The following is a 113,222-nucleotide window of genomic DNA, read 5'->3' on the forward strand; positions in this document are numbered from 1 at the left end:
CGGGCGGGGAATAGCGCAGGGTGCGCGGTGGTTGTACACTTATAGATCCGCGGAGACGCGGTGCTGTTTTACAGCTGAATAGGGGATGATCGGTTTCGACGGCGGTGTTCGATCGGAGGGAAGCGGGTCGAGGATGTGGAGTCATCTCGATAACGACCTCTGCAAACCAATAGGTGCCAAGAACAATCGCACCGATTTCGCCCTCGCTGCCTAAGCGACTTGCGAAATCTGCTGAACTAGGAGTGCCTTCGGCCTAGAGCTCAGCATCGTTTAGAGGGCCACTGGTGGGCGTGCTCGTTGTGGGCGCGTTCGCGACACTTTCGCAACTAGGTTCGTCAGCGGCTTGTTCGCGAGAACGCTGGAGCCAAAAACAACGCCTAGCGAACTGCACCCGGAGAAGACTTCGGCCTGCACCGTCGGACGGGGGTTCGATTCCCCCCATCTCCACTATTTGCCGCCTTTTGGCGGAATCTCGGGGCAATCTTTTCCACCTGTTGTGATTTGGTCTATGGGTGGGAGGGGTTGCCCCTTTTTGCGTGGGCGGGCAAGTGCGCGACGCCGGTATGGAACGTCCTCTAGTAGTGGTACCTGCAGGCGAGAATAAAGATGGTGTCGTTGCTGATTTTATAAACGAGCCGATGCTCATCGGTGATCCGCCGTGACCAGTATCCAGCGAACTCATACTTGAGTGCTTCAGGTTTTCCGATTCCTGCGTTCCCGCTGCGCGCTATGTCCTTGATCAGCGTGTTGATGCGCTTGAGTGTTCGTCGGTCTTGATGCTGCCACCAGAGGTAGTCGTCCCAGGCGTTCTCATCCCATACGAGATGCACGGACTAGTCCTCTTCGTCAATAAGTTTGTGCGCGGTACCGTGGCCAGATTCAATTCGCTCAAGCGCATCAAAGAGACGCTTGGCATTCCGTGGAGATCTCATAAGGTAGGCGGTCTCGCGAAGTGAATTGTAATCGTCGAGGGAGAGGATGATGGCAGAAGCCTTGCCTGATCGGGTAATGATGACCTCGTCACGATCGTCGACGACAGACTGGAGGACGTCGGCGTAGTTGGCTCGAGATTCTGAGTACGACATGGTGCGCATAGTTGCCTCCAATGATCTTTATGTACATGAAATTGTACGTTTAAGGGTAGTTTCTGTCGAGACTGACTTGACCGTCGTTGATAGGGGATACTTTTCGGAGCGGCTTCAATGAGAACGGAGGATGCATGAAAGATTCGTTTTCGAGGGGTCCGGTGCTGCTCGTGATTGACGTTCAGCGGGCGTTCGACGACGCCGACTACTGGGGCCCGCGGAATAACCCGGCGTGCGAGGCGAATATTGCAGCGCTCCTGAAGCATTGGCACGAGCAGAACTGGCCCGTCGTCCTGGTGAAGCATGATTCGACGACGTCGGGGTCGCCGCTTGCGCCCGGCGCCGAGGGCAACAGGTTTAAGGAGATTCCGGGCTTAGAGGGCGACCTGCTCATTTCGAAGCGCGTCAATTCCGTGTTCTACGGTGACCCGGACCTTGACGCGTGGATGCACGAGCATGGTCTCACTCAGTTAGTAATCTGCGGGATCACCACGAATCACTGCTGTGAAACTACGGCGCGCATGGCCGGGAATCTGGGCTATGACACCTATTTCGTGCTGGATGCGACCCACACGTTTGACCGGCGCTCGCCGGATGGCGAACTGGTCAAGGCTGATGAGCTCGCTCGAGTCACCGCGACGAATCTGCATGGCGAGTTCGCGGCCGTCACGTCTACGCGTGCCGTTCTCGAAGCCTGGCCGCCGAACTGGTAAAGAATCTGTGGTACGTCAGCCCTTGTAAATCTCTGATCGGTGTCCCGCATCAAGCACGAGGATGACAAGCTCGCGTCTACGTGTAGTGGTTGTATTCGCTGTAGTCATGGCGCACATTCGTTTAGGTCGACGCCGAGTACCCGCGGTCGCCCTGGCTTGAACGTTTCGCGGTGTGAGGAGAGCATTTTCCAGCGGGCGAGCGCGTGGATTAGTGTGCGGTAGGCTTTCGTGGAATTCCTGAGACTAGGAGGCGTGATGGCAGGTGAGATAGGCCAGAAAACTGAGTTTGCGGATTCCACCTACGCCATCCGCGCCCGCGGCGTCACCAAGCGCTTCGGCTCGGTCCAGGCGCTCGCCGGCCTCGACCTGGCCGTCGCCGAAGGCCAGGTGTTCGGCCTCATCGGCCCGAACGGCGCCGGCAAGTCCACCTTCATGCGGATCCTCTGCGACCTCATCCGCCCCACCGCGGGCAGCGTCAGCGTGATGGGGGAGTCCCCACAGGCCGGCGGCGCCGCGCTTCGCGCCCGTATCGGCTACCTGCCCGGGGAGCTGCGCCTCACCCCGCGTGCCCGCGGCACCGAGCTCATCCGCATGTGGGCCGGCCTCGGCCCGAACCGCAAGCGCTCCCTCGTCCGAGCCCGCGAACTGCTCGCATTCCTCGACCTGGACCCCACCCGCCGCGTGGGCCAGCTTTCCAAGGGAAACCGCCAAAAGCTCGGCATCACCCAGGCCTTCATGAACGATCCCGCCCTCCTCATCCTGGACGAGCCCACCTCCGGCCTGGACCCGATTCTCCAGGAGCAATTCCAGCAGCTGGTGCTGGAGGCCAAGGGCCGGGGCGCCACCGTTCTGCTTTCCTCCCACGTGCTCAGCGAGATTGAACGCATGGCTGACCGCGCCGCCGTGCTGAGCGCCGGCCGCGTAATCCGGGAGGGCCGCCTCACCGATCTGATCGCCCACGCGGACCGGCACCTCCGCGCCGTCGTCGCCGCGAACGCAGACACCGTACACACCGAAGCAACCCGGCAGGGACTGGACCTCGCGCTCACTCCGATGGACCGCCGGGTGATCGTCACCGGCACCGTGCGAGGAAACGTGGGCGCCGTACTCGCGTTCCTCGCCGCGCTCCCGGTGGAGGACTTCACGTTCACTGAACCGGACCTGGGCGAATCGGTCATGGAAATCTACGAGGCAAACTCATGAGCACAATCTTCCGGCGCGCCTGCGCGGTATCGCTGCGCCCGCTCCTCATTTTCTCGGTGGCGAGCGTGGCCGTCATGGCCATCTACTTTGCCGTCTACCAGACTTTCGAGGACTCCAGCGCGCTCAATGCGATGGTCGCCCAATTCCCCGAGGGCTTCCGGGACGCGCTCGGCTTCGGCGGCATCACCTCGGGCGCGGGCTGGGCACACACCACGTTCTTCGGGCTGCTCGGCCTATTCCTCATCATGGCCTTCGGTATTTCCCGGGGCACGGCGCTCCTCGCCGCCGACGAAGAGTCCGGCATGCTCGAGCTCACCCTCGCCCACGCCGTCTCCCGCGGCCAAATATTCGTGATGCGGGTGCTCGCGTTGCTCGCAATGCTGGCCGCCCTCACCGCCGTGTGCGGGCTCTCGCTCGCACTGTGGAACACCGGTGCCGGATATGACATGCGCGCCGGCAATATGTGGGCGGAACTGTGCGCGTTTTTCGGAATCGGCGCGGCGTGCGGGGCGTTGGCGTTCAGCGTAGGCGCGATGACCGGGCGGCGCACGGTGGCAGCCGGTGCGGGCACAGGCCTCGCGGTGGGCGCCTTCCTCCTTAACGCGGTGAGCGGCATGAACGACTCATGGACGTGGGCCGCACGCCTTTCGCCCGTCGCCTGGGGCTACCAGCACAAGCCGATTGAGCACGGCTGGGACGTCGGTGGCCTCCTTGCCCTTGCGGTGCTTATCGTTATTTTCTTCGCCGCCGGGTTCTTCGCGTTCCGCCGGCGCAATATTTCCTAGCCCGACGACGTCGCCCGCCGCATACTGCGTAGGTCGCGGAGTGAGTGGTTGCTCAGGAACTCGCGTGCTCGACGACGTCGCCCGCCGCATACTGCGTAGGTCCAGTAGCGCGTGAGTACGCAGGAAGCCTGGCCTCCGGCGTCGTACGAACATGCGGCGACCGCGCGACCGGACCTATGCTGGTGCGCATCCCCGGCCTGTAAACCCATGCAGGTGCACATACGTCCGTACAAACCAAGAATCCCGCGCCCGGAATACCCGCGCGGTCGCGGCGCGTTAAGGTCCAAGCCAGCCGAACGGTCGAATGCTTGCCCGCGGCCACGCGGCGGAAGCGGCAGAGCTGGGCCGAACGGACCGACGGACCATCGCGGCACCCGCGCCACCGACGGCACGGGGCAGCAAACGGCAGAACGCCGTAGCAGAAGGGGAACCATGGAACAGATCGACGAGGCACAGCCAGGAACACTGCGGCGGACACTGTCCGGATGGGACCTGGTGGTGTACGGGATGCTGTTTATCGGCATCACGGCGCCAATGGGCACCTTCGGTATCCTTGACGCGCGGTCCGGCGGTGCCACACCGCTCGTGTTCCTCATTGCCGCGTTGGCGATGGGCGCCACCGCCTACTCCTACGCGCGCATGAGCCACGCGGTGCCCAAGGCGGGCTCGGTGTACGCGTACGCGGAGGCGGGCCTGGGCCAGAAGCCCGCGTTCCTCGCCGGCTGGATGCTCACGCTCGACTACCTCTTCATTCCATCCATGGCGCTCCTATTCATGGGTGTGGCGCTCAATGCCCTGGTGCCGGCAATTCCCGTGTGGGTAATCACGGTGGCGGGCGTCGCCGTCATCACTCTCCTCAACCTGCTGGGGGTGCGGCTCGCGGCACGGGTGGGCGTGGTCATGCTGGCCATCGAAATTGTGCTGCTCTCCGTATTCATCGTGGCCGCGATTGTGTTCCTCAGGGTGCACGGCCCCACGCGCCCATGGCTGAGCCCGATCGTTGGCGTGGACGGATTTAACCTATCCGGTGTGCTCGGTGCCTCCACGGTGGCTGCGCTCGCCTTCCTTGGTTTCGACGCCATCGCCTCCTTCGCCGAGGAAACCACCGGCTCCACCCGCCAGGTGGGCCGCGCGCTGGCCGTGTGCCTGGCCGTGGCCGCGGTGCTCTTCATCGTGCAGACCTACCTCGCTTCGCTGCTTGAGTCATACAGCCCCGCCGAGCTCGCCGCCAACCCGGCCCTCCAGGGGAGCGCGTTCTATGACATGCTCGGCGCGTCCGTGGGCGGTTGGCTCAAATTCCCGATCACACTCATGCGCTCAATCGGGCCAATCTTCTCCGCGCTCGTGGCGCAGGCGGCCGCCTCCCGCCTTATCTTCGCCATGGGGCGCGGGCGTGATCTGCCCTCCGCGCTTGGCACCGTCGACGCCACCGAAGGCGTCCCGCGCAATGCCACCCTGCTCTCCGCGGTCATCACGCTGGTCGTATCCACCGTCGCGGCACTGGCCCCCGCCGGCCTGGAAACGCTCTCCTCCATGGTCACCGTGGGTGCACTCGTTGCGTTCATCTTTCTGCATCTGGCCACGATCGGCTTCTACGGCGTGAGACGCGGGGAGGGGTGGCGCGCGGCCGTGATCCCGGTGATCGGCATTCTCATCACGTTCGCGTTGCTGGTGGACGCCTCGCGCCTCGCTCTGGGGATCGCGGCCGTGTGGGCGATGCTTGCCATCGCGGTCCTGGTGGCCCGGGGCATCCGCAGGTAGTTGCCCGGGAGCCGGCCGGTTGGTACGGCGGCGGTGCGGCCAGTAATTCGGTACGGTGCGTGGCAAGTTGATTGGGTACGACGCCGGAGCGTCCAGTTGCTTGGGCGCTGCGGGAGTGCGTGGGGTTGCGGAGGTGCGCCTGCATACCTAGCCGGCTACCGAGCCCCGCTGAACGGTAAGGAAACTCTTCAGTTGACGGAAAATGCCCGGTTGCGGCCCTGATATTGGCCCCAAACCGGGCATTATCCATCCACTCAAGAGATAATCATCCACTCAAGAAAAATCCATCAACTCAGCGCCAGCCACGCCGGTGGGGTAGTGGCGCCGGGGATGTGGCCCGCCCGTGCGGGTCGATGGGCATATGGCGGCAGGAAGCCGAACCTCGGCTACCTGCCGCCCACTTCGGCGTCGGACTAGTGACGGTCTTAGAACCTAGTGGCGATCCAGGTATGCGGACACCAGGTGGCGGTTAATGTTCGAGCGGTTGATGATACCCACGATGTGGCCGTCATTCGTCACGGGCGCCTTCTTCAGGTGCTTGGAGGCGAGCAGGTTGCACACCTCGCCGAGGTCGGCGTGGGCGTCAACGGTGATGACATCGCGCGTGGCGATGGACAGGGCGGGTCGGCCGATCACGTCCGCGACGGTCTGGTCGAACTCCTCGTCATCCCGGCGCACCAGGAAGGAATACGGCGTGGCGAAGGCATCCACGTGGGTGCCGAGGGCCCGGAAAATATCGCCGTCGGAAATAAAACCGCGCACCACCGACTGATCATCAACTATCGACACGCCCGAAATCCCGCGGGACACAAGAAGTCGCATGGCATCGCCGACCGTTGCGGTGGCCGGGAGCGTCCACACGTCATGTTTCATGAGGGCCGTGAGCGACGTGGCAGGAACGGCGGTCTCGGCGGCGTCAGTAGCGGCCTGCTCATCCTCGGTCGGCGCACCGGCCATAAGGCGCGTGGACGCCTCACGCTGGTTAGTGATTCCGATTCCGGCCACGAGACCAAGGCAGGCAAGGACCCCGAGCGTGATACCAACGGTGAGAAAGGCGGCGTCGGCCTGGCCGGTGGCCGCAGTACGTGCCCCATAAATCCCCGTGAACACGGCGGAACCAATGCAGCCAGCAATCTGGAACGCCGTGGACATAACGGTGACGCCATGGGCGTTCATAGCACGGGAAAGGTGGGAGAGTGCGAAGGACTGCACCGGACCGATCACCATGGAGGAACCCACAATGACGGGGATGTAAACAATCGCTAGCTGCATCAGCGAGCCGGTGTCGATCACCAGCGCTACCACTACGGAAAATACGGTGATCAGGCCAAGACCCAGCGGAATCAGGAGGCGCGGGCCGTGGCGGTCAAAGATTCGGCCGGACAGCGGCGCGGTCACGCAGGAAAGAAGAATAGCCGGGAACAGTGCGAGCGCGGCGGTGAGGCCGGAGCGCCCTGCCTCGGCGTTCGAGTAGTGTGCGCTCCAAAGCGTGCCCGTCCGCCATCCGGTCCCGTGCCGCGCCCCGGTCCGCGCCGTTCTAGGCTCGCCTCATGCACACCACCGACACCCGCGCCGAATTGCGTGCGGCCGCCCGTGACGCCTTGCCGGTGATGCTCGGATACGTTCCGCTGGGCATGGGGCTGGGTATGACCGTCGTGGGTGCGGGTCTGGACTGGTGGTGGGCGCCGGTGTTCGGACTTGTGGTTTATGCCGGGTCAATGGAGTTTCTGCTCGTGCCGATGGTGGTGGCTCACGTTCCGCTGGCATCCATCGCGCTCGCGGCGCTTCTCATCCAGTTCCGCCACGTGTTTTATGGCATTAGTTTCCCGCTGGAGCGGGTGAAACGTGGGCCCGGGCGCCTTTACGCTATTCATTCGCTCACCGACGAGGTTTACGCCCTCGTCTCGGCCCGGCCGCGCGAATCCATTACCGGCCCGTGGCTCCTGTGGGTGCAGGGGCTGTGCCATGCGGCCTGGGTGAGTGGGTGCGCGCTCGGTGCCGCGGTGGGGCTGGCCATCCCCATTGACCAGCGCATCCTCAGTTTTCTGCTGACGGCGCTGTTCGTCGTCCTCATGATGGATGCCTACCGGGCGAATCCGTCCCGCATCGAAACCATTGTGGGTGCATGTGTGGCGGCCGCGGCGCTCATTGTGCCCCGGCAGTTCTTCCTTCCCGTAGCGCTCTCCGCTCTCACGCTGGTACTGGTGATTATGGGTACGACGACGAAGCGTGGCCACCCGTCCCCGCCGCGCCCGGACCTGGACGGGATGCCATGAGGTACATTCTGTTGGCTGTGCTGGTCACGTGGCTCATCACTTTTGCGCTGCGTGCCGCCCCGTTTGTTTTTCTGCGTCGTGTGCGTGATTCGGCGCTGCTTGCCTATCTGGGGCGCACCATGCCCGCGGCCGTCATGCTGATCCTCGTGGTGTACACGCTCCATGGTGTTTCTTTTTCCGGCTGGGAATGGGTGCCGCCGGCCGCGGGCATTGCGGTGACGGTGGGTCTGCACCTGGCCTTCCGCAACACACTGGTCTCGCTAATAGGTGGGACGGCTGCCTTCGCGCTGGCGCTTACGCTCATCTAGGCATATGTACCGCCCGTGGAATACAGTCCGGCCGATATGATGACACAAGCCTGGCCACACCGGCGTCGCCGAAACGTGATTGTGAACAAAAGGCGAGGCTTAAGAATGTGCCTCCATTAAACAAATGCGTGCCCTAGAATAACCGTCGGAAATTATGTCAAAAGATGACGGTTATCCTACATTTCATTGTTCTAGAGCCGCATAGTTTGCCTACGGTACTTCAATTTGGTGATTAACTGTTAAGAAATCTTGGCCACGTATCTCTGTCCCTTTAGCATGAAAGAGTCTGCAGAGAGCAGGCGCGCGAGAGAGAGGTAAATCCGTGCATATTAAAAGACTTACAGCCACGATGACGGCAACCCTGGCACTTGCAATCACGGGCATGATGGGCACCCTGACAGCTCCTCAAGCTTCCGCCGCGCCCCAGGTTGTTCCCGGGCAGGTTGGTGAAAGCTGCGCAATCGAGGGACAGCGAGGGCAGTCCCTGAAGATTACGGGCAGCCAGTTTGAAATTGAAGGAACGGCAAGCGTCGCCAATTACAACGACGAGCCGCTCCCGCTCACGCAAACCCTCACCGAGGGTAAAACCAAGTCCTGGAACGTGGGTGGATCCGTGGACTTCGATCTGCTCCAGCTATTCCACATCGCCATTTCCAGTGGCTACCAGTCCACCCAAACCTGGGAGGTAGGCCAGACACTTGGTCCGTACATGGTCAAGCCCGGCTATACGGGTGTGCTGGAATACGGTTTCCTCAACCAGAGCTTTGAGGGTACGCACCTACGCTGCACAAATGGCACCTGGGTCGATGCAGGCCGGCCCTACCACGGCACCGTGCCGAAAGAGCGCCACGTCCGTGTGTACATGCGTCCGAACTCCGCACTGTAGGGAGCTCGCATGAAGAAAGTGATTGTTGGGGCGCTTGCGGCGATGTTTCTTGCCGTTACCGCACCGGCGAGCGCCTTCGCGGTGGTGGAGCAGTCGGTCACCCCAAATCAGGATGAACACCGCTCCACATTCGTCAACGATGAGCACTGTGACCCCGCGGTGGATGGGCATCGGCACCCCTTCGAGCAGTGGGTGACGGATGAGTGGGACCGCTACAACGGCACCAGTTCATTCACCAACCGTACGGATCGGCCAATCCGGTACACCCTTGAGGTAACAGAAGGTGTCAACGAATCCGTCAAGGCATCGACCACCTCCAATGCGTGGGACGTATTTTTCAAGGGACTAACCGGCCGATACGGCATCGTTGAGGAATCTGAATGGCGCGTGGGGGATACGCTCGGGCCTGTCACGGTGAAGCCCGGGCAAACGATGCGTGCAGATTACGGCGTCCACATGAAGAGCTTCATTGGTCGTGTCCGTACCTGTGATACGCGCACACACCTGTGGCGGACCGAGGCGGCATTCGGTGAGTATTCAGGCTCCGGCCCATCCACCCGCTTCGTCGTATGGCACATGACAGATCCAGCCACGGGCAAGGACACCCCGTCCCTGCAGTACGTCAATTAGGAGTCCCTATGCATAAGAAAATTGCGGCGATACTGGCTCCGATCGCGCTCGCGGCGAGTGGGTTGGCATCTGCTCCTGCTTTCGCGGCCTCGGACACGTGGACGCCCGTCCCCATGCTTCAGGCCGTGGAAACGGGTCCGCAGCCCGGCACGGCGTGTACGCGCAATAGGGAGAGGCGTCAATTCGTGACACTCACCGGTTCGCATTTTGACGTGGAGGGTCAGGTGTCCACGTCTAATGACACGGACGGCGTAGTGCCGATCCAGCAAATCATCAAGGAATCCAAGTCCCGCAAGTGGACATGGTCCGCGACGGTTAACGCGAAGCTCATCGACGAGATTTACCGGAAGTATCACTGGGAGTACAACCGGGAAATATTCTGGTCGATGGGCCAGACGGTGGGTCCCTATGATCTCAATCCAGGGGAGACGGGCACGCTGGCGTGGGGTTTCATCATGGATGACTACACCTCTCAGCCCGTCATCTGCTCTACCGGCACGTGGAAAGCTCGTGGCGCCCTCCGGTTCGGTTCGGCACCGCGCGAGCGTCACGTCGAGATTGCGATCAACTAACCGGCGTCGGGGCGGGGCCTGTTGAACCGCGTACCACCAGGGAGGGTTCCAGGCGTACCGTCCCGACGTCGGTGGCGTCCGGTGCCAGGATGCGTTCGACGGCCAGCTGCCCCATGGCATCAATCGGCTGACGCACCGATGTGAGATGAAGTTCAGTGCCGGCTCTCATCGTGACGTCGTCGTACCCCATGACGGACACATCTCCGGGCACCCGCACCCCGGCTTCACGGAGTGCAAGCAGCACGCCGGCCGCGGCACGATCATTGGCGGCCCAGATGGCGGTGGGAAGCCTGCCGGCGGCGAGAAGTGCGCGTGCGGCGCGGTATCCGCCTGAAATGTCGAAGGAACCGGGGAAAATCTGTGGTTGCACCCCCGCCGCACGGGTGCGGGCGAGGAAGGCGGTGCGGCGCTCATCTGCTGATACGCCGCTACCGCCATCAATATGCGTGATGGAGCGGTGACCGAGGCCCGCCAAATGCTCCACAACCAGCCGTACGCCGGCCTCCTCGTCGAGGGCGATGGCGCCCCGACTCACGCCGCCCAGTACACGGGAAATCGACACCGTGGGGGTGGCGCCCAACAGGGGGAGTAGGCCCTCCTCCGCCATGGTGGGGCCAAGCAGTACCACGCCCTGCGGACGCTGCGCCGTGAGCTGTTCGACGGCGTGACGCTCGCCTGCTTCCGTGTGCTGTCCGGTCGCGATGAGCGTGGTGAGGCCAGCCTGATCCGCGTGGCGGGATACCGCATCGGCCACGGCGGCGAAAAATGTGTTAAGCACGTCTGCGAGCAGCACACCAAGCACCGACGAGCGCCCCGATGCCAGTGAGCGTGCGGTGAGATTGGGCCGGTATCCCACAGCTTTGCAGGCGGCAAGGATACGGAGGCGGGTGGAGGCGGCCACGCGTCCTTTTCCGCGTAGCGCGGTGGACACGAGCGTGCGTGAAACGCCGGCGTAGCGCGCCACATCGTCCAGCGTGGGTGCCTTGGTCATATCTCTCCTTTTACCCGTATCAGTGTAGAACCGCATCGTTTCCGTGCTACTGTACCTGCTGAAGCGCTTCAGCGCTCGGGGTGTATGTCTCCCGCTGTGCGTGTAAAGATCGGAGAAACATGCGAGTCCAGAAACTACTTGCGCTCGGGGCCGTTACGATGCTCGGTTTGGTCGGCTGTTCTAGCACCGGGGGTGCTGCCCGCGAAAAGGCTTCTGCCCAGGCGGCATCCGGCTGCACGGCCACCACGTCCACCGTGGCGGTGGTTAGCCACGGTGTGCAGGGTGATCCGTTCTGGGATGTGGTGAAACGTGGGGCAGAAGATGCTGGCAAGCGATACTGCGTCAACGTGACCTACCAGGGACAGGGCGATCCGCAGGCGCAGAGCCAGGCCATTGACAACGCCGTGGCGCAGAAGGTGGACGGACTGGTGGTATCCATGGCAAACCCGCAGGGACTCAAGGATTCCGTGGAGGCTGCGGTGGCCGCCGGGGTGCCCGTGGTAACCATCAACTCGGGTGAGGCCGAATCGGCGTCGTACGGGGCGCTTGTCCATATCGGACAGAATGAGAAGGACGCGGGCGGCGCTGCCGGCGAACAATTCAAGAAGGCGGGCGACAAGCACGTGCTCTGCGTGATACACGAGGCCGGCAATATCGCCCAGGAATCGCGTTGCCAGGGTGCCGAAAAGGCACTCGGCATCCCTATGACGCGCCTCCAGGTGGAAATTGCGAACCTATCCGAGGCACAAACCACCATCCAGACGGCCCTCAACGCGGACCCGTCCATCGATGGTGTATTCACGCTCAATTCTGCGGTGGCCACGGCTGCCGCGCCGGCCATCGAATCCACCGGACGTAAAATCACGCTCGGCACGATGGATCTGGACTCGGATACGGCCGGGCTTATTTCAAAGAAGCAGCTGGACTTTGCGGTGGACCAGCAGCCCTACCTCCAGGGATATCTAGGCGTGGAGGAAATCGTGCTTCACAACCAGGCGGGGCTCAGCATCGGCGGCGGTAAAACGGTGGCCACCGGACCAAACATTGTGAATGCGAGCAATATTGACGTCGCGCTGGCGGGCATTAAGGCGGGGATGCGGTAGTGGAGAAGCAAAAAACGAGAAGAACGGGCGGGATTATTAGCGAGACGACGCCGGAGCTCACCGCGCCGGCCCCGGTTCCAGCCCCCGGTGACGATGCCGAGACCGACGTGACCGTCACCGCCCTCCGGCAGCCGGCCTGGGCGCGGCTTATGCTTTCCCGCCCGGGGCTGCCCGCCGCCGTGGGTACTGTTATCGTCTATACGTTTTTCCTGCTGGTGGCACCCTCCCTTCGCACCGCCGGCGGCCTGGCCAACGTTGCGGATGTGGCCTCCCTGCTGGGCATCATGGCGGTGGGGGTCTCTCTCCTCATGATCGGCGGGGAATTTGATCTCTCCTCGGGCGTGGCCACCGGGTTTTCCGCGCTTGTGGCCGTGCACGCGGCCTATCAGCTGGGTCTCAACGTGTGGGCCGGCGGAGTGATTTCGCTGCTCGTGACGCTGGCGGTGGGCCTCCTCAACGGCGTGCTGCTGGTGCGCACCAAACTACCCAGTTTTATTGTCACGCTGGGTACCATGTTCGCCCTCCAGGGGCTGGACCTGGCGGTTACCAAACTTCTTACCGGTCAGGTGATCGCGGAGGGGGTGGCGCGCATGGATGGCTGGCGCTCCATTCGCGCCGTGTTCGGCTCCACCATCCAAATCGGTAGTTTCGGCCTCAAGGTGTCCGTCATCTGGTGGATAGTGCTGCTGGTGGCGGGCTCCCTCATGCTCACGCGAACGCGGCTGGGTAACTGGATCTTTGCCGTGGGTGGTGATCCAGATGCAGCCCGCGCCTCCGGTGTACCCGTTGCACGCGTCAAGATTTTCCTGTTCCTCACGGTGAGCTTCTGTGCGTGGGTAACCGGCATGATTGTCATGGCCCGGACCGGATCCGTGCAGGCGAACCTGGGTGTGGGACTGGAATTTGAATACATTATCGCCGCCGTCATCGGTGGCTGCCTCATGACCGGTGGCGCTGGATCCGTGGTGGGTGGCGCACTCGGTGCCCTCATCTTTGGCCTGGTCAAACAGGGTATTCCGGCGGCCCAATGGGATTATGACTGGTACAAGCTGTTCCTGGGCGTCATGCTGCTGGCCGCCACCATCGTGAACGAGAAGGTGCGCCGCAGCGCGCAGGGAGGACGTAAGTGATGAAAGATGAGACTTCACTGCCGGCTCCCGTGGTGGAACTGGCTGGCATTCGCAAGTCATATGGGCGTCAGGAAGTACTTCACGGGGTCGATCTCGCCGTGCGCCCCGGTCACGTCACGTGCGTGCTCGGTGATAACGGCGCTGGAAAGTCCACGCTCATCAAGATCCTGGCAGGCGCACATCGCCCCACCGAGGGTGAGATCTTGCTGCACGGCGAGACCACCGTGTTCCATTCACCGCGTGAGGCGCAAGAGCGTGGTATTTCCACCGTGTTCCAGACGCTGGGGCTGGTGGATCTCATGAGCGTGTGGCGCAACTTTTTCCTCGGTGCGGAGCTGCGCCGTCACGGGTTACTTGATGTGGCGGATATGCGCAGGATCACGCGGGAAGAAATGAACGCGATGGGTGTGCCCATTGACGACGTGGACCGGCTGGTGGGCACGCTTTCCGGTGGGCAGCGGCAGTGCGTAGCCATCGCCCGCGCCGCGTACCGTGGTGCTGAGGTACTCGTGCTTGATGAGCCGACGGCAGCGCTCGGTGTCCGCCAGGCGCGCCTGGTGCTCACGCTCATCCGCGCTGCCGCCTCTCGTGGTGCCGGCGTGGTGCTGGTGACGCATAATCCGTCGCACGCCTACCGGGTGGGGGACGAGTTCCTCATCCTCAATGGCGGCCGGGCCGTGCTGCAGGCCCGCCGCGGTGAGGTGTCCGAATCCCAGCTCATGACGCTCATGGCCGGCAGCGAAGAGTAGGGGTTACGCGGCTGGACGACGTCGTTGCTCCGGGCGCCGTGGTGTGCGGCGCGCCGCGACCGGGGCGGCGCGCCCAGCGGGGTAGTCCGCCTCAAATCTCGAAGATCGCCAGGAAATCCCGGATACGCGGATCGGTGGACCCGAAGAACCCGGATGGTTCGCCGTCGTACCCAATCACGCCCTCGTCGAGGAAAATGAGCCGGTCCGCCACGCGCCGCGCGAAGGCCAGATCATGCGTGACAATCACGAGTGACTGACCAGAGCGCGCCACGTCGATGAGAACACGGGACACCTCGACGGCGAGTTCGGGATCCAGGGCAGAGGTGGGCTCATCGCACAGCAGGTAGGTGGGGGACACGGCGAGCGCGCGGGCGATGGCCACCCGCTGCTGCTGGCCGCCCGAGAGCTGGGACGGGTACGCGTCGCCCTTATCCGCCAGGCCAACCTGCTCCAGCCGATCCTGCGCGATCTGCTGCGCCAGCTCCGTGGCGCTGCCTGTCACATCGCCCACCAGCGCATCCCTGTTCCTGCGAATGTACTGCCGCAGGGCGAGGGCTACGTTATCGCGGACCGTCAGGTGCGGAAACAGGTTGAAGGACTGGAACACCATGGTGGAGGCGTCGGCCGCCTGCGCCCTATCCGCCCGCGAGAGACGCGCGGGAAAGGTGAGGGCGGCGTCGTCGATGGTGAGGGTGCCCGAATCCGGAACCTCCAGTAGGTTGAGGCAGCGCAGAAGCGTGGACTTTCCCGAACCCGAGGGGCCCACGATCACGGTGGTGTTCCGCTCGGGGAACTCGGTACTCACCCCGCGTAATGCCTGCACGGTGCCGAATGCTTTGGTGATGTTGGAAACGGAAATCATTGGGCTGCTCCCAGCGTATTAGTCCGGTGCGCCGTCATTTTGCGACCGCCACGTACCGGGAGAGGCGGTGCTCCAGGCGCCCCTGGATCCAGGTGAGGAGGGTGGAGATGAGCAGGTAAATGAGCGCCACCTCGGTGTAAACGGCGAGCGGCTCATAAATGCGAGCGGTGATCTGCTGGCCCACCTGGAACACGTCGGCCAGCGTAATGGTGGACACCAGCGACGTGGACTTAAAAATATTGATGAATTCATTGGAGAGCGGCGGCAGGGCAATGCGCCACATCTGCGGCGCAATCACGTAGCGGAGTGTCTCCCAGCGCGTGAGATGCAGAACGCGCGCAGCCTCCCACTGTCCGGCGGGAATGGAGGACTCGGCGGCGCGGATGCCTTCCGAGGCGTAGGCGCCCGTGTTGAGAGCCAGCGTGATGATGCCGGCGGTCCACGCGTTAAAGGTGATGCCGACGCGGGGCAGGCCGAAGAACACGATGCACAGCTGCACCAGCAGCGGCGTGCCGCGGAATACCCACACGTAGAACCAGGCGACGGCGCGCGCCAGGCGGAAACGACTCACGCGCGCCCGAGCCGTGATGACCGCGAGCACCAGTGCAATGGCGAAGGCAATGAGCGAGAGCGGAATGGTCACGCCGATGGTGGCGAGAGCCAGGGACGGGAAGGAATCCGCCCAAATCTGCAGGAAATCACTCATTGGCGGACGTTGACTTCGAGGCGGAATCGGCATTCTTCGCGGCCGGGTCCACCACCTGCGCGGCGGCTTCCTCGCCCACATACTTGGCTACGGCAGCCTTAATCGAGCCGTCCTTAAGCCCCGTGCGGATACCCTCATTGAGGGCGTTGAGGAGCTCGGTATTGCCCTTCTTCACCATGATGGCCGAGGCAGCCGCCGTATCCTGCTCAAACGGGATCATGCGGAGCTTCGCTTCTGGGTGCTGCGTCATGTAGTAGCCGAGCGTGATCGCATCGTTGGCCAGGCAGTCCGCCCGGCCCTGCTGCACCAGTTCTACCGTGTCATTGAATCCGGAGGCCGGCAGAATCTTTCCGCCGTTCTCCTGGATTGCCTTCCCAAAGTTTGAGGTGGGCGTTGACGCGCACGTGTGTCCCGGTAGGTCCGAAATCGCCTTGATGTCCGAATCCTCCGGTACCACCAGCTGCGGCGTTGAGTACATGTACGGGATCGTGAGGTCGTAGCGCTCCTGCCGCTCCTTCGTGACCCCGATATTGTTAATGACCATGTCATAGCGGTCCACGTCGAGGCCGGCGATGAGCGAATCCCACTCGGTCTCCACGTACTGCGGTTCCTCACCCATGTCCTCTACCAGTTGTCGGGCGATGTCCGTCTCAAAACCGGCGAGCGTATTGGAATCATCATGGAAGGAGTAGGGCGGGTAGACGCCCTCCAGACCCACGCGAACCGTCCCCACCGACGCCGTTTCCGACGGCGACTGGGCGCTTTGGCCCGCACACGCGCTGAGAAGCAGGGCAGGAGTAGCGAGTAGTGCGAAGAACTTCTTCATTGATGCCTCCGAGTGCGTGATCCGGTTCCCTTTTGAGAACGCTTTTGTACCCTAATGCGCTGACCGGGCCGAGGCCAAGGCCCGCCACATAGTGAGCAGCAGGAGATACCCGGTGACCGATGGTCGCCTGGGCGCGCCGCCAACTCGCGTGCCCTGTCCTTTTGGACCGGCGAGGCCTACAGATCCGGGTGAGAGAAACGCGGTGATTTAGGTGTCGCTGAGCGAGGTTTCGTTCGATGCCCGCGTGGTTTTGTTCGACGTCGACGTGCGTGGTTGCGTCCGCGCGGGTGCCATCGTTTCGCTTGATGTCGTTTCGCCCGACGCCGTTTCTCCTGCGGTCGCACCGGCCACCGTACCCTTTACTCCCGCGAGCATGACAGCTCCGGGGAGGGGCGGCTCGACAGGAGGCTCGTGCTCGGGAATTCGTGGCGCCTGAATCGGTAGTGGTAGCGCGCCCTCGGACCGGTCGGGGTGCTGGACGGCGTCGAGCAGCGCCACAAGGGTGGACGCGAGGGACGACGCGCCCGGATACACGAGATAGCGGGAGCGCCAGGCCGGGTGGAACTTCTCCTTGTAGGAGCGTAGGCCGGAGAAGTTATAGACGCGATTGCCGTAGTCATATACCAACCGCACAATTTTTTCGCGTCGATACGCGTGCGGGCGCACCCCGGTATTGGACATGGGCGCCATCCCCAGATCGAAGGAGCGGTAGCCGAGCTCCTTCGCCTGCTCCAGGAGGGACACAAACAGACCATCCATCGTGGGGGCCGGCGCATCCGGCCGGATACGCATGAGGTCCACGGAGGCTACACCCGGGCCCATCGGCATGAGGGTGGCGAAGCCCTCCAGGCGGGTAGCGCTCCGCATGACGGCGACGGGTGCACGGCCCACGTAGGCGGGGTCAAAGAAGCCCAGTGAGAATCCCATCTCCGTACGGTCTCCAAGCCAGGCATCGGATACCTCACGCAGTTCAGCCAGGAACTCGGGCGTGAACGGTGGGCGTACCAATTCGAAGCTCAACTCCTTCATGCGGTTACGCATGCGCCGGAACGGTTTCCCCTGGTTGCCGACCAGCGAGAAGCAGGAGAGGTCCACGGAGGCGTCCTCACCCAACTTGATGAAGCTGAACCCCTCATTCGCAAGAATGCCCAGATGGCGCTCCTCAAGTTCGTAGACGCACACGCGCGCTCCCTCGTTATCGGCGAAGTCCACAAATTCTGCGACTACGCGTTCAAAGGCGGCCGGATCCCCAAACGGATCACCGAGGACGATGAGTAGGTTCCCCTGCGGGCGGTACAGCAGGGCTGCGGCACCATCGGAGGAGTAGAACACCTGCTTATCGCCAAGATAGAAGAGGTGCGTATATGCGTTGCCGCCGTACTGCTCAATAAACGCGCGGAAACGCGCTACATCCTTGTGCCCCGGGCGGATGAACTCGGGCCCGGAGGGGCGGGAATACATGACCGCGAGTGCGATGGCCGCCGCGAACAGGACGTTGAACACGATGATGGCGATCGGCTTGCCATGCACGAAGCCGTGTGGTGCCCCGTGCATGAGGTGCCACGCCACGATTGCACCCGTCACGCCGAATACGAATAGAAGAGACGGTAGCAGCGAGCGCCATGAAGGCCGCAGTGGCTGACGATCAAACGCTGTCCGGCCCGCCACGAGCAACAGTCCGAAGATCAGCAGGTAGGTTGCTTCCTCCCAATCGAGCCCGCGGGCCACGCAGGCGACGGCCGCAATAATGATCAGCACCATCGTGAGCCGGTAGGCGCGTTCCACCCGGGCGTGAATGCCGCGGGAAAGCACCACCATAATGACGCCGGTGAGCAGCACGGTGAGGTGCGAGGCCCGCATAATGGGTGGAGGCAGGAGGCCGCGCATGAAATGGACGCGCTGGCCAATCTCGGGCGTGAGCGCAGACACCACCAGAATGATGCCGGCCACCAGGGTGAGTACGGAGAGCGTATTCACCACCAGGCGAGTACGGCGCTGAGAATCCTCGAAACCGAGCCGCGGGGCAATCTCCTGCCAGGACCAGTAGAGGGCGGCCAGCGCCCACGGAACCGCGTAGTAGGCAACCCGATAGATGATGAGAGCCAGTAGGAGACGCGAGGAATCGTGGCCCATGGCGCTGAAGAGGGCCACGGCAGCTACATCGAAGGAGCCTAGTCCGGCGGGAATAAAGGACATGAGGCCCACAAGCGTGGCGGTGGCGTAAACAAACAGTGCGCTGAGGAGGGAAACGTGGGGTTGGAAGGCGGATACGCACAGCCAGAAGAACACGGCCGCCGCAAGCCAATCCACCACCGATGCCCCGGTCATCTCCAACTTTTGCCGGGCACTTTGGTCCGCCAGGGCCGATGTTTGCAGGTTCACCTTCCCCAGGTGAATCCGCCCGGCCAGGAAGTAAATGGGGATATAGAGGCATGCCACCACCGGCACGGCCAGGAACTTGCCATCCCACCGGGCACCAAAGGGAAGTGTGGCTAAAAGAATAACGAAGAGCCCCATGAGGTTCGCCGCCCACACGGCAACGCTCACGCGTACGGCCGTATCACCCTGTGCTCCGTATCGCTTGTAGTAGCGCGCCCGGATGGCGCCACCCGTGAGTCCGCCCAGCCCGGCAAAGTTATTGAAGGCCTGAGCCACCCATCCGATCTCCAAGGCACGTTTCCACGGCAGGTGGATGCGGTAGTGGCGTGCGGCGGCGACGTCGTACAACCCCGTGGCCGTAAATGCCAGTAATCCCGCGGCTGCGAGCGCGATGAGAACGCCCGTGGGGACGGCGTGAAGGGCCTGGCGCATGTGCTCGCCGGAAATCTCCGAGAGCTGCGAACGGGCCACCAGCGCCACCGCAATGATCATGGCAGTTGTGAACAGAATCTTGAACAGGCGAGAGTGGGCTCTCAGGAAGCTCATTGGTTATCTCCTTGTTGGTCGCGCCCGAGTGTAGCGAGGCGGGAGCAACCATGGTGGGATGTGCGGCGGTACGGCCCAGTGGCGTCTGGATGACGGTGCACATTTCCTCATAGCGGAATCCGCGAAAATGCACATCTTCATGACGAATTCGGCTACATTTTGGGATAGTGGTTCCAACGAGCCATTCCAAGTACATCGATCTGAGAGGTAAACATGTCCCTCAACCGCACTGAGCTTATTGCCAAGATCGCCGAGAAGGCGGAGTTGTCCAAGGCTGACGCCGATAAGGCGATCGCCGGTCTTCAGGACGTTCTCATTGAGTCCCTGCAGGCGGGCGAGCCCGTCAAGATCACGGGCCTCATGTCCATCGAGCGCACCGAGCGCGCAGCCCGCAAGGGCCGCAACCCCCGCACGGGCGAGGAAATCCAGATTCCGGCGGGCTACGGCGTGAAGATCTCCGCCGGCTCCACCCTGAAGAAGGCCGTGGCCAGCAAGTAGCGCCATGGGAGGCCCGGCTTAGTCCGGGCCTTTTTTGTACCCTGACGACGAGGTTGCGCGGCCGGGCATCGCGTCTCACTCACCGCGGCGCCGCCGGACCTAATAGTGGGCGAAAACGCGTTCGGCGTCGCAGTCAATGGTGACGTGCCCGCTGTAGGGAATGACGTACTGCGGGCGGGTATGGCCAAATGGCACGCCAATGCACGTTGGTAGATCGCTCCGGTAGGGCGCCACATTGGCCACGAGGTAGTCAATATAGGCCTCGATGCGCCTTCGTAACACGGTGGCCGGGGCGGGCTGATCGCGGTCATCCACCACCGGGCGAGCAAAAAGGAGGCCGGCAGCCGCTTCAAAGTAGCCGCGCTCGCCCATGGCGCGCAGCCAACGGCCCACATACTCGGGTGGGGGCAGTATTTCTGAGGTCTCAAAGATAAGGATGGCACCTTCAAGTAACTCGGCGTCAGGGAGCCGGCCGGCTAGCGCCATCTGATCCAACACCTCGAGGCATCCGCCCCAGGTGGGGCCGCTCACGCGTCCAGAACCGAAGAACTGCAGGGGCATGCTTGCTCCGCGCGGCGGCTCCTCGGTGAGTGCCGCCGGATCCGACCAGTCCAGTCCGAAGTCCTGGCTGGATGCCGGCGCGGTGAGCTCGCGGGTTCCGCCACCGAATAGCGCTCCGCGCAGCGTCTCCACCTGCTCCGAATCCACGCTGGGGCCGGTGAAATGTACCATCGACGCCCCGCCGTAGTATCCCGCTATCCCCAGGCTCCACAGCCACCCGAGGATGTTTGTATTGTCCGAGTACCCGATGAACGGTTTCGGATCCTGGAGCGGCAGCGCCGGATTGAGATGCGGAATAAGGCGGATTTCATCGTCGCCGCCCACGGTGGTGAGGATCGCGCGAATACTCCGGTCCGCGAAGGCGGCGTTGACATCCGCGGCGCGCTCGGCGGGGCTTGCGCCCATCTTCCGGGTGGTTGGGAATTCGACCACCGTGACGCCCAGCAGGCGTTCGATACGCTCCACCGCCTGTTCGTGAAGGGCAGGGAAATAGGCGGGCGCCGCCCAGGCGGGGGAGAGCAGGGCAACGCGGTCCCCGGGATGAAGTGGTGAATCAACCATGTAGGCATGCTACCGGGCGGCACGGTGATGCTGGGGCGCCGCGGAAAACCGGTCCGTGACGGCGTCGTCCGGCGGGTGGTGATGTGATCAACGGAGGGCTGGGAAGGGAATGATGAGCTTCCTACAATGGGGGCATGAGTAGTGAGCCGCTTGATCGTCCCGGCGCGCCCGAGCCCCCGGCGGGCCCGGCCACGCAGTCCCAGGGGTCCACGTCCGTTCTGGAGCGGACGCAGGAGGAGCATGCGCCCGGTGACGAGGAGCGCTACGCCCACTACGTGCGCAAGGAACGCATCACGGAATCCGCCGTTTTCGGTAAGCCCGTGGTGGCGTTGTGCGGGAAAATTTGGACGCCCACGCGCAACCCCGATCGTTTCCCCATCTGTCCCACCTGCAAGGCCATCTACGAGCAGATGGGCAAGCAGGGGTCCGGTTGGCCCTTCGGCCCGGACGTACCCGGATCCGGTTCGGACAAGTGAGGGCGGGGGCGTCGTCGCCCCGGGATACGCCACGAAACGCGTCACGCTACGCCGCGGAAAACCTCTCCCCGGCTTTCCCGCAGCGTGCCGCGTGGGGAACGGCGCGCTCCCTGAGGGCCTGGCAGGCGGAGGCGCTGGATCTCTACCTGCGTGAGAATCCACAGGACTTCCTGACCGTTGCTACCCCGGGCGCCGGGAAAACCACGTTCGCACTGCGCATTGCCACCGAACTGCTGGCACGTCAGGTGGTGGAGCGCGTCACCGTGGTGTGCCCCACGGAGCATCTGAAAACGCAGTGGGCCATGTCCGCTTCGCGGGTGGGGCTGCAGCTGGACCCCGATTTCACCAATGCGCAGCGGGTGGAGGCGGAGTTTTTCAAGGGTGTGTGCGTCACCTACGCCCAGGTGGCCGCGAATCCGGAGCTGCACCGTGCGCGCACGAAGCATGCGCCCACGCTGGTGATCCTCGACGAGGTGCACCATGGCGGCGACGCGCTCTCCTGGGGCGACGCGATTCGGCGAGCCTTCACGCCCGCTACGCGCCGGCTCTCGCTCACCGGCACCCCGTTCCGTTCGGATACATCCCAGATTCCCTTTGTCACCTATGAACCGGACGGATACGGCACCCTGCGCTCGAAGGCCGATTATGCCTACGGTTACGGGGATGCGCTCAAGGACGGTGTGGTGCGCCCCGTTCTCTTCATGTCCTACTCCGGCCACATGCAGTGGCAGACAAAACAGGGGGACGTGGTCGAGGCAACGCTCGGCGAGCCGCTCACCAAGGACATGACCAAGCAGGCCTGGCGCACCGCGCTGGATCCGCACGGGCAGTGGATCCCGTCCGTGCTCGGCGCCGCCAACGATCGGCTCTCGGTGGTGCGGCAGACGGTTCACGATGCCGCCGGCCTTGTCATCGCCTCCAATCAGACCAACGCGCGCGCCTATGCGGATACGCTCGCCGCGATCACGGGCGAGTATCCGGCTGTGGTGCTCTCTGATGATGCGGGCGCGAACGATCGTATTGAACGGTTCACGGAGGGGACCTCCCGCTGGATGGTGGCCGTGCGCATGGTGTCCGAGGGTGTGGATATTCCGCGTCTCGCCGTGGGCGTGTACGCCACGTCGGCCTCCACGCCGCTGTTTTTCGCGCAGGCGATCGGACGTTTTGTTCGTGTACGACGCCGTGGTGAGACCGCCACGGTATTCCTTCCCTCGGTGCCGAACCTGTTGCAGCTGGCCTCCGAAATGGAGAAGGAGCGCGACCACGCCATCGCGAAAAAGTCCGCACCGGACGGACTCGATGACGCACTCATAGAGGCGGCGAATCGCGAGGAATCCGCGGAGGATCAGCTAGCGCTTCCCGGTTTCCAAGCGTTGGAGAGTGGGGCGTCCTTTGATCGCGCTCTGTTCGACGGCGGTGAGTTCGGCTTTGGTGGAGAGGTCGGGAGCGAGGAGGAGATGGACTTCCTGGGCATACCCGGCCTCCTGGAGCCAGACCAGGTGAAAACCCTCCTGGCCCACCATCAAACTGAACAGACCCGGCGGCAGGCCGCGAAATCACGCGGCGCCGAGAAAGCCGGGGCACCCAGCGAAATTCAACGCCGCCGGAAAGTACGCAAGGAACTCTCCTCCCTGGTGTCCGCCTACGCCGCCAAATCGGGTGAGGCGCATGCCAAAATCCACGTAGATCTGCGGCGTGCCTGCGGTGGGCCCGAGGTTGCGCGGGCCTCCGCGGATCAGATCCAGGAACGGATTGACAAACTGCGCGGTTGGTTCGTGGGACGCAAATGACGGGCACGCGGCCCCGTGGCCGGGGCCACGCTGCGCCTAATCCACGCGTTCCATAAGCGTGGGAATACCGGGTTCGCCGGCGGAGAGGCGCCAGGCGTCGTCGGGCAGCTCACGGCGGGAGGCGGTGTGACGTGCGCGTGCCTGTTCCAATCCGGCGCGCCCACCAAACTGCTCATTGATTACGCCACGGTCAATGAGCTTCACCTGAAGTGGCCGGGCTCCGCGTTCGGCGAGGGCTTGCTGGCCCTTCTCCCAGGAATCGCAGGAAAGCACCAGTTCCTCGGAAACGCGCTCGCCGCGGGAGAGGCGGCCTGCCACCTTAAAGCCGCCGACACCCGCCTTACCGGCGCTCCGCTTGGCTACCGGAACCACGGTGCCCGCCGCGTTTTCGCGCGCCACCATCTTGTACACCATCTCCGCGGTGGGTACCCCGCTGCCGGTCACCAGTCGGGTACCAACGCCGTATCCGTCCACCGGGGCGGACCCGAGTGCCGCCAGCGCGTACTCGTCCAGATCATTGGTCACCGTGATCTTCGTGGAGGTTGCCCCCAGTGCGTCAAGCTGTCCGCGCACCTTGAAGGCACCGGCCACCAGATCACCGGAATCCACACGGATGGCACCCAGCTTCCCGCCGGCCGCCTCCGCTGCCCGCACCGCGTGCTCCACACCCTGCTCCGTGTCATAGGTATCCACCAGCAGTGTGGTGCCCGTGCCCATCGCCTTGATTTGAGCGCTAAAGGCGTCCATTTCCGTATCGTGAAGCAGCGTGAAGGCGTGGGCGGAGGTGCCGGAAACGGGGATGCCGTAGAGGCGCCCGGCCTCCAAATCTGAGGTGCCCACGAATCCCGCCACGTAGGCGGCGCGGGCCGCGGCCACAGCCGCGCCCTCGTGGGCGCGGCGCGCGCCGAAATCAACGCACGGGCGGCCGTGAGCGGCCGCCGTCATGCGAGAGGCCGCGGTGGCTACCGCCGAATCGTGGTTGAGTACGGACAGAAGAAGCGTTTCCAGCAGGCAGCATTCGGCGAACGTGCCGGTGGCCGTGAGGATCGGGGAGCCGGGGAAGTAGAGTTCTCCCTCCGCATATCCGTACAGATTCCCGGAGAAGTGATAGCTGGACAGGTAGTCCAGCATGTGCTCGCTCACCACGTGTGCGCTGCGCAGGTAGGCGATCTCTTCGTCAGTGAAGTGAAAATCCTGCAGCTGGTCGATGATGCGCCCGATGCCCGCTACCACGCCGTAGCGGCGCCCGCCGGGTAGCCGCCGCGCGAACACCTCGAACACGCACCGGCGGGAGGCCGTGCCGTCCTGGAGTGCGGCATCAACCATGGTCAGCTCATACATGTCGGTGAGCAGTGCCGTTGAATGTGTCATACGAAGCATCGTAGTCCGGCTACGTGATACGGCGCGGTTTTCGTCGGAGGCGGGCCCTACACTGGACGCTATGAGCGAACCGAATGACACCGGCCCCACACGCGCGCGGCTCTCCGAACCTCGGCTCGCCGCGGCGCGCGGGATCCTCGCCGCCTCGAACTATGCCGCGCCGTCAAACACGCCGGTGCGGGCGTCGTCGTCGGAACCGCCCCGGCAATCCGAAGAACAACCTTCGCCGCAGGCAATGCGCTCCGCTCCTGGCGAATTCGCGGCCGCCCGCCCCGTGTCGGTGGAGAGTACACCGTGGGTCACCGTGGTGCACAACGATCCCGTGACGCTCATGAACTATGTGGTGTGGGTTTTTGAGGATTATTTCCACCTGCCCACAGCCCGTGCTCAGGACCTCATGATGGAGATTCATACCCGGGGCCGGGCGGTGGTGTCCCGTGGAGCTCGTGAGGCGATGGAAACGGATGCGCATGCGCTCCACGTGTACGGGCTATGGGCCACCATTGAGGAGGAGCAATGAGGCCATTTCAGGTGGCGCGCGGCGGATACGTGGCGCAGGCGGACGCGATGGAACGGCGGCTGATCCGCGGACTGGCGCTAGACGTGATGCAGATGCTGGGCTACACCCAGGAAGATTTCGCGTCCCATGCAGATGAGGACGAAGCGGAGGTGCTAGCCGCCTATGAGTCCGAATTTGAGCCGGGCGTGCCCGCCTCGCCGTTTACCGATGAGGCGGTCCACCGTCTACTCCCCGATATGTCCGATGATCCACTCCTGGCGGGGGACCTGCGGGATCTCACGCAGCACTCCATTGCCCAGCAGAAGGCGGAAAACCTGGACACGTTCGTAAGCGCGCTGGAAGCGGCCACCGTCTGGACGGACGGGGAGAAGCGTCTCGAGGCCACCGTGTGGGTGCCCAATGAGGAGGCGCGCGCCGCAGCCACGGCACTCAACGATATTCGGCTGGTGCTCGCCACACGGCTGGGTATCACAGATGAGGCCGATGAGCTGGCGGCGCAGGAGCGTGCCTCCGTCTACCTTGGACCCGATGGGCTCACCATCACCTCGACGGATGAACTCATGGTGGTGGCCTACACAATGGTGACCTGGTGGCAGGATTCACTGTTGCGCGCCATTCGGAACAAGGAATTGCGCGGCTAGCCTGGAAGCATGGATTCACGGCCAATTGGCATCTTTGACTCGGGCGTAGGCGGCCTCACGGTGGCGCATGCGATTATGGAAAAGATGCCGGGTGAGGCCATCACGTTTATTGGCGATACCGCCCACAGTCCCTATGGCACTAAGCCCATCGCGGAGGTGCGGCGCCTGGCCCTGGACATCATGGACCGCCTGGTGGCCTCCAATGTGAAAATGCTGGTGATCGCCTGTAATACGGCCACGGCGGCGGCGTTGGCGGATGCTCGGGAACGCTACCGGGATCGGCTCGGCATTCCCGTTGTGGAGGTGATTCGGCCGGCCGTACGCCGCGCTATCCGCACCACCCAGACCGGCCGGGTGGGCGTTATTGCCACGCCTGCCACCATCAAGTCGGGTTCCTATCAGGATGCGTTCGCGGCCGCTGATATCCAACTGTGTACCCAGGCCTGCCCGGCCTTTGTGGAACTGGCAGAATCCGGCGTCACCGCCGGGCCGGACGTGGAGCGTGTGGCTGAGGAATACCTTAGGCCCGTCCGCGATTTCGGGGTGGATACGCTGGTGCTGGGGTGCACCCACTATCCGCTGCTGTCCGGCGTCATCTCCTACACGATGGGGGAGGACGTCACTCTGGTGACATCCTCCGAAGAGACAGCCAAGGACGTGTACCGCACTCTCGCCTCCCACAAGCTGTTCTCCGACGCGTCCGTGGGCGGTACCACGGTGGACGCCTCTCAGCTGCGTTTCTATACCACCGGCGATCCGGCTCAATTTGGCCGGCTCGCACGCAGATTCGTCGGCCCGGAAGTAGGCCGTGCCCGTTCAGCAAAGGAGCTGGAGTGAAATTAACGATTATTGGATGCTCGGGGTCCATGTCAGGGCCCGAATCACCCGCCTCCGGATACCTGGTGGAGGCCACCGGCAACGACGCCGGTACGGGGCGCGATGTTGCGCTCACCCTGGATTTCGGTCCGGGGGTGATGGGGAAGCTGCTGGCCTACCGCGATCCGGCGCTTCTGGATGCGATGCTCTTTTCTCACCTGCATGCGGATCACTGCGCGGATCTGGTGGGTATGCAGGTGTACCGGCGCTGGTACCCGGGCGGTGAGGTGCCGCGCGTACCGCTGTATTCGCCACAGGACGGCCGGCGGCGCCTCATCCAGTTGGCCGACGACGATCCCACGGATACCTACGAGGACGAATTCGATTTCCATCACGTCAATCCGGGCGACAGTTTCGAGGTGGGGCCACTGCACGTGGAGGCCTTCGCCGCCAACCACACGGTTGAGGCGCTCTGCTACCGAATCACTGGCCCGTCGGACGCGCGGCCGGGAGAGCAGGCCACACTCACGTTCACGGGTGACACGGACTACGCGCCTTCCGTGGTGGAGGCCGCGCGGGGTGCGGACACACTGCTGTCCGAGGCGGCCTTCGAGGAGGGCCGAGACACCGTGCGGGGCGTCCACATGACGGGGAAGCGGGCGGGCGAGTTGGCACGCTCGGCCGGCGTGCGCGACCTCCTGCTTACCCACCTGCAGCCCTGGACGGATCCCGACGAAGTGGTGACCGAGGCGCGCGGCGCGTTCAGTGGACGCGTAACGGCCGTGCGCGCGGGACAGACGTACCGGATCTAGCGTCGGGCATGTGTACGACGCCGTCAGCGACCGACGTCGTACAAAGCCTCGGCGTGCCCGCCGGGGCGTGTAGCGTTCGAGGCTAGCGGACAGTGGCGCGCGCTAGGCTCGGGGCATGACTTGGAATCGAAAAGATGGGCGCGCCGTCGACGAGATGCGCCCCGTATCCATCACCCGCCACTACTTCGACGCCGGCGAGGGCAGTGTGCTGGTCACCTTCGGGAACACCACGGTGCTGTGCGTCGCCTCCTTCGAAGAGGGTGTGCCGCGGTGGCGCAAGGGAACGGGCAAGGGTTGGGTGACGGCGGAATACGCGATGCTACCGCGCGCCACCAATTCACGCTCCGCCCGCGAATCCGTCAAGGGCAAGGTAGGCGGGCGCACCCATGAAATCTCGCGGCTTGTGGGACGTGCGCTGCGCGGCGTCGTGCGCTTGGACAAGCTGGGAGAAAACACCATCACCCTGGACTGCGATGTGCTTCAGGCGGACGGCGGGACTCGTACGGCGTCGATCACCGGCGCCTTCGTGGCGCTCGCGGATGCGATCAACTGGGCGGTGGGGCAGCGAATTCTCGCTCCGGCGGAGGTTCTCACGGACACGGTCTCCGCGATCTCCGTGGGGGTGGTGGATGGACATCCGGTGCTGGATCTTCCCTACGAGGAGGATTCTCGCGCGGATACGGACATGAACGTGGTGGCCACGGGCGGGACAGGTAAATACATCGAGGTGCAGGGCACCGCGGAGCGGGATCCGTACTCCCGGCAAACGCTCGGTACGCTGCTGGACCTGGCGGATAAGGGTAATGCGCAGCTGGCGGCTATTCAGCGTGACGCGCTGTTCGGCGAGAACGCGATTCGGGCCGGATTGATTGGAGGAATCAAGTGAGCACGCAGCAAGCGGGGGCGGCCGGGGCCGTCAAGATTCTCCTGGCCACGCACAGTGCCGGGAAAGTAGCGGAACTGAAGGAGCTCCTTGAGCCGCTACTGCCCGGTATCACCGTGCTCAGCGCGGCCGATGTGAACTTTGCGGAACCGGTCGAGGACGCGGTGACCTTCGAGGGCAATGCCCTTATCAAGGCGCGTGCGGCCGCCGCGGCCACCGGACTCATAAGCGTGGCCGATGATTCGGGACTGGTGGTGGATGTGCTTGGGCATGCGCCAGGCGTGTTCTCCGCGCGCTGGTCCGGACACCACGGGGACGACGTGGCCAACTATCAGTTGCTGCTGGCCCAGCTCTCCGATGTGCCGGACGCGTACCGCACGGCCCGCTTTTTCTGCAGTGCCGTGGTGGTGACGCCCGATGGCCGCGAGGCCACCGCGGGCGGAGAAATGCGAGGGAAACTATTGCGTCAGCCCCGCGGTACCAATGGATTCGGCTACGATCCGATTTTCCAGCCGGAGGGCGAAACCCGTTCCTCGGCAGAGCTAACGGCCGAGGAGAAGGACGCCATCTCGCATCGAGGTAAAGCCTTCCGGGCCCTCGCGCCGGAGATTGTGCGGCTGGTGGCAGAAGGATAGGCGGCTAAATCTCCCCGAGCTCCGCCAGCGCCCGGCGGAGCAGGGAGGCGTGCCCGGGCGACATCTCCGCCTGCAATTCGGGCGTTTTCACCTCACCCAGCGTGAACCAGGTGAATTCGAGGGCGTCGTTGCCCGGATTAACGGTGCCATCAATCGGGACAATGTAGGACAGATCCACCCGGTGCTGGCGCGCATCTTGCAAATCTTCGGCGCGCGTACCGGGGGTGGGGAAGTACTCCTGCACGGAGAAGGGCGTGATCGAGTGGGGGAGACGCGCCAGCGACAAATTGCCGAGGTCCTTTTCAATGTGGCGGGCGAGGGCATCCCGGATCGGTTCATGAAACAGCACGCGCCCGGAGGGGAACTCTCGGCTGATCCCCGTCTCATCCACCCGCAGCAGCATCCCAATGCCCGCGCAGGTGCCGTCGTCGTCCAGACGAATCGGTACCACGTCCACATACACGATCGGTACCTTGCGGCGCACAAATTCGAGGTCCTCGAGCGAGAGCCACGGGCCCATGTCGGCGGAATCGATCTCACTCATGGGTCCAGTGTGCCAGGATTGGGCGCTAACTCGAGAATTTGTTCGTATACCGGGACGGTGGGATTGCGGCGGCGATATATCGACCGCCGGACGTCCTTGCCTGTGCCGCAGTACCGCATAGGGGCGCGGGTGGGCGGAATAGCACGGTATGCGTGACCGAGCGCGTTCCCCAGCCGTTTACCCTGAGCATTCCGTCCGTTTACCGTGAATTAACGGTTCGCTCCTAGCTTTTCTGCTGTCTACGAATGGCACCGGGCATCGGTGCTGTCGTTGGGCAACTAAGGAGCACTATGCATTCGGCTAAGAAAGGCCGGCTCGCTGCTGTCAGCGCGGCCGCCATGCTCGCGCTCACGGGTGCAAGCATGGCCACCCCGGCCATGGCAGCGGTAACCACGCCCGCTGCATCTTCAGCTACCGGCTCCACGCCGGCGCAGGGTCAGCAACCCACCTCCACCACCATTTCCTCTACCGGACTCAAGCCCGGTCAGATCAAGCACGTGTGGCTGATCATCCTGGAAAACAAGTCCTACGACGCCACGTTCAGCGGCCTTAACCAGAACTCATACCTGTGGAAGGAACTACCGAAGCAAGGTGCCCTGGTGCAGAACTACTTCGGCACCGGTCACTACTCGCAGGACAACTACACCTCCATGGTGTCTGGCCAGTCCGCCTCCTATGATTTGCAGTCTGATTGCGATGTGGCGAACACACCATTCTCCGACAACGATCACATCAACACCACGCACAACGGCTCCGCGTTTGGGCAGACGGACAACTACGGCCAGGCCACCTCCCTCGCCGGCGCGAATGCCTCCGATGGCAAGAACGGGTGCACCTACCCCCGCGAGGTCCCCACGCTGTTCAACCAGTTCGATGCGGCTGGCGTGAGCTGGAAGGGTTACGCGCAGGATCTGCGGAACATCCCGGGCCGTGAGGATGGTCCCGCCGGAGCTCCTGGCACCCTTGAGAACTCCCCGTACACCAACCCGAAGAACATGCAACCGAGCGCCGCTGAGAAGGCCGCCGGCATCACGTCCTTCACGGGCGCCACCGCGGACGGCACCGACCAGTACGTGGCCAAGCACTATCCCTTCCCCTGGTTCGCTTCTATTACGGGTCAGGATGGCGGCGCGCTCACCACGCCGGTTGATGGCGGCACGGATGCCGATACCGCCCACCATGCCAACCTGGCCGATCAGGACAACGGCCTGATCGCTGACCTCAACAAGCCGGCGGATGAGGTACCAGCATTCAACTGGATCACCCCGAACAACTGCTCTGATGCGCATGACGCCACCTGCAAGGGCAACAACATGTCCGGCCTGTTCGACGAGAACGGCAACCCGGACTACTCCCTCCCGCTGGACACGCCGGCCAAGAACAACACCGGCGGGCTCTACGCCTCGGATCTATTCCTGCGCTACTACATTCCGCTCATTGAAAACTCCGCCGCCTTCAAGGATGGCGGACTCATTGACATCACCTTCGACGAGGCCAATCCGCCGTTTGTGAACATGTCCTTCAATAATGCGACGGATCAGACGGACGTGGCCAAGGCCGCTGCCTCCAACGAGCTCTACCAGTACAAGCAGCAGAACGTGACGGATCTGGCCGATGGCTACAAGGACTATGCGGCGCACACCTTCCCGCAATCCTCTGATATGGCCAAGAACTACATCGTTGCTGACCAGGCCGGCCAGAACATTAACGGCAAGAACGTCACCTGGGAGCCCACGGGCCCGAACTCCACCCTGGAGACGGACGCCAACGGCAACCAGCTCTACCCGGGCCCTGGCGACAACGGGTACATCACCCGTCCGCCAGCCTGCGATGAAACCGGTGCGGATGGCTTCAACTGCGTGGAGGGTGCCAAGAATACCGGCTACTACGCAAGCGGTGCCAAGACCCTCAAGAATCTCAGCGTGCCGGCTGGTGCCTCGAGCATCACGGCGAGCGTGACCGTGGGTGACACGGGACGTGCCGTGACGGGCACGGGTATTCCGGATGGCACCTTTGTAGGCACCGTTACCAACGAGGGCCCGCATGCGCCGTCGTTCGATCAGGGCATGAACGCCTCCTTCACGCTGGTGGATAAGAACGGCAACCCCGTGAAGACCACCGCGGCGGTCACCGAAGTGACGCTCTCCGCCACAGGAATTCCCGGCCACCTGAACGAGGGGGAGACCCCGAACGTCCTCTTTGACGCTCAGGATGCCACGCCCGGCGGTGGTCGCACCGGCTCCGTACTCATTTCCCCGCTCATCAAGCCAGGAACCGTGTCCACCACGTACTACAACCACTACTCGTGGCTACGCACCATGGAGGACATCTTCCAGGTGTCAAACGGCACGGATAATACGCCGCTTGCGGCCGGCACCGTGTCCGGCGGCCTCGACGGCGAGGGTCATCTCGGTTTCGCCGCGCAAGCGGGCCTGGCGCCCTTCGGTACCGATGTGTTCACGAACGCCTCGACTCCGACCGATCAGCCCACGAGTGAGCCCACTGGTACCCCGACCGATCAGCCCACGGGCAACCCGACGAGCAAACCGACCACCGGTAAGGGCAGCGCGGCCGTCAACCCCACGGGTAACCTCTTCGAGTTCTACGTGTCTGGCCGGCCTTCCGACGGCGTCAAACTAGTTCCCTTTGGCAAGGCGCTTGACGAGGGCTTTGCGGGTGACTGGAATGGTGACGGTACCGCTACCGCGGGGGTGCGGCGCGGAAATGTGTTCATGCTGAAGAATTCGCACCGGGGCGGTCAGGCGGACGTCACCTTTGCTTATGGGCGCCCGGGTGACCAGGTGCTGGTTGGTGACTGGAACGGTGACGGTAAGGACACCATCGCGGTGCGCCGCGGCAACGTGGTGTATGCGAAGAATTCACTGTCCGGTGGCCAGGCGGACGTCACTTTCGCATACGGCAAGGTGAGTGACAAGGCTATCGCCGGTGACTTCAACGGCAATGGCAAGGACACGGTGTCCGTGGTACGTGGCAACGTGATCCACGTGAAGAATGCGTTGGCCGGTGGCCAGGCAGACCGGCAGTTTGCCTACGGCCACAGCGGGGACAGGTTCCTCGCCGGTGACTGGAATGGTGACGGTAAGGATACGGTGTCGGTGGTGCGCGGCAACGTGCTCCACGTGAACAACGGTCTCAAGGCCGGCGCCGCTGATTCCCGCATTACCTTCCCGCATCTGGGCAAGGCGGTTTTCAGCGGTGACTTCACTCGGTCAAGAGCCGATACGCTCGGCACACACAAGTAGCAAGTAGCTGGTGAATCGGTGGGCCGGGGGCAACCTCGGCCCACCATGAAGGATCCCTATGAAGTCACGTGTCTTTGCGATAATTGCGCTTCCCGTCCTACTCGCGGGATGCGGGGGAGCGGGGCAGTCAGGAAATTCGGCTACCTCGCTTTCAGCGGCTGAACAGCTGGCAAGCCAGGGGGCGCCCAGCTATCTTCCATCCACCTCGCCGGCCTCGGCCACGTTGGATGGCTCGGCCAAAGAACCTGCGCTTACTATGCAGGGCCTCGCCGTACGCGTGAGGCTGGAAGGCAGCGACAGGCTCACCATGAAGGTGAGCGGCCCCTTCACCACCGTCACCGATGACCCGTCGGTGGAGGCGGCTGATTGTACATGGACGGTGGAGATTTCCGACGTTCACGGCACCATTCCACTGTCCACCGCCCAGTTCAATGTGCAGGATGCACGCGGCACCTATCACACGCTCTCCGCCGGCACGGGCGATATGCCCACGCGCATCACAGACGGGCACACGGCAACGTTCAAGCTTCACGGTACCGTGCCCTCCGGTGACGGCATGCTGCGCTGGGCGCCGGACGGCACTCATGTGGTGGCGCTGTGGGACTACATTGGCGAGTTTGATTAGCCGACGCCGGACCGGGTAGGTGGGACGGCGCCTTCCGGGGCACGCACCACGGAGGTGGCGGGCTACGCGCCCACCCGACGTCGTCGGTACCACGGAGCGGATACTCGGCACCTCCGCCGGGAGACGATAGGCTAGACAGTATGCGCCCCGTACCTCGATCCCTCAGTACCGCCCTTACCGTTTACTTTGCCCTCAACATGGTGGTGGGCTGGGTGACGGTCATTATGAAACAGAGTGCGGATCTCTATGTCACCATCGTCTTCGGCACGCTCGGCGTCATTCTGGCTACCTGGGCCTGGCGGCGTAGGCGACCGTGGATCTTTGCGGCCGGCATCCTCTTCGCGCTGCTATTCACGCCGTCACCGTTGGGCATGTGGCCAATGACAATCGGCTTTGTCGGCTTCCTGGTGTGGGCTGTCTGGTACACGAAGTACTACATCGATACTCATGAAGGATTGATCTAATGAAACTGGCAGTTGGGGATACGGCTCCGGAGTTCACGTTGGAGACCCTGGACGGGACGGTCACACTTTCGCGAGCGCTGGAGGAGTCCGAGCGTGGCGTGATCGTCTACTTCTACCCGAAAGCTCTGACGCCCGGTTGCACCACCGAGGCCTGTGATTTCCGCGATTCGGAGAACTCGCTGCGCGGAGCCGGGTACACGGTCATTGGGATTTCAGCGGACCCGGTGGCCAAGCTGCAGAAATTCGTGGATAAGAATGCGCTCAACTTCCCACTCGCTTCAGATCCGGATCGCTCCGTGCACGAGGCCTATGGAGCCTACGGAGAGAAAATGAGCTTCGGACGCAAGGTGGTGGGCACAATCCGTTCCACCTTCGTGGTGGGCAAGGATGGCAAGATTCTTCAGGCGCAGTACGGGGTGCGAGCCTCCGGGCATGTGGCACGGCTGCGGCGCGAGCTGGGGATTGACTAGCCGGTAGTGACGGAGCGCCTAGCGCGCAGCGCGAAGCCACGCGATACAATGTACGGGCTTCGCGCGAGTGGCGGAATTGGTAGACGCGCCAGATTTAGGTTCTGGTACCTCTCGGTGTGCGGGTTCAAGTCCCGCCTCGCGCACCAGTTTCTGTGCACCATCGGCTGGGTCAACTGCCCGGCCGATTACTTTTTGGCGGCGTAGATTCGATCGACCACGTCCGCGAAATTCTTGAGCACAACCTCGCGGCGCACCTTCATGGACGGTGTCAGCATCCCGTTCTCCTCCGTGAAATCGCCGGGAAGCACCTCGAATTTACGAATCGATTCGGCTCGGGATACATGCGCATTTGCGCGGTCAATGCCGCGCTGAAGGGATGCGAGCACCGCCGGGTGAACGCGTGCCTCGGCGGTGCTCATTGGCGGGAGCTTATGCGCCCGCAGCCAGCCGGGCAGCAGCTGCGCATCAAGCGTGATAAGGGCAGCGATAAACGGCTTCCGGTCTCCAATCACCATGATTTGCGAGATGAGCGGGTGTGAGGCCAGCGCATCCTGGAGCACGTCCGGCGCTACGTTCTTTCCGCCGGCCGTCACAATGAGATGCTTCTTCCGGCCAATGATTTCCAATGCGCCGTTTTTATTCACGGAGCCGAGATCACCGCTGAGGAACCAGCCATCCTCAAATGCGGCCGCGGTAGCCTCCGCATTGTTGTGATAGCGGCGGAAGACGCCGGGGCCTTTAATCTGAATTTCGCCGTCCTCGGCAATACGAACCCGGGTGCCGGGGAATGTGCGGCCCAGATTGCCCGGCACGGCCTTACCCCAGTCCTGCACGGTGCCGGAGCCCAGCGTTTCGGTGAGGCCGTAGATCTCCGTCACCGGCATGCCGATCCCGCCATAGAAGTGGGAGAGGTCGTTTCCCAGGGGTGCGCCGGCGGAAATAATTCCGCTGACCTTTCCACCCACGGCATAGCGGATCTTCGAGAGAACAAGGCGATCAGCCAGGCGCCGTTCAAGGCGGAACAGCGGTCCATGGAAGTGCTTCTGGCTGTTGCGCTCGGCCACGCTCGCCGCCCACTTGAAGATACGTCGCCCAAGTCCGGCGCCGGCCTTGGCCTCGGCCGCGTTGTATACCTTCTCCAGTACGCGCGGCACCACGACGAGCAGGGTGGGCTGGAACATGTGAAGATCGTGGGTGAGATTGTGGATATTGGGGGCAAAGGCCACCTGCGCGCTTCCACCAATGCAGATGAGCGTGATAATCCGCCCCATGACGTGCGCGAGGGGAAGGAACTGGAGCAGGCGGGTTTGAGGATTCATCACCAGTCGCGGTGACCATTCGCGCGCGCCAAGGCAAATATAGGTGAAATTACTGTGCGTGAGCTCTACGCCCTTCGGGCGTCCCGTGGTGCCGGAGGTGTACACGATCGAATACAGCGTGTCCCCGGAAATGCCGCGTATCCGGGCGTCTAGATCGTCCTCCGTCACCGCGGTGGCGTGCGTCTCCACCTGCGAAAGTCCTTCGGCGTCGAGCATAACGATCACCTGGTCGGTGGCCTTGGAGCTAACCAGTTCACGCCGGTCCGCCGTATCAACAAACACGCCGCGTACGTTGGCGTCCTCAAGGATCCACTCCAGCTGGGAGGCCGAGTCCGTCTGGTAGATGGGCACAACTACGAGTCCGGAAAGCGCGCACGCCAGGTCGAGGAGGCACCACTCAAGCGACGTGGCGCCCATGATGCCAATGGCGTCCCCGCGCTGGAACCCCATACCTATGAGGCCGCGCGCGATCTTTCGAATGCGCGAATCTAAGTCACGCATGGTGAGCGGACGCCAGCCATCGCCGAGGGGCTCGGGCTCGTAGAGGACGGGCGAATTTGGTAGACGCTTGAGGCGATCGGCCAAAAGATCGGGCACGGTGACGATTCTCTTGGCATGGCGACGCATCTTGCGCGGCGTGACGTTCTTCACGGCAGTTCTCCTTAGTTACGCTTCGGTAACTTATTGCATAAGCGTACGCCTTTAGCTTGGAAATGGCTGAATACGGGCATGGATGTGACCGCGGCAACCCCGTGGCTCACGTACCCTGGGGACATGAAGATTGCACGCCTCAGTTTGCAGCAGGGCCCGCGGTACGGGGTCTATGACGAAGTGAAGCACGACTACATTGTGTTGTCCGATGACCCAATGTTTGGGGATTCCACGCCAACCGGTCAGCGTATTCCGGCTACGGAGGCGAACCTGGTGGCGCCCATGCTGCCCCGCTCCAAGGTGATTGGTTTCGTGGGCTCGTACGCTAGTGATGCGCGCCTTGAGGATCTGGGCGTGTTCATCAAGCCCAACACGGCGGTATCCGGCCCGAATGATCCGCTCGTTATTCCCGCCTGGGCGGACCAGGTATTTATTGAACCTGAGCTGGCCATCGTGATTGGCCGGCCGGTGAAAGACATTGCGCCAGATCGTGCGCATGAGGCCATTTTTGGTTTCACCCTCTCCAACGACGCCACCTCCACCGCGTCCGGTGCCCGCGCGAAAATGTGGGACACGAGCCTGCCGCTCGGTCCGATCATTGACACGGCGCTGGATACCTCAAGCCTGGACCTGGTTGCCAGCATCAATGGTGAGGAGGTAGGCCGCGCCTCCACCGCAACGCTCGCCTTTAGCCCTGAGGAACTGGTGGCCTACGCGTCCAGCCTGGCCACCCTGCTACCCGGCGACATCATCTCCACCGGCACCCCGTTGCGCAACTGCTTCGTGCACGCCGGGGACACCGCAGAGGTAAGCCTGGAGGGGATCGGCACGCTCACGAACCCCGTCTACAAGGCCGAGTAGTTTCACCGGACATCGGGCGCGTGCGGAGGCGGGCCCGGACGACGCCGCTAGCTCACGGCCTTAATCCGTAACGCGCGTCGCAGTCCGGTGGTACTCAAACCGGGCGCAACTAGGCCACCGGAATGGCCGGAGAGTCCTGGCCACGCAGAGCTTTCTCAATGCGATCTAGCGCGTCATTGAGCACCGGTTGCGTGGTGGCGAAGATCATGCGGGCCGACTGCTCGTATCCCCGGCCAAAATTCTGGCCGGGGGAGAGGCTCACCTTCGCGTGCTCACGCAGATAATCCGCGGGGTGCTCCGCAAGCGCGCGGTTGGCAGCGCCGGAGAAGTCAAGCCAGGTGATATAGGTGGCCTCCACATGCGGTGCGGTAACACCCGGCCAGTGCGCCACGCGTTCCTCAATCATGCGGGCATTCTCGCGTAGGTTCGCCTGCACCTGTGCGATCCACCCCTCGCAGTCGCGGTAGGCCACCACACCCGCGCGCGCACCAACCAGCGCGCAGTCATTACCGATTCCGGCGCGGGCGGCGTCGTCCGGGTTGTGGAACACCACCTGTGCGCACTTGAGGCCCGCGATGTTCCAGCCTTTCGAGGCAGAGATCGCGGAAACCGTGCGGGCGCGCGTGGTAGGGGTGAGCGGGGCGAAGGGACAGAACGGGGCTGAAAGAGTCAGCGGGGCATGAATGTTGTCCTCGAACACGCGAGCGCCCGTCGCCTCAATGAGTGTGGCGACCTCCTCCAGCTCCGTGCGCGTGAGGCTGCGGCCCACCGGATTCCACGGATTGCAGAGAATGAGGAGGCTGTCCTTCGTGAGGGCGGCGCGCAGGCCATCCAGATCCAGGTGCCACATGCCGACGTCGAAGAGGGAGGGCACCTCAACAATTGGGTGCCCATGCAGTGCGGGCAGACTAAGGAACGGGGCATAGGCCGGGGTTGGCACTACAACGGGCGCACCCGGTGCGAGGAATGTGTCAAGGGTGAGGGAGAGCGCGGAGAGCACATCCGGGAGCAGGCCGATGCGCTCTGTATCCGGAGCCGGGCCAAACTGTGCCAGGTAGCTTGCTGTGGCCTCCCGGAGTGCCGCGCCGTCCACCGCGGGGACGTAACCCAGGGTGCCCGCTTCGGCGTCGTGAATAAGACAGTCACGAATCTCAGGGGCCACCCCGTAATCCATCTCGGCCAAATGCATGCCGATCGTGCCCGGGAAGTCCGTCCACTTCTTGGAAGTGTTGCGAATAAGGCGGGAAACATCGAATTCATCGCGCATGCCCTTAGGGTAGCCTGAAGCCACTATGGCTATCACAACAGCAACGGGATCGGATATTCGCGTTCGTTTCGCACCGTCCCCCACCGGTACCCCGCACGTGGGCATGGTTCGCACGTGCCTCTTCAACTACGCCTACGCCCGTCATACGGGCGGAACGTTCATTTTCCGCATCGAGGATACGGACGCGGCGCGCGACTCCGAGGAGTCCTACCACCAGATTCTGGACTCACTGCGCTGGCTTGGCCTCGACTGGGATGAGGGTATTGAAGTGGGCGGCCCCAACGGCCCCTACCGGCAGTCCGAGCGTATGGATATTTACAAGGACGTGGCAAAGAAGTTGCTGGAAGGCGGCTATGCCTATGAGGCTTTCTCCACGCCGGAGGAGGTGGAGGCTCGCCACCGCGCCAAGGGTGAGGACCCCAAGCTGGGCTACGACAACTTCGATCGTGATCTCACCGAGGAACAAAAGGCCGCCTTCCGTGCTGAGGGGCGCAAGCCGGTGCTGCGCATGCGCATGCCGGATACGGATATCACCTTCCAGGACATGGTGCGCGGTGAAGTGACGTTCAAGGCGGGCAGCGTGCCGGACTACGTGATTGTTCGCGCCAACGGTGATCCGCTCTATACGCTCACCAACCCGGTAGACGATGCCCTCATGGAGGTGACGGACGTGCTGCGTGGAGAGGATCTGCTCTCCTCCACGCCGCGTCAGATTGTGCTTTACGCCGCGCTCCAGGAGCTGGGCATCGCCAAGTGGGAGCCGCGTTTCGCCCATCTGCCCTACGTGATGGGGGAGGGAAACAAGAAGCTCTCCAAGCGTGACCCGAAGTCGAACCTGCTGCTGCACCGCAAACGCGGCATTATCCCCGAGGGCATGGATAACTACCTCGCCCTGCTTGGCTGGTCCTACGCGCCCACCGAGGACGTGTTCTCGTTGCAGCAGATGGTGGAGCGCTTTGATATCCACAACGTGAACGGCAACCCCGCGCGGTTCGACGACGCCAAGTGCGTGGCGATCAATGCGGAACATATTCGGCTCCTGGACGTTGCTGATTTCACGGCGCGGTTGGTGCCCTACCTTGACGTGCTCGGGGTCGATTCGATTGATCAGCTCGCGCCGGAGGTGCGGGCCACGCTTGAGGCCGCTGCTCCGCTGGCGCAGTCCCGTATGAAGCTGCTGGGTGAGGCGCCCGCGCTACTCGGCTTCCTCTTCACCGACACCGTGGAGTACAACCCCAAGGCCGTGAAAAAGCTGAAGGATACGGCGCCGGACGTGCTGCGTGCGGCACGGGAGGTGCTGGCCGGGCTAGCGGACTTCACCGCCACCGCCATCAAGCCGGCCCTGGATGCCAAGCTGGTGGAGGAGATGGGTATCAAGCCGCGGCAGGCCTACGCGCCGCTATTCGTGGCTATGACCGGCACCAACGTGTCCATCCCGGTCATCGACTCCATCGCCATCCTGGGGAGGGAAAAGGCGTTGGCGCGGATCGACGCCGCACTGCGCATGCTTGAAAACTAGCGCGGCTACAAGTGGCGGCGGGCGAAGCTTGCCCGCCGCCACTTTTTATCCGTACTACTGGCCTGCAATGGGGCGGGCAATGCATTCTCACACAGACCGTTCTGTGTGACCTGATTCATGGGAACTGGCATTTGAACTGTTGAGGGTGGATCTGTAAACTAGTACATCGTTGCTCCTCTGGAACAACAAGCCAATTGGGGTATGGTGTAATTGGCAACACAGGTGATTCTGGTTCATCCGTTCTAGGTTCGAGTCCTGGTACCCCAGCGGTGGAGTGATCCTCCGTCAATTGAATAAGCTCCGTTCGTCTAGCGGCCTAGGACATCGCCCTCTCACGGCGGTAACGGCGGTTCAAATCCGCCACGGAGTACAGGGAAAGCGGCAGGCCTAAAGGTCTGCCGCTTTTTGTGTTTAGGCACCGACCGCCTCTCCCTGATCGCCCGGTGCTCAGGCGTTGCGGCCAGGGTGCCACTCTTACCTCTGATAAAGAGACAGCAGGGAAGGCTCAGCTGAGGTGTTTCGTGCCAGCGTATAGAGCAGATCCCGCAATCCCAGCCACCACTGACGGAGCGGAAGGCGGGTGGCCATGTCCATTTGCTCGTCGAAATGACGGATGGGGTAGGAACGGATATCGCCGTCCTGGGAGCCGATGTAGCGGGCATCACGCGTACCATCCCGGAATTGCCCCGTGAGGTCTGTGAGCGCTGCATCCACCAGGCGAATGGCTAGATCTCGATCGAACGGGCTCGGCTCTCCGCCCTGCTGTTGATGCCCAATCACCGCGGAGCGAGCATCAAACAGTCCGTGTCCCGCCTCCTCAAACAGGCGTGTAATGAGGTCCGTGGTGAGGTTTTCGTTGGCCTGTTCATTCCGGATCACCAGATACAGGGAGCGCTTACCGCGGAAGGACGCAACCATCGAGGCGGCGTCGTCCGAGAGCTGAGCAAGTGACATGCCCGTCTCCTGCAGATACACCTGCTCCGCACCCGTGGAGATGCCCGAGAGCAGCGCCAGGAAGCCGCAATTCCGTCCCATGGTTTCCACCACGAAGCAGCGGTTGGAAGCGGACGCACTCTCCTTCACGCGGTCGATCGCCTCCACGTTCGTGTTGAGAGCGGTATCCGCGCCGATGGAAAAGTCGTTGTTGGGCAGGTTGTTGTCGATGGAGGTGGGGATACACACCATGGGGATATTGAAGGCGGGGTAGTGGAGCCGCTCCTGGGCGAGGCTGAGGATGCCCTCGTACCCCGCCAGACCGCCGATCATGATGAGGCCATCAATGCGGCGTTCTTCGAGGGTGCGCGCAATGCCGAATAGCTCGCCCGTATCCGGAACCGTGCGGCGCGTGCCGAGCGCCGCACCGCCCGCGTTGCCCCACTTGTCGACGGAGCGCCAGGAGAGCGGCACAATGTCGCCGTCCACAAGACCGGGGAAACCACCACGCACGCCCACCATTTCCAGGCCCAGAGCCTCGCCCAGTTGGACGGCGGTACGCGCGGCCGTATTCATGCCCGGCGCCAGCCCGCCCACATGGACGATGGCCACGCGCCTGCGGCGGCGTGCGGGCGAATCCGTGAGCGGTGTAGAAAGCCGGTGGAACAGTTCCAACTTATGGGCGAAATGCGGGCCGCGGGCCGCCAGTGAGGCGGCGTAGTCGCCCCGCTCCAGGTGTGTACCCACGGCCTGTGTATTGGCCACGGCTTCGGCTAGCGGGAGGCGCACAATCTGCTCGGCGCGGGTGCCAAAAATATAGGAGTCATCGCCAGGGCCGGCCGCAAGTACCTCCAGGGTGGCCGTATGGCCCAGAGCGCTACTCATCCAGCGGTCATAGGCCGATGGTGTGCCCCCGCGCTGCACGTGGCCCAGCGCGGTGATGCGCGGCGCCTCACCCACCCTCTCGGCGATCGCCTGCTGAATACGGGCGGCCGTGAGCGGTGTGCCGTGACGATCCTGGCATCCCTCGGCCACGATGATAATGGAATCGCGCCGGCCGGCCGCATGGGCGGCGCGAATCTTGGCCACCACGGCGTCTTCCCAACCATCCTCCGGCGGAAGCTCGGGGATGAATACCTCATCCGCGGCGGATCCGAGTGCGGCGGTGAGGGCCAGGTAGCCGCAGCGACGTCCCATCACCTCAACGATGAAGGTGCGCTGGTGTGAGGCGGCCGTGGAGGCAATAGCGTCTGTCGCGTCCATGATGCGGTGCAGCGCCGAGTCAGTACCCACCGTCATCGAGGAGCCCACCAGATCGTTATCAATGGACCCCACAATTCCGGCGATGTGAAGGGACGGGTGCGCGGCGGCGTCGTCGGAAGAAATTGCGCCCTGCGCGAGCAAATCGGTGAGGTGATCGCGCCATTCACGGGCGAGTGTGTCCGCTCCGGTGAGAGAACCATCCCCGCCAACGACGACGAGACGGTCAATACCCCGGCGCACCAGATTGAGTGCCGCACGCTGGCGGCCGGAGCGCTCACGGAATTCTGCCGAGCGGGCGGTACCGATGACGGTGCCGCCGCGGCCGAGGACCGACGAGACGTCGGACCAGCCGGCCCGAACGATCGCGTCCCCGCCCTCCATGACGCCACGCCACCCCTCATGGATCGTGTAGGGAACGGCACCCGCGTGGAGGGAGGTGCGCACCACCGCGCGCACCACCGCATTCATGCCCGGGGCGTCCCCGCCCGAGGTGAGGACACCAATATTCAGTTGCTCACTCATACCCTCACTCTATGTGACTATCGCAACAGTGGGTGGGGTTCGCCGGCTACTTCTACGCTTCGTCGCGGCCGGGCAGCCAGGTGTTGTGCTTCTTGCCCCACTTATGCTCGCGGCGATAGGCCTTGGCGGCGGCCAGTTCCCGCGGGGCGAGCCGGTCAATATAGAGGTGGCCGGTGAGGTGGTCGTACTCGTGCTGAAGAATGCGCGCGAACCAGCCGGTGGCGTTAATCTCGTAGTGCTTACCGGTCACATCCTGGGCGCGCAGGATGGCGTGAGGGGAGCGAGCTAGCGGGTAGTAGACGCCGGGGAAGGAGAGGCAACCCTCATCCTGCGGCTCATCACGAGTGGGGTCCACGGGCTCAATCCACAGCTCCGGATTGATTGCCGCGCCGCGCTCGGGGGCCTCGTCCTGGTCCGCGTATATCCACACGAAGAGTGATTTATTCACGCCCACCTGCGGGCCGGCTAGCCCGACGCCGGGGGCCGCGACCGTCGTGTCATACATGTCGTTGACAAGTTTCTCCAATTCCTTGTCAAACGTTGTAACAGGTTGGGTGGGTGTTGCCAGTACCGGATCACCCGTGATGTAGATAGGAAGAATTGCCATGGCGCCCAGTTTAGCCGCCGGGTGCGCGGGTGAGCCGCGGGTGTCTGCAGCCTGGCGAGCCAGCGGGGCGACGGCGCGCCATGGGCGGAGAGTAGTCCGTGGTACGACGCCGGGGTGACCGCCGTGGTGGGAGGCTTCTGGGTGTGATGGAATTGGGACATGCGAATTGCCCTCATCTCAGACTGTTTTGCGCCCCGACTGGGCGGGATCGAAACGCAGGTGCAGGGCCTGGCTACCGTCTTAGCGGAACGCGGTCACGAGGTACTGGTGGTGACGGAAACGCCGGAGGGCAGTCTGGGACGCTCCCGCGGCGTCGTCGGCGGTGTACGAACATGGCGCCTGGCATCACCATTCCTCGGCAACGTACCCATTAATCCGCTCTCCGGTCCCGCGCTGGAGGACGCGATGCGCGGGGCGGACGTGGTGCACATTCACACCGGGGTGGTCTCGCCGTTTGCCTGGCACGCGGGGATGATTGCCGCGCGCCGAGGCATTCCGGCGGTGATGACATGGCACTGCGTCTTGGATCCGGGCGCGAGGATACTCCGGGCGAGTGGTTTCCCGGCGTGGCTGGCGCGTCACGGCGTGCAGCATAATGCGGTCTCCGCCATGGCTGCGCGGCTGGTGCAGCGGGCCGTCGGTGAGGCGGGCGAGGTACGGGTGGTACACAACGGGGTGGATCTCAGTGCCTGGCGCGCGGTGGCGGAGGTGCGCCTGAACGGCGGCCCGGAAATGCGTACCAAGCCCGGTGGAGGGAAACAGGAGAGCGAGAATCAACCAGGGGATGGAAGGAATAGCCGGTCCCGTGTGGCACGGCCAATTCAGGTGGTTTCGGCCCGGCGTCTGGCGCCGCGGAAACGCAACCGTGCGCTCATTGAAACCGTGGCGCGGGCGCGGGCGCTATCCGGGGTTGACGCGCACCTCACCATCTTTGGCGACGGGCCGCTGCGATCATCGTTGCTCCGCCTAGCCGAGCGATGCGGGTGGGGATGGCTGGATCTTCCCGGCAGGCGCACGCCCGCGCAGTTGCGCACGGCCTACCGCACCGCGGATATCTACCTGTCCGTGTCCCGTAAAGAGGCCTTCGGCATTGCCACGCTTGAGGCGCGAGCCACGGGACTCCCGGTGGTGAGCCCGGCGGGCACAGGTTCCGATGATTTCATTGCCGACGGCGTGGATGGCCTACTGGGTGGGAGCGATGACGATGTGACGCACCGGCTGGCGCAACTGCTGGAGGATGATGCGCTACGGGAGCGAATCGCCGCTCATAATGCGGCCGTGGCACCCAAGGAGGGTTGGCCGGTGATCGCCGCGCAAACGGAAGCCGAGTATGCGCGGGCAATCGCGGCGCAGCATAGGTAAATGAGGACGCTACCGGCGGCGGGCGTTACCGGTGGCGCATAGCAAGGCTAGATTGCGAGCCTCTACCGCTCCTCGTACCGGTCCGTGCCCTGCATGATCTCGGTGAGGCGCTTACCGGCAGCCACAACGGGCGGCGCATACTGGCGTCCCGGCTGCCGGCTCATTCGCTCCACCGGGCCGGAAATGGATACGGCGGCGATCACGCGCCCGTTCGGGCCGCGTACGGGCGCTGAGACGCTGGCCACCCCGGCTTCCCGTTCGCCGATGGACTGCGCCCACCCGCGGCGTCGTACCGCCGAGAGATTTGTGGCCGTGAAGGTGGCACCCTGTAGGCCGCGGTGCAGACGCTCGGGCTCCTCCCATGCGAGCAGCACCTGGGCGGAGGAGCCGGTACGCATGGAGAGAATGGCGCCCACGGGAATGGAATCGCGTAGCCCCATGGAGCGCTCGGCAACGGCCACGCACACGCGATCCTCGCCCTGGAGCCGGAACAGCTGTGCCGATTCACCCGTGTGATCGCGCAGCGCCGTAAGAATCGGCTTGGCAGCAACCAGGAGGCGGTCCTCACCGGCAGCGGCGGAAAGTTCGGCGAAGCGAGGTCCTAAAACAAACTGCCCCTGTACATCGCGTGCCACGAACCGGTGGTAAACAAGGGCCATCGCAAGCCGGTGGGCGGTGGGGCGAGCCAGGCCCGTGGTGGTGACCAGCTGTGCGAGTGACTGTGGTCCGGCTTCTAGTGCGTTGAGTACCGCGGCGGCCTTGTCCAGTACTCCCACACCGCTTCCGCTTTTCGACTGATGTGACTGGTCCATATTCTGATACTCCCATTCCAAAGCGTGGTCCGGCAATGCCATAATACGGCGCGCCGAGGCGGTGTGCCTCACACGGGGAATACTGGGCGGGTACCGTGGGTTTTCTAAGGAGTTGCAGTGCGCCGTCCAGGCGCCCGTGCGGGAAGGACAACATGGTTTCACAGCTCAGAGTTACCGGTGGCACGCCACTCAACGGAGAAATCACCGTGCGCGGTGCTAAGAACTTCGTGTCGAAGGCCATGGTGGCCGCCCTGCTCAGCCAGGAGAAATCCGTGCTTCGCAATGTGCCAGATATTCGCGACGTGGCGGTGGTCACCGAACTGCTTCGCCTGCATGGGGCGGACGTTGACTATGACGTACCCTCCGGCACCCTAGAAATCACCCCGGGTGATATTCATCTTCCGGACGATCCGGCGGATATGGACGCGGTGGCGGGTTCCTCGCGCATTCCCATTCTCTTTGCGGGCCCGCTCCTGCATACCTTGGGGGAGGCATTCATTCCGGATCTAGGTGGCTGCCACATCGGCAACCGGCCGGTGGACTTCCACATGCAGGTGCTTGAATCTTTCGGCGCCAAGCGAATTCAGGAGCCGTCGGGGATGCATTTGGTGGCGCCGCAGGGTCTCACGGCCAAGCCCGTGCGTCTGCCCTACCCGTCCGTGGGTGCAACGGAACAGACTCTTTTCACCGCCGTCATGGCGAACGGCATCACGGTGCTTGAAAACGCCGCCGTGGAGCCCGAGATCATGGATCTCATAGCCGTGCTCCAAAAGATGGGTGCGATGATCTCCGTGGACACGGATCGCACCATCCGTATTGAGGGCGTGGATGAACTTCACGGATACGCTCACACGGCCCTGCCGGACCGTATTGAAGCGGGTAGCTGGGCCTCGGCCGCGCTGGCCACGCACGGAGACATCTTCGTACGCGGCGCCCAGCAGGAACCCATGATGAGCTACCTGAACATTTACCGGAAGGTGGGCGGCCAGTTCGATGTCACGGATGAGGGTATTCGCTTCTGGCATCCGGGCGGGCAGCTGCGCTCGCTCGCGCTTGAAACTGATGTGCATCCGGGCTTCATGACCGATTGGCAGCAGCCACTGGTGGTAGCCCTCACGCAGGCAACGGGTATGAGCATCGTCCATGAGACCGTCTACGAGGACCGTTTCGGTTTCACCGAGGCTCTCCGTGACATGGGCGCGCACATCCAGATCTACAAGGAATGCCTTGGCGGCCACGAGTGCCGCTTCGGCCAGCGTAACTTCTACCACTCGGCCGTCATTCAGGGCCCCACCAAGCTCCATGCGGCGGATGTGTTCGTCCCAGACCTGCGCGGCGGTTTCTCGCACCTCATTGCGGCGCTCGCAGCTGAGGGCACCTCGGTGGTATCCGGCGTGTCCATCATTGATCGCGGCTATGAGAACTTCGTGGGGAAGTTGCGCGCCCTCAATGCGGACGTGGAGGCCCTGGACTAAGCGGAACTAATAGTCCGACGCCGTACCGGGCTAGTAGGTGCGCACACGGCGTCGTACGTAGGTTCGTAGCCGCGCAGCGACGCCGTGACTTGCCTTTTTACACGGCGCCGCGGCTGCGGGGGAGATCGGTCCCCTCAACCGGACGCCATGTACCGCTTACCTAATCCGTGGCGATATCCACCACAAGCCGGGTGGGCGAGGTAAGCGTGAACACGCGGTAGGGCCGCTGCTTATCGACGCCGATCACCACCTGGTGCATGCCCTCAAAGGGGAGGGACACGTGGGCACCCTGGATTACGGTGGCGCCCCCGAGCCCGGCGGGGGCTACCTGCGCCTCGGTGGTGGCGTCCGTCGGGTAGGTGACACCACCGATGTTCAATTGGAGGAACGATTGCCCGCTCACTTTGAGTGGCTTACCTGACCCTTCCTCCACCGGGTCCGAGATATATGCGGCCGCATAGCTGAGGGCGTCCGTACCCCTGTACTGCACCACCAGGCGATCAAAGCCGCTATGGCGGGCGATGCGGGAGGACTCCACCAGGTTTGATCCATAGGCCTGATGATTCGCGGACTGCTGATCCTGGAGAGAAAATGCCTGCCCGGAGCTTGTGGAACTCGTCGAGGCCGGGCTGGCCGGCACCGTGGTGACGGTCGCTGGGCTGACGGAATTCGTTGACGGTGCTGGAGTATCAACCGAGATGGCGGTACTCGCTGTCTCGCTCGCCGAATTCGCTGCTGTACCGCTGCAAGCGGTCAACGACAGCATGCCGATGAGAAGCGCCACCGCGCCTGTGTTGTGCTTCATAGCTCCAGCCTACCGGCCTGAGGGGTGGGATTCTTCGCCGCGGCTAGGATGAGCGGGTCAGTGCGCTGCGTGGCGGGCATGCACCCGCCCGGTATATACAGGGTTACCCCTGGAAGGAGAAACGGTGGCAAAGACTCGGGTGGCACTCATCTACGGTGGAGTGTCGGGGGAGCGCGGGGTTTCTCGGCTCACGGCTGCGTCCGTCATGCGTGCGATGGACGCGGAGAAGTACGAGGCGGTGCCGGTGGCGATTGCGCCGGACGGCACCTGGGTGCCCGGTGAAACCACCCCGGAGGCGCTAGAGGCCGGTGGGGTGGAGCGAGAGATCGAGCCCGGTGCCACCACCGTGCGGGTGGGATTTGGTCGGGATCGCGGTCTATTTCTTATCTCCGACGGCGAGGTGACAAACCTCAATGTGGACGTGGCCTTCCCGCTGGTTCATGGTCCGTTCGGCGAGGACGGCACCATGCAGGGACTGCTGGAGATGGCCGGAATTCCCTATGTGGGGGATGGCGTATTTGCTTCCGCAGCCGGGATGGATAAGGCCTACATGAAGGTGGTACTGGAGGGTGCCGGCATTCCCGTGGCGCCCTACGTGGTGGCGGAGCCGCACCGGTGGAACCGCGACAGTGAGGGTGTACTCCAGGAGGCGACGAAGCTCCAGCTGCCGCTCTATGTCAAGCCGGCTCGCGCCGGTTCTTCCATCGGCATTTCGCGTGTGGCTGACTTTGCGGATTTGCGCCGCGCGGTCGAGGAAGCCCGAAAGGTTGACCCGAAGGTGCTCATTGAAGAAGGCATTAAGGGACGCGAGATTGAATGTGCGGTGCTGCAGGGGCGGGGAGACGCCTCTGCTCGTGCATCCGTGCTGGGGGAGATTGTGCTGGGCGTGCAGTGGTATGACTTCTCCACGAAGTATCTGGCCACCGAGGGCTTCCGCATGGCTGTACCGGCGGACGTTCCAGCGGAAACGGCCGCCGACATGCGAGACATGGCGGTGCGTGTATTCGAGGCGTTCGGTTGCGAGGGCATGACCCGGGTTGATTTCTTTCTCGCCGACGACGGACGCATTTTTGTCAATGAGCACAATACGGTGCCCGGATTTACGGCGGTGTCCATGTATCCGGTGCTCTGGGAGCATACCGGGCTGCCCTATTCAGCGCTTATCGATGAACTGATTGAACTTGCCCTGGCTAAGCCGGCGGGGGTCCACTAGGGGCGGGCGCAAACCGTAGGCGGATGCCGGCGGGGAGCGGCGGCGTCGTACATGTGAAGACGCACACGCTGGGAATGTTTTGCCTCCCCCGTGCGCTCTATGGGTGGTTGCGCATTCAACTACAGCGCGACGCGGATTAGACGAGAGAAGAATTCATGAAGATTGCATACATGGTGGGCGGGCTGTCCAAGGAATCGCACAATCAGGGTCTCGGCAAGTTCATCGCCGCGAATCCGCCGGAAGGCGTGGAGTTCGTGGAGCTGAACATCCGTGATCTGCCGCTTTACAACCGTGACTTTGATGCGGACTACCCGCAGGTAGCGCGCGACCTCAAGAACGCCGTGGAGGATGCCGACGGGCTGCTCATTATCACCCCGGAGCACAATCGCATGTACTCCGCCGCGATCGCAAACGCCCTCGAGTGGCTTTCGCGTCCGTGGGGCAAGGCCTCCCTCAAGCGTAAGCCCGTCTACATCGCCGGTACGGCCATGGGCCCGATCGGCACCGCCGTTGCTCAGGCGCACCTTCGCGCCACCGTTGGCTTCCAGGACGCGCTTGTCATGAACCAGCCGGAGCTGTACCTGGACTACACGAAGTTCGGTATCAACGCTGACGGCACCGTGGACAATGAGTCCACGCAGGAGTTCATCAAGGGCGCCATGGCCACGTTCGCCGCGTTCATCACTGAGCACGGCAACAAGGACCAGCAGACCCGCTCGGAGATGTAGTTCGCGCGCATCCGCCGAATCTTTGACCGCAGCCTTCGGGCTGCGGTTTTTTATGCCTCGTAGAGGGATACGGTGGTGCATTGGGGCGGGGCGAGGCGCAATCGGATTCTTCGAGGACGGCTGTAACGTGTGCTCTCGCTCGCGCGGGTCCGGCATCCTGCGCGTACACCACTACCTTGTCCACTTTTGTGTGCTCTCGCTCGCGCGGGTACGGCGTGAGATGATGGAGGGCGTGCTTGTGCGTGAAATGTCCGAGGATGAAATTCTTTCCTGTGTGGTGCCATTGCTGCCGTGCGGGCGGCATACAACGGTGCCGAATGGTGATGATTCGGCGGTGCTGGACACCCCGGACGGGCGCGTCACCGTGTCCACGGACATGCTGGTGGAAGGTATTCACTTCCGGCGGGACTGGTCCAGCGGCGAGGATGTGGGCTGGCGTGCAGCGATGCAGAATATCGCCGACGCCGTGGCAATGGGTGCCGCGCCCGTCAGCCTGGTGGTTTCCTTTGAGCTGCCGGGCGACCTCCCCGTCGAATGGGTGGAGGGGTTGGCGCGGGGCATTGCGGCGGCGTGCAGATCCTGCGGTTGCGGGGTAGACGGCGGCGATCTGGTGGCCGGGCGTGCGGTGGCCATTGGCGTCACGATCCTCGGGGACCTTGAGGGGCGGGTGCCGCTGCAGCGCTCTGGCGCTCAACCCGGGCAGCCTCTCATTCACGCCGGTGTGCTCGGTCACTCCATGGCCGGCCTCGAGCTGCTGCAGCGGGGCTTTGCGCCCGCAGCCGGCTTCCCGGATGCCGAGACCGTGTTCATCGATGATTTTCGCCGGCCTAAGCCCCCGGTTGCCGCGGCGCTGCGTGCGGCCGCCGAAGGGCGTATCGCCTCATTCATGGACGTGTCCGACGGGCTAGTGCGGGATTGCACGCGGCTGGCCAAAGCCAGCGGTGTATGGATCGATATTGATACGGATCTACTTCACGACGACGCCCAGGCGCTCATTGAACCCGCACGTCACCTCGGCATGAGTGATCCTTGGGGTTGGGCGTACCGAACCGTGCTGAGCGGGGGAGAGGATCATGGGTTCCTCGGTACGCTCGACGTGCCGGCCGAACGCGCCTGGGGGCCTGGACGCGGCCAGCTTCCGGACGGATTCCGCCGCATTGGCATTGTGCGGGATCGCGTGGCGGGTGGGAGAGTCACGCTCGATGGGCACGACGCCGTGGGCTTGGGTGGCTGGGATCACTTCGCGCGGTAGTGCTGGGTTCGTGCGGTAATAGCGGGCCCGCTTCCGTGCATGTCGCGCTAGAGTTTCCGCCCTTTTCTGGTTTGAAGGCCTTTAGTGTTGTTGTCGGGGTGCTAATACACCTTCAAAGTGCATTAAAGGCCTTTAAAGCGTGGACGAGCGAATGAACGGGAGAGAGGGCAGCCCGGGTTTGGCGCACAAAAAGGGCGCGCCCGAAGGCGCGCCCTTTTCATATTAAAAGTTACGCAACAGCGCGACGCTGCACCTTGCCAGCCTTGAGGCAGGACGTGCAAACGTTGAGACGCTTGGGCGCACCATTCACGGTGGTACGCACATGCTGGATATTCGGATTCCAGCGGCGGTTCGTGCGGCGGTGGGAGTGAGAGACGCTCTTCCCGAAGCTCGGACGCTTGCCGCAGATGTCACACACAGAGGCCACGGTTTACTCCTTCTAAGCTTTCCCTCGCCCGGACTTCCCGGCGAGCAACCCTGCGATTCTAGCGCGGTCAAGTGAAGATGCGCCACCCATGGCGGGTGGTGTTCGGCACGCTGGCATAACCGGCCCGGCCCGTGCGCCCGCCACGTGTCGGAGCGGGCGGCTAGGATCCGTGCAGAGGAGGTTAGGGACAACTGCGCTTGGTGCGCCGCTGTTGGGCCGGAAGGAGGCGCATATGGATGCCGTTGCGAGTGATGCGTGGACGGCGCGAACCACCCCACTTGCGCACCTCTTGGGTAAACGGACAGCGGCGCAGCTGGAACGCCTGGGCCTCCATACGGCGGAGGATCTGGCGCTTGATTTCCCATTCCGCTACACGCGTCGCGGTGAGCTTATGCCCATCGCCGGTGTGCGCGAAGGCGAAGCGGTAACAGTGGTGGCGCGCGTGCTGGATGCCAGTATGCGCCCCATGCATCAGCGCCGTGGCTTCATCCTGAATGTGTCCGTCACGGACGGAACCCAAGCGCTTGAACTGACATTTTTCGGTAGAAATCCGCGGCCTCTCAAATTCCACGAATCACGCCTTCAGCCGGGCGTCATAGCCACGTTTTCTGGCACCGTGGGCTCCTATCGCGGTGAACTTCAGCTTACCCACCCCGATTACGAGCTGGTGGAGGAGCCCGGCGCTGTGGATGCGGAGCGTCTGGCCCAGCCGATAGGTATCTACCACGGCACGGAAAAGCTGCCTTCCTGGAAAGTCGCGAAGGCGGTGGCCACCGTGCTGCCTACGCTCTCAGCGCAGGATTTCCCGGATCCGCTCCCTGCCACGTATCGGGCGGATCACGAACTTCCCGAGCTATTTGAGGCGATCTGTACACTTCACCGGCCGGAGTCAGATGAGGCCTGGCAGCGGGCACAGCGCCGATTCAAGCATGAAGAAGCCTTCGTACTGCAGGCCGCCCTGGCCACCCGAGCGGAACAGGTGAAAGCGAGGGCCGCCACCGCGTTCCCGGTTCACCCGGGCGGATTGGTTGATCGGTTCGATGCCGCCCTTCCGTTCACCCTCACGGCCGGTCAGCGCAGGGTGGGTGCAGAGATCAGTGATGACCTCGCCTCGACCCGTCCTATGCAGCGGCTCCTGCAGGGGGATGTGGGTTCCGGTAAAACGGTGGTGGCCCTGCGCGCCATGCTTCAGGTGCTGGACGGTGGGGGCCAGGCTGCCCTGCTGGCGCCCACGGAGGTGCTGGCTTACCAGCATCTGGACACGATTCGCAAGCTGCTCGGCCCGCTCGAATGGGGCGCAGGTCCGGATGGGGTGCGGGTAGAAATCCTGACGGGATCACTCGCCGCTTCCCAGCGTCGCACCACGCTCGCGCACTTGGCCGGCGGGACGCCCGCGATCGTCGTCGGCACACACGCACTTCTCTCCGACGCCGTTCAACTCCCCTACCTTGGGCTCGCCGTTATTGATGAGCAACATCGCTTCGGCGTGGATCAACGCGCCCAATTTTCCCGCGGCGCCCACACGCTTGTCATGACGGCCACGCCCATCCCGCGCACCATCGCCATGAGCGCATTTGGTGATCTCGACGTGTCCACGCTCACGGAACTGCCGGCCGGCCGCACCGGGGTCACCACCACGATCGTGCCCGCCTTCAAGCGTGCCTGGATGGACCGGGTATGGGAGCGCGCGGCGGAGGAGGTGCGCGGAGGTAGCCGCGTGTTCGTCGTGTGCCCGCGGATTAGCGATGACCGGGGCTCGGAACAGGGGAGCAGTACTCTGGTGGGTGACGCCGCGTCTGATTCCGCTAGCGGCGTGTTGTTCGACGACGCCGATGCCGCGTCTCTTGCGTCCGTTGAGGGGGTGTCAGGCTTCCTGCGCACGCTCCCCGCATTGGCTGGGATCGGTGTTGGTGTGCTGCACGGCCGCATGTCTGCCGAGGAGAAGACCGCGCAGATGGAGCGATTTGTGAGCGGCGTTGAACCCGTGCTCGTCTCCACCACGGTGATTGAAGTGGGAGTGGACGTGCCGGATGCCACGCTCATGGTGATTATGGATGCAGATTTCTTCGGCCTCTCCCAGCTCCACCAGCTGCGCGGTCGGATTGGACGCGGGGTGAAACCGGGGCTCTGCCTGGCGGTGACTCGTTCGGCCGCCTCCACCCTGGCCGGTCAGCGTCTCGCGGCCTTCGCGGCCACGGCGGACGGATTCAAGCTGGCGGAGAAGGACCTGGAGTTGCGCAGTGAGGGAGACGTGCTGGGTAGCAGTCAATCCGGCACCGGCTCCCACCTGCATTTTCTCTCCGTCCGAAAAGACGAAGAAATCATTGCAACGGCGCGGGAAGCCGCCCGGACGCTGGTTGGGGAAGATCCTGCCCTCGTCTCCCAGCCCGCGCTGGCGGAGGCCGTGGCGCGCCTGGATACTGAACGCGCTGAGTATATGGAGAAGGACTAATGACCAGAATTGTGGCCGGTAGCGCCAAGGGTGTCACCCTGCGGGTACCCAGGTCCGGAACTCGGCCCACCTCGGAGAAAGTGCGCGAAGCGCTGGTGGGTTCCCTCGAGCACCGGGGCTATATCTCAGGATGCCGGGTGGCTGACCTATTTGCCGGCTCGGGAGCGGTGGCACTCGAGGCCAAAAGTCGGGGCGCTGCCGCCGTGGTGGCCGTGGAGGCCGCGCGCCAAGCCGCGGATGTGATTCATGCCAACGCTCGCGCAACGGGCCTGGATATTGCCATTAGGCGCGAAAAGGCAGAGACCTGGGCGGCCGGATACAGCGGGGCGGCCTTCGATCTCATCTTCCTCGACCCGCCCTACGCCTATCCCGAGGCTAAGCTCGCCGCCCTACTCGCCGCTCTGGGCGAGCACCTCGAGGCCGATGGCGCCGTCGTCGTCGAACGGGATTCGCATTCCCCCGAACCCACCTGGCCCACTGGATGGGAGCTACTGGACGCCCGCAGTTTCGGGGATACACGCGTGTGGACGGCGCGACCGGATAGGGTGGAGGCATGACAATTGCCGTGTGCCCGGGCTCGTTTGACCCGGTAACCTATGGCCACCTCGACGTATTTGCGCGCGCGGCCAAAATGTTTGACCAGGTGATCGCGCTGGTGGGTGTTAACGCATCCAAGCAGGCTCTGTTTAGTGCTGAGGAACGGGTGCGGCTCATCACCGAATGTTTACCCGAAGGCAGTAACGTGCGGGCGGACGCCACGGACGGCCTGGTAGTGGACTACTGCGTGAATGTGGGTGCCACCGCCATCGTTAAGGGGCTGCGCGGCGGCGCGGACCTGGCCGATGAGCGCTCCATGGCCCTCCTCAACCGGGAACTCACGGGCATTGACACCGTCTTTGTGCTGGGGGATGCGAGGCTGGAACACGTGGCCTCCTCCCTGGTCAAGGATGTGGCCCGTCACGGTGGCAATATTGATTCATTCGTTCCTCCCGCCGTGGCGCGGGCGCTAAAGAAGGAGTTCCAGTGAGTGAGAACGCCAACATTGATTCCGTGGTGGACATTCTGGACCAGATCATTGATCTGGTGAGTAACGCGCGCGGCGTACCCATGTCCGCCTCCGTGATTGTCAATAAGTCGGAGTTATTGGACCTGGCGCAGGCGGCCCGGGACCAGGTACCCGCGCAGGTGGTGCGGGCTGACGGCGTGCTTGCCTCCCTTGACAAGGTGCGGGGTGAGGCGGAGGCGAACGCCGCTGAGATTCGGAGTAATGCGCAGGCGGAGGCCGAACGAATTGTGGCCGAGGCGCGTGCGCGTGCGGGGCGGCTGACCTCGGCGGACGCCATTACGGTGGCCGCTCGCTCCGAAGCACAGCGCATCACCGATGAAGCGAAGGGACAGGCGGAGGCGCTGCGTGCCGGAGCGGACAAGTATGCGGATGATACGCTGGCGGATCTTGAGGTGCGAGTAAGCGCGCTGGGCCGGGACATCACGGACCTTGATCGGAAGGTATGGACCCATGTGGATGCCGCCCTTCACCAGATCACGTCGGGCCGCGACGTGTTGGCCGGGCGTGGACAGGAGGAGCCCGACGAGGAGCCGGCACAGTAGCGTGCACCGTCACCCGCGGGTCACTATCGGTGGACCGGCCGGCAGGCATTATGATGGGCCGGCTGTATTGCGGTGGCCGATCGGTTGAACCCGAACAGGACGCTAATCCGGCGGCGTAGTAGTGCCGGAGCAAAAACTTACGGCGGGGCGCGGCCTCGGCCGGAAAGGGGAGCACATGGAACAGCTCACCGTGACACTTGTGGATCTGCCACGCGCAGACGGTAGCAGGAAGCACGTGGATATTGATGCGCCGGCGCCCGCGAACCTGGGGGCCGAGCTTATCGGCGTTCCGGAGGGCACGTCCATGCACGTGGTAGCCGATCTGGTTGCCGTGGAGGGCGGCGTATATGTGACCGGCACCGTGGAAGCCACCGTAGAGGGGCAGTGCTCGCGCTGTCTGCGTGAGATTCGCGAGGACGTGGTGCGGGAGATTTCGGATCTCGCGTACTATCCCGCGCACCGGGAAAAGCTCATTGCTCAGGGCGATGACGACGCCGAGGATCACGCGGTCATCTCGGGCGAGGAACTGGATTTGGAGCCCATTATTCGCGATGCCGTGGTGCTCGGCCTCCCGTTCCGGCCGCTGTGCCGCCCCGATTGCGCGGGACTGTGCCCCGTGTGTGGGGAGCGCCTTGATGATCTTCCGGCGGACCACCACCATGATGTGACGCCACTACAATCAGACATTCTGGACCAGCTGGAGGCCCAGCTTCGGGAGGATACAGATGAGTGATCGCGAACTACTGGAACGCTGGGGCGCGGAGATTTCCCACCCGCTACTGCGGCGCGCCCTGACGCACCGGTCTTTCGCCTATGAACACGATGAGCCGCATAACGAGCGCTTGGAATTTCTTGGAGATTCCGTGCTAGGACTCATCATTGCGGAGAAAGTATTCCGGGAATTCCCGCACGCCACCGAGGGTGATATGTCCCGGATGAAAACCTACGCGGTGTCGGAGAAGGCACTCGCGGATGTGGCGCGAGCGCTTGACCTGGGGCCGTTTATCCGGCTGGGTAAAGGGGAAAAGCAGAGCGGCGGGGACAGGAAAGATTCAATCCTCTCCGACACCGTCGAATCGCTCATAGCGGCCACCTACCTGGAGAACGGCATGGAGGTGGCGCGCCGCGTTGTGGATCGGCTCCTCAACCAGAAGATCCAGGACGCCTCCGTGCTGGGGCCGAACCTCGATTGGCAGACATCCTTTGAAGAGCGGGCTCACGCCAGGGGCATGGAGGGCACGCTCGAATTCGACATCACCTCCCGGGGACCGGATCATGCCCGCGTGTTCACCGCCGTGGCGCACATGGGTGGCCGCACGTGGGGTAGCGGTGAGGGCACCTCGCAGAAGCATGCGCGTCACAAGGCGGCGGAAGCTTCGTTCCGGCTCATTGCGGCCGAGGACGCCGCCGCAGTCGAGGATGCCGCCGCGGGGAAGGATGCACCGGCTACGGACGGTCAGCACGGAGGCGACTAGGTGCCTGAACTACCCGAGGTCGAGTCGGTGCGTCGCGGATTGGCGCATCACCTGGCCGGCCGCCGCATCACGGATGTACGCACCATGGGCTCTCGCGTGATTCGGCATTCGCCGGCCGGGCTGGGGGAGTTTATCGGGCAACGGGTAACCGACGTGGTACGCCGCGGCAAGTTCCTCTGGGTTACCTTCGGTGGCGCGCGGACACTGGTGGCGCATCTCGGCATGTCCGGGCAGTTCCGCCTGGATGGTGGCGATTTTCGTCACACTCGCGCCGAATTCACGCTCGATGATCACGTCCGCCTTTTCTTCGTGGATCAGCGCACGTTCGGATATCTCGCGGCCGACACCCTGATACCCACCCCGGATGGAGCACCGGGAGGCGCCGGGACACACCTGGCCGCGGTGCCTGCGCGCGTGGCGCATATTGCCCGAGATCCACTGGATCCCGCCTTCGACGTCGTCCCGTTTGCGGTGAGTATCCGGGCCTCGCGGTCCACGATTAAGCAGCTCCTGCTGGATCAGAAGCGGGTAAGCGGCGTGGGGAACATCTATGCGGATGAGGCACTGTGGCACGCCCAGCTCAACCCGCACCAGCGCGGGCGGACCCTTCAAGAGGCAGAGGCGTATCGGCTGGTGGAGGCGCTGCGGGATGTGCTCGGTGCGGCGCTCAAGGCCGGAGGCACCTCCTTCGACGAGCTCTACGTCAATGTGAACGGTGAATCCGGCTATTTCGCCCGAAGCTTACGGGCCTACGGGCGTGCGGGCCTGCCGTGCCAGCGCTGCGGAAACTTAATGCGGCGGGACGTGATAGGTGGACGCTCAGCCACGTACTGTAGGGCGTGTCAACCATTACGACGTCGGGTGGGCCAGTAGCGGGGCTCTCCTGGTACTATGAAGCGCGTTTGGGAGGGGCGATTTTGAGCATTCGTGTGATGATCATTGATGATCATGAAGTAGTCCGGCGTGGGATCGCGGAGGTTATCGATCGCGCCGATGATCTTGAAGTGGTGGCGGAAGCCGGCACGGTGAAGGAGGCCGTGGCGCGCGGACAGTTAATGAAGCCGGATGTGGCGCTGGTGGACCTGCGCCTACCGGACGGAACGGGCCTGGACGTGATCGAGCGCTTCAAGGCACTGTCGCCGGACACCAAGGCAATTGTGTTGACGTCCTTTAACGACGACGATGCGCTCGCGGAGTCCCTTGAAGCCGGGGCTCGGGCATACATGCTGAAGTCGGTGCGCGGCGCGGACATTGTGGACAACATCCGGGCCGTTGCCGAGGGACGCGTACTCCTTGATGAGAAGATGGTGGCCCGGCGGCGCGCCGAGTCCAATGACCCGACCGCGGATCTCACCCCCGCGGAGCGGAAGGTTCTGGATCTCATCGGGGATGGCCTATCGAACCGGGAGATCGGGGAGAGGCTGGGCGTGGCGGAGAAAACCGTCAAGAATCACATCACATCCCTGCTGGCCAAGATGGGCTTCCAGCGGCGTACACAGGTGGCCGCGTGGGTGGCTGCTCAGCGTGCTTCCGGGTGGCGATCGGTTCAGTAGTGGTGCTGGGGCCGGCCGCTCTGTGAATGGTTTGACCGGCCCCGGTAACCTACGCGATACCCGCGGTCCAGCGGATCGATGTGCCATGCCCGTGTTCACCGGGCGAAATCGAGAAGGAACCACGATGACGCCGTGCGCGAGCGGCTAGATTAGACAGCCCGGAGCGGCGGCCCACCTCGGTGATGCCTTTTCCGTTATCCGTGATAATGATTTCCGCGTGCGAGTCCTCAATGGTGATGGTGACGGAGACGGCGGTGGCATGTGCATGCCGGGCCACATTCGAGAGGCCTTCCCGCACCACCGCTACGATGTCATCAGCGAGATCACTGCCCACCGTGTCATCCAGGTGTGTTCCGGTATCCGGTCCCACGGGTTCACCCTGCAGGGTCATGGTGACCGACGGTTCGAAGCCCATGGACATGGTGGCCGTGGTGTACTCGTGGCTGAGACGCCGCATCAGCGGCACGGTGGCGCTGGGATCACGAAGCGAGTAGATAATCTGGCGGATCTGCGTAACCGACTCATTGATAGAACTAATGGCGCTATCTAGCCCGGCCACCACAGATCCGGGCACTGCCCGTTGCGCTGCCAGATCCTCGCGGGTAGCTGCCAACTGCATGCCCGAGGCGAATAGCTGCTGGATGGCAAAATCATGGAGATCGCGCGAAATCTTAGCACGATCCTCAATCTGCGCGGCCGTCGCCTCCGTTTGGCGGGCGCCCGCCAGCGCCAATGCGAGTGTGGCCTGCTTCGCCACACTTTCGGCCATCGCGAGATTGGCCAAATCATATTCAGGCCGGCCCTGAGCCCGTACCAGGAGGATCATGCCGCGTGATTCTCCGCGCGCCGCGAGAGGCACGGCCATGGCGGGGCCAAAGTGGCGCAGGGGCTCGGGTACGTCCTCGTTGTTCTTGAGGGAAGCCTCAATGGAGCCGGTGCCGTCCCGTGCCATGGTGCGCAAAGAGGTGTCCGGCGGGAATGGAAGCCCCAGTAGCGACGCGGTATCCGCGCCATCGGCAAATTCGCTCAACCACATCTCTCCAAGGGAGGGAAGCACAATAATCGCTACCTCGGATTGGGAGACACGGCGCATCTCCTTGGCAATGAGCTGGAAGGCATCCTCCTCTTCCGAGCCTTCCAGCAGGGCCGTTGTGATGGCGCGACTAGCGGCGATCCATTGGGCGCGAGAATTAGATTCGGCATAGAGCCGGGCATTTTCCATCGCGATGGCCGCAGCTTTTCCTACCACGGTGAGCGCGGCGACGTCGTCGTCCGTGAAGGGCTGCGTGCGCGTTAGAGCTAGGGTGGCGAAGGATGGTCCGTGATAGGTGAGCGCAATTGACACCACTCGGTACTCATCCGCCAGTGCAGCGCCCTCCAGGGGCGGAACGAAATGGTCCTTCAGCCGGCCCTGAGTGGTGTGGAGCGCGCCGCCACCCGCGTACATGAATTGAGCTGGTCTGCCTCGGGAATCAAGCAGGGCGATACCGGCTGTATCCGCGTCTGTCAGCGTCAGGGCAGCATCCAGTAGCGCCTGATAGACGGCCTGCGTGTCGAGACGAGATGTGAGGTCAAGGACACGGGACAGGACGGTGGTGAGACGTTCAGCATTTTCCTTCATAGCAACTCTTGTCCCGCGGACCAGGCGTAGGCCTCGTCGCGTGCGAGTAGTTCGGCGTGTGTGCCATGATCCCGGATCCGCGTGCCCGTATCGGTGCGTTCCAGCAGAATCACCTCGTCTGCCACATCCAATGAGGAGAGGCGGTGAGTGGCGAGTATAACCGTGCGTCCGCGACCTTCACGTTTGCCAGCTAGCAGCAGGTCCCGAATGAGACGATCCGCGGTTTCACCATCGAGATGCTCACCGGGCTCATCGAGGAGAAGGAATTCGGCGGGGGAGGCAAGGGCGCGCGCCAACAGCAGACGGCGCCGCTCGCCACCGGAGATCGTGGCGCCTTCCTCTCCAAGCATTGTATGGACGCCATCGGGAAGCTCAGATAGCCAGGTGCCCAGACCTACCTGTACTAGGTAGGTGACGGCCTCGCGTTCAGTGACATCCGGCCGCGCGGCGCGCAGGTTTTCCAACACGGTAGTTTGGAAAATATGTGCGTCCTCGGCCGTGAGCGAGAGCGTACGCGATACGTCGGCGCGGGACAGTGCGGCAATTGTGCGGCCATCGAGTGTCACACTACCGCTGACCGGGTGCAGCATGCCGGCGAGCGTATAGAGGAGAGTGGATTTACCCACGCCGGAGCGGCCAACGATGGCCACCGTTTTCCCGCGTTCAAACGTGAAATCGAAGGGGCCGCCCACCGGTGGGTAGCCCGGCCAGCCGATCCTGGCGTCCCGTGCAAGCAGGCCGGCGCGGGTGGCTGGTGCCGCCGTGGTGGGCGTGGCGGCGGCCGGGGCTGAAGGAGTCGCCGGCCGGGCAGGCGTGGCGGGCTCGGTGAGCACGAACGACTCGGTGAGTGCGGACGGCGTGACGGGGTCGGCCCCCTCCGGGGTGGCCGAATCGAGCAGTTCCATAATGCGGGATGCCGCCTTGGCGCTGTGCACCAACTGGATGGCGCCCTCGGGGAGCTGCTCAATGGCCTCATAGGCGGCTAGTGGGGTGAGCACGCAGACGGCCAGTTCGGTGGCGGCCAGGGTACCGCCGGCGAACTGAAGTACGCCAATAAGAATGGCAGCCGCTACTGAAATACCCATGCATATCGTCTGCAGGGCCTTGGCGGCGGCCTGCGGGCGGGCGGCCGCGTCACGGTGCCTGAAAATACGTGACTCGGTCGCGGCAAGCGCATCTTCCATCCGGCCGAGATACCCGGAAACACGCAGTTCCGAGGGCGAATCCAGCATGGTGAGGGCGTGGGCGGATACCTCCGCTAGATCCTCCACCTGTGCCTCTTCAGCAATCCGTGCGCCCTTGGCCGCCAGCATGGGGCCAACCACGCCGGAGCAAATCAGGCAGGCGGCCAGGATCAGCCCGATGAGTGGAGAGAGCGCGCCCACGATAACGCAGGAAACCAGGGATACAACGATGGCCACGAACGCTGGCTGAATCGCTTTGACCACCACGTCACCAACGGCGTCCACGTCGCGTCCCGTGCGGTCTAGGAGGTCGCCGCGGGACAGTGCGGACACGCTATCCGTGGAGGAATTTGCCAGTGTTTCATACACATGCGTGCGCAGGTGGGACATGCCGTAAAGTGCAACGCGGTGCGAGGAGAGCCGATTGATGTACCGGAGGACGGCTTTTGATACGCCGAGGGCGCGCACAGCGGTGGTGGCCACGGATAGTTGCAGCACGGGTGGCATCTGGGAGGCGCGTGTAATGAGCCAAGCGGATACGGCGGAGAGTCCGACGGCGGACGAGAGTCCAGCTGATCCAGCCGCCACGGACCAGGCGAATCCGGCCTTATCCACATCGAGTGCGTCAATGGAGCGCTTGAGTGCGGTGCGCTCGGAGCGTGGAAGAATCATTAGACCTCCGTTTCAGCGGGCTGGGCAACGGGAGCGGCCGTCACGTCCACCACGTTGTCCGCGATGGCGATGAGCGCGGCACGGTGCGCGATGACCAGCACCGTTCTGCCCTGGGCCCGGAGCTGTTCAACGGCACGCACCACGTGTGCTTCGGACGCAGCATCCAAATGCGCGGACGGTTCGTCGAGGATGACGAACCGCCTGTCAGAAAGAAGAGCGCGCGTGAGCGCGAGGCGTTGCCGCTGACCTACAGAGAGTCCGACGCCGCCCTGCCCCACGCGCGCATTCCAGCGTTCGGGCAGGGCATCGAGGACCTCGGTGAATCCGGTCAGTGAGGCGGCATCCTCGGCAGCCTCGGTAACGATGCCGCCCTCTACCACGTTGTCCGCCACGGTACCAGGAACGATTGCCGGGCGTTGCGGGATCCAGGCCATTTGCGCCCAGAGGGAGGAACGGGCAATGGATCCGAGGGGTAATCCTCCCACGATTACCGCGCCACCGGTGGGATCCACAAAACGCTCGAGAACGGCGGCGGTGGTGGATTTACCGGCGCCCGAGGGACCGCGCAGTGCGGTGATTTGGCCGGGAGTGATAGTGACGGTGAGGTGAGCGGGGGCAATGGTGTCGCGGCCGGGCGCGCGCACGGTGAGGTCCTCGATGCGGATAGTGGCCGAGGCGAGATCCGGCGCATCCATGGTGCCATCCGCCACCAGGTCATCCTGCTCCAGCACAGCAAAGGCCGCATTGGATGCGGCCACACCGTTGGCCGAGGCATGGAACTGCGTCCCAACCTCTCGGATAGGGTTAAACACTTCCGGGGTGAGCATGATGATGGCGAGCCCCACGAACAGGCCCATATGTCCGCTCACCATGCGCAGTCCCACCTCCACCGCCACGATGGCTGTTGACAGCGTGGTAAGGAATTCGAGTACGCCGCCGGAGAGGAAGGCTACATAGAGCGTCTGCATGGTTTTGCTGGCGTAGTCATCACCGAGTTGGCGCACGCGCCGCGCGGGCCCCTTCTCACGGCCGAGCGCCTTGAGTGTGGCGAGCCCGCCGAGCAGGTCGAGGAGCTGCTGGCCGAGCCGCTGCATGGAGGCCAGGCGTTCCGCGGAGAAAGATTCGGTGAGCCGGCCGATGAGCACCATGAACAGTGGAACGAGCGGAATACACACGATAATCGCGACGGCGGACACCCAGTCCATGCAGAGAATGACGATGAGACACAGCGGGGTAGCCGTGACGGAGAGGATTAACTGGGGGAGGAATTTAACGAAATACGTTTCGAGATCATCCAGGCCTGAGGTCACCAGTGACACGGTGGACGTGGTGTTTCCGCCTCCTAGCCACCGTTCGCCAAGATCACCCGCGCGTTTCACGACGGCGGCGCGCAGCCTGGCAATAGTACGCAAGGCAGCGCGGTGTCCGAGCGACTCACGGCAATAGATAAGGAGTGAGCGCACGAGGAAAACGGTCAGGGTGAGGATGCCAAATAATGCGCCGTGCTGCCAGGGCTGATCGCCGTCAATAACCGGGCTGATGGCCCATGCAATGAGGATGCACTGGGCGATAATCAGCGCCGTCTCCAGCATGCCGCTGCCGGCAAGAATGCGCACATAGCGGCGGGTATCCGCCCCGAATTTTAACAGGCGGGGATCCAGAGGTTTCACCGTTCTCCTTTCGCTCTCGCTATCCTACTGGGCCGCTCCGACGACGACGTGACATCCAGCAGTACCGCGTTCGGGCATAAAAATGCGGGCGGCCACAGCCGCCCGCATTTAATAACGCTAGCTGAGCTCGAACTGGCGCACCTTCTTCGGTTCGAGTCCAACGGGCTCAACCGGGATGGTGGCAGGATCGATCCGCTTGCGGAATACCGAATACGCCCAGATCGTGTAGGCGAGCACGATCGGCACGAAGATCACCGTGGCGATCGTCATGACGCCCTGGGTGGGCCGGCTGGCGGCCGCCTGAGCAATCGTCTGGGAATAGGCCGGATCAATAGAGGATTTCATCGTGTACGGAGCCATGGAGATGAAGATGAACACCACGGCCATGGCGATTGCCGCGAAGTGCGCGGCAAAGGCCTTAATTTCCTGCCCCTTGAAGATCCACAGATCAGCGAGGAGGAGGGAAACCGCGGCCAGCGCCAGCGGGAGCAGCGCCCAGGCGGAGCCGGAGTAGGCGAAGAACGCCCACAGGGCCCACACGGCCGTTAGAACGGTGGCAATCGGCGCCCACACGCGGGCCAGCTTGGTGGCGCGCTCCTGAAGTTCACCGCTGGTCTTAATGGCCACAAACAGCGCGCCGTGCGAGGCGAACAGGGACATCGTCACCAGGCCGGCCAGAATGGTGAACGGGGTAAGCAGAGACCAGAAGCCACCGGTGAGGTAGTGCTGGTTATCCGCGAGAGCCTGCCACGTCACATCGGAGGCCGGCAGGGCGTGGAAGGCGCCCTCGGCGTCGTACTGACCCACTTCGATACGCATGCCCTGCACCAGGTTTCCGAAGGCAACGCCCCACAGGATGGAGACGATCCACGCCGAGCCGGTGTGCAACTTGTCCCAGGTGCGACGCCACGTGGTTGTCCGAATCGTCTTGCGCCATTCGAGTGCGCAAATGCGGATGATCAGGCACAGCAGAATGAGAATGAGGGCGATGTACATGCCGGAGAACATGGTGGCGTACCACTCGGGGAAAGCCGCAAAGGTGGCACCGCCTGCCGTCAGGAGCCACACCTCGTTGCCGTCCCAGTGCGGGCCGATGGCGTTGAGAGTGGCGCGCCGTTCGCGCTCATTGCGCGGGAGCGAATTGAGGTGCATGCCCACGCCGAAATCGAAGCCCTCAAGGGTGAGGTATCCGATCCAGAGCACGCAGATAAGAATGAACCAGAGGGTATTGAGTCCTGTTTGTTCCATGACTGCCTCCTAGTACACGAATTCCGGCGTGGCTGCCGAATCATATTCGACAACCTTCTTGCGGGTATTGATGCCCTCACGCGTGTAGCGCGCCAGGAGCCAGATCCAGACGATGCCGAGTGCCGTGTACAGCACGGTGAAGGCGGTGAGCGAGAACGCCACCGAGCCAGCACCCACCGAGTGGGATACACCCATGTTGGTCATGAGGAACACGCCGTCCAGTTCGCTCGGGTATACGACCCAGGGCTGACGGCCGATCTCCGTCATAATCCAGCCCGCGGAGTTAGCAATGAATGGCAGTGGCACCATCCACAGCCAGAACACGCCCCAGCCATGGGACCGGATCAAACGGTCACCGCGCAGGGCGATGAGGCCCACGAGCGTGATAAGGAAGCCCAGCATGCCCACGCCCACCATGACGCGGAAGCCCCAATAGACAGGCATCATGCTCGGACGGAAGTCTGCGTTGGCATAGGTGTCCGCGTACTTCTGCTGCAACTCGCTGTTCACCTGGGAGAGCTGCTGGACTCGGTCGCGCACCTGCTGGTTCGCGTCGTCGATGGAGATAAGCGTGGACTCAGGCCCGGAGAAGTGGTTCGTCATCATGAAGGACTCAAGGCCATCCCAGGGCAGGTAGACGGACTTCGGATTCTCGCAGTCGCTGGAGAACATCATGAGCGAGAGACGAGCGCTGTCCTCGGTGGTGCACACGCCCATCATGGCCGAGGCCTTGGTGGGCTGAATCTCGCCAAGGTGCTGGCCCATAAGGTGGCCGGAGCCGATGGCGAAGATGGAGGCAATGAGGCCGAACCACAGGCCCACGCGGGTGGCGGGCTTCCAGTATTCGCGTGCCTCGGTTTCGCTGCCGGTGAGCTTGATTGAGCGCTGCATCCACCAGATGCCGAAGCCTGCGACCAGGATGCCAGCCAGCATGAGGGAGGCGGCAATGGTGTGTACGAACGTGAGCTGCCACGTGGTGCCGAATAGCTTGAGGAAGCCGCTCATACCGTCCAGCTCAGCGCGGCCGGTCTCCATATTAATAACGGCGCCCTGCGGATCCTGCATAAAGGAATTTGCGGCCAGGATGAATGCGGCGGAGAAGAACGTGCCAAAGGCAAATAGCCAGATCGTGGCATTGTGTACCTTCGCGGAGAGCCGCCCGCGGCCGAAGATCCATAGGCCGAGGAACGTGGACTCGAGGAAGAAGGCGAGTAGCGCTTCAAAGGCCAGCGGTGCGCCGAAGATGTCGCCGACAAAGCGGGAGTACTCGGACCAGTTGAGGCCGAACTGGAATTCCTGCACAATTCCCGTGGCTACACCCAGCGCGAAATTAATGAGCAGAATCTTGCCGAAGAAATCGGTAATACGCTGCCACTTGGGGTCACCCGACTTGCGGGCTTTGGTTTGCATTGTTGCGACGATGAATGCAAGTCCGATAGTCAGCGGTACCTGTAGCCAGTGGTACACAGTTGTGACACCGAATTGCCATCGCGCGAGGGTGAGGGCGTCCACCTTGTCACCTTTCGATTGGATTGCCTTATGACAGCTCACGACGGGGTGAGCTGATTCCGTGGAAGTCCAATATGGGCCCGCGGAGTCATATGAATCTTACAAGCTCTCACCTGATTTGGACTGATAAGAAGCCCTTTTGATTTCGTGGCGAGTAATAGAAATGCCGCGTTTGCGACGCCGTGTCGCACCGGTGGCTTTAGTCCCGGGACTAAAGTCCCTCGTTGGTGCACGCCATGGTGAGGCGTGCCGTTGCGGGGCAGAGGTGGGTTGGTCCGTGTAGACTCTTCCTAGGTTTCGGGCTGGTCCGCATCTGCCCGAGCGTGCGCCCTCTTCTGCGCACGAAGAAAGCTTTTGCGTGGTGTACACGCGTTCGGCGCGGTGGCCGGGGATGCGGCCGGACAGCGTGCCAGGGAAGTGAATATATGTCAGAGTCAGTGGAAACACCCGCGTTCGCGGTTAATCTCTCCGCGCCGCTGTTCCAGGAACCAGATCTCGCAAATGCGATTTATGTACCGGCGGCGGAGCCGGAACCGGTGGAGGAACCTGAGGCACGTGAGGACCGGCCGCGTCGGCGTCGTGAAGAACGGCGAGAGGAAGCCGAGGAAGATAGTTCGCATACGCGGGAGGTAAAGCGTACGCGTCGGCGGCGCGTCTTGACGGAAGAGCCGGCATCGGACGAAGTGTTGGCCCCCAAGGGGTCCACGCGGCTTGCTGCCAAGCGTCAGCGGCGTCGTGCCGGCCGGCAGGCGGAACGGAGCCAACACGCGGTGACCGAGAGCGAATACATCGCCCGGCATGAGGTCATTAAACGTGAAATGCTGGTCCGCGAAAAGGACGGCCTCAACCAGATTGCCGTACTTGAAGATGACGTGCTGGTGGAGCACTACGTTGCTAAGCGCACGGAAGTGTCCATGGTGGGAAATATTTATCTGGGTCGCGTGCAGAATGTACTGCCGTCCATGGAGGCCGCGTTCGTCGATATTGGCGCACGCCGCAATGCGGTGCTCTACGCCGGTGAGGTGAATTGGGAAGCGGCCGGCGTGTCCCGGAAAAATCGGCGCATTGAGAATGCGCTAAAGAGCGGGGACCCGGTACTGGTGCAGGTGACCAAGGATCCCATCGGCCATAAGGGTGCCCGGCTCACGGCGCAGATTACCCTGGCGGGACGTCATTTGGTGCTGGTGCCGGGGCGTAAATCCACCGGCATTTCACGCAAGCTTCTGGAGAAGGAACGGCGCCGTCTCAAGACCATCCTCAAAGAGGTGCTGCCTGAGGATCAGGGCGCGATTGTGCGCACGGCCGCGGAGGGGGCCACTCGCGAACAACTCGAAGAGGACGTCAACCGGCTCGTGGCCACCTGGAACACCATCCAGGAGAAGGCGAAGAATGGTAAGGCGGCGCCCGTGTGTCTGCGTGCGGAACCGGAACTCGCCGTACGTGTGGTGCGTGACGTGTTCAATGAGGATTTCGATTCGCTCCAGGTGCAGGGAGAGGAAACCTGGACCACTATTTCGGAGTACGTGAAGGAGATGTCTCCGGAGCTTGCGGACCGCGTAAGCAAGTGGACGGGTACGGGTGATATTTTCACCGAGCGCCGGGTGGACGAGCAACTCGCGAAAGCATTCGACCGGAAGGTGTGGCTCCCCAGCGGTGGCACGCTCATTATCGATCGCACTGAGGCGATGACGGTGATTGACGTGAACACCGGTAAGTTCACGGGCAGTGGCGGGTCGCTTGAGGAGACGGTCACCAAGAATAATTTGGAGGCTGCCGAGGAGATTGTGCGCCAGCTGCGCCTGCGGGATATTGGCGGCATCGTGGTGGTGGACTTCATCGACATGGTGCTGGAGCAGAATCGCGATCTGGTCCACCGGCGTCTGCTCGAGTGCCTGGCGCGGGATCGCACGCGTCACCAGGTGTCCGAGGTGACTTCGCTCGGTCTTATTCAGATGACCCGCAAGCGTGTGGGGCAGGGGCTGGTCGAGGCGTTCTCCACCACCTGCGAGGCCTGCGATGGACGTGGCTACATCATTCACGATCATCCGGTGGAGCGTGACGAAGGACGCCACAAGCGCACTCGCAAGAGCGCGCGCGAGGAAAAGCAGCGTGATGCTACCCGTGCGGCGATGAATTCCATTGCGGCTGCCACACACGCGGAGGATGAGGAAAAGCCTGCGGAGGAAAAAACGGCGACGTCCTCGACGCCTGCGGATTCCCATGCTTCCGAGGTAAAGGACTCGGCGGCGTCGGCGGGCGAGACTCACTCCGGGTTGAAGGACCAGCCCACCTCGAAGAATTCGGGGGAGCCGGACGCGAAGAATGCGCGTGGTGAAGCTGAAGGTGCCGACGCCGAAGCCCCGGCAGCTAAGAAGCCGGCTAGGAAGCGGGGAACGGAGAAGTCCAGCGCCAAGAAGACGGGTAAGCGCTCGGTTCGTAAGGCTGGCCGCGGCGCCAAAGAGCCTGTTGCTGAGACGGGTACGGATGAGAATTCGGATGGTAAGGCTTCGACGTCGCGGCGTCGCGGGCATCGCGCCGTCGTATTTTCTGGCACCGTGACCCCGAAGTCGAGCGGCGGGCAACGCATTACCGTCACTACCGCAGCACCGAGCGCGGGAGTGAAGGCCGTGAAGACCTCCGGTAAGGCCCGGCGGGCGGTTTCTTCGCGAGGCGTCATCTCAACCGCGCGGTAGGGGTGAGCGGCGCCCGACGCACCGGGGCGCCGCTCATGTGGATGTCGTGCGGTCCGAGCCATGTGGATGCCCGCTGCGAGCCGGCGCAGTGTGCAACGCCACCCATTTCAGGCGGCTGTAACGGGTGGCGAGAGTGGGCCGTGATCGGTAATATGGAATGCCGGTGCCCGGTTTTTATAGGGCTTTCAATCTCTCAATGCAACAGGAGCAGAATGTACGCGATCGTTAAGGCGGGTGGCCGTCAGGAAAAGGTATCCGTCGGGTCCATCGTGGTCATGGATAAGGTGGCGGGCGAAGCCGGGGATACGGTGGAACTTGAGCCCATCATGCTCGTGGATGGCGAAACGGTCACTACTCACACGGACGCCAAGGTGACGGCGGAGATCATCGGGCCGGAGAAGGGGCCGAAGATCAACATCGTTAAGTTCAAGAACAAGACGGGTTACCGCAAGCGCATGGGTCATCGCGAACAGCTGACCCGCGTCAAGATCACCGAAATCAAGTAGCGCCCTGCGCACAAGTTAAAGAAGGTTTTGAGATGGCACATAAGAAGGGTGGAAGCTCCACCAGCAACGGCCGCGACTCAAATGCCCAGCACCTGGGCGTCAAGCGTTACGGCGGTCAGTTCGTGAAGGCCGGCGAAATCCTGGTGCGCCAGCGCGGCACCAAGTTCCACCCGGGCCGTAACGTGGGCCGCGGCAGCGATGACACGCTGTTCGCCCGTGAAACCGGCACGGTGAAGTTCGTGATGCGCCGCGACCATAAGACGGTCGACGTGCTTCCGGTTGAGCCGGTAGCCGCGGAAGCCTAGTCGGCTCCAGCATCGAGGGTGGTGGGCATGTGCCTACCACCCTTTTATTATGTGCACTACCGGGCGGCGCCAGCCCGGCAAGAACAACAAGGAGAACAATGGCCAGCTTTATCGATCACGTGACGCTTCACCTGGCGGCCGGCAACGGCGGCAACGGGGTGGCGTCGGTTAAGCGCGAGAAGTACAAGCCTCTGGGCGGCCCGGATGGCGCCAACGGGGGCAACGGCGGATCCATTATTTTGGAGGTGGATCAGCAGGTTTCCTCCCTGCTAGACCTCCACTTCCAGCCCCATCAGAAGGCAGCCAACGGCGAGCCGGGCGGTGGCGATTTCCAGCGGGGAAAGAATGGACCGGACCTTATTCTCAAGGTGCCCTCGGGTACGGTGGTAAAAACGCCGGCGGGTGAGCCGCTGGCGGACCTGGTGGTGCCCGGCGATCAATTCGTCGCCGCCCGGGGCGGAGCCGGCGGGTTGGGTAATGCGGCACTTGCCACGCAGAAGCGCAAGGCCCCGGGGTTTGCGCTACTGGGTGAGCCGGGGCAGGAGGTCGACGTCGTCCTGGAGCTCAAGCTGGTGGCGGACGTGGCACTGGTGGGCTTCCCCTCGGCCGGTAAGTCCTCGCTCGTCTCGGTACTGTCTGCGGCCAAGCCAAAGATTGCGGACTATCCATTTACCACCCTCGTTCCAAACCTCGGTGTTGTCATGGCGGGGGATTCGCGCTTTACGATCGCGGATGTGCCGGGGCTCATCCCGGGTGCCTCCGAGGGTAAGGGACTTGGGCTCGAGTTTCTCCGTCATATCGAGCGTTGCTCCGTCATTGTGCACGTCATTGACTGTGCCACCCTCGAGCCCGGCCGGGATCCGAAATCCGATATGGAGGCGCTGGAAGCCGAGTTGGCCAGCTACGCGGACCGCGTCCAAGCGACCCCCGGTCTCCCGCCGCTCATGGAACGCCCCCGGGTGGTGGTGCTCAACAAGATGGACGTCCCCGAAGCGCGGGAACTGGCGGACATGGTGACGGAGTCCTTCGTGGGGATGCCCGTGGTGAAGGTGTCCACTGCGACACACGAGGGCCTTGACTCGCTCAAGTACCTGCTGGCGGAGATTGTTTCGGCTGCTCACGCGGCCATGCCGGCCCCGGAGCCCGGCCATGTGGTGCTGCATCCGGCCGCGCAGGATACGGGTGGCTTCACCGTGAAGCGCGCACATCATGATGGCCAGGATTTCTGGCAGGTGCGTGGGCGCAAGCCTGAGCGCTGGGTGCTGCAGACCGATTTCAATAATGACGAAGCGGTGGGCTATCTGGCGGACCGACTCGCCACGCTGGGTATTGAGGACCGCCTGGTGAAGCAGGGTGCGAAGGCCGGTGACATGGTGGTGATTGGCCCGGCGGATGGTGGTTTCGTATTCGACTGGGAGCCGAACGTTGGCTCGGCGGCCGAGGTGCTGGGCGCCCGTGGTGAAGATGAGCGTCTGCGTGGTGAAGCGCGCCGGACCAACCAGGAGCGCCGCGTCCAGTACAAGGAGATGATGGATGCGAAGGCGCGCGCCCGGGAGAATCTCGCACGCGAGCGAGAGGCGGGCATCTGGACGGATCCGGGGGAGTCGGACTAGTAGCCGTGCGTCGGTGATGGGCGGTGCGGGGCAGCACCGCCCGGCGTCGCCGTTGGTTTTACCGCAGCCATTGACTTGGACGCTGACAGAAGGTCCGGTAGTGGATGGTGCGGACCGGGAATATACTGGCCGCGATGCCTCAAGCACGTAAGAGTGAAGTTTTGCACGGACATGTCTGAAGACTTGCTGAATGTGCTTACGGAGCCGTAACTTAGTTCTGTCTCGTCACGAGCGAGATATTCCTGCACAGAGTGCTGAGTGGATTGGCTGAGCAGCATCAAGGGTGACACCCACCCGGATACTTGAAAGCCTTTCGTTTTCGGTTGCCTTCGCCACCATAGAAGGGACCCGATGGCCACACGGTGCTCCGCTGTGAATGTGTGAATAATGTCTGTACAGCTCTCCACGCAACCGGCGTCCCGGTGCGCAACGCGTGCTGCCGCCTACTTTGGTGTTGATCTATCCGTGCTGGGTGCCCATGATGATGGGTGCCCGGAGCCAGGCGCGGATCGGGATCCCATGGCCTATGCGAAGGTCCATGAGATCGCTAGCTGCGCCGCCGCCTCCGCCCAGGGTGGCCTTGATTTTATTGCTTTGAGTGCGGATTTCCGGCTGCGCGCAGCGGCATTTGCCGGATCCGGGCACTCCGATGCCGCGGAATTCGGTACGCGTCTGCTTGGCGGCGGATACGCGGGTGGCGCGTCCGTGGGTGTCGATGCCACCCCCGAGGCAATTCAGGGTGCCGCATATAAGCTTGCGGGTATGGCCCACGGTGTGGTGGCCCTGGAGATCCGCGTTGATCGCTTTACGAAGCTGGATCAGTTGGTGGACGCTATCGCCTACGCCCACGCGCACGCGGTAGCCATTACGGCATGCGTTCACGCCGACGAATTTTTCACGCTCAACGTTCCCAAGCTCACGGCGCTGGTGGATGTGATTCGTCTGCGCACGACAGACCAGCGGCGCGCACGCGAAGTGTGCGCGGAGGTGCATGCGGCGGCCGGCGAACGGACGGTGCGGGTGCTGCTAGAAGTGGGCGTTACGATTTCCGCCACGCGTCGCTCCGCTATTGAACGTGCCCGGCTCATCGAGTCCATGACGGGCCAGCGTCCCTTCTCCACTCAGATTGCGTGCGTAGGTACCGTATACGACGCCGCAGACACGGCCGAGCGCCTCGTAGGTAACGGTTGCGCGGATGGCATCGTGTTCCTTCCGGCGTCTGTACAGACGGATTTGGCTTCGCTCATCCGTGGCGTGCTTCCGCTGCTGCGGGCGCGAGCAGCCCTCGAAGATGAGGATGCGCAGGCGTAGCGCTGCAGTTTATGAATGGGGCGCCCCGCGGGGCGCCCAAAATTTTCCGCAGGAGTGGTTTTACTCTGCGGCCGCCGCCTTCTCCTGCTCAGCGATTTTGGCGCGCACCTCGTCCATATCCAACGCCTGCACCTGATCGATGAGATCCTCTAGTTTGGATCCGGACAGGGCCCCAGCCTGCGAGAACACACGAATGCCGTCGCGGAACACCATGAGCGTGGGGATGGCCTGAATCTTGAAGGCCGCCGCCAGATCCTGGTTTGCATCCGTATCTACCTTGCCGAAGGTAATATCCGCGTGCTTTTCCGAGGCCTTGGCGTAGATGGGACCGAATGCGCGGCACGGACCACACCAGGATGCCCAGAAGTCCAGGAGCACGGTGCCGTCTTTTACGATGTCGTTAAAATTCTGCGAGGTGACCTCGGTGGTTGCCATGGTGGCATTCCTTTCTTCGGAGTTCGTCAATGGCCCAACGTTCGGCCAAGCGGGTATATTCCGGGGATGCGCGCTGCACCGGCACGCAGGGAGGAGCTGCCATGGTGGCGGAAGAAAATCTGCAGATTCCATTTGAGGGCAAGCGTCGCCGTCGGCGTATCGGAGTTATGGGCGGCACGTTTGACCCGATCCACCATGGGCATCTGGTGGCGGCCTCTGAGGTGCAGTATGAGTTCGATCTTGATGAGGTGGTGTTCGTACCCACCGGCAGGCCCGCATTCAAGATTAGGACGCAGGTGACGGCAGCGGAGCACCGGTATCTCATGAGTGTGATTGCCACGGCGTCGAACTCAAAGTTCACGGTGTCCCGCGTGGACATTGAACGCCCGGGTGTGACATACACAATCGATACGCTCCGTGACCTTCACCGGCTCTACCCGGATGCTGACCTGTATTTCATTACGGGTGCGGATGCGCTCGCCGAGATCCTCAAGTGGAAGGACACGGAGGAACTATGGAAATTGGCCACCTTTGTGGGCGTAACGCGGCCCGGACACCGGCTGGATGCGTCCGGATTGCCACGCGGCGTGGTGCGGCTGGTGGAGGTGCCGGCACTGGCCATTTCTTCGACTGATATCCGGCAGCGCGTGCATGAGGGTAAGCCCATTTGGTACCTGGTGCCGGACGGGGTGGCCCAGCACATTCGCAAGTACAATCTTTATCAGGATTAGAGCGGGTAGGCTGAGAGGCCGTAACTGATGAGGAGGTCCACATGCCTGAGGAACCGCGGCTTACTCGGCGGCAAATGCGGGAGCAAGGTTTACTGAAGGCGCTACCCAGTGACGCCCATACCATTTCCCCGGTGCAGCGCCTCTCCGAAACCCAGGAGATTCACCTGGATCGTCCCTCGCGTCGAGATATGCGCAAATTGCGGGAGGCGCGGGAGGCGAGTGCTGAGGCCGGTTCCGCGGCGCTTAACACGGGCAACGATGCACACGGATTGTCCGGCGACGCCGGTAGCGCAGCCCCGCAGGCGCGCGTTTCGGTGTTTGAGCGCTTTGAGGAATCGAAGCCAACGGTTAATCGTCCGGCGGCCGGAACAAATACGGCGCCAGAGGCTGACCGCGCGGCGCAGGGCGGTACCGGGGATCTTTCCGCGGCGGGCACCCACACCCAGGCTTCGGCGGGCGCCGCGCCGGCGGAACCCGCGCAAGCTAATAACGTGTCACAAAGTAGCGAGGCCTCCCTCTCGGATCGCCTACGGCTCCGTTTCCAGCAGGGCGGGCCCGTCCCGGCCGTTGATGCCGCCGCGCCCACCACGAAGGTGCCGGCGCAGGTACCGGAGGCCGCGACGTCGTCGGAAGATACGGCGGCACAACAGGTGGCCGAGATCCGTAACCGTGCCGAAGCGGATGAGGGCAAGCCGGTGCCCCAGGAGAGCAAGCGGAAGGGGCCGCACTGGCTGGTCACGGTGCTGTTCCTACTGATCGCGGTCCTGATCGGGGTGCTCATTGGGCTGGTGGCCAAGCAGCTGTTCTTCGCGGGCGCGGCGGATGATGCGCCGCTCACAATTTTGGCGAATGCTTATGGTGGTGGCTGGCATATCGGCTAGCCCCGCATTGATGGGAGATTGCGTGGAAGCATCTATTCGAGCACAGAAGTTAGCCCAGGCGGCAGCGGAGGCTGGAGCCGACGTAAAGGCCACCTCGATCGTGGCATTGGACGTTTCGGAGCGGTTCGCCATTTCGGACGTGTTTGTTGTCATCTCCGGCAGCACGGAGCGGCAGGTGCGCGCGATAGTGCGCGAGGTTGATGAGCGAGTACGCGCGGCGGGCGGGAAGGAACTTCGCCGTGAAGGTCTCGACGCGGATCCGCGCTGGGTGGTCATGGATTTTGGTGAGATCATCGTTCACGTGCAGCGCGATGAAGATCACAACGAGTACGCTCTCGCGAAGCTGTGGGGTGATTGTCCGCGGCTCGCATTGGTGCTTCCGGGGTACGACGCCGACGGGGAGGCGCTCGATGCGCCGGAGCCCGAGCCGGCACCCGCGTGGTACCAGTGCTTTGCGATGAATTAAGGAGACGGTGTGGGCGCGGATTCTATTCTGCTATGGCGGCACGGACTAACGGATTTCAATGCCCAGGGGCGGATTCAAGGATCCTCGGATATACCGCTCAACGAGGTGGGGCACGGACAGGCGCGGCTGGTGGCGCCGCACATCGCGGCGATCAAGCCCGGGCGGATCATCTGTTCGCCGCTTATTCGTGCCCGGCAGACGGCTGCGGAGGTCACCCGGCTGGTGGGGGTGGACGCGGACGTAGATCCGCGGCTCACGGAACGTAATTTCGGGGAGTGGGAGGGATTGACGCGCGAGGAGATAGCGGCGCGAGACCCCGAACAGTCCGCCGTGTGGAGGGCTGGCGGGCAGCCGGAGGGTGTGGGCGTAGAAACCAAGCAGTCGGTCGGTGCCCGCGTGGTGGCGGCGATTGAGGAGGTATCCGGCCAGATGAATGGCGGGCGTCTGCTCGTGGTGGCTCACGGTGCGGCAATTGCGTGCGGATTGGCCGTGCTTATGGAGACGGACGCCGAGTGGAACGGGCTCGGCGGACTGGAGAACTGTCACTGGGCCTACGTGTCCCGGCAGGATAACCGGACGCCACGCTGGCGTCTGGAGGGATACAACCGGTGGATGGCGAAGGCGACGGATCCGGTGCGCAACCTCGAGGTGGACTAGAGGCGCCGGCGTTCATCATCTGGGTGGCGCACGTCACGCAATTCCTATTTGCCTCGGTGGAAGGTGGACGAGTAAAGTAGTTCAAGTCGCCCGGGGCTATGGCGCAGTTGGTAGCGCGCTTCCATGGCATGGAAGAGGTCGGGGGTTCGAATCCCCCTAGCTCCACTTTTTATCCCGCCTTTGGGCGGGATATTTTTGTATCTGCGGCTCTACGCCGATGCGAGGAGGACGGTGTGAGCCGTACACGGGACCTAACCAGGGGAGAGCCGTTACCGCTCATCGTGCGCTTCTCCTGGCCTCTGGTCCTGTCCGCTTTCTTCCAGCAGCTCTACAGCTTCGTGGATAGCGTGATCGTCGGCCGTTTTGTGGGTGTTGACGCGCTCGCCTCCGTCAATCTGGTGTACCCGATCGTGTTCATTCTTCTCGGCCTCACCATGGGTTCCGCGCTGGGCTTCTGCGTGCCCTACGCGCAGGCGGTGGGGGCGAAGGACCACGCATCGGCGTCTCGGTACTTCTGGAACGGGCTCTACGCGGTGGTAGCGCTTAGCCTGCTACCAGCCGCACTCGCATTCCCGGCGGCCACGCCACTGCTGCGGCTTATCCACATGCCCGCCTCGCTGCTCTCCGCGGCGGCCAGTTACCTCACCATCATCCTGCTGGGTCAGGTGACGGTTATCGCCTACAATTTCGCGGCCGGCATCATTCGTGCTCACGGCAACTCACGCCGGCCCTTCCACTTCTTGCTGCTGGGATGCGCCGTCAACCTGGTGGCGGACCTGCTGTTCATTGTGGGATTCGGCTGGGGTGTAGCCGGCGCCGCGTGGGCGACGGTCATAGGTCAGGCAGTCTCCGCCGTGTGTGCCTTTGCCTATCTACGCAGGATGCGCGTCATCGCCACGGTGGATACAAGCGGGAGCCTGCGTACCCTCAACGGGCCTGTCATCCGGCGGCTGGGCACCGTTGGCCTACCCATGGGTCTCGAACTCGCCGTCAACGGTATCGGCTCGCTTATTCTGCAGGCCTGCGTTAACACTATGGGTGCCGCCGTGGTGGCGGCGGTGGCGGCCGCGGAGAAGATTCGCTCCCTCATCACCCTGCCCATGGAAAATCTGGGCGCGGCAATGTCCACATATACGGCGCAGAACATTGGCGCGGGGCGGATTGATCGCGTGCGCGGCGGCATCCGGGCAGCTCTCACCATTCTCATCGCCTATTGCATCACGGCATTTGGACTGGTGCTTGTGTTACGCGGTCCGCTGGTGGACCTCCTCCTGGGTCCCGCGGTGCCCGAGATTTCCACATTCGCCGAGCGCTACCTCATTGTCGTTGCCGTCTTCTTCACCCTGCATGCCCTGCTCCAGGTGTTCCGCGGCGTTGTGCAGGGGATGGGCTACGGTATGCCCGCGCTGGCCTCGGGTGTCTTGGAGATCCTGGGCCGCGTGGTTGGCGGTGGGTTGGCCGTCTACTGTGCCAGCTATACGCTCGTGTGCCTCGCGAATCCGCTGGCGTGGGCTCTTGCCGCCGCGTACTGCATCATTCTTACTGTTCACCAGGTCCGGTGTATGGAGCGGTAGTGCGTCCGACGGGTGTCGTTGGCGGTGCGGCTCCGACTAGACGACGCCACGACTACGCGCCCGGTACGACGTCGGCGTAGCGCGTGGCCAAACGGCTTTCCTACGGGAGCCGCGCGGCGACGCGGTCGATTTGCGCGGTCTGGAACGAAACGCGAGGGCGGGCGCCCACAGCGACGTCGTGAGGCTCCCCGGCTCCCGGGCAGTAAAAACTAGGCGTCCACCTCACCGTGGTGCTTGCGGATGCTCCACGTGATACCGAGCAGGACGAACCAGAGGGGCGTCAGGCACACCGGCAGGCGGGTGGCCGGGAAGTAAATGAGCACGCCAATGATGAAGACAATGAAAGCGATCCCCAACCAGGGGGTCCAGCTGGCGCCGTGGAGCTTGAACTCAGCGGCGGCGTGCTCGGCCGGATGCTGATGCACAAATCGAATGTAGCTGACCAGGATGAGCCCCCAGATAAACAGAATCAGGGTGGTGGCCACGGAGGAGATGAGCTCGAAGCCCTGGAGTACCGAGCCGCCCAGGAACAGGATCGGAATAAAGAGCAGCACCAGCAGACCAATGAGGAGAAGCGCCCGGCGAGGCACGTGATGCTCGGACAGGCCGCCGAACACCCGGTGCGCCTGCCCCGATTTTGCCAGCCCGTACATCATGCGGGAGGAGGAGAAAATACCCGAATTCGTGGAGGACGCTGCGGAGGTAAGTACCACGAAGTTCATGATCGAGGCGGCGGCACCCAGGCCCACCATGGAGAACAGGGACACGAAGGGGGACTGTGCCGGGTCAATCGCGTTCCACGGCGTGATGGCCATAATGACGCTGAGCGCACCCACATAGAAAATGGCGATGCGCATGGGTACCCGGTTAATAGCGCGGGGAATGGTTCGCTTCGGATCCTGCGTTTCGGCTGCCGTGGTGCCGATAAGCTCGGTACCGATGAACGAATAAATGGCCATGGAGAAGGCGGCCAGGAAACCACGCGAACCGGTGGGGAAGAAGCCACCGTGATCCCACAGGTGGGAGAACGATGACACCTCGCCGGTGGGACCCCGGAACCCGCTGATGACCATGGCCACGCCCACCAGGATGAGAGCCACAATTGCGCCAATCTTGATGAGGGCAAACCAGAACTCGACGTCGCCGAAGAGTTTCACCGCGAACAGATTGATCATGACCAGCGCGCCCAGCAGCGCCACCGTACAGATCGCGGAGATCACCATGCTGTGGATCCAGAAATTGAAGTATCCCGTCACCACGATCATGTCCCCGATCGCGATGACCACCCAGAGGAACCAGTATGTCCAGCCCGTCACGTAGCCGGCCCAGGGGCCGATGAGATCATGCGCGAAATCCTGGAAGGACTTGTATTTGAGGTTGTAGATGAGGATCTCACCCATGGCGCGCATGATGAGGAACAGCATGAAGCCCAGGATTACGTACACCAGCAAAATGGAGGGCCCCGCCTGTGAAATGGTGGAGCCCGATCCCATAAATAGACCGGTGCCAATGGCGCCGCCTAGAGCAATGAGCTGAATATTGCGGTTTGATAAGCCGCGCTGCAGCCGTGGGCCCTGGCGGTGCTGTGTTCCCTTCTGACGTGCCATGGTAACTAATAATAAGTGAGAGAAAGGCGCTGTAAGTGGCTGATGGTTCACGCGCAGCCGCTGTAGTGGTGGAGCGCTCAGCACGCAATAATACTGCCTGGACTTTGAGGAGGCAGATATGCGGCAGGGAACGGATCCCAGAGTGCGCATCCGGCAGGCACGCCGACTGGTGGTGAAGGTGGGCAGTTCCTCGCTGACCACTCATGGCCGCATTGATCCGGTCAAACTGGATCGCGTGGTTAACGCGGTGGCCGCGCGTTTGGAGCGAGGGACCCGCGTTGTGCTGGTGTCATCCGGGGCGGTGGCCGCCGGCCTTGGGCCGCTTGGTATGACGCGGCGCCCTCGTTCCCTCTCCTCTCTTCAGGCGGCAGCCTCAGTGGGCCAGGGGCAGTTGATCGCCCAGTACGCGGAGCGATTCGGCGCCCGCGGCACACTGGTTGGGCAGGTGCTCCTCACCGTCGGGGATCTTTCGCGTATTGATTCCTACCAGAATGCCTCCCGTACACTCGAGCGCCTTCTTGCTCTCGGTGCGCTCGCGATCGTCAATGAGAATGACACGGTAGCCACCCAGGAAATACGGTTTGGGGATAACGATCAGCTGGCCGCGCAGGTGGCGGGCCTGGTGGCCGCGGATGCGCTGGTGCTGCTTTCGGATGTGGACGCCCTCTACACGGCTCCGCCCTCGCAGCCCGGTGCGAAACGTATTGACCGGGTGGACGACGTCGAGGCGCTCTCCGTGGTGACGGACGGTCCCGGAAGCGGGGTGGGAACCGGCGGCATGGTGACGAAGCTGCATGCGGCACGGATCGCCGCCGAAATGGGTATTCCCACGCTACTTGCCGCCTCAAGCGAGGCCGCCGAGGCCCTCGGTGGTGCGGCGGGCGGCACCGTGTTTGCCGCCCGGGCGAGCCGGCGGCCGCGCCGCCTTGCCTGGCTTGAGAACACGCCGAAAACAAGCGGTGTGATTCAGGTGGATGCGGGCGCCGTGCGCGCTTTGACGCAGGCGCGGGCGTCATTGCTGGCAGTGGGCGTCACGGCCGTATCCGGTCACTTTCATGCCGGCGACGCCGTCACGGTCACGGGGCCCAACGGAACCGAGGTGGCGCGCGGTATTCCGAACTATTCGGCCGCGCAGGTGGAGGCGATGAAGGGGCTGTCCACCGGCGAGCTTATTCGTCGGCTCGGCGCAGATTTCGCCCGCGAAGTTATTCACGCGGACGTTATTGTGCCGCCACCGGTGGCCTGAGACACCCGGGTGGGCGTGAGATTCCGCGGCCAGCGGGCGTGAGACCGGGAACTGACGCGTCAGGCTCCCGTGATTATCATGCGGCCATGATCACTGAATCTGCCCAGCGGGCGCGTACGGCCGCCCGGATCCTGGCGCTGGCTGGCGCATCCCAGAAGAACACGGCACTTGAATGCATGGCCCGCGCGCTGGATACCCACCGCGGCGATATTCTTGCCGCCAATGCGGAGGATGTAGCACGTGCTCGCGAGGCCGGTACGCCGGATGCCATTGTGGACCGGCTGACGCTGACTGATCAGCGTATTGACGGTATGGCGGCCGGCCTACGTACGGTGGCCGGCCTTCCCGATCCTGTTGGTGAGGTGGAGCGCGGCTGGACGGCGGCCGGCGGCGTGCGCATCACCCAGGTGCGGGTGCCCATGGGCGTGATCGGCATGATTTACGAAGCGCGTCCCAACGTGACCGCGGATGCGGCCGGCATCTGCCTGAAGGCGGGTAATGCGGTGCTACTTCGCGGCAGTTCCTCGGCGCTCACCTCGAATCGGGCGATTGCTGCTGCATTGCGCAGTGGTCTGGAGGAGGCCGGATTGCCGGCGGACGGCGTCGTCCTACTGGAGGGTGGACATGAGATCGTTGCCGAGATGATGCACGCCCGCGGTCTCATTGACCTGCTCATTCCGCGTGGGGGCGCAGGCCTGATCTCCCGGGTGGTGGAGGGGGCAACGGTGCCCGTTATTGAGACGGGTCTGGGTAATTGCCACCTGTTCATTGACGCCTCCGCGCAGCCCGAGATGGCCGTGAAGATTGCGCTTAATGCAAAGGCACAGCGCCCCTCCGTGTGCAATGCGATTGAAACAATCCTGGTGCATCGGGACTGCGTGGAGGAGATGCTTCCGGCTCTCCTCGGGGCTCTGCTCGGCGCCGGGGTCACCATCCACGGTGACGACGCCGTCCTGGCCGCCGCGGACAAGAGTGGCGCACCGAGTGGGACGGTAGTAGCGGCCACGGCGGAGGATTGGAGCCGCGAATATCTCTCTCTCGATGTGGCCATGCGTGTTGTTGATTCCTTCGACGCTGCCGTCACCCACATTCAGCGCTATTCCACCGGTCACTCGGAAACGATTGTCACGGAGAGTAGGGCAAGTGCGGAGGCATTCACCCGGCAGATTGATGCCGCTGCGGTGCTGGTGAATGCGTCCTCCCGGTTTGTAGACGGTGGCGAATTTGGCTTCGGTGCCGAAATCGGTATTTCTACGCAGAAGCTCCATGCCCGCGGGCCGATGGCCGTGCGCGAAATGACCACCACCAAGTACGTGGTGAGCGGGGACGGACAGGTCCGCGCGTAGGTCCGGCTGCGCCGGCCGGGGCAAAGGTGCCCGGGCCGGCGTTACCACAACGGCGTCGTCCATCTCACCAGGTGGACACGTATGAACCCCGTACACCAGCGATGTATACGCTTATCCCATGATGGAAATCCTCTGGAACGGTCGATGGTGGCGCTAACGCGCCCCATCCGTTAGTAACCCCAGAGGAGAACCCCATGCTCGCAGCGAGCACTCTATTCATTCACGCCATTCGATGGCGTAGCCATACCCAGCAGTAGCCGATGAGGGCCGCGGTTTGCGTCCGGCAGCCACGAGAGGGCCGCGGTATAGGCATAGGCACAATGAATAGAGGATAATTATGACTGCAGCACCCATCACCCATGACGCGATTATGAAGCTGGTGGACAAAGGAGACCTCAGCTACAACGAGGCCTACGGCGTTATGGACGAGATCATGAGCGGTGCCACCACGCCCACCCAAAACGCCGCCTATCTGGCCGCGCTTTCCACAAAGAATGCGCGTGCAGAAACCACCGAAGAAATCGCCGGATCCGCCCAGGCCATGCGGGACCACGCCGAACACGTGGAGGCGCCCTACCCGGTGCTGGAAATAGTAGGGACCGGCGGGGACCGCGCCAACTCATTCAATATCTCCACCACCGCCATGTTCGTGATTGCGGCCGGCGGTGTGAAGGTAGCCAAACACGGGAACCGCGCGGCCTCATCAAAATCTGGAACCGCGGACTGCCTCGAGGCGCTGGGTGCCTCGCTTGATCTCGACGGCGCCACGTGCCTGCGAGTGCTGGATCGGGTGGGGGTGTGCTTTATGTTCGCCCAGAAGTTTCACCCGGCCATGAAGTATGTGGGTGGGATTCGCAAGGAATTGGGCGTGCGCACCGTGTTCAATATTCTCGGCCCGCTCACAAACCCCATGCATCCCGAAATGTTCGTCATGGGTGTGTATGACGCCTACCTGGTGGATCTCTTGGCTCCCGTTCTGGCGGACCTGGGTGTCAAGCGCGGCCTTGTGGTTTACGGGCAGGATCGCCTTGACGAAATCTCCGCCTCCGCCCCAACGTCCATAGCGGAGGTTAACAATGGCACCTTCACGCACTTTGAGATTACGCCGGAGCAGGTGGGGCTCGCCCGGGGAACCAAGGAAGCCATCGTGGGCGGTAGGCCGGAGGAGAACGCGCGCATACTTCGCGGCATCCTGGACGGCAGTATTCGGGATACACGCCGAGACATCGTGCTACTCAACGCGGCCGCTGGCCTCTACCTGGGCGGGAAGGCGGAGAGCCTGGCCGAGGGCGTGAGGCTCGCGGGCGAACTCATTGACTCCGGCCAACCCCTGGAATTGGTGGGCCGGTTCGTGGCGGAGACGAATCGGGTAGCGGAGACGGGTCGATGAGCATCCTCGATACGATCGCGAACTCGAACCGGCGCCTAGTAGCCGAGCAGAAGAGAACACGCCCGTTGAAGGAGGTGCAGGAGGCGGCCGTGGCGACACTGGGACATCAGATGGATTTTCCGTTTGAGAAGGCTCTGCGCGGCGACGGTGTTTCCCTCATCGCCGAGTGCAAAAAGGCGTCCCCTTCCCGCGGCCTCATCGCCCCGAATTATCCCTACGTGAGCATTGCGCGCTCCTATGAGGTGGCCGGCGCCGCGGCGATCTCGTGCCTGACCGAGCCGCGCTGGTTCCATGGAAGCATCGTCCATCTCCGTGACATCGCGGCCGCGGTGCGAATCCCCGTGCTCCGGAAAGATTTTGTGGTGGATCCCTACCAGATCTACGAAGCGCGTGAAGCCGGCGCCGCGGCCGTACTGCTCATCTGTGCCATTCTCGAGGAAGCGCAGCTACGCGAATTCATGCTGCTGGCACGCTCACTCGGGCTCTCCGCGCTGGTGGAGGCGCACGGCGCCGAGGAGATCGCCACCGCGTTACGATGCGGGGCCCAGATTATTGGCGTCAATAACCGGGACCTGCGAGATTTCAGTGTGAATCCCCATCACGCGGCGCGGTTGCACGAGCTGGTACCGCCCGGGGTTATTTTCGTGGCGGAATCGGGGATTCACACGGGCGAGGATGTGGCTGCGTTGATGCGCGACGGCGTCGACGCCGTGCTGGTCGGGGAGGCCCTCATGACCGCGCCCGACCGGACCGCCACGATACGCGAACTGCTCGGGCGGTGAGACATGACGCTGGTAAAACTATGCGGACTGCGCACCCTCGCGGACATCGACGCCGCGAACCGTGCCGCGCCGGATTTCGTGGGATTCAATTTCGTACCCACCTCTACGCGGTGCATTGATCCGGACCGTGCGGCCACATTGCGGCGCGCACTCGACCCCGCCATCCAGGCGGTAGGCGTATTCCGTGACGCACCCGCTGAGGCAATCGTCGCGCTCGCGGACACCAACGTTATTCAGGTGATCCAGCTTCACGGCAACGAAACCGAGGAGCAGATCAGCCGTCTCCAGCGGGCGGCCGCATGCCCGGTGTGGCGCGCATTCCGCGTGCGAGGGGAAGCCGACGTGACAGCGGCGAACCGCTCGGGCGCGGATCTGGTGCTCCTCGACTCGGGCGGCGGTACGGGCCACACCTTCAATTGGGAGCTGCTTGCGGGTGTGCAGCGCCCGTACGTCCTGGCGGGCGGGCTCACCCCGGAGAACGTGGGGAAAGCAGTAGTGATGCTACGGCCATACGGGGTGGATACGGCCTCGGGCATAGAGACGAATGGACAGGGCGATCCGGCGAAAATGGCCGCATTCACCCTATCTGTACGTGAGGCACAACCGACGCGGGCGGCGCACCAAGCCGTGCCGGCGTCGGCAGAAAAGTAAAGGATTAATCATGACAACTACTAACACAGCGAGCCGGGGACGATTTGGTCCCTACGGTGGCCAGTACATGCCGGAAACGCTCATGAATGCGGTTATTGAACTGGAGCGCGCCTACAACCACTATCGGACGGATCCAGAATTCCAGCGGGAGCTGGCGCAGCTGCTGAAAAACTATGCGGGGCGGCCCTCACTGCTCTACTTCGCGGAAAACATGACGAAGGATCTGGGCGGCGCCAAGATTTACCTCAAGCGGGAGGATCTCAACCATACCGGTGCGCACAAAATAAATAACGCGCTCGGGCAGGCGCTGCTGGCAAAAAAGATGGGCAAAACGCGGCTCATCGCAGAAACGGGTGCCGGCCAGCACGGGGTAGCCACGGCCACGGTCGCGGCGCTACTGGGTATGGAATGCGTGGTGTTCATGGGGCGCAAGGACACTGAGCGCCAGGCGCTCAACGTGTATCGGATGCGACTGCTCGGTGCTCGGGTGGTGGCCGTTGACTCGGGCACGGGGACGCTTAAGGATGCGGTCAACGAGGCCATGCGTGAATGGACGCGGCGGATTGATGACACGCACTACTGCATCGGTTCGGCCATGGGACCGCATCCTTTCCCGACCATTGTGCGAGATTTCCAGGCCGTGATTTCGGCTGAAACAAAGCAGCAGCTGCAGGAGGCCGAGCAGACGCTTCCGGATTACGTCATCGCGTGCGTGGGTGGTGGCTCCAACGCTATCGGCTCCTTCTACAACTTCATTGGGGACCCTACCGTCAAGCTGGTGGGCGCCGAGGGGGCGGGGCACGGCGTGGAGGCTCCTGACACCGCCGCGACCGTGAGTGCCGGGCGCGTGGGGATTTTCCACGCCATGAAGTCCTACTTCAACCAGGATAAAGATGGCCAGATTAAACCGGTCTACTCGATTTCGGCGGGGCTGGATTATCCGGGCGTTGGCCCTGAACACGCCTACCTGCACGATATCGGGCGTGCCACCTACGTTCCGATCACAGATGAGGAAGCGGTAGACGCCTTCGAGTACCTCTCGCGTATCGAGGGGATCATTCCGGCCATCGAGTCCTCACACGCGGTGGCCTACGCGATGAAACTCGCGCCAACACTCAGTAAAGACAAGATCGTGGTGGTCACGCTCTCGGGCCGCGGCGACAAGGACGTGGCGGCTATTGCCCGCTACCGTGGGGAGGATCTGCATGACTAGCTATCTCGCGCAGGGGCCCGCGCGAATTCGTGACGCGTTCGCGGCCCGCAAGGTTTTTATCCCCTACGTGGTGGCCGGGGATCCGGACCTGGACACCACGGCCGAAGTGATTCGGGCAGCCGTGCGCGGGGGAGCCGACGCCGTGGAGATCGGCATTCCGTTCTCGGACCCAACGGCGGAGGGGCCGGTCATCACAGCGGCCACGCAGCGCTCCCTCGCTCACGGCACCACAACGGCCGATGCATTCACTCTCGTGGAGGAGTTACGCAAGGACGTGACTGTCCCGTTCTTCTTCATGACCTACGCGGCCGTGGTGTTTGCGCGCGGTTCGGAGCAGTTCATTCGACGCTGCGCCGAGGTGGGCGTGGACGGTCTCATCATTCCTGACATTCCATTGGAGGAGCGCGGCGAATTCGCACCGTACTGCGAGAAGTACGGCGTGGCCCTGGTGCCGCTGGTGGCGCCCACCTCCGGCGCCCGAACGGCCGCCATCGCGCGGGCTGCTACCGGGTTCGTCTATGTGGTGAGCTCGCTGGGCGTGACAGGCATGCGGTCCTCCATCACCACGGACGTGCAGCGCCTCTCGGACGCTATCCACGCCGCCGCGGATATTCCCTGCGCCATCGGGTTCGGAATTTCGACGCCGGAGCAGGCAGCCGAGATGGCGGCCCACGCCGACGGGGTGATTGTTGGCAGCGCGATCGTCAACCTGGTAGCTGAGCGCGGGAAGGAGGCTCCGGCTGCGGTCGAGGAATTTGTCGGTGCAATGACGGCCGCAATCCGGGGATGACACGCGGAGCGGTGACCGGTGCCTGTGCCTCGGTCACCGCTCCGTGATGGCGGTGGCCCAGTCTGTTCGTCCCCGTTAGTCCCTTGACACGTGGGGCGCATCTTGGCGAAGCGCCCCACGCCGGGTAGTGTTACTTACAACGAGCCGTGTGGCTCGTGTCACAATCACAAGGGAGTGATAATGGCTTACGCAACAACAAATCCGTACACGGGCAAAGTGGAGAAGACATTCCCCACTGCTTCGGCCACTGAGGTGGATGCGGCCATCGCCAAGGCCCACGGAGCCTTCCTCGAGTGGAAGGAACTACCATTCGAGGAGCGCGCTGAGGTACTGCACAGGGCTGCGCAGATTCTTGCCGAGAACAAGCGCGCCTACGCGGAGATCGTTACCCGCGAAATGGGCAAACTGGTGGCTGAGGCCGAGGCGGAAATAGATATCTGCGTGGGGATGCTCGAGTACTACGTTAAGCGGGGTGCGGACGAAATGGCGCCGCACTTCGTCAAGGCGGGCGGACTCGGTGACACCGACGTCATGGTGGTCAACGAACCCATGGGTGTTATCTATGCCGTCGAACCCTGGAACTTCCCCTACTACCAGGTAATCCGCATCTGCGCGCCACAGTTCACCGCCGGCAACGCAATTCTGCTCAAGCACGCCAGCATCGTGCCGCAGAGCGCGCTGGCCATGGAGGACCTATTTGCCAAGGCCGGTGCGCCGGAGGGGCTGCTTACCGCGGTGTTTGCCGGGCACGAGGCGACGGCCCAGGTGCTTGCGGATCCGCGTGTGCGCGGCGTGGCGCTCACCGGTTCCGAGGGAGCGGGCGCCGCCGTCGCGGCCGAGGCGGGCCGTAATCTCAAGAAGTCCACCCTCGAACTGGGCGGCGCGGATGCCTACGTGGTGCTGGAGGATGCGGACCTGGATAAGGCTGTCCAGTGGGCGGTCATCGGCCGCAACTGGAACGCTGGGCAGGTGTGTGTCTCCTCCAAGCGCATTATCGTGGCCGATGCACTCTACGATGATTTCGTGGCCAAGTACCGTGCTCGGGCCAGGCAGAACCTGGTGGCAGGCGATCCGATGGATTCGGCTACCACCCTCGCGCCGCTCTCCTCGCAGGACGCGGTGGATCAGCTCACCCGTCAGGTGGAACATGCCAAGGAAGAGGGCGCCACGGTGGAGGAGATCGGGATTGAGCTGCCAGACCAGGGTACGTTCTTCCAGCCGATGATCATCACGGATATTCCCGAGGGCTCGGACACGCGGCATACGGAGTTCTTCGGCCCGGTGGCGCAGTTCTACCGGGCGAAGGATGAAGAGGATGCGATCCGCATTGCCAATGACACGCCGTTTGGGTTAGGTGGCTCCGTGTTCTCCCGGGACATTCACCACGCGCAGGCGGTGGCCCGCCGCATCGATACCGGCATGGTCTATATCAACCAGCCCACCGGCGTGAAGGCGGAGATTCCGTTTGGTGGTACCAAGCGTTCCGGGTATGGTCGCGAGCTCACCGAACTGGGCCTTAAGGAATTTGTCAACCAGAAGGTGGTGGCGGTCCGCGACATTGACGGCGAATTCTGACGCGGCCTCAGGTGTCAGCATGGTTGGTCTGCGCGACGTCGTCCTGGACGACGCCACTGTGGTCGTAGCTGCGCCGTTGTGTAGTCCGCGTGGCACTTGACGACGCTGCTGTGCGCGCGTTGAAACGCGGTGTGGTACGGGCCGCCCTTCTGGGTGGGCGGCCCGTACCACGCTTTAGTGCGTGGCGGTGGCCGGTTCTCGCGTAGTTAGGCCGAAGTGCTTTGCAGCCCACGCCGTGATGATCGGCGTGAGGAATGCGGTGACGATGGCGGCGGCTGCCACCTGTGCGGTGGCGGTGGCCAGCACGGCCCCGCCGTACTTGGCTGTATCGACCGTGGCCATGGCCGCAGGTGTCGCCACGTTTGCGCCGGCGCAACTTGAAATTGCGGCGCCCGCAACGCCGCTACCTCCGGTAAGGCGATCGACAGGAATCGTGACTAGTGCACCGATTACTGAGCAAATCACGCCGAGAAGAATTCCGGGCAGGCCCGCCTTTATCAGCTGCGAAAGATTCATGGTGGAGCCCATCGCGAAGAACGTGAGAATGATGATGGGCGTGAGGGCGCCGGCGAACATCTTTCGGAGCGTGGGGAAACAGTTACCCAGCACAATGCCTACGATGATCGGCAGCACGGCACCGAGCAGGCTCCACCCGATTGGGGCCTCGCCTGCCGCGCCGAGGGCAATCATGGTAACGGGTGGGCCCACCACCAGGGTAGTGATGGCCACGGCGCCGCGCTCCACCTCTGTGCCGTAGGTACCCATAAGTCCGGCGTACATTGCATTGTTCGCACCCGAGCAGGTCGCCAGAATGGCCATGGCCGAGAGACCGAACAGGTTGTCATTGAGCCAGAACAGCACGATCAGAGCGAGCGCGACACAAAAGACCACCTTCGTGATAATGAGGATTGCACCCCGGAGCGCTGCTTTCGGGGCGGATTTGAAGGAGATCGTTGTGCCCACAATGACCAGGAAGGCGCCTACAAGGGCGCCGGTTCCTTCGGTGGTCATGGACGTGGTGAAACTGCCAATGGCGAAAACCTGTGGGAAGAGCGTATTAATGAGGCAGCCCAGCAGCAGCGGGATAAGAATGGTGGCTCCGGGGATTTTCCCGAGTCGCGTGAAGAAGCCTTCGTGAGATTTTGCCGGCGGTGTATCTGGCGTGGCGGCACCTCGTGCCATGAGTTCTCGATTCGTTGAAATGATGAGGTATTGCATGGGGTGCCGAGCCCGCAAGCCCGGCACCAAAAACTTGTCTAGCCATCCATGACGATGCCGCCGTCACAGTCACCGATCTCGCCGGTGACGAAGCTGGCGGCGTCGGACGCGAAGAAAAGCACCATCTGCGCCGGCTCGGAAGGTTGTGCAGCGCGCCCGAGCGGGATCATCGCGATTACCTTGTCGTGCTTGGTCTTATCCTCGTTGAGCGCCGTGGTCATCTGAGTGAGCGTGAATGAGGGGCATACGGCGTTGCAGGCGATGCCGTACTTTCCGCCTTCCTTTGCCACTGCTTTGGTGAGGCCGTTGACGCCTGCCTTAGACGAGGCGTATGCGGCGGTCCCAAGTAGCCCACCGCCAATCTTGCCCGCAACGGAAGAGACGTTGACGATGCGTCCACCGCCGATCTTCTTCAAATGGGGGAATAGCGCGCTACACATGGTGAATGTGCCGTTGAGATTGATAGTGATGGTCCGGGACCACTCGGCGTCGTCAATCTCCTCGAAAGGCTTCGCAGAGATAACACCCGCAACGTTGATGAGGGTGTTGGTCTCGGGATGATCCACGAGGATCTGCGTAACTGTTGCGCGGGCCTCATTGGGTGTCCCGATATCGAGGTGATAGTAGGAATTACCTTTTCCTAGCGTCTTGACAAAGGCCTCGCCCTTGGCGTCATCGATATCGGTCACGATCACGTGACCGCCGCCTGCGACGATGCCGCGCGCTATTTCGGAGCCGATCCCGCCGCTTCCTCCTGTCACGATGGCGGTTTTCCCGGTGAAATCAAAAACCATGATTTCTTTCCTTTCTTGGGTTTCGATTCGAAAGTATCCGGAGGTTTTCGCGGAGCACGATGTCAAAGGTCCTCTGAAATATTGGTCCGGGATCGGAGGAAGGGCGCCGGTGCGAGATGAAGACTATGGGCAAATCGTTGCCAGTAGCGGCATTTGCGGAAGAAACGCATGCTGATCCGAATGCGTAACCTATGTTAATGAAATGGAAGGATGTCCGGGTTGCCACATCTTGAGATGTGTTCATCATCTGGACGGGTGGGCTGCGCTTGACGTGGCTCTCGGAATTCTCCTGCGGCTCACCGCGTTCGAGGAGTGGCTAAGAGCGGTGAGGTGCCGCGCAGGAATGGAGATGCTATGGATCTGGATGTACTGGTGATCGGATTCGGTAAGGCGGGCAAGACGCTCGCCATGAAGCGCGGCGCGGCTGGCGACCGTGTGGCTATCGTGGAGCAGTCTCCTGCCATGTACGGTGGCACGTGCATCAATATCGCCTGCGTTCCCACGAAGCGTTTGCTCACCGAAGCGCTGCGAGGTACCGATTGGGTCACGGCGCGTGAAGGCCGCAATGCCTTCATCGATAAGCTCAACGCCGTCAATAAGAAAATGGCACTGGACAAGAACGTGGCGGTGATTGATGGCCACGCTGAATTCACCGGCCCACACTCTGTCCGCGTGACCGGCGGCACCGATACGCTCGACATCACTGCTTCCACCATCATCATCAATACCGGCGCACTGCCCAACAAGTTGGATGTGCCCGGCGCGGATGCTGCGTTTGTCTATGACTCCACCACCATCCAGCAGGTGAAAGCCGCACCGCAGAACCTTGTGATCGTGGGTGGCGGCCCAATCGGCCTCGAATTTGCCACCATGTTTAACGGTTTCGGGTCCCATGTCACGGTGCTTGATGCGGGGGAGCAGCTGCTGCCTCGGTACGGCGCCGACATCCGCACCGGCGTGGAGGAGGAGCTGGCGCGGGTTGGAATCACGGTGGTTCACGGTGCGCGGGTGAAAGCCATTGAGGAAGGCGCCGTGCGGTATTTGGTTGCGGGTGCGGAGCACACTGTCCCGGCAACGGCCGTACTGGCGGCCATCGGGCGTCATCCGGCTACAGATGGTCTAGGCCTTGAGGCGGCAGGCATCAAGGTCACTGAGCGTGGCGCGATTGCGGTGGATGAGCACATGCGCACGAACGTGGAGGGCGTGTACGCGGCAGGCGACGTGACGGGGCATGCCCAGTTCACCTACGCCTCCTACGACGACTTCCGTATCATCCGCTCGGATCGATGGGGCGAGGGTACGCGCACCGCCTCTGGCCGGCTCCTTCCGGTCACCACCTTCATTAATCCGCCGCTGGCCTCCGTGGGGATGAATGAGGAGGAGGCGCGCGAGGAAGCTGAGGAAAAGGGATACGAGCTCAAGGTGGCAGCCGCGGATGTGGCCGCCATGGCCATTGTACCGCGCCCGAAGATCCTCGGGATGCCGCAGGGCCGCGCAAAGATCCTTGTCGATGCAACGCATGATCGCATTCTCGGGGCCACCCTGTGGATGACGGATGCACAGGAACTGATCAATACTGTCGCGCTGGCCATGCGTGAGGGCGTGCCGGCCAGTCACCTGGGATCCGGGATCTATACGCACCCGGCGTCATCTGAGGTATTCAACGCGCTCCTAGAAAACTAACCGGGACGGGGGACGAGTAGCTCGTCCCCCGTGATGTCCCTCCAACGAAAACGCGATGAGACTGGTGCCGTGCCGCGTCGGCGTCGTACCGGACCATGCTCGAACTGGACGGTGGTTACCGCTCCACGTTGTCACCGAATTCGTCGTAGGAATCGATCTGGTAGCGGAAGGGCAGGCCCTCCCAATCGCCCATTTGGGAAATCGCGAAGGCGGCGGTGAGGTGAGCGCGGCCGAGACGTTCAAACGTGTCCAGTCCGTCCAGCGTGCCGGACAGATAACCGGATACGAAGGCGTCGCCGGCACCAATCGGATCCACCACCTGCACATGGTAGGAGGCGCGCTCGGTCACGCCGGAGGTGGCGTACACGCGGGCCTGCTTGGAACCCTTGACCACCACCTCCCGCACGCCGGAATCCAGCAGAACACGGGCGGCGTCGGCGGGATCCGAAGCGTCCGTGAGAATAGTGAGCTCATCGCGTCCGCCGAACACGATTGTGGCGCGGTCAGCCAACGAACGAAGCGTCGCCTTCGCACGCTGAGGATCCCACAGAGAACTGCGATAGTTAATGTCGAAGGAAATGGGCAGGCCCGCTTTACGGGCACAATCCACGCCGTCGTCAATAGCGGCCGCTGCTTCTTCGGAAAGCGCGGACGTAATGCCGGAAATATGAACAATCCGCGGTTCATCCTCCGCGATGGCGGTTTCCACCGAGGAGCGGTGGATATGGGAGCCGGCGGAGCTGACACGGTGGTAATCGACGACACGGCGTCCCAACCCGCCCGGATGGGTGACCAGTAGTCCGGTGGGGCGGTGATCTGAGCGGCTTACATGCTTGATATCAACGCCCTCCGCGCGCAGTCCGCGCACAATTGCGTCGCCAAATGCATCTTTACCCAGGCTGCCAATCCAGGCGGCGCTGTGTCCCAGCCGCGACACGCCGATGGCCACGTTGGACTCTGCGCCGCCGAACGATACTTCGGCGTGCACGCCAGGCACCACCGCACTGGAGAGCCGTACGGACCCCATCGACTCGCCAATCGCCACAATATCCGTCATTCCTGCTCCCTTTCCTGCGGCCGCTCGCCGCGCCCCTCCAACCTTACGCGACACCTGCCGGAGCAGGCTTCGATGGGCGGCGCAGTTCTCATTCCGGACGTGCTCCGGGCCGATCCGTACACATGGCGCGGATCGGCCCGGTGACGAGTGCTGCGCTAATCCGCTTGGCCGTTTGCCTGGCGCTTTGCCGCGTGATCAATGGCCGCACGAACAAGTCCACGGAATAGGGGATTGGGGCGGGTAGGCCGCGAGGTGAACTCGGGGTGAGCCTGCGTAGCGATGAAGTAGGGATGAAGGGAACGATCCATCTCCACGTACTCGACCAGTTTGCCGTCCGGGCTGGTGCCGGACACCTGCAGCCCCACCTTCGCGAGCTGCTCGCGGTAGGCCTGGTTCACCTCGAAACGATGACGATGCCGCTCAGAGGCCTCACGTTTCCCATACAGCTCCGCCGCTAGAGAGCCCTCCGCCAGCACCGCCGGGTAGGCGCCCAGCCGCATGGTGCCGCCAAGATCGCCCTCGCCGGATACAATCTGTTTCTGCTCATCCATGGTGGCCACCACGGGGTCGGGTGTACCGGCGTCGAACTCCGTGGAATTAGCCTGCGTCAAGCCCAACAGGTTTCGGGCCGCTTCAATGACCATGACTTGGAGCCCGAGGCAGATCCCGAGGGTGGGCAGACGATGAATACGCGCAAACTGGACCGCGCCAATCTTTCCCTCGATACCGCGGATACCAAAGCCGCCCGGAACTACGATTCCGTCCACTCCGGCCAGCGCCTCAGCTGCGCCCTCCAGCGTGGCGCAGCGGTCTGCGGCCACCCACCGGATACGAGTGCGCACGTGTTCGCCGAAGCCGCCGGCCCGGATAGCTTCCCCCACGGAGAGATAGGCGTCATGCAGATCCACGTACTTGCCAACCAGTGCGATCTCCACCTCACCGTTTGGGTTCTCTACGCGGTCCAGCAGACGCTTCCACTGGGAAAGATCCGCCTCGCCGGGATCCAAGCTGAGCGTGCGCACAACGAATTCGTCCAGTCCCTGCGCATGCAGGACCATGGGGACCTTATAGATCGAATCCGCGTCTGGGCACTCCACCACATGGTCCACACCGGTCATGAGGGAGATCTTTTCCTTCATGGAGGCGGGAATACTCATCTCGGCCCGGCACACGAGCGCGTCGGGCGTGATGCCGATGGAGCGCAGCGCTGCCACAGAATGCTGGGTGGGCTTGGTCTTCAGTTCTCCGGCGGAGCGGAGATAGGGCACCAGAGACACGTGAACGAACGCCACGTTTCCGCGTCCGAGCCGGGCACGCACCTGGCGGGCGGCTTCAAGGAAGGGCTGGGATTCGATATCGCCGACGGTGCCGCCGATCTCCGTAATAATGATGTCAACGTTCGGGGCGGCCTGTGCGCGCATCCGCCGAATGATCTCGTTCGTGATGTGGGGGATGACCTGCACGGTTTGTCCCAGGAACTTGCCTTCGCGTTCCTTGCGGATTACTTCGGAGTAGACCTGTCCGGTGGTGGCGTTGGCCGCGCCGGAGAGTGAGACATCGAGGAAGCGCTCGTAATGGCCGATATCCAGGTCAGTTTCAGCGCCGTCGTCGGTAACAAATACTTCGCCGTGCTGGAACGGGTTCATGGTGCCAGGATCCACATTGATGTAAGGGTCCAGTTTTTGCATAACAACGTTGAAGCCCCGGGCGCGCAGAAGGTGCCCGAGGCTTGATGCGGTAATGCCCTTACCGAGGGAAGAAACTACGCCACCTGTAATAAATACGTGCTTGGTGACCTTCGTGGTATCAGCTGGCGCTCCAGCGCCCGTGTCATTTGTGCTCACGGGCCTTCAGAATATCGCGCTGTACGTCCGTGTAGGAAGAGCCGAATAGTGGGCTGGCTGCTATTTCACCTCCTCATAAATGAGTGTGCGCGGCGCGGGGGCTTCCGGTCCGATCTCCAGACCGGAAGCGATGGCATCGATCGCCGCATCGAAGCGTTCCGGCGTGTCTGTGTGCAGCGTAAGAATCGGCTCTCCTGCGTGCACGTATTCTCCATAGGTACGGCGAATCTGAATGCCAGCACCCGCCTGAACCGGATCCTCTTTGCGGGCCCTTCCGGCGCCAAGCCGCCATGATGCCGTGCCGAGGGCGAGTGCGTCCATCCGGGTGATAAACCCGTCCTTCTGCGCAAGTACATCCTGGGTGCGGGCGGCGCGGGGCAGTGGAGCATCCGGATCCCCGCCCTGGGCCCGCACCATCGCCCGCCAGGTAGCCATGGCGCGGCCATCCTTGAGCGCGGCGGCAGGATCAGCCTGGATACCGCTCACCTCCAGCATGCGACGGGCAAAAAGCGTGATTTCTTCGGTGAGGTCTGCCGGGCCATGCCCGGAGAGAATGTCTAGTGTTTCCTCAATCTCTAGGGCGTTTCCGATGGCCCGGCCGAGGGGCACATTCATATCCGTGATAATGGCGGAGGTATGCACGCCGGAGGCGTTGCCCAGGTCTACCATGGTGCGCGCCAGCGTGCGGGCGGCGTCCAGATTCTTCATGAATGCGCCGCTGCCCACTTTGACATCAATAATGAGTGAATCGGCACCGGCCGCAATCTTCTTGGACATGATTGAGGAGGCCGTAAGTGGCACGGATTCCACTGTGGCGGTCACATCCCGCAGCGCGTAGAGTTTTTTATCCGCGGGCACCACATTGCCGCTGGCGCCGGCGATAATGACACCCACGCTACGCAGATTTGCCACCATCTCCTCGGCGCTGAGTTCCACGCGGTAACCGGGGATCGATTCGAGTTTGTCCAGTGTTCCACCCGTATGCGCGAGGCCGCGGCCCGACAGCATGGGTACCGCCACGCCGAAGGAGGCCACCAGCGGGGCAAGAGTAAGCGACACCTTGTCACCTACACCGCCGGTTGAGTGCTTATCCGCAGTAACACGGCCGAGCATGCTCCAATCCATGCTCTCACCCGTATCAATCATGGCGTGTGTCCAGTCCACAGTTTCCCGCGTGGTCATGCCGCGCAGAAAAATTGCCATGGCCAGCGCGGACATCTGTTCCTCGGCCACCGTGCCATCGGTATAGGCGGAAACCACCCACTTAATCTGGGCCGTGCTCAGTTCCTCGCCGTCGCGCTTTGCCCGGATAATACTCACCGCGTCAAACATGTATGCTCCCCTCGCTGCGGGCCCATCCCGGCCCGTGTCCCTCTAGGCTACCGGTACGCTCCGACGTGCGTGGGCGAGAGTGAGTGCGGGAGCGCTGTCGCCTGGTACGCTCCGACGGGCGTAGACGGAAGCCATATGGAGAGCACATGCGGCGCGGCAGCGTGTCGTAGTATCACCACAAAAGGAGAAGTATGACGTCAAATCTGTTAAGCCGCGCCCGTGCCGCAGCCCATCACGCCTATGTGCCCTATTCCCATTTCGCCGTGGGGGCCGCCGTACGCACCACTACCGGTGACATATTTATTGGATGCAATGTGGAAAACGCGGCACTCGGCGAAACGATCTGTGCGGAGCGTAACGCCGTGACCACGGCGGTGGCGCAGCTGGGGCCGGAGATGCGCGTGGATACCATCGCGATCGTTGGGCTCGGCGCCGCGCCATGCTGGCCGTGCGGGGCCTGCCGTCAGGTGCTGCGGGAGTTTGGCGTTCGCCGCGTTCTCGTGGAAAACGAGAAGGGACAGCCGGCCGAATTGAGCCTCGAGGATTTGCTGCCACGTTCCTTCGGTCCGGACGCGTTGGCGTAGAACAACCGCGGGTGCGAACGACGTCGTCAAGTCCAGTCCAATCCCGGGAACGCCACCCCGTTACCACGCATACGCGGGGCGCCGAAATGGCGGCGTCGTGCGGGTAGGGCACCCTTACCTTCCTAGTGCCATGCGGAAATAGTTGAGAAAATAAGTTCTTCAAGGGGCGACCCTAAGGAGGACTGATGGACCGCATAAGAAGGTATCCGTGGGTGGCGCTCACCCTGATCTCGCTGATCGTGGACGTTCTCGCGCACTTCACGGGGCTCACCACCGTCGAAGCATGGGTAGCCATAGTGGTTGGTGGGACCGTTGCCATCAGTGTTTCCGTGGGGATGGTACGAGACCTCCTGACCGGACACTGGGGTATCGATATTCTGGCGGTGAGCGCCATTGTGGCCACGCTACTGGTGGGCGAATACCTGGCCGCGCTCGTGGTGTGCCTCATGATTACGGGCGGGGAGGCGCTTGAGGATTACGCGTCCGGCCGCGCTACCCGGAGCCTGCACGCGTTGCTTGAGCGCGCACCACAGGTGGCTCACCGCGTGGAGGCAGACGGGTCGCTCACGGATATCGCCGTACAGGAGGTGGCCATCGGGGACACCGTGCTGGTACGCCCCGCCGAGGTGGTGCCGGTGGACGGCGTCATGGTAGCCGGGACGGACAGCGCGGCCGCGGAGTTTGATCTCTCCTCCCTCACCGGCGAATCTCTCCCCGTCACAAAGTACACGGGAGATGAGGTACTTTCCGGTTCGCTCAACGGCACCACAGCGGTGCGGCTGCGTGCCACCGCGAGTGCCGCCGATTCCCAGTACGCCCGCATCCTGGACCTGGTGCGCAGCGCGGCGGAAAGCCGCGCGCCCATGGTGCGATTGGCGGACAGATACGCGGTGCCGTTCACGGTGATCGCCTACGCCATTGGCATTGCCGCGTGGGTGGTGGCCGGGGATCCGGTACGTTTCGCCGAGGTGCTGGTAGTGGCTACACCATGTCCGCTGCTCATTGCGGCACCGGTGGCGTTCCTGGGCGGCATGTCACGGGCGGCGGGGGAGGGCGTCATCGTGAAAAACGGTGGCACCATTGAAACCCTGGGCATCATTAAGTCCGCCGCCTTTGATAAGACCGGAACACTAACGTACGGCAAGCCTCAGTTGATAAGCATTCAGCCGATGGGGATGAGCGAGGACGAGCTACTGCGTGTGGCCGCGTCCGCCGAACAGTATTCGGTCCACGTACTCGCGGCCCCCATCTGCGCAGCGGCTGAGGAACGCGGACTGAAACTCGCGGCCGCACCGGACGCGCAGGAAGTAGCCACGAAGGGCATAACCGCGCACATCAACGGTGCACGCGTGATCGTAGGGAATCGGAAATTCGTGGCCGAACATGCCGGTGAGGTGGCGCCCGCCGCAATCGACGCCGGTCAGACCGCCGTATACGTATCGATCGATGGCCGCTTCGCCGGGGCGCTCGTACTCGCGGATGCGGTACGCACAAACGCGGGGTGCACGCTCGCGGCACTCGATGATCTCGGGGTGCGGGAGCGCATGATGCTCACCGGCGACACCGGTGCCACCGCCACACGCGTCGCCCAGCAAACCGGCATCACGGACGTGGAAGCAGAACTCCTCCCAGAGGACAAAGTGCGCGCCGTACGCGAGGCTGAGCCCAAGCCCGTCATGATGGTGGGCGACGGCGTCAACGACGCGCCGGTACTCGCCGTGGCGGACGTTGGGGTGGCAATGGGCGCTCGCGGTTCCACGGCCGCCAGCGAAACCGCGGACGTGGTAATCGTGAAGGATGACATTTCGAAGGTTGCGGTTGCCGTAGCTATCGGTCAGAACACGCTCAGGGTGGCCAAGGAATCCATCCTGGTGGGCATTGTTCTCTCCGTCGTTCTGATGGTGGTGGCCGCTTTTGGTGTGATTCCAGCGATTGTGGGCGCGCTGTTACAAGAGGTGGTGGATGTGGTCTCGATCCTTAACGCGCTGCGGTCCATGAAGGAGGGCGATGCCGAGGTGCGGGTCCGGGCGCGGTTAGCGACCGGGATCCGGTGAGGCGATGCCCGGGCATAAAAAGGGCGCCACGAGCCCGGCCCGTGGCGCCCCGTGAAAGTAGGCTACTTAGCTGCCTTCTTTGCTGTCAGGGAACCGGTGGCCACCGCGAGGAGGCCACCCACATAGGCGCCGTTCCGAAGGAACCCGGTGAGGTGCTCCTGGAATTCAGCCCCTGAGTGCTTCCAGAACGGGTGGCCAACAACGGTGGTAGGAATCAGGTTCGCCAGGAGCCCCAGCGCGGAAAGGCGCGGCAGAATGCCCAGGGCCATGGTGGCCCCGCCGAGCGCCAGGGTGTCCGCGTGAAGGAGAGCGAGCTGCTTACCGGTAACGCTCAGGCCCGTGGTGTCATTTACCTTGTCCGCCATACCCTCGAGAGCCGGCGCAATGCGGTCGGCGTGGCTCCGAGCACCAATGCCGCCAGCAATGAGCGGAGCGGCCACGAGTGAGCGAATGACAAAATTCTTCAGAGACATGCTCAGTCCAATCTATTGGTGATTCGGCGCGGCGCTGTGAGGTCCAGACGTCAAATCAAAACTGGCGCATTTCGCGCTTGTCCCTCTTATCATGTCACCTTCGCGCCTCTAGTTGCGCCGCTGGGAGCGAACGGGACTCTGCCGGGCTTGATCCCCGTCAAGGTACCAGCATCCGCTCATCCGTACCTTTCATGGTGTTCACAGAGAGAAAGGAACATCATGAGCAACGTCGTCACCACCAAATTCCGTGCTGAAGGCTTCGCCTGCCCCTCCTGCGTCTCCAAGCCGGAGGGCGCACTTAAGAAGATGGATGGTGTGGAGAATGCCACCGTCCACTACGCCACTTCGCGTTTTGAGGTGACGCATGATCCGGCGGTTGCCTCCACCGACTCCATCCTCGACACGGTTGCCAAGACCGGCTACTCCGCACGTCCTATGGGCCGCTAAATGAAGAAGTGGCTCCATACCTGGGGTGTAACCGCCGGCGCCGTCCTCCTCATCTTGGCCTCCTTCGTGGCCGGGTGGATGGCGCCAGGCGGCTCCGCCTACAACGTACTCATGATCACCGCCGCCGTGTTTGCAGGCTACCCCGTGGCTGCCGGCGCAATCCGCGCACTCACGGCCAAGGTGGCTTCGATCGAACTCCTTGTCACCATCGCTGCCGTGGGTGCTCTTATTCTCGGCAACTATTGGGAAGCTGCGGCCGTGACCTTCCTCTTCGCCTTCGGTGGAGCTCTCGAGAACCTGACGCTCGCCCGCACGCGCTCCGCGCTGGACACGCTGGTTGATGCAGCGCCTGATACAGCGGTGGTATTACGTGACGGGAAGCAACAGACCATCGATACATACGACGTCGTCATTGGGGACCACGTATTAGTCAAGCCCGGGGCGCCCGTCCCCGTAGACGGAATCGTGGAGCACGGAACCGGCGCGGTCACCGAAGCCATGATCACCGGCGAATCTACGCCCGCCTCGAAGCAGAACGGGGACTCGGTATATGCCGGCACCGTGCTTGCCTCCGGAGTGCTCACAGTACGTGTCACCGGGGTGGGGAAGAGCACCACGCTCGCCCGTATCGTCACCCGCGTAGAGGAAGCACAGGACGCTAAGCTGCCCGCGGCCCGTTTCATTGACCGCTTTTCACGCTGGTACACCCCGGCCGTCGTGATAGTTGCTGCTATCGCATGGATTCTCACGGGCAACCCGACGCTCGCCCTCACGTTCCTTGTCATCGCCTGCCCGGGCGCACTCGTTATCGCCATCCCCGTCAGCGTGGTGGCAGGAACTGGCCGTGGCGCTCGCGACGGCGTGCTCATCAAGGGAGGCCAATACCTTGAACTCGCCGCCAAGGTAGACACCGTGGCCTTCGATAAGACGGGCACCCTAACCGTCGGCGTCCCCAGCGTGGTGGCCATCGAGAGTGAGGACCCGGCGCGCACTGTCATGCTCGCGGCAGTCGCCGAGGCTGGTTCGGAACATCCGCTCGCCCAGCCAATTCTTGCCGCTGCACAGCAGGCCGGCTTCACGCAGGACTTGCCAAGCAAGGTGGACCCAGTACCCGGCGAGGGCATCATCGCCGGGGCTGAGGACCTTACGGTCGGTGTGGGGAACCACGCGCTCGTGGCACGCATGGGCGTCGAGATCCCGAGCAACCTGGATGGTGCTGCCGCTAGCTTTGAGTCACGTGGGGCGACGCCAGTGTTCGTCGTAGCGGATGACATGGTAATGGGCGTCATTGGTATCGCCGACGCCGAACGCCCAGAGGCGAGAGAAGCGCTCGCGGCCCTCCGCTCCCGTGGTATTAAGACTGTGATGCTCACGGGTGATGTGAACGGAGTGGCTCGGACCGTGGCCGGCCAGTTAGGGATTGACGACTACCGGGCTGGACTGTTGCCCGAGGATAAGCTGGAGGCCGTATCGGCGCTTCAGCGTGGCGGGCACATCGTGGCGATGGTGGGCGACGGTGTCAATGATGCCCCGGCACTGGCCACAGCAGATGTCGGGGTGGCAATGGGGAGCGCTGGCACCGCGGTGGCCGTTGACACGGCTGATATCGCGCTCATGTCTGATAATCTCAACCGTCTCCCGGAAGCCTTCAAACTCGCGCGGCGAACCGTGCGCACCATGCGCGTGAATGTCGCCCTGGCCATCGCCGTTGTACTCCTGCTGCTGGTGGGCGTGCTGCTGGGCGGCGTCACCATGGCCATCGGGATGCTGGTGCACGAATTAAGCATCCTCGCGGTAATCGGCAATTCGATGCTGCTGCTCCGGCCGGTCCGGAACGTGGCACGGGAGCACCGGGCGCAGGCGGCGGGACATGGCGGGAACGACGCCACGTTTGGTGGTTCACTCCCGAGTGATGCCAACGTGGACGAGGCTAGACTAGGACTCCGCCGCGTCGGCGATATTCAGGAGCGCGTCAATGTCCAGTAGCTCAATGCTCCGCTGCGCAGCCTCGCGAATAATGCCGCCATTCGCGAGGCGGCGCAGTTGCCGCGAGAGGGATTCAGGCGTGGTGTCCAGTAGCGAGGCAATGTCCTTCTTGGGCAGCGGTAGTGTCACCCGATCCTTGTGCATGGGAAGAGAGAGCAGGTAGCTGGCCAGGCGAGCGGCGACATCGCCGGAGATCAACGATTCCAGGCGCGATTCGGTGGCCGTGAGCCGCATGCTCACCTCTCGCAGCATCCGGACGGCCACCGCCGGATAATCCCCCAGTAGTGCCATAAGTTGCTGATGGCCGAACACGCACATCCGGGCGTTATCCACGGCCGTCGCAAAATGCCGAGGCCGTTCACCCGTGAGTACATTTGTTTCCCCCGCGAAATCACCGGGACCGAGTACGCGCAACAGATGCGTGTGGCCGTCCGTGCTCACGTGCGAAATCTTCACGTGGCCCTCGTGAATAACCAGCAGCTTAGGTTCGGGCGCATCGGGCGAAAAGATGATATCCCCCGGTTCGAATTGCGAGGCACGCGCGGCCGTCGCAATGCGCTCTTGGCTCTTTCGGTCCAGGTGTCGAAAGATAGGGACATGCGCTACGCATAGATCGTTAACCACGCTAATTCCTCCTACGCACGCAACGAAGCACGGCCTGCTGATAGCGACAGTGTGGCACGCAGGAACGCGAAACGAAAACGCGCGGGAGCTTCGGCGTCGAACAAAGAACAGTGGCACAAAGTTGCACGGAATGATACGACGTCGAACGAAGGTAACGTAGGTACAAGGTCACCAGAATTGGCGAAATGAGTGGCCGATCACTCATCGGTCGAGTACCGTTGACGTCATGACTAAGAATAATTCACACCTGCCCCACGTCGTGTGTGGTTGGCGGTGGTTTCGCCGGGATTACGGCCGTTCGTAACCTTCGTAAGGCTCCGGTGCGGATCACGCTTATCGATCGTAATCCGTACTCCACGTTTAAGCCGCTTCTATTCCAGGTTGCCAACGGTGCTCTCAATGCGGGGGACATTACCTTCTACCTGCGTTCCACCCGTTCTACCGTGAAAAATGCGCGGTTCGTGCTCGGCGAGTTGGCCCACGTCAATACCGATGAAAAAACAATTGAGCTCACGGATGGCCGTTCCATGAAGTACGACTACCTTGTGCTTGCCGGTGGCACGAACGCCGCCTTCTTCGGTATTCCGGGTGCTGAGGAACACACACTTCCGCTGTACAGCCGGGACCAGGCGCTGGATATTCGTGATCGCTTCTACGGGCTGCTTGATGGACTCGATGCGCTCGAATCCACCGATCATTTCCGCGTGATCGTGGCGGGTGGCGGCCCCACGGGCGTGGAAACGGCCGGTTCCCTCGCCGAAATTCGCAATGACATTCTGAACACGCTTTATCCGGCACTGGATCCAAGCCAGGTGGAAATCGATCTGGTGGATATGGCACCAACTGTGCTGGGTCCCTTCGCGGAGGATACCCAGCAGCGCGCCGCGGCAGCACTTCGTGCTCGCGGGGTGGAGCTGTGGCTGGGCAAGGCCGTGAAGGCGGTGGAAGAGGGCCGTATTAAGCTGCAGGACAGCCAGACCAAAGAAGAAACCTGGTATGACGCCAATATGGTCATCTGGTCCTCCGGTGTGGGCGTGGAAAAGGCAGTCGGTGACTGGGGCATTCCGCAGGGACGCCGCGGCCGTATTCCGGTGGATGATCACATGCGCGTCATCGGCGTGGAAGGCGTGTACGCCGCGGGTGATATGGCGCAATTTGGCGAGCGCGGATTGCCGCAACTGGCGCAGCCGGCACTGCAGACTGGCCGCCACGTGGCACGTCATATTGCTGCCATATTGGATGGACGCGCCATTGAGCCGTTCGAATATCAGGAACTGGGCACCATGGCGTTTATCGGCACGGGCGACGCGGTGGCGGAACTGCCGCACCTGCCCCACATGGATGGCCTGGCCGCCTGGATCGTGTGGCAGGGTGTCCATGTGATGCAGCTGAAGTCCTGGCGTGAGCGCTTTGCGACGGCCGTCAACCTGGCATCCCGCTATATTTTCCAGTCCAAGGCCGGGGACTTCAATATGGGCGACTACCAGCAGTTCTCTCAGCGAGTACTCGAGGGGAAGCCCTACGGGACCGCAGCTCTTGATAAGCCGGTGCCAGCGCATCACGAGTAAAGGTGCACTAGCGCATGTGTGGGCGGCTCGCAGTGAGCCGCCCACACATTTATTGAGTAATTTCGGGCTGAAATCAAGCCCTTTCTGCCCTAGAACGCAGGGATGACCTCGCCGTCGGGCCAGGTTTCCTTGATGTACTGGCTGACCTCTGAGGAGTGGAGCAGGTCATCGAGCTTGGCGATGGAGGCAAGCTTGCCCTCAGATTCGTTCTTGTTCCATGCCAACACGTTGGCGTAGGGGTTGCCCTCGGTCTTTTCGGTGTAAATCGCATCCTTCGAGGGGGTCAGGCCGTTCTGGAGGGCGAAATTACCGTTGACGATGGCGATGTCGACGTCGGGGAGAAGCTTCGGCACCGAGGGGGCGTCTGCCTCACGGAACGTGATGTTCTTCGGGTTTTCGGCCAGGTCATAGATCGTGGGTGCGTCTACGTCCTTCAGCTTGATAATCCCGTTGTCCTGCAGCAATTCGAGTGCGCGGGCCTGATTGGACGGGTCGTTTGTGATGGCAACAACCGCACCATCCGGCAAATCCTTGAGATCCTTAATCTTGTTCGAATAGACGCCGTAGGGCTCCAAATGGATCCCCTCACCGTGGGTGAGTGTCGAGAAACCGCGCTCCTTGGTGTCCTCGTTGAAGTAGGGGACGTGCTGGAAGTAATTGGCGTCGATCTCGCCGTCGTTAAGCGCCTGGTTGGGCTGTACGTAATCCTGATACTCGCGGATTTCGATATTGATGCCGGCTTTTTCCGCCAGGTTCTTCTGCACAAATTCGAGGATCTGCTTCTGCGGGGTAGGGCTTGCGCCCACCACGATGGTGGTATCCGAACCAGCGGATTCCGAGGCGCCCGAGGACGCATTCGAGGAGCAGCCGGCAAGTGCGAGGGCTGCGGTGGCGAGGCCGAGTGCAATTTTCTTAATCATGAGGATGCTTTCTACTACGTGGTGTGGCCGGGTACGCGGATGGTAGCCGTGGCGCTCGTGCGTGACGTAGCGGGTACGTGTTGTACGACGTCGAAGCGTGACGTAGTGCGCCGGTTAGGTGCCGCGTTTTCGCGCGGTTTAGTGCGTGACATACGTACACGGCGATGGTGATTATGCTCCTGTGGTCGGGGAGCGGCGGGATAACCCGCGCTGAGGCCCGTGGCGCACGTGGCGCAAAGCCGGTGGGCTTTCCGTTTAGCCGGCGGGTAGTTCCTCAGCGGTGATCTACCAGCCGGCTGAGCATGTCACCCAGCCACTGGATAAGCATCACTATGGCGACGAGGAGCACCACCACGATGGTGAGCACGTCATAGTTCCGGTTGTAGTAGCCGGCCGTTTGAGCCATGGCGCCAAGGCCACCGCCACCCACGGCCCCCGCCATAGCGGAGTAGCCCACGATGGTGACGGCAAGAATGGTGATGGATTGGATCAAAGCGGGAAGTGCTTCGCGTACGAGAACACCCCATAGCACCCGCTGCCGTGAGGCGCCCATCATCAGTACAGCTTCCACCTTGCCCTGATCTACGCCCATGAGATTCGATTCCACGAGACGCGCAAAATACGGGGCTGCGGAAAGCGTGAGAGGTACGGCGAACTGTTGCCAGGTGTGGCCGGTGCCGGCGATCCAGCGGGAAAAATCAATAAGCAGGAACACCACAATAATGAATGGGATGGCGCGCCCGATATTAACGATGGCGGAAAGGAGCCAATGCACGGCTGAATCCTCATAGAGTCCACCGTGCTGCGTGGCAACCAGGGCCATGCCAAGTAGTAGGCCAATGATTGCGGCCACGAGCGTGGAAACGGCCACCATGGCCAATGTTTCGCCGGTGGCGGCAAGGAGATTCTGTTGGATTGCTGGACTTTGGAACCAGGTACCGTCCGCGAGGAGTGTGCCGTTTGCTAGATGCACAGATGCTTCCAGAATCATTCGGCATCTCCTTCCTCGATGGCGGCGGTGTCGCCGCTTGAGGATGATTCTGCCACGGGTGCTTGCCGCACGGTGGGTGCTAGTCCAGCATGTGAAAGCTGGGCGACGGCGTGATCCACTTCCGAAGCTGGGAACACCAGGGCGAGGCGCGCAAACTGGATCTCGGGTAGCGACTCAAAAGAGCCTGCCGCAATATCTGCACCGAGCCGAGTGGCGAGATCAATGGCGCGTGACCCATTTGGTTCTCCGGGGGTAGCCGTGAAGGCAATGTCCACAACGGTGCCATTCGGGTTTGTGCCGATTGAGGGCAGGGGAACGAGACGCCGTGCCAGAGGCGAATTCATGTCCGAAAGTATGGAGGTGAGGGTGCCGGAGCTGATGGCACGGCCGTTCTGTAGGAGGGTAACGGCGTCGGCAATTTTCCGTACCACGGCCATTTCGTGGGTAATGATCAGAATGGTGATGCCGTAGCGGTCGCGGACCGTGCGCAGAAGATTGAGAATCTGATCTGTTGTGGCGGTATCGAGGGCCGAGGTCGGTTCGTCACACACCAGTACATCCGGGGTGGTGGCGAGCGCACGTGCAATAGCAACACGCTGTCGCTGCCCGCCGGAGAGCTCGCTGGGGTAGGCATGAGCTCGGTCCGCCAGGCCTACCAGCCCGAGGAGCTCCTCCACGCGGCCGCGGCGCTGCTCTTTCGGTACCCCCGCAATGGCCATGGGATAGGCCACGTTTGCGCCGGCCGTACGCTGATCCAGCAGGTTCCCGCCTTGAAACACCATGGCGATTTTGCGGCGTACATCGCGTAGGCCGGCGGCGGACAGGCCCGTAATGGGTTGGCCGTCGATGGAAATGCTTCCCGTGGTGGGCTGCTCAAGTGCGGTGATACAACGAATCAGAGTGGATTTACCGGCGCCAGATTGCCCCACTATTGCGTGAATTTGGCCGGTGGGTACGGTGAGGCTGATATTGTCCAGCGCTACAACGTCCGGTTGGTTGCGGCGCGGGAATCGCTTGGTAACACCGCTCAGCTCAATCACGTGGTACTCCTCCGGTCGGAACGCTCCCAGGGTACCGGTTCTTGAGGGCGGTGCCGCCGGGTAACCATCATGTGGACATGGCGGAGGCGGGTGGCATGGTAGGCGTTGATGCAAAATTCCGTGTCGGAGGGGTATGCGAGCCTGTATGCATGACGCGCATAGATGAGTTTCACGCTCTGTTTCGGATGCTACCTCGGCCCGGCCGTCTCGATATAGGTATCCGGGTAATCGTACGGTCCGGATGGCCGCGGGGTACCCCGTTAGTTTGGCTGTATCGCATGGGCGGCTAGCGGCTGCCTTGGTAGCGTTATACCGCACAGGATGGGCGGTGAGGGAAAGGATGCTCATGAGCAATAACGGCGATCGTTCGGATACGCTGCCGAATGATGCGTGCACTGGTTATGCGCTGGTGGCTTTCGATTTAGATGACACGCTGGCGCCCAGTAAATCGCCGCTACCCGCTCGGATGGCAGTAGAACTACGCCGATTGCTAGAGGTGAGCCAGGTAGCCGTTATTTCCGGTGGGCGTTTTGGCCAGTTTGAATCACAGCTCCTCGCTGGTTTGGGCGGAACGCCGGAGGAATTGGCGCGGCTTCATCTGCTCCCCACCTGTGGTACGCGCTACCTACGTTTTGTAGAAGGAAGCTGGCAAACGCTCTATGAGCACAACCTCACGGCCTCCGAGCGGACGCGCACGCTGGCGGCTCTCGAGGGGGAGGCACGGCGCCTGGGGCTCTGGGAGGAGCATCACTGGGGAGATATTCTGGAGGATCGCGGCTCGCAGGTCACGTTCTCCGCGCTGGGACAGTCTGCTCCGCTTGAAGCGAAACGCGCCTGGGATCCGACGGGAGAGAAGAAGGCCGCTCTGCGCGACGCCGTCGCCGCACGTGTCCCGGACCTCGAGGTGCGTTCCGGTGGCTCCACGTCGGTGGACGTGACACGCAAGGGCGTGGACAAGGCGTATGGCATCGCGGCGCTTTCCGAGCAAACCGGTATTCCTATTGCTCGCATGCTCTTCGTAGGTGACCGGCTGGATCCGGACGGCAATGATTTCCCGGTTACGCGGCTGGGCATTGCCACCCATGCGGTCACGGGTTGGGAGGATACCGCCGAGTTTGTGCGCAGCTACGTCGATCGGGTGCAGGAGAACAAAAATGATAGGTAGTGCGGATATTGATGCCATGTCCGACGCCGATGTGGAGGCTTACCTTGCGGCGCAGAGCCGGCGTGAGGTGAAAAGGACAGAACCCGGTCGGAGTTACGGCATACTCCTCATTATTTGTGCGGCTTTGGGACTGCTGGCATCACTGGAATTGATCTATTCGGAAATCGTCTATTTCCAGAACCCGGGCCAGGCGCTGCTTTGCGATCTTAACCCGCTCATTGGGTGCTCTAAGTTCTTTGATTTACCTATAAACACACTGGTGGGTGACATTCCCAATGCACTCCTTGGTGCGGCCTTCTTTGCCGGATTCCTCGCGCTGGGACTGGTGATCGTTGCCGGTGGTCGTTTTGCGCGCTGGCTCTGGTGGCTGATGAATCTGGGCATGCTTGGCAGCATCTTATTTGTGCTCGTTTTTGTCACGCTCTCCGTAGCCGTGGAGCGCGCGCTGTGCCCCTGGTGCATGGTGGTGTGGACCGTCACCATTCCTATGGTGGTGCACACGTGGACGCGCTCCATGAGCGCCGGTTACATTCCCGGCCCGGCGGGAGCCGCGCGGTATCGCTGGTGGATCACCGGGGCCGTGTACTTTGCGCTTATTGCAGTCGTGGTGGGTGCCTTTTGGAACGAGTGGGGCCAAGTCTTCTAGGCTCGGCCACGCGCACCCGGCGCAGCTGCGTGGCGATCGCGTAAGCACGGCGTCGCAATGACGTGCGCATGGAGGGTGCAGCGCATGGTGTTTAGGCGCTGCACCACTTTTGTTAGGCGAGTGTGTGCAGGTCTTTGGGAACGAATTCGCCCCAGCCCTGATTCCTGAGTGCTGCCCGAAGTTTCTCCATATCTGCATCCAGCTCTTCGCCGGGTACGTTCTTGCGGGCCTGGTCAAAACCTATTGCCTTCTCGCTCTCTGCGGGAATCACATGGAGGTGCGTGTGTGGCACGCCGAGGCCGGCGATCACCATCATGGCGCGAGGCACCCCGAACGCTTCGATCTGCGCGTTACCGATGCGCTTCGCCACGATGAACAGGTGGGCTGCTAGATCGTCGTCGAGATCCGTGAACTTATCGATCTCCTGCCGTGGCACCACCAGCACGTGCCCGGGACGATGCGGCTCGACATCGGCGAACGCTACGGCGGACGGATCAGACCAGACAAAACGGCCGGGAATCTCACCGGCAATAATCTTCGTGAAAACGCTCATGCCTTTACCCTAACGGTGCGAGAAGACTGTGCCTAACCGCGTGGAAGCGTGCGCCCACAGTCCGGGAAAGTGGAGGGGCGGGTCTCTTTTTTTGGACCGCACGGCAGCGTGTCGGAAGCCGGCGGTAGCATGAGACAGATTCGAAAGGAGTCCACGTGGCAGATGAAGCGGTGAACTATCGCTACACCCCCGATCGGGCCCGCCAGATTGAAGAGTCCTGGCAGGAGCGTTGGGAGCAGGAAGGTACCTTCTATGCGGCAAACCCGGAGGGTGCGCTAGCGGGGGATACCAGCGGCGAAAAGTTTTTTGTTCAGGACATGTTCCCGTATCCGTCCGGGAAGGGCCTCCACGTGGGCCATCCGCTTGGCTATATCGCCACGGATACGGTGGCGCGATATCACCGTATGAAGGGTGAAAACGTTCTCTACACCATGGGCTATGACGCCTTTGGCCTGCCGGCGGAGCAGTATGCCGTCCAAACCGGGCAGCATCCGCGAATCACCACCGAGCAGAACATCGCGAATATGCGCTCCCAGCTTCGATTGCTGGGCCTCAGCCATGACTCGCGGCGCTCCTTTGCCACCACGGATGCGGATTACGTGCATTGGACGCAATGGATTTTCGAGCAGATTTTCAACTCCTGGTTTGATCCGGAGGCCCCACGCCGAGACGGACGCGGCAAGGGTGCCGCGCGCCCCATCTCCGAGCTTGAGGCGAAATTCGCCACCGGCGAGCGTCCCACACCGGATGGCCGTGCGTGGGCTGATCTCACTCCGCGGGAGCAGGAGGATATCCTCTCCCAGTACCGTCTGGCCTACATCTCGGAAGCGCCCGTCAACTGGGCGCCCGGCCTGGGAACCGTGCTGGCGAACGAAGAAGTAACGGCGGACGGCCGCTCCGAACGCGGTAATTTCCCTGTGTTCCACCGCAATCTCAAGCAGTGGATGATGCGCATCACCGCCTACGCGGATCGTCTCATCGATGATCTGGACACCATTAATTGGCCGGAGAAGGTCCGCACTATGCAGACCAACTGGATTGGCCGCTCCCATGGCGCCCGGGTTCGCTTTGAGGTAAACGTGGATGGTGGCGTGGAATCGCTGGAGGTATACACCACCCGCCCGGACACACTGTTTGGTGCCACGTTCATGGCGGTTGCTCCGGAACATGAACTGCTGGGTGGCACGGAGCCGGGCAAGTCTGACGACGCCGCTGCGTTGCGTGTTCCCGCCGAGTGGCCGGAGGGTACCCGTGAGGAGTGGACCGGCGGATACGCGAACCCGGTGGAAGCCGTGGCTGCCTACCGTGCGGAAGCGGCGCGCAAGTCCGAGACCGAGCGCACCGATGAGGGCCGTACAAAAACGGGCGTGTTCTCCGGCCTGTACGGTATTGATCCGGTGAACGGCGCCCAGGTGCCCATTTTTGTGGCGGACTACGTGCTTACCGGCTACGGCACGGGCGCAATTATGGCCGTCCCGGCGCACGATGACCGCGACTGGGCTTTCGCCACCAAGTACCACCTGGACATTATCCGCGTGATCGGCCCGGCCGATGATCCTGAGGGACCGGACCTCACCGAGTCCGCCTACACGGGCGATGGCGTCATGGTGAATTCGGCCAATGATTCTCTTGACCTCAACGGCAAGTCCAAGCAGGAGGCCATCGCGGCCACAACCGCTTGGCTGCAGGAACGCGGGGTAGGCGAGGCAGCCACCACCTATCGGCTTCGTGATTGGCTCTTCTCTCGGCAGCGGTACTGGGGTGAACCGTTCCCTATTCTTTGGGATGAGGACGGTGTGCCCCACACGGTGCCGGCGGACCAGCTTCCGGTGGAACTACCGGAGGTGAAGGACTACGCGCCGGTTTCCTTTGATCCGGATGATGCGGATTCGGAGCCCACGCCGCCGCTGGCCAAGGCCTCCGATTGGGTGGAGGTGACCGCGGACCTCGGGGATGGGCCGCGCAAGTATCGCCGCGAAACCAATACAATGCCGCAGTGGGCGGGTTCGTGCTGGTATGAACTGCGCTATGCGGATCCGAAGAATCCGGATGCTTTCTGCTCCCCGGCAAATGAGGCCTACTGGATGGGACCGCGCCCCGAGAAAAGCAACGTGTCCGGCGGCGTGGACCTGTACGTGGGCGGTGTGGAACACGCGGTGCTTCACCTGCTCTATTCGCGGTTCTGGCACAAGGTCCTCTATGACCTCGGTTATGTCTCTTCCTCGGAGCCGTTCCATTCCCTCTTCAACCAGGGCTACATACAGGCCTACGCGTACACGGACGCGCGTGGGGCGTACGTACCGGCGGAGGACGTCGTCGAGCAGACGGATGCGGAAGGTAACACCACCTGGACGTATCAGGGTCAGCTGGTCAACCGTGAATACGGGAAGATGGGCAAGTCCCTCAAGAACATCATCACCCCGGAATCCATGGTGGATCAGTACGGCGCGGATACGTTCCGCGTGTATGAGATGTCCATGGGGCCGTTGGATGTTTCTCGCCCGTGGAATACGCGTGCGGTGGCCGGCTCGCAGCGATTCCTGCAGCGACTGTGGCGAAACGTAGTCGATGAGGAAACCGGTGACGTTACGGTGACCGATGAGGCACCCAGCCATGAGACGGCACGGCTGGTGGCACGCACCATCAAGGAGGTGACCGAGGAGTATGAGGCAATGCGCATCAACACGGCGATTTCCAAGCTCATTATCCTCAACAATCACCTCACGTCGCTGGAGCGCGTGCCGCGGGAGGCGGTGGAGCCGCTCATTCTTATGCTGTCGCCGGTGGCGCCGCACGTGTGCGAAGAACTCTGGTCGAAGCTGGGCCATCCGGCGTCGTTGGCGCGGGAACCATTCCCGACGGTCACGGACCCCTCGCTGCTTGAGCAGGAGCAGGTGACGGCTGTGGTGCAGGTGAAGGGCAAGCTGCGGGATCGTTTCCAGGTGAGTCCGGATATCACGGAGGAGGAGCTCACGGCGTTGGCGCTCGGCAGTGAAAAGGTGCAGCGTCATCTCGATGGCGAACCGCGAAAGATTATCGTTCGCCTGCCCAAGCTCATTAATATCGTTCCCTAAGGAGGGTGTTATGAATGACGCATCTGTGCGCCCGGAGCGTTTCGATGGACTCCCTGCGTGGAGGATTTTTTCCGACGACGGCTCCACCGCTCTCGTAGCAGAACGGGGCGCGACACTGCTGTCCTGGCAACCGGCAGAGCATCTTGAGCTGATTGATAGCTATGCGGATGCGGCCGGCGTGATCGACGGTAAGGAGCGTAAAAACCTGATTGAGGCGCCGTGGGTGGGGCCGATGTCGGACGGCTATACCTTTAATGGGCGGCGTTATGACGTAGCGGAGGACGCAGCGGGCGGACTGGCCGGAAGCGTGGATTTCTCCGGTTCCGCTGCTGGCAATGCGCTGTTCCTCAAGGGCCGTGTAGGCGGGGTGGATTCCTACCCGTGGAAGCTGGCCCTCTCCGTGGTGTACTCATTGGAAGAGGGCGTGACAGATGCGGGCCGGGCCGCGCATTTGTCGGTGAGCGTCACGGTGACCAATGAATCGAGCACGCCCGCACCGGTGGCTATCGGCTGGCGTCCATCGATATGCGTGCCGGGCATTGAGGACGTGGCCAATATTGGCCTGCGGATTCCCGCGCGCACGCGGCTTGCCTCGGATCCGCGGGGCGTACCGATTCCCGGGGATCTTGCGCTCACCGGGATCACCTCCCCTCTGGTATACGGATACCTGGGGCGCAAGGACGTGACGGCTACGTTCACCAGTCTGGTCCCGCGTGCCGACGGTGTGGTGAGCACTACCGCCACGAATGCGGAGAGCGGGGATCGCGTGGAACTCACGCAGGAACCGAGTGAAGCACCGTACGTTCGCGTTGAGGCTGCCGGTAGCACGGCCGGGCAGCGTTCCCTGGTTATCGCACCGGCTTCGGCCTCTGCTAACGCCTTTAACCGCCCTGAACAGACTCCGCGGTTGTCCCTGGGGGCTGGGAAGGTCCGGACCCT

Annotated in this window: 104 protein-coding genes, 4 tRNA genes, 1 other RNA gene and 1 pseudogene (1 of these 110 cut by a window edge); 73 read left to right on the forward strand and 37 right to left on the reverse strand. The window is 62.8% G+C overall.

Annotated features, from left to right (window positions below; translation table 11 throughout):
• Nucleotides 1-81 precede the first annotated feature (81 nt).
• Nucleotides 82-450: a transfer-messenger RNA gene (gene ssrA / locus EIH27_RS01760) on the forward strand.
• A gap of 125 nt (nucleotides 451-575) precedes the next feature.
• Here the strand turns inward: ssrA and EIH27_RS01765 are convergent.
• Nucleotides 576-830: a Txe/YoeB family addiction module toxin gene (locus tag EIH27_RS01765; protein ID WP_124039277.1), complete on the reverse strand. Its 255-nt coding sequence runs from the start codon at nucleotides 828-830 to the stop codon at nucleotides 576-578.
• Nucleotides 831-833: 3 nt separating this feature from the next.
• Complete coding sequence (locus EIH27_RS01770) at nucleotides 834-1,085, reverse strand: type II toxin-antitoxin system prevent-host-death family antitoxin (RefSeq protein ID WP_338133965.1); 252 nt, start codon at nucleotides 1,083-1,085, stop codon at nucleotides 834-836.
• Between the two features lie 134 nt (nucleotides 1,086-1,219).
• Between EIH27_RS01770 and EIH27_RS01775 the strand changes: the two genes are divergently transcribed.
• The 4 genes from EIH27_RS01775 (at nucleotide 1,220) to EIH27_RS01790 (ending at nucleotide 5,547) form a co-directional block, all read left to right on the forward strand.
• Nucleotides 1,220-1,798 (forward strand): cysteine hydrolase family protein, encoded by a 579-nt coding sequence (locus tag EIH27_RS01775; protein WP_124039279.1) that lies wholly within the window; start codon nucleotides 1,220-1,222, stop codon nucleotides 1,796-1,798.
• A gap of 255 nt (nucleotides 1,799-2,053) precedes the next feature.
• Nucleotides 2,054-3,001, forward strand: a complete 948-nt coding sequence (locus tag EIH27_RS01780; protein ID WP_124039280.1) for an ABC transporter ATP-binding protein — start codon at nucleotides 2,054-2,056, stop codon at nucleotides 2,999-3,001.
• On the forward strand, nucleotides 2,998-3,786 hold the full coding sequence (locus tag EIH27_RS01785; RefSeq protein ID WP_124039281.1) for an ABC transporter permease subunit: 789 nt from the start codon (nucleotides 2,998-3,000) through the stop codon (nucleotides 3,784-3,786). The genes EIH27_RS01780 and EIH27_RS01785 overlap by 4 nt, the downstream gene beginning before the upstream one ends.
• Nucleotides 3,787-4,218: 432 nt before the next feature.
• Nucleotides 4,219-5,547, forward strand: coding sequence for an APC family permease (locus EIH27_RS01790; RefSeq protein WP_124039282.1), 1,329 nt, complete (start codon nucleotides 4,219-4,221; stop codon nucleotides 5,545-5,547).
• A 432-nt stretch (nucleotides 5,548-5,979) separates the two neighbouring features.
• Here the strand turns inward: EIH27_RS01790 and EIH27_RS08080 are convergent, their stop codons facing one another.
• Nucleotides 5,980-6,699: a CBS domain-containing protein gene (locus tag EIH27_RS08080; protein WP_338133971.1), complete on the reverse strand. Its 720-nt coding sequence runs from the start codon at nucleotides 6,697-6,699 to the stop codon at nucleotides 5,980-5,982.
• A pseudogene (locus tag EIH27_RS08045) lies at nucleotides 6,676-7,026 on the reverse strand (MFS transporter); the annotation flags it as partial. The gene EIH27_RS08080 and the pseudogene EIH27_RS08045, both read right to left, overlap by 24 nt.
• A gap of 71 nt (nucleotides 7,027-7,097) precedes the next feature.
• Here EIH27_RS08045 and EIH27_RS01800 point away from each other — a divergent pair.
• The 5 genes from EIH27_RS01800 to EIH27_RS01820 all read left to right on the forward strand — a co-directional run bounded on the left by EIH27_RS01800 (nucleotide 7,098) and on the right by EIH27_RS01820 (nucleotide 10,219).
• Nucleotides 7,098-7,823: an AzlC family ABC transporter permease gene (locus EIH27_RS01800; protein ID WP_124039284.1), complete on the forward strand. Its 726-nt coding sequence runs from the start codon at nucleotides 7,098-7,100 to the stop codon at nucleotides 7,821-7,823.
• A complete protein-coding gene (locus EIH27_RS01805) occupies nucleotides 7,820-8,131 on the forward strand; it encodes a branched-chain amino acid transporter permease (RefSeq protein WP_124039285.1) in 312 nt (103 codons plus the stop codon). Before EIH27_RS01800 ends, EIH27_RS01805 begins: the two co-directional genes overlap by 4 nt.
• A gap of 349 nt (nucleotides 8,132-8,480) precedes the next feature.
• On the forward strand, nucleotides 8,481-9,017 hold the full coding sequence (locus EIH27_RS01810) for a hypothetical protein (protein ID WP_206424853.1): 537 nt from the start codon (nucleotides 8,481-8,483) through the stop codon (nucleotides 9,015-9,017).
• Nucleotides 9,018-9,026: 9 nt separating this feature from the next.
• On the forward strand, nucleotides 9,027-9,647 hold the full coding sequence (locus tag EIH27_RS01815; protein ID WP_124039286.1) for a hypothetical protein: 621 nt from the start codon (nucleotides 9,027-9,029) through the stop codon (nucleotides 9,645-9,647).
• 8 nt (nucleotides 9,648-9,655) lie between these two features.
• Nucleotides 9,656-10,219 (forward strand): hypothetical protein, encoded by a 564-nt coding sequence (locus tag EIH27_RS01820; RefSeq protein ID WP_124039287.1) that lies wholly within the window; start codon nucleotides 9,656-9,658, stop codon nucleotides 10,217-10,219.
• Here EIH27_RS01820 and EIH27_RS01825 read toward each other — a convergent pair.
• Nucleotides 10,212-11,210, reverse strand: coding sequence for a LacI family DNA-binding transcriptional regulator (locus EIH27_RS01825; RefSeq protein WP_164461573.1), 999 nt, complete (start codon nucleotides 11,208-11,210; stop codon nucleotides 10,212-10,214). The genes EIH27_RS01820 and EIH27_RS01825 overlap by 8 nt on opposite strands.
• A 119-nt stretch (nucleotides 11,211-11,329) precedes the next feature.
• Here EIH27_RS01825 and EIH27_RS01830 point away from each other — a divergent pair, with 119 nt between their 5' ends.
• From EIH27_RS01830 to EIH27_RS01840, 3 genes are read left to right on the forward strand one after another with little or no spacing between them, the layout of a single operon-like run.
• Entirely contained in the window at nucleotides 11,330-12,313 is a 984-nt protein-coding gene (locus EIH27_RS01830; protein ID WP_124039289.1) for a substrate-binding domain-containing protein, read from the forward strand.
• A complete protein-coding gene (locus EIH27_RS01835; protein ID WP_241152931.1) occupies nucleotides 12,313-13,443 on the forward strand; it encodes an ABC transporter permease in 1,131 nt (376 codons plus the stop codon). The genes EIH27_RS01830 and EIH27_RS01835 overlap by 1 nt, the downstream gene beginning before the upstream one ends.
• Nucleotides 13,443-14,192 (forward strand): ATP-binding cassette domain-containing protein, encoded by a 750-nt coding sequence (locus EIH27_RS01840; RefSeq protein WP_124039290.1) that lies wholly within the window; start codon nucleotides 13,443-13,445, stop codon nucleotides 14,190-14,192. The genes EIH27_RS01835 and EIH27_RS01840 overlap by 1 nt, the downstream gene beginning before the upstream one ends.
• Nucleotides 14,193-14,283: 91 nt before the next feature.
• On the opposite strand, the gene EIH27_RS01845 is transcribed toward EIH27_RS01840, so the two are convergent.
• From EIH27_RS01845 to mprF, 4 genes are all read right to left on the reverse strand, one after another.
• Entirely contained in the window at nucleotides 14,284-15,054 is a 771-nt protein-coding gene (locus EIH27_RS01845) for an amino acid ABC transporter ATP-binding protein (protein ID WP_124039291.1), read from the reverse strand.
• Nucleotides 15,055-15,088: 34 nt separating this feature from the next.
• Nucleotides 15,089-15,760: an amino acid ABC transporter permease gene (locus EIH27_RS01850; protein WP_124039292.1), complete on the reverse strand. Its 672-nt coding sequence runs from the start codon at nucleotides 15,758-15,760 to the stop codon at nucleotides 15,089-15,091.
• The gene (locus EIH27_RS01855) at nucleotides 15,753-16,586 is read right to left on the reverse strand and encodes a transporter substrate-binding domain-containing protein (RefSeq protein WP_124039293.1); all 834 of its coding nucleotides are present in this window, start codon (nucleotides 16,584-16,586) and stop codon (nucleotides 15,753-15,755) included. The genes EIH27_RS01850 and EIH27_RS01855 overlap by 8 nt, the downstream gene beginning before the upstream one ends.
• A 207-nt stretch (nucleotides 16,587-16,793) precedes the next feature.
• On the reverse strand, nucleotides 16,794-19,511 hold the full coding sequence (gene mprF / locus EIH27_RS01860) for a bifunctional lysylphosphatidylglycerol flippase/synthetase MprF (protein WP_124039294.1): 2,718 nt from the start codon (nucleotides 19,509-19,511) through the stop codon (nucleotides 16,794-16,796).
• A 213-nt stretch (nucleotides 19,512-19,724) separates the two neighbouring features.
• Here mprF and EIH27_RS01865 point away from each other — a divergent pair, with 213 nt between their 5' ends.
• Entirely contained in the window at nucleotides 19,725-20,009 is a 285-nt protein-coding gene (locus EIH27_RS01865; protein WP_124039295.1) for an HU family DNA-binding protein, read from the forward strand.
• 99 nt (nucleotides 20,010-20,108) lie between these two features.
• On the opposite strand, the gene EIH27_RS01870 is transcribed toward EIH27_RS01865, so the two are convergent.
• Complete coding sequence (locus EIH27_RS01870) at nucleotides 20,109-21,131, reverse strand: S66 family peptidase (RefSeq protein ID WP_124039296.1); 1,023 nt, start codon at nucleotides 21,129-21,131, stop codon at nucleotides 20,109-20,111.
• Nucleotides 21,132-21,265: 134 nt separating this feature from the next.
• Between EIH27_RS01870 and EIH27_RS01875 the strand changes: the two genes are divergently transcribed.
• Nucleotides 21,266-21,607 carry a DUF3039 domain-containing protein gene (locus tag EIH27_RS01875; RefSeq protein WP_124039297.1) on the forward strand — a complete coding sequence of 114 codons (342 nt, stop codon included), beginning with the start codon at nucleotides 21,266-21,268 and terminating at the stop codon, nucleotides 21,605-21,607.
• Nucleotides 21,604-23,397, forward strand: a complete 1,794-nt coding sequence (locus tag EIH27_RS01880) for a DEAD/DEAH box helicase (protein WP_124040094.1) — start codon at nucleotides 21,604-21,606, stop codon at nucleotides 23,395-23,397. The genes EIH27_RS01875 and EIH27_RS01880 overlap by 4 nt, the downstream gene beginning before the upstream one ends.
• A 36-nt stretch (nucleotides 23,398-23,433) precedes the next feature.
• On the opposite strand, the gene EIH27_RS01885 is transcribed toward EIH27_RS01880, so the two are convergent.
• The gene (locus tag EIH27_RS01885; RefSeq protein WP_277424088.1) at nucleotides 23,434-24,777 is read right to left on the reverse strand and encodes a nicotinate phosphoribosyltransferase; all 1,344 of its coding nucleotides are present in this window, start codon (nucleotides 24,775-24,777) and stop codon (nucleotides 23,434-23,436) included.
• A 61-nt stretch (nucleotides 24,778-24,838) separates the two neighbouring features.
• On the opposite strand from EIH27_RS01885, the gene clpS reads away from it, so the two are divergent.
• From clpS to rdgB, 6 genes are all read left to right on the forward strand, one after another.
• Nucleotides 24,839-25,297: an ATP-dependent Clp protease adapter ClpS gene (gene clpS, locus EIH27_RS08085; RefSeq protein WP_338133966.1), complete on the forward strand. Its 459-nt coding sequence runs from the start codon at nucleotides 24,839-24,841 to the stop codon at nucleotides 25,295-25,297.
• Nucleotides 25,294-25,938: a DUF2017 family protein gene (locus EIH27_RS01895; protein ID WP_124039299.1), complete on the forward strand. Its 645-nt coding sequence runs from the start codon at nucleotides 25,294-25,296 to the stop codon at nucleotides 25,936-25,938. The genes clpS and EIH27_RS01895 overlap by 4 nt, the downstream gene beginning before the upstream one ends.
• A 9-nt stretch (nucleotides 25,939-25,947) precedes the next feature.
• The gene (gene murI, locus EIH27_RS01900; RefSeq protein ID WP_124039300.1) at nucleotides 25,948-26,775 is read left to right on the forward strand and encodes a glutamate racemase; all 828 of its coding nucleotides are present in this window, start codon (nucleotides 25,948-25,950) and stop codon (nucleotides 26,773-26,775) included.
• Nucleotides 26,772-27,566 carry an MBL fold metallo-hydrolase gene (locus EIH27_RS01905; RefSeq protein ID WP_124039301.1) on the forward strand — a complete coding sequence of 265 codons (795 nt, stop codon included), beginning with the start codon at nucleotides 26,772-26,774 and terminating at the stop codon, nucleotides 27,564-27,566. The genes murI and EIH27_RS01905 overlap by 4 nt, the downstream gene beginning before the upstream one ends.
• Nucleotides 27,567-27,681: 115 nt before the next feature.
• Nucleotides 27,682-28,452, forward strand: coding sequence for a ribonuclease PH (gene rph / locus EIH27_RS01910; protein WP_124039302.1), 771 nt, complete (start codon nucleotides 27,682-27,684; stop codon nucleotides 28,450-28,452).
• Nucleotides 28,449-29,084: an RdgB/HAM1 family non-canonical purine NTP pyrophosphatase gene (gene rdgB, locus EIH27_RS01915; protein ID WP_206424854.1), complete on the forward strand. Its 636-nt coding sequence runs from the start codon at nucleotides 28,449-28,451 to the stop codon at nucleotides 29,082-29,084. Before rph ends, rdgB begins: the two co-directional genes overlap by 4 nt.
• A 4-nt stretch (nucleotides 29,085-29,088) precedes the next feature.
• Here rdgB and EIH27_RS01920 read toward each other — a convergent pair whose 3' ends face one another.
• A complete protein-coding gene (locus EIH27_RS01920; protein WP_124039303.1) occupies nucleotides 29,089-29,628 on the reverse strand; it encodes a DUF4916 domain-containing protein in 540 nt (179 codons plus the stop codon).
• 290 nt (nucleotides 29,629-29,918) lie between these two features.
• On the opposite strand from EIH27_RS01920, the gene EIH27_RS01925 reads away from it, so the two are divergent.
• The 5 genes from EIH27_RS01925 (at nucleotide 29,919) to EIH27_RS01945 (ending at nucleotide 34,596) form a co-directional block, all read left to right on the forward strand.
• Nucleotides 29,919-32,891, forward strand: a complete 2,973-nt coding sequence (locus tag EIH27_RS01925; protein ID WP_124039304.1) for a PT domain-containing protein — start codon at nucleotides 29,919-29,921, stop codon at nucleotides 32,889-32,891.
• Between the two features lie 58 nt (nucleotides 32,892-32,949).
• A complete protein-coding gene (locus EIH27_RS07875) occupies nucleotides 32,950-33,516 on the forward strand; it encodes a hypothetical protein (protein WP_206424855.1) in 567 nt (188 codons plus the stop codon).
• A 140-nt stretch (nucleotides 33,517-33,656) separates the two neighbouring features.
• Nucleotides 33,657-33,980, forward strand: coding sequence for a hypothetical protein (locus EIH27_RS01935; RefSeq protein ID WP_124039305.1), 324 nt, complete (start codon nucleotides 33,657-33,659; stop codon nucleotides 33,978-33,980).
• Nucleotides 33,980-34,450, forward strand: coding sequence for a peroxiredoxin (locus EIH27_RS01940; RefSeq protein ID WP_124039306.1), 471 nt, complete (start codon nucleotides 33,980-33,982; stop codon nucleotides 34,448-34,450). Before EIH27_RS01935 ends, EIH27_RS01940 begins: the two co-directional genes overlap by 1 nt.
• Nucleotides 34,451-34,511: 61 nt before the next feature.
• Nucleotides 34,512-34,596, forward strand: a tRNA-Leu gene (locus EIH27_RS01945).
• 39 nt (nucleotides 34,597-34,635) lie between these two features.
• On the opposite strand, the gene EIH27_RS01950 is transcribed toward EIH27_RS01945, so the two are convergent.
• Nucleotides 34,636-36,420, reverse strand: coding sequence for an AMP-dependent synthetase/ligase (locus EIH27_RS01950; protein WP_241152932.1), 1,785 nt, complete (start codon nucleotides 36,418-36,420; stop codon nucleotides 34,636-34,638).
• A gap of 123 nt (nucleotides 36,421-36,543) precedes the next feature.
• Here EIH27_RS01950 and EIH27_RS01955 point away from each other — a divergent pair, with 123 nt between their 5' ends.
• On the forward strand, nucleotides 36,544-37,281 hold the full coding sequence (locus EIH27_RS01955) for a fumarylacetoacetate hydrolase family protein (protein ID WP_124039307.1): 738 nt from the start codon (nucleotides 36,544-36,546) through the stop codon (nucleotides 37,279-37,281).
• Between the two features lie 109 nt (nucleotides 37,282-37,390).
• Here the strand turns inward: EIH27_RS01955 and EIH27_RS01960 are convergent, their stop codons facing one another.
• Nucleotides 37,391-38,548: a MalY/PatB family protein gene (locus tag EIH27_RS01960; RefSeq protein ID WP_124039308.1), complete on the reverse strand. Its 1,158-nt coding sequence runs from the start codon at nucleotides 38,546-38,548 to the stop codon at nucleotides 37,391-37,393.
• A 25-nt stretch (nucleotides 38,549-38,573) separates the two neighbouring features.
• On the opposite strand from EIH27_RS01960, the gene gltX reads away from it, so the two are divergent.
• The 3 genes from gltX (at nucleotide 38,574) to EIH27_RS01975 (ending at nucleotide 40,437) form a co-directional block, all read left to right on the forward strand.
• Nucleotides 38,574-40,067 carry a glutamate--tRNA ligase gene (gene gltX / locus EIH27_RS01965; RefSeq protein ID WP_124039309.1) on the forward strand — a complete coding sequence of 498 codons (1,494 nt, stop codon included), beginning with the start codon at nucleotides 38,574-38,576 and terminating at the stop codon, nucleotides 40,065-40,067.
• A gap of 195 nt (nucleotides 40,068-40,262) precedes the next feature.
• Nucleotides 40,263-40,334: transfer RNA gene (locus EIH27_RS01970), tRNA-Gln, on the forward strand.
• Nucleotides 40,335-40,364: 30 nt separating this feature from the next.
• Nucleotides 40,365-40,437, forward strand: a tRNA-Glu gene (locus EIH27_RS01975).
• 104 nt (nucleotides 40,438-40,541) lie between these two features.
• On the opposite strand, the gene EIH27_RS01980 is transcribed toward EIH27_RS01975, so the two are convergent.
• Together EIH27_RS01980 and def are read right to left on the reverse strand one after the other, a co-directional pair.
• A complete protein-coding gene (locus tag EIH27_RS01980; RefSeq protein WP_124039310.1) occupies nucleotides 40,542-42,785 on the reverse strand; it encodes a 6-phosphofructokinase in 2,244 nt (747 codons plus the stop codon).
• Nucleotides 42,786-42,837: 52 nt separating this feature from the next.
• Nucleotides 42,838-43,392 (reverse strand): peptide deformylase, encoded by a 555-nt coding sequence (gene def / locus EIH27_RS01985; RefSeq protein WP_124039311.1) that lies wholly within the window; start codon nucleotides 43,390-43,392, stop codon nucleotides 42,838-42,840.
• Between the two features lie 159 nt (nucleotides 43,393-43,551).
• Here def and EIH27_RS01990 point away from each other — a divergent pair, with 159 nt between their 5' ends.
• Nucleotides 43,552-44,754: a glycosyltransferase family 4 protein gene (locus tag EIH27_RS01990; protein WP_124039312.1), complete on the forward strand. Its 1,203-nt coding sequence runs from the start codon at nucleotides 43,552-43,554 to the stop codon at nucleotides 44,752-44,754.
• Between the two features lie 62 nt (nucleotides 44,755-44,816).
• On the opposite strand, the gene EIH27_RS01995 is transcribed toward EIH27_RS01990, so the two are convergent.
• Nucleotides 44,817-45,566, reverse strand: a complete 750-nt coding sequence (locus tag EIH27_RS01995) for an IclR family transcriptional regulator (RefSeq protein WP_124039313.1) — start codon at nucleotides 45,564-45,566, stop codon at nucleotides 44,817-44,819.
• A 152-nt stretch (nucleotides 45,567-45,718) separates the two neighbouring features.
• Between EIH27_RS01995 and murA the strand changes: the two genes are divergently transcribed.
• Nucleotides 45,719-47,041, forward strand: a complete 1,323-nt coding sequence (gene murA / locus EIH27_RS02000) for a UDP-N-acetylglucosamine 1-carboxyvinyltransferase (RefSeq protein ID WP_124039314.1) — start codon at nucleotides 45,719-45,721, stop codon at nucleotides 47,039-47,041.
• Nucleotides 47,042-47,201: 160 nt separating this feature from the next.
• Here murA and EIH27_RS02005 read toward each other — a convergent pair whose 3' ends face one another.
• On the reverse strand, nucleotides 47,202-47,846 hold the full coding sequence (locus tag EIH27_RS02005) for an AMIN-like domain-containing (lipo)protein (RefSeq protein ID WP_124039315.1): 645 nt from the start codon (nucleotides 47,844-47,846) through the stop codon (nucleotides 47,202-47,204).
• A 124-nt stretch (nucleotides 47,847-47,970) separates the two neighbouring features.
• On the opposite strand from EIH27_RS02005, the gene EIH27_RS02010 reads away from it, so the two are divergent.
• From EIH27_RS02010 to thiL, 3 genes are all read left to right on the forward strand, one after another.
• Complete coding sequence (locus EIH27_RS02010) at nucleotides 47,971-49,059, forward strand: D-alanine--D-alanine ligase family protein (RefSeq protein WP_124039316.1); 1,089 nt, start codon at nucleotides 47,971-47,973, stop codon at nucleotides 49,057-49,059.
• A gap of 155 nt (nucleotides 49,060-49,214) precedes the next feature.
• Nucleotides 49,215-49,787 carry an NADPH-dependent FMN reductase gene (locus EIH27_RS02015; protein ID WP_124039317.1) on the forward strand — a complete coding sequence of 191 codons (573 nt, stop codon included), beginning with the start codon at nucleotides 49,215-49,217 and terminating at the stop codon, nucleotides 49,785-49,787.
• 127 nt (nucleotides 49,788-49,914) lie between these two features.
• Nucleotides 49,915-51,039 (forward strand): thiamine-phosphate kinase, encoded by a 1,125-nt coding sequence (gene thiL, locus EIH27_RS02020; RefSeq protein ID WP_241152933.1) that lies wholly within the window; start codon nucleotides 49,915-49,917, stop codon nucleotides 51,037-51,039.
• A 229-nt stretch (nucleotides 51,040-51,268) separates the two neighbouring features.
• Here the strand turns inward: thiL and rpmB are convergent, their stop codons facing one another.
• Entirely contained in the window at nucleotides 51,269-51,466 is a 198-nt protein-coding gene (rpmB, locus tag EIH27_RS02025) for a 50S ribosomal protein L28 (RefSeq protein ID WP_124039318.1), read from the reverse strand.
• 232 nt (nucleotides 51,467-51,698) lie between these two features.
• Here rpmB and EIH27_RS02030 point away from each other — a divergent pair, with 232 nt between their 5' ends.
• The 8 genes from EIH27_RS02030 (at nucleotide 51,699) to EIH27_RS02065 (ending at nucleotide 58,554) form a co-directional block, all read left to right on the forward strand.
• A complete protein-coding gene (locus EIH27_RS02030; protein WP_124039319.1) occupies nucleotides 51,699-53,918 on the forward strand; it encodes an ATP-dependent DNA helicase RecG in 2,220 nt (739 codons plus the stop codon).
• Complete coding sequence (locus tag EIH27_RS02035) at nucleotides 53,918-54,475, forward strand: RsmD family RNA methyltransferase (RefSeq protein ID WP_124039320.1); 558 nt, start codon at nucleotides 53,918-53,920, stop codon at nucleotides 54,473-54,475. The genes EIH27_RS02030 and EIH27_RS02035 overlap by 1 nt, the downstream gene beginning before the upstream one ends.
• Complete coding sequence (gene coaD, locus EIH27_RS02040; protein ID WP_124039321.1) at nucleotides 54,472-54,945, forward strand: pantetheine-phosphate adenylyltransferase; 474 nt, start codon at nucleotides 54,472-54,474, stop codon at nucleotides 54,943-54,945. Before EIH27_RS02035 ends, coaD begins: the two co-directional genes overlap by 4 nt.
• Nucleotides 54,942-55,526, forward strand: a complete 585-nt coding sequence (locus EIH27_RS02045) for an ATP synthase subunit B family protein (protein ID WP_124039322.1) — start codon at nucleotides 54,942-54,944, stop codon at nucleotides 55,524-55,526. Before coaD ends, EIH27_RS02045 begins: the two co-directional genes overlap by 4 nt.
• 175 nt (nucleotides 55,527-55,701) lie before the next feature.
• Nucleotides 55,702-56,259, forward strand: a complete 558-nt coding sequence (locus EIH27_RS02050) for a YceD family protein (protein ID WP_124039323.1) — start codon at nucleotides 55,702-55,704, stop codon at nucleotides 56,257-56,259.
• Nucleotides 56,252-57,001 (forward strand): ribonuclease III, encoded by a 750-nt coding sequence (rnc, locus tag EIH27_RS02055; RefSeq protein WP_124039324.1) that lies wholly within the window; start codon nucleotides 56,252-56,254, stop codon nucleotides 56,999-57,001. Before EIH27_RS02050 ends, rnc begins: the two co-directional genes overlap by 8 nt.
• Nucleotides 57,002-57,874 carry a bifunctional DNA-formamidopyrimidine glycosylase/DNA-(apurinic or apyrimidinic site) lyase gene (mutM, locus tag EIH27_RS02060; protein ID WP_124039325.1) on the forward strand — a complete coding sequence of 291 codons (873 nt, stop codon included), beginning with the start codon at nucleotides 57,002-57,004 and terminating at the stop codon, nucleotides 57,872-57,874. It abuts the gene before it with no gap.
• 59 nt (nucleotides 57,875-57,933) lie between these two features.
• The gene (locus EIH27_RS02065; protein ID WP_124040100.1) at nucleotides 57,934-58,554 is read left to right on the forward strand and encodes a response regulator; all 621 of its coding nucleotides are present in this window, start codon (nucleotides 57,934-57,936) and stop codon (nucleotides 58,552-58,554) included.
• 49 nt (nucleotides 58,555-58,603) lie between these two features.
• Here EIH27_RS02065 and EIH27_RS02070 read toward each other — a convergent pair whose 3' ends face one another.
• The 5 genes from EIH27_RS02070 to EIH27_RS02090 form a co-directional block, all read right to left on the reverse strand.
• Nucleotides 58,604-60,175 (reverse strand): GAF domain-containing sensor histidine kinase, encoded by a 1,572-nt coding sequence (locus EIH27_RS02070; protein WP_124039326.1) that lies wholly within the window; start codon nucleotides 60,173-60,175, stop codon nucleotides 58,604-58,606.
• Nucleotides 60,172-62,031: a thiol reductant ABC exporter subunit CydC gene (gene cydC / locus EIH27_RS02075; RefSeq protein ID WP_124039327.1), complete on the reverse strand. Its 1,860-nt coding sequence runs from the start codon at nucleotides 62,029-62,031 to the stop codon at nucleotides 60,172-60,174. The genes EIH27_RS02070 and cydC overlap by 4 nt, the downstream gene beginning before the upstream one ends.
• Complete coding sequence (cydD, locus tag EIH27_RS02080; RefSeq protein ID WP_124039328.1) at nucleotides 62,031-63,701, reverse strand: thiol reductant ABC exporter subunit CydD; 1,671 nt, start codon at nucleotides 63,699-63,701, stop codon at nucleotides 62,031-62,033. Before cydD ends, cydC begins: the two co-directional genes overlap by 1 nt.
• Before the next feature lie 117 nt (nucleotides 63,702-63,818).
• On the reverse strand, nucleotides 63,819-64,949 hold the full coding sequence (gene cydB, locus EIH27_RS02085; RefSeq protein WP_124039329.1) for a cytochrome d ubiquinol oxidase subunit II: 1,131 nt from the start codon (nucleotides 64,947-64,949) through the stop codon (nucleotides 63,819-63,821).
• A 9-nt stretch (nucleotides 64,950-64,958) separates the two neighbouring features.
• Nucleotides 64,959-66,461 carry a cytochrome ubiquinol oxidase subunit I gene (locus EIH27_RS02090; RefSeq protein WP_124040101.1) on the reverse strand — a complete coding sequence of 501 codons (1,503 nt, stop codon included), beginning with the start codon at nucleotides 66,459-66,461 and terminating at the stop codon, nucleotides 64,959-64,961.
• Between the two features lie 422 nt (nucleotides 66,462-66,883).
• Here EIH27_RS02090 and EIH27_RS02095 point away from each other — a divergent pair, with 422 nt between their 5' ends.
• The 5 genes from EIH27_RS02095 (at nucleotide 66,884) to EIH27_RS02115 (ending at nucleotide 72,886) form a co-directional block, all read left to right on the forward strand.
• Nucleotides 66,884-69,151, forward strand: coding sequence for an Rne/Rng family ribonuclease (locus EIH27_RS02095; protein ID WP_241152934.1), 2,268 nt, complete (start codon nucleotides 66,884-66,886; stop codon nucleotides 69,149-69,151).
• Nucleotides 69,152-69,363: 212 nt separating this feature from the next.
• Nucleotides 69,364-69,657, forward strand: coding sequence for a 50S ribosomal protein L21 (gene rplU, locus EIH27_RS02100; protein WP_124039331.1), 294 nt, complete (start codon nucleotides 69,364-69,366; stop codon nucleotides 69,655-69,657).
• A 32-nt stretch (nucleotides 69,658-69,689) separates the two neighbouring features.
• Nucleotides 69,690-69,962, forward strand: coding sequence for a 50S ribosomal protein L27 (gene rpmA, locus EIH27_RS02105; protein ID WP_124039332.1), 273 nt, complete (start codon nucleotides 69,690-69,692; stop codon nucleotides 69,960-69,962).
• A 98-nt stretch (nucleotides 69,963-70,060) separates the two neighbouring features.
• Nucleotides 70,061-71,575 carry a GTPase ObgE gene (obgE, locus tag EIH27_RS02110; RefSeq protein WP_124039333.1) on the forward strand — a complete coding sequence of 505 codons (1,515 nt, stop codon included), beginning with the start codon at nucleotides 70,061-70,063 and terminating at the stop codon, nucleotides 71,573-71,575.
• A gap of 387 nt (nucleotides 71,576-71,962) precedes the next feature.
• Nucleotides 71,963-72,886 carry a hypothetical protein gene (locus EIH27_RS02115; RefSeq protein ID WP_124039334.1) on the forward strand — a complete coding sequence of 308 codons (924 nt, stop codon included), beginning with the start codon at nucleotides 71,963-71,965 and terminating at the stop codon, nucleotides 72,884-72,886.
• A 60-nt stretch (nucleotides 72,887-72,946) separates the two neighbouring features.
• Here EIH27_RS02115 and trxA read toward each other — a convergent pair whose 3' ends face one another.
• Nucleotides 72,947-73,321, reverse strand: coding sequence for a thioredoxin (gene trxA, locus EIH27_RS02120; protein ID WP_124039335.1), 375 nt, complete (start codon nucleotides 73,319-73,321; stop codon nucleotides 72,947-72,949).
• Nucleotides 73,322-73,422: 101 nt separating this feature from the next.
• Between trxA and nadD the strand changes: the two genes are divergently transcribed.
• The 6 genes from nadD (at nucleotide 73,423) to EIH27_RS02150 (ending at nucleotide 77,630) form a co-directional block, all read left to right on the forward strand.
• Nucleotides 73,423-74,052 (forward strand): nicotinate-nucleotide adenylyltransferase, encoded by a 630-nt coding sequence (gene nadD, locus EIH27_RS02125; protein ID WP_124039336.1) that lies wholly within the window; start codon nucleotides 73,423-73,425, stop codon nucleotides 74,050-74,052.
• Nucleotides 74,053-74,093: 41 nt separating this feature from the next.
• Entirely contained in the window at nucleotides 74,094-74,933 is an 840-nt protein-coding gene (locus EIH27_RS02130) for a hypothetical protein (protein ID WP_124039337.1), read from the forward strand.
• 22 nt (nucleotides 74,934-74,955) lie between these two features.
• Entirely contained in the window at nucleotides 74,956-75,399 is a 444-nt protein-coding gene (gene rsfS, locus EIH27_RS02135; protein ID WP_124039338.1) for a ribosome silencing factor, read from the forward strand.
• 9 nt (nucleotides 75,400-75,408) lie between these two features.
• A complete protein-coding gene (locus tag EIH27_RS02140) occupies nucleotides 75,409-76,056 on the forward strand; it encodes a histidine phosphatase family protein (protein ID WP_124039339.1) in 648 nt (215 codons plus the stop codon).
• Nucleotides 76,057-76,148: 92 nt separating this feature from the next.
• Nucleotides 76,149-76,221: transfer RNA gene (locus EIH27_RS02145), tRNA-Ala, on the forward strand.
• A gap of 68 nt (nucleotides 76,222-76,289) precedes the next feature.
• On the forward strand, nucleotides 76,290-77,630 hold the full coding sequence (locus EIH27_RS02150) for an MATE family efflux transporter (RefSeq protein WP_164461574.1): 1,341 nt from the start codon (nucleotides 76,290-76,292) through the stop codon (nucleotides 77,628-77,630).
• A gap of 209 nt (nucleotides 77,631-77,839) precedes the next feature.
• Here EIH27_RS02150 and EIH27_RS02155 read toward each other — a convergent pair whose 3' ends face one another.
• Nucleotides 77,840-79,237 carry an amino acid permease gene (locus EIH27_RS02155; protein ID WP_124039341.1) on the reverse strand — a complete coding sequence of 466 codons (1,398 nt, stop codon included), beginning with the start codon at nucleotides 79,235-79,237 and terminating at the stop codon, nucleotides 77,840-77,842.
• A 118-nt stretch (nucleotides 79,238-79,355) separates the two neighbouring features.
• On the opposite strand from EIH27_RS02155, the gene proB reads away from it, so the two are divergent.
• The 8 genes from proB to EIH27_RS02195 all read left to right on the forward strand — a co-directional run bounded on the left by proB (nucleotide 79,356) and on the right by EIH27_RS02195 (nucleotide 88,230).
• Entirely contained in the window at nucleotides 79,356-80,483 is a 1,128-nt protein-coding gene (proB, locus tag EIH27_RS02160) for a glutamate 5-kinase (RefSeq protein ID WP_124039342.1), read from the forward strand.
• Nucleotides 80,484-80,569: 86 nt separating this feature from the next.
• Nucleotides 80,570-81,829, forward strand: coding sequence for a glutamate-5-semialdehyde dehydrogenase (locus tag EIH27_RS02165; RefSeq protein WP_124039343.1), 1,260 nt, complete (start codon nucleotides 80,570-80,572; stop codon nucleotides 81,827-81,829).
• A gap of 337 nt (nucleotides 81,830-82,166) precedes the next feature.
• A complete protein-coding gene (gene trpD, locus EIH27_RS02170; protein ID WP_241152935.1) occupies nucleotides 82,167-83,219 on the forward strand; it encodes an anthranilate phosphoribosyltransferase in 1,053 nt (350 codons plus the stop codon).
• Nucleotides 83,216-84,001 (forward strand): indole-3-glycerol phosphate synthase TrpC, encoded by a 786-nt coding sequence (gene trpC / locus EIH27_RS02175; RefSeq protein ID WP_124039344.1) that lies wholly within the window; start codon nucleotides 83,216-83,218, stop codon nucleotides 83,999-84,001. The genes trpD and trpC overlap by 4 nt, the downstream gene beginning before the upstream one ends.
• A 3-nt stretch (nucleotides 84,002-84,004) precedes the next feature.
• Entirely contained in the window at nucleotides 84,005-84,652 is a 648-nt protein-coding gene (locus tag EIH27_RS02180; protein WP_124039345.1) for a phosphoribosylanthranilate isomerase, read from the forward strand.
• A gap of 10 nt (nucleotides 84,653-84,662) precedes the next feature.
• Nucleotides 84,663-85,865: a tryptophan synthase subunit beta gene (gene trpB / locus EIH27_RS02185; protein ID WP_124039346.1), complete on the forward strand. Its 1,203-nt coding sequence runs from the start codon at nucleotides 84,663-84,665 to the stop codon at nucleotides 85,863-85,865.
• The gene (gene trpA, locus EIH27_RS02190; RefSeq protein ID WP_124039347.1) at nucleotides 85,858-86,655 is read left to right on the forward strand and encodes a tryptophan synthase subunit alpha; all 798 of its coding nucleotides are present in this window, start codon (nucleotides 85,858-85,860) and stop codon (nucleotides 86,653-86,655) included. Before trpB ends, trpA begins: the two co-directional genes overlap by 8 nt.
• Before the next feature lie 180 nt (nucleotides 86,656-86,835).
• Complete coding sequence (locus EIH27_RS02195) at nucleotides 86,836-88,230, forward strand: NAD-dependent succinate-semialdehyde dehydrogenase (RefSeq protein ID WP_124039348.1); 1,395 nt, start codon at nucleotides 86,836-86,838, stop codon at nucleotides 88,228-88,230.
• 174 nt (nucleotides 88,231-88,404) lie between these two features.
• Here EIH27_RS02195 and EIH27_RS02200 read toward each other — a convergent pair whose 3' ends face one another.
• Together EIH27_RS02200 and EIH27_RS02205 are read right to left on the reverse strand one after the other, a co-directional pair.
• A complete protein-coding gene (locus tag EIH27_RS02200; protein ID WP_124039349.1) occupies nucleotides 88,405-89,412 on the reverse strand; it encodes a 2-keto-3-deoxygluconate permease in 1,008 nt (335 codons plus the stop codon).
• Nucleotides 89,413-89,486: 74 nt separating this feature from the next.
• On the reverse strand, nucleotides 89,487-90,242 hold the full coding sequence (locus EIH27_RS02205; protein ID WP_124039350.1) for an SDR family NAD(P)-dependent oxidoreductase: 756 nt from the start codon (nucleotides 90,240-90,242) through the stop codon (nucleotides 89,487-89,489).
• Between the two features lie 354 nt (nucleotides 90,243-90,596).
• Between EIH27_RS02205 and EIH27_RS02210 the strand changes: the two genes are divergently transcribed.
• Nucleotides 90,597-91,925 carry an FAD-dependent oxidoreductase gene (locus EIH27_RS02210; RefSeq protein ID WP_124039351.1) on the forward strand — a complete coding sequence of 443 codons (1,329 nt, stop codon included), beginning with the start codon at nucleotides 90,597-90,599 and terminating at the stop codon, nucleotides 91,923-91,925.
• Between the two features lie 115 nt (nucleotides 91,926-92,040).
• Here the strand turns inward: EIH27_RS02210 and EIH27_RS02215 are convergent, their stop codons facing one another.
• The 3 genes from EIH27_RS02215 to EIH27_RS02225 form a co-directional block, all read right to left on the reverse strand.
• A complete protein-coding gene (locus tag EIH27_RS02215) occupies nucleotides 92,041-92,982 on the reverse strand; it encodes a sugar kinase (protein ID WP_124039352.1) in 942 nt (313 codons plus the stop codon).
• 155 nt (nucleotides 92,983-93,137) lie between these two features.
• Nucleotides 93,138-94,826, reverse strand: a complete 1,689-nt coding sequence (locus tag EIH27_RS02220; RefSeq protein WP_124039353.1) for a CTP synthase — start codon at nucleotides 94,824-94,826, stop codon at nucleotides 93,138-93,140.
• A 60-nt stretch (nucleotides 94,827-94,886) separates the two neighbouring features.
• The gene (locus EIH27_RS02225) at nucleotides 94,887-96,158 is read right to left on the reverse strand and encodes a thymidine phosphorylase (RefSeq protein ID WP_124039354.1); all 1,272 of its coding nucleotides are present in this window, start codon (nucleotides 96,156-96,158) and stop codon (nucleotides 94,887-94,889) included.
• Nucleotides 96,159-96,349: 191 nt separating this feature from the next.
• Here EIH27_RS02225 and cdd point away from each other — a divergent pair, with 191 nt between their 5' ends.
• Together cdd and EIH27_RS02235 are read left to right on the forward strand one after the other, a co-directional pair.
• Complete coding sequence (gene cdd, locus EIH27_RS02230) at nucleotides 96,350-96,742, forward strand: cytidine deaminase (protein WP_124039355.1); 393 nt, start codon at nucleotides 96,350-96,352, stop codon at nucleotides 96,740-96,742.
• A gap of 185 nt (nucleotides 96,743-96,927) precedes the next feature.
• Nucleotides 96,928-98,796, forward strand: a complete 1,869-nt coding sequence (locus tag EIH27_RS02235; RefSeq protein ID WP_124039356.1) for a heavy metal translocating P-type ATPase — start codon at nucleotides 96,928-96,930, stop codon at nucleotides 98,794-98,796.
• A 62-nt stretch (nucleotides 98,797-98,858) separates the two neighbouring features.
• Here the strand turns inward: EIH27_RS02235 and EIH27_RS02240 are convergent, their stop codons facing one another.
• Nucleotides 98,859-99,269: a DoxX family membrane protein gene (locus tag EIH27_RS02240; RefSeq protein ID WP_124039357.1), complete on the reverse strand. Its 411-nt coding sequence runs from the start codon at nucleotides 99,267-99,269 to the stop codon at nucleotides 98,859-98,861.
• 219 nt (nucleotides 99,270-99,488) lie between these two features.
• Here EIH27_RS02240 and EIH27_RS02245 point away from each other — a divergent pair, with 219 nt between their 5' ends.
• Nucleotides 99,489-99,716 carry a heavy-metal-associated domain-containing protein gene (locus tag EIH27_RS02245; RefSeq protein WP_124039358.1) on the forward strand — a complete coding sequence of 76 codons (228 nt, stop codon included), beginning with the start codon at nucleotides 99,489-99,491 and terminating at the stop codon, nucleotides 99,714-99,716.
• Nucleotides 99,717-101,702 (forward strand): heavy metal translocating P-type ATPase, encoded by a 1,986-nt coding sequence (locus EIH27_RS02250; RefSeq protein ID WP_124039359.1) that lies wholly within the window; start codon nucleotides 99,717-99,719, stop codon nucleotides 101,700-101,702.
• On the opposite strand, the gene EIH27_RS02255 is transcribed toward EIH27_RS02250, so the two are convergent.
• Nucleotides 101,652-102,326, reverse strand: a complete 675-nt coding sequence (locus EIH27_RS02255) for a Crp/Fnr family transcriptional regulator (RefSeq protein WP_206424856.1) — start codon at nucleotides 102,324-102,326, stop codon at nucleotides 101,652-101,654. The genes EIH27_RS02250 and EIH27_RS02255 overlap by 51 nt on opposite strands.
• Before the next feature lie 320 nt (nucleotides 102,327-102,646).
• On the opposite strand from EIH27_RS02255, the gene EIH27_RS02260 reads away from it, so the two are divergent.
• On the forward strand, nucleotides 102,647-103,894 hold the full coding sequence (locus EIH27_RS02260) for an NAD(P)/FAD-dependent oxidoreductase (protein ID WP_241152936.1): 1,248 nt from the start codon (nucleotides 102,647-102,649) through the stop codon (nucleotides 103,892-103,894).
• An 89-nt stretch (nucleotides 103,895-103,983) separates the two neighbouring features.
• Here the strand turns inward: EIH27_RS02260 and EIH27_RS02265 are convergent, their stop codons facing one another.
• The 3 genes from EIH27_RS02265 to EIH27_RS02275 form a co-directional block, all read right to left on the reverse strand.
• Nucleotides 103,984-104,814 (reverse strand): MetQ/NlpA family ABC transporter substrate-binding protein, encoded by an 831-nt coding sequence (locus EIH27_RS02265; RefSeq protein ID WP_124039361.1) that lies wholly within the window; start codon nucleotides 104,812-104,814, stop codon nucleotides 103,984-103,986.
• 274 nt (nucleotides 104,815-105,088) lie between these two features.
• Entirely contained in the window at nucleotides 105,089-105,805 is a 717-nt protein-coding gene (locus tag EIH27_RS02270) for a methionine ABC transporter permease (protein WP_124039362.1), read from the reverse strand.
• The gene (locus EIH27_RS02275; RefSeq protein WP_124039363.1) at nucleotides 105,802-106,845 is read right to left on the reverse strand and encodes a methionine ABC transporter ATP-binding protein; all 1,044 of its coding nucleotides are present in this window, start codon (nucleotides 106,843-106,845) and stop codon (nucleotides 105,802-105,804) included. The genes EIH27_RS02270 and EIH27_RS02275 overlap by 4 nt, the downstream gene beginning before the upstream one ends.
• Before the next feature lie 346 nt (nucleotides 106,846-107,191).
• On the opposite strand from EIH27_RS02275, the gene EIH27_RS02280 reads away from it, so the two are divergent.
• Both EIH27_RS02280 and EIH27_RS02285 read left to right on the forward strand, forming a co-directional pair.
• On the forward strand, nucleotides 107,192-108,010 hold the full coding sequence (locus EIH27_RS02280; protein ID WP_124039364.1) for an HAD-IIB family hydrolase: 819 nt from the start codon (nucleotides 107,192-107,194) through the stop codon (nucleotides 108,008-108,010).
• Nucleotides 108,000-108,656, forward strand: coding sequence for a vitamin K epoxide reductase family protein (locus EIH27_RS02285; RefSeq protein WP_164461575.1), 657 nt, complete (start codon nucleotides 108,000-108,002; stop codon nucleotides 108,654-108,656). Before EIH27_RS02280 ends, EIH27_RS02285 begins: the two co-directional genes overlap by 11 nt.
• A gap of 112 nt (nucleotides 108,657-108,768) precedes the next feature.
• Here the strand turns inward: EIH27_RS02285 and EIH27_RS02290 are convergent, their stop codons facing one another.
• A complete protein-coding gene (locus EIH27_RS02290) occupies nucleotides 108,769-109,209 on the reverse strand; it encodes an HIT family protein (protein ID WP_124039366.1) in 441 nt (146 codons plus the stop codon).
• 155 nt (nucleotides 109,210-109,364) lie between these two features.
• On the opposite strand from EIH27_RS02290, the gene EIH27_RS02295 reads away from it, so the two are divergent.
• Together EIH27_RS02295 and EIH27_RS02300 are read left to right on the forward strand one after the other, a co-directional pair.
• The gene (locus EIH27_RS02295; protein WP_124039367.1) at nucleotides 109,365-112,283 is read left to right on the forward strand and encodes a leucine--tRNA ligase; all 2,919 of its coding nucleotides are present in this window, start codon (nucleotides 109,365-109,367) and stop codon (nucleotides 112,281-112,283) included.
• 10 nt (nucleotides 112,284-112,293) lie between these two features.
• Nucleotides 112,294-113,222, forward strand: the 5' portion of a protein-coding gene (locus EIH27_RS02300) for an aldose 1-epimerase (RefSeq protein WP_164461576.1). It continues 40 nt past the right edge of the window; 929 of the gene's 969 nt are visible here — the first part of the coding sequence; its start codon is at nucleotides 112,294-112,296; the stop codon falls past the right edge of the window.

This window comes from Neoactinobaculum massilliense (genome assembly GCF_900604955.1).
In the GTDB taxonomy this organism is placed as follows: Bacteria; Actinomycetota; Actinomycetes; order Actinomycetales; family Actinomycetaceae; genus Neoactinobaculum; species Neoactinobaculum massilliense.

What these genes read in the sequence shown, in the direction of transcription:
- EIH27_RS01800 (WP_124039284.1), top strand. Translation starts at nt 7,098, where the DNA reads ATGCACACCACCGACACCCGCGCCGAATTGCGTGCGGCCGCCCGTGAC.
- EIH27_RS01845 (WP_124039291.1), bottom strand. Translation starts at nt 15,054, where the DNA reads ATGATTTCCGTTTCCAACATCACCAAAGCATTCGGCACCGTGCAGGCA.
- EIH27_RS02065 (WP_124040100.1), top strand. Translation starts at nt 57,934, where the DNA reads ATGATCATTGATGATCATGAAGTAGTCCGGCGTGGGATCGCGGAGGTT.
- EIH27_RS02050 (WP_124039323.1), top strand. Translation starts at nt 55,702, where the DNA reads ATGGAACAGCTCACCGTGACACTTGTGGATCTGCCACGCGCAGACGGT.
- trpC (WP_124039344.1), top strand. Translation starts at nt 83,216, where the DNA reads ATGAGCATCCTCGATACGATCGCGAACTCGAACCGGCGCCTAGTAGCC.
- EIH27_RS01875 (WP_124039297.1), top strand. Translation starts at nt 21,266, where the DNA reads ATGAGTAGTGAGCCGCTTGATCGTCCCGGCGCGCCCGAGCCCCCGGCG.
- EIH27_RS02035 (WP_124039320.1), top strand. Translation starts at nt 53,918, where the DNA reads ATGACCAGAATTGTGGCCGGTAGCGCCAAGGGTGTCACCCTGCGGGTA.
- EIH27_RS02215 (WP_124039352.1), bottom strand. Translation starts at nt 92,982, where the DNA reads ATGACGGATATTGTGGCGATTGGCGAGTCGATGGGGTCCGTACGGCTC.
- EIH27_RS01885 (WP_277424088.1), bottom strand. Translation starts at nt 24,777, where the DNA reads ATGCTTCGTATGACACATTCAACGGCACTGCTCACCGACATGTATGAG.
- trpD (WP_241152935.1), top strand. Translation starts at nt 82,167, where the DNA reads ATGACTGCAGCACCCATCACCCATGACGCGATTATGAAGCTGGTGGAC.
- rpmA (WP_124039332.1), top strand. Translation starts at nt 69,690, where the DNA reads ATGGCACATAAGAAGGGTGGAAGCTCCACCAGCAACGGCCGCGACTCA.
- EIH27_RS02280 (WP_124039364.1), top strand. Translation starts at nt 107,192, where the DNA reads ATGAGCAATAACGGCGATCGTTCGGATACGCTGCCGAATGATGCGTGC.
- EIH27_RS02265 (WP_124039361.1), bottom strand. Translation starts at nt 104,814, where the DNA reads ATGATTAAGAAAATTGCACTCGGCCTCGCCACCGCAGCCCTCGCACTT.
- EIH27_RS02030 (WP_124039319.1), top strand. Translation starts at nt 51,699, where the DNA reads ATGGATGCCGTTGCGAGTGATGCGTGGACGGCGCGAACCACCCCACTT.
- EIH27_RS01925 (WP_124039304.1), top strand. Translation starts at nt 29,919, where the DNA reads ATGCATTCGGCTAAGAAAGGCCGGCTCGCTGCTGTCAGCGCGGCCGCC.
- trpA (WP_124039347.1), top strand. Translation starts at nt 85,858, where the DNA reads ATGACTAGCTATCTCGCGCAGGGGCCCGCGCGAATTCGTGACGCGTTC.
- EIH27_RS02290 (WP_124039366.1), bottom strand. Translation starts at nt 109,209, where the DNA reads ATGAGCGTTTTCACGAAGATTATTGCCGGTGAGATTCCCGGCCGTTTT.
- clpS (WP_338133966.1), top strand. Translation starts at nt 24,839, where the DNA reads ATGAGCGAACCGAATGACACCGGCCCCACACGCGCGCGGCTCTCCGAA.
- EIH27_RS02195 (WP_124039348.1), top strand. Translation starts at nt 86,836, where the DNA reads ATGGCTTACGCAACAACAAATCCGTACACGGGCAAAGTGGAGAAGACA.
- gltX (WP_124039309.1), top strand. Translation starts at nt 38,574, where the DNA reads ATGGCTATCACAACAGCAACGGGATCGGATATTCGCGTTCGTTTCGCA.
- EIH27_RS02155 (WP_124039341.1), bottom strand. Translation starts at nt 79,237, where the DNA reads ATGGCACGTCAGAAGGGAACACAGCACCGCCAGGGCCCACGGCTGCAG.
- EIH27_RS02235 (WP_124039356.1), top strand. Translation starts at nt 96,928, where the DNA reads ATGGACCGCATAAGAAGGTATCCGTGGGTGGCGCTCACCCTGATCTCG.
- EIH27_RS01955 (WP_124039307.1), top strand. Translation starts at nt 36,544, where the DNA reads ATGAAGATTGCACGCCTCAGTTTGCAGCAGGGCCCGCGGTACGGGGTC.
- EIH27_RS01980 (WP_124039310.1), bottom strand. Translation starts at nt 42,785, where the DNA reads ATGAGTGAGCAACTGAATATTGGTGTCCTCACCTCGGGCGGGGACGCC.
- EIH27_RS01990 (WP_124039312.1), top strand. Translation starts at nt 43,552, where the DNA reads ATGCGAATTGCCCTCATCTCAGACTGTTTTGCGCCCCGACTGGGCGGG.
- EIH27_RS01830 (WP_124039289.1), top strand. Translation starts at nt 11,330, where the DNA reads ATGCGAGTCCAGAAACTACTTGCGCTCGGGGCCGTTACGATGCTCGGT.
- cydC (WP_124039327.1), bottom strand. Translation starts at nt 62,031, where the DNA reads ATGATTCTTCCACGCTCCGAGCGCACCGCACTCAAGCGCTCCATTGAC.
- trpB (WP_124039346.1), top strand. Translation starts at nt 84,663, where the DNA reads ATGACAACTACTAACACAGCGAGCCGGGGACGATTTGGTCCCTACGGT.
- rplU (WP_124039331.1), top strand. Translation starts at nt 69,364, where the DNA reads ATGTACGCGATCGTTAAGGCGGGTGGCCGTCAGGAAAAGGTATCCGTC.
- coaD (WP_124039321.1), top strand. Translation starts at nt 54,472, where the DNA reads ATGACAATTGCCGTGTGCCCGGGCTCGTTTGACCCGGTAACCTATGGC.
- EIH27_RS01790 (WP_124039282.1), top strand. Translation starts at nt 4,219, where the DNA reads ATGGAACAGATCGACGAGGCACAGCCAGGAACACTGCGGCGGACACTG.
- obgE (WP_124039333.1), top strand. Translation starts at nt 70,061, where the DNA reads ATGGCCAGCTTTATCGATCACGTGACGCTTCACCTGGCGGCCGGCAAC.
- cydB (WP_124039329.1), bottom strand. Translation starts at nt 64,949, where the DNA reads ATGGAACAAACAGGACTCAATACCCTCTGGTTCATTCTTATCTGCGTG.
- EIH27_RS02200 (WP_124039349.1), bottom strand. Translation starts at nt 89,412, where the DNA reads ATGGCACGAGGTGCCGCCACGCCAGATACACCGCCGGCAAAATCTCAC.
- murA (WP_124039314.1), top strand. Translation starts at nt 45,719, where the DNA reads ATGGTTTCACAGCTCAGAGTTACCGGTGGCACGCCACTCAACGGAGAA.
- def (WP_124039311.1), bottom strand. Translation starts at nt 43,392, where the DNA reads ATGGCAATTCTTCCTATCTACATCACGGGTGATCCGGTACTGGCAACA.
- EIH27_RS02180 (WP_124039345.1), top strand. Translation starts at nt 84,005, where the DNA reads ATGACGCTGGTAAAACTATGCGGACTGCGCACCCTCGCGGACATCGAC.
- cdd (WP_124039355.1), top strand. Translation starts at nt 96,350, where the DNA reads ATGACGTCAAATCTGTTAAGCCGCGCCCGTGCCGCAGCCCATCACGCC.
- EIH27_RS02270 (WP_124039362.1), bottom strand. Translation starts at nt 105,805, where the DNA reads ATGATTCTGGAAGCATCTGTGCATCTAGCAAACGGCACACTCCTCGCG.
- EIH27_RS01820 (WP_124039287.1), top strand. Translation starts at nt 9,656, where the DNA reads ATGCATAAGAAAATTGCGGCGATACTGGCTCCGATCGCGCTCGCGGCG.
- EIH27_RS02205 (WP_124039350.1), bottom strand. Translation starts at nt 90,242, where the DNA reads ATGGTTTTTGATTTCACCGGGAAAACCGCCATCGTGACAGGAGGAAGC.
- mprF (WP_124039294.1), bottom strand. Translation starts at nt 19,511, where the DNA reads ATGAGCTTCCTGAGAGCCCACTCTCGCCTGTTCAAGATTCTGTTCACA.
- EIH27_RS02015 (WP_124039317.1), top strand. Translation starts at nt 49,215, where the DNA reads ATGAAGATTGCATACATGGTGGGCGGGCTGTCCAAGGAATCGCACAAT.
- EIH27_RS02210 (WP_124039351.1), top strand. Translation starts at nt 90,597, where the DNA reads ATGGATCTGGATGTACTGGTGATCGGATTCGGTAAGGCGGGCAAGACG.
- nadD (WP_124039336.1), top strand. Translation starts at nt 73,423, where the DNA reads ATGGTGGCGGAAGAAAATCTGCAGATTCCATTTGAGGGCAAGCGTCGC.
- EIH27_RS01960 (WP_124039308.1), bottom strand. Translation starts at nt 38,548, where the DNA reads ATGCGCGATGAATTCGATGTTTCCCGCCTTATTCGCAACACTTCCAAG.
- EIH27_RS01840 (WP_124039290.1), top strand. Translation starts at nt 13,443, where the DNA reads ATGAAAGATGAGACTTCACTGCCGGCTCCCGTGGTGGAACTGGCTGGC.
- EIH27_RS02245 (WP_124039358.1), top strand. Translation starts at nt 99,489, where the DNA reads ATGAGCAACGTCGTCACCACCAAATTCCGTGCTGAAGGCTTCGCCTGC.
- EIH27_RS02225 (WP_124039354.1), bottom strand. Translation starts at nt 96,158, where the DNA reads ATGTTTGACGCGGTGAGTATTATCCGGGCAAAGCGCGACGGCGAGGAA.
- proB (WP_124039342.1), top strand. Translation starts at nt 79,356, where the DNA reads ATGCGGCAGGGAACGGATCCCAGAGTGCGCATCCGGCAGGCACGCCGA.
- EIH27_RS02070 (WP_124039326.1), bottom strand. Translation starts at nt 60,175, where the DNA reads ATGAAGGAAAATGCTGAACGTCTCACCACCGTCCTGTCCCGTGTCCTT.
- EIH27_RS01895 (WP_124039299.1), top strand. Translation starts at nt 25,294, where the DNA reads ATGAGGCCATTTCAGGTGGCGCGCGGCGGATACGTGGCGCAGGCGGAC.
- EIH27_RS07875 (WP_206424855.1), top strand. Translation starts at nt 32,950, where the DNA reads ATGAAGTCACGTGTCTTTGCGATAATTGCGCTTCCCGTCCTACTCGCG.
- EIH27_RS01805 (WP_124039285.1), top strand. Translation starts at nt 7,820, where the DNA reads ATGAGGTACATTCTGTTGGCTGTGCTGGTCACGTGGCTCATCACTTTT.
- EIH27_RS01810 (WP_206424853.1), top strand. Translation starts at nt 8,481, where the DNA reads ATGACGGCAACCCTGGCACTTGCAATCACGGGCATGATGGGCACCCTG.
- EIH27_RS01940 (WP_124039306.1), top strand. Translation starts at nt 33,980, where the DNA reads ATGAAACTGGCAGTTGGGGATACGGCTCCGGAGTTCACGTTGGAGACC.
- EIH27_RS01850 (WP_124039292.1), bottom strand. Translation starts at nt 15,760, where the DNA reads ATGAGTGATTTCCTGCAGATTTGGGCGGATTCCTTCCCGTCCCTGGCT.
- EIH27_RS01920 (WP_124039303.1), bottom strand. Translation starts at nt 29,628, where the DNA reads ATGAGTGAGATCGATTCCGCCGACATGGGCCCGTGGCTCTCGCTCGAG.
- EIH27_RS02095 (WP_241152934.1), top strand. Translation starts at nt 66,884, where the DNA reads ATGTCAGAGTCAGTGGAAACACCCGCGTTCGCGGTTAATCTCTCCGCG.
- EIH27_RS01855 (WP_124039293.1), bottom strand. Translation starts at nt 16,586, where the DNA reads ATGAAGAAGTTCTTCGCACTACTCGCTACTCCTGCCCTGCTTCTCAGC.
- EIH27_RS01785 (WP_124039281.1), top strand. Translation starts at nt 2,998, where the DNA reads ATGAGCACAATCTTCCGGCGCGCCTGCGCGGTATCGCTGCGCCCGCTC.
- EIH27_RS01780 (WP_124039280.1), top strand. Translation starts at nt 2,054, where the DNA reads ATGGCAGGTGAGATAGGCCAGAAAACTGAGTTTGCGGATTCCACCTAC.
- EIH27_RS01870 (WP_124039296.1), bottom strand. Translation starts at nt 21,131, where the DNA reads ATGGTTGATTCACCACTTCATCCCGGGGACCGCGTTGCCCTGCTCTCC.
- EIH27_RS08080 (WP_338133971.1), bottom strand. Translation starts at nt 6,699, where the DNA reads ATGTCCACGGCGTTCCAGATTGCTGGCTGCATTGGTTCCGCCGTGTTC.
- EIH27_RS01825 (WP_164461573.1), bottom strand. Translation starts at nt 11,210, where the DNA reads ATGACCAAGGCACCCACGCTGGACGATGTGGCGCGCTACGCCGGCGTT.
- EIH27_RS01770 (WP_338133965.1), bottom strand. Translation starts at nt 1,085, where the DNA reads ATGTCGTACTCAGAATCTCGAGCCAACTACGCCGACGTCCTCCAGTCT.
- EIH27_RS01865 (WP_124039295.1), top strand. Translation starts at nt 19,725, where the DNA reads ATGTCCCTCAACCGCACTGAGCTTATTGCCAAGATCGCCGAGAAGGCG.
- murI (WP_124039300.1), top strand. Translation starts at nt 25,948, where the DNA reads ATGGATTCACGGCCAATTGGCATCTTTGACTCGGGCGTAGGCGGCCTC.
- EIH27_RS02285 (WP_164461575.1), top strand. Translation starts at nt 108,000, where the DNA reads ATGATAGGTAGTGCGGATATTGATGCCATGTCCGACGCCGATGTGGAG.
- EIH27_RS01935 (WP_124039305.1), top strand. Translation starts at nt 33,657, where the DNA reads ATGCGCCCCGTACCTCGATCCCTCAGTACCGCCCTTACCGTTTACTTT.
- trxA (WP_124039335.1), bottom strand. Translation starts at nt 73,321, where the DNA reads ATGGCAACCACCGAGGTCACCTCGCAGAATTTTAACGACATCGTAAAA.
- EIH27_RS02005 (WP_124039315.1), bottom strand. Translation starts at nt 47,846, where the DNA reads ATGAAGCACAACACAGGCGCGGTGGCGCTTCTCATCGGCATGCTGTCG.
- EIH27_RS02240 (WP_124039357.1), bottom strand. Translation starts at nt 99,269, where the DNA reads ATGTCTCTGAAGAATTTTGTCATTCGCTCACTCGTGGCCGCTCCGCTC.
- EIH27_RS01775 (WP_124039279.1), top strand. Translation starts at nt 1,220, where the DNA reads ATGAAAGATTCGTTTTCGAGGGGTCCGGTGCTGCTCGTGATTGACGTT.
- EIH27_RS02130 (WP_124039337.1), top strand. Translation starts at nt 74,094, where the DNA reads ATGCCTGAGGAACCGCGGCTTACTCGGCGGCAAATGCGGGAGCAAGGT.
- EIH27_RS01815 (WP_124039286.1), top strand. Translation starts at nt 9,027, where the DNA reads ATGAAGAAAGTGATTGTTGGGGCGCTTGCGGCGATGTTTCTTGCCGTT.
- EIH27_RS02250 (WP_124039359.1), top strand. Translation starts at nt 99,717, where the DNA reads ATGAAGAAGTGGCTCCATACCTGGGGTGTAACCGCCGGCGCCGTCCTC.
- EIH27_RS02165 (WP_124039343.1), top strand. Translation starts at nt 80,570, where the DNA reads ATGATCACTGAATCTGCCCAGCGGGCGCGTACGGCCGCCCGGATCCTG.
- EIH27_RS02115 (WP_124039334.1), top strand. Translation starts at nt 71,963, where the DNA reads ATGTCTGTACAGCTCTCCACGCAACCGGCGTCCCGGTGCGCAACGCGT.
- rnc (WP_124039324.1), top strand. Translation starts at nt 56,252, where the DNA reads ATGAGTGATCGCGAACTACTGGAACGCTGGGGCGCGGAGATTTCCCAC.
- rph (WP_124039302.1), top strand. Translation starts at nt 27,682, where the DNA reads ATGACTTGGAATCGAAAAGATGGGCGCGCCGTCGACGAGATGCGCCCC.
- EIH27_RS01995 (WP_124039313.1), bottom strand. Translation starts at nt 45,566, where the DNA reads ATGGACCAGTCACATCAGTCGAAAAGCGGAAGCGGTGTGGGAGTACTG.